The organism is Paenibacillus sp. VMFN-D1 (assembly GCF_003386155.1).
Lineage (GTDB): Bacteria > Bacillota > Bacilli > Paenibacillales > Paenibacillaceae > Paenibacillus_AQ > Paenibacillus_AQ favisporus.
The window spans coordinates 741417-856759 of sequence record NZ_QRDU01000002.1 but is presented as its reverse complement, the minus strand read 5'-3'; the positions used below and the strand labels follow the sequence as shown (position 1 = coordinate 856759).

Genomic DNA, 115343 nt, shown 5'->3' with positions numbered 1-115343 from the left:
TCAGCTCCAGTGTGATGATCCGCCCGCCTTCCGTTAAGCCTCTTGCCATCCATATCGTGCTGTAGGCCCCCAGCGTCCCGATTTCCAGGATCCGTTTCGCCCCTTTGATCTGTACGAGCAGCTGCAAAAACTTCCCCTGATTCGCCGTTACATCGATTTCCGGGAGGTCCGCCTTCCGGTTGGTCACGATCACTTCTTCCAACACCCGGTCATTCGGGCAAAGCCGGTCGACAATATACTCATCTACTTGTTCCCATACAGGATTCATTCCCCGTCACTCCTTATCATTTGGTTTCATCTTTAGGATAGAAGCGCTTCTGGTTCTATTGTAGATCGTCTATAATGATATGAATAATATATCTTTCGCCGATTTTCATACATTAAAGATATGAATGGATAAGGAGTTGATACATCTTGAACCTGCACGCCCTGCGCTTATTTCATGTGATTGCTTCCACCGGGAGCGTGACCCGGGCATCCGAGCTGCTGAAGATCAGCCAGCCTGCGATTACCGCCCAGATCAAGAAATTCGAGAAGGAGCTGTCCCTGATCCTGCTCGAACCGCAAGGAAGGGGCATCCGGCTGACCGATGCGGGGGACAAAATAGCTGCGCTCGCCAAGAGGCTGTTCGCCGTCGAGCAGCAAATCGAGCAGCTGGCGCGGGATTACGGGCAGGGTACGGCCGGCCACATCCGCCTGGCGGCGACCTACCTGCCTGCGCACTTTCTCCTCCCGACCTGGCTGGCAAGGTTCAAGCAGCAGTACGAGCAGGTCGAGATGAGCATCACCACGACCAACTCCAGCGGGGCGCTCCGGCAGCTGCTGAGCGTCGAAGCCGACCTGGCCATCTATGGCGGGCTGCCGGAAGAATATCCGGACACGATTCAGACCGAGGAGCTGTTCCAGGACGAGCTGTGGTTCGTCGTCGCGCCGAATCATAAGTTTGCGAACCGCCACCTGTCGCTTGCCGAAATGATGAGCGAGCCGTTTGTCATGCGCGAGGAAGGCAGCTCCACGCGGGAGCGGCTGTTCGCGCTATGCCGCACCTACAACGCCCCGGCCCCAAAGGTAGCGCTGCAGTTCAACGGTCTGCACGAGGCGATTACCGCCGTCATTGCCGGATATGGCGCGAACTTTGTCTCCTCGCTGGTCGTACGCGAATATGTGGCGCGGGGAGAGCTGTGCCGGGTCTATGTGGACGACGTCAGTTTGACGAACGTCATCGCCATCTGCACCCGCAAGGATGAGCCTCTGTCCCCAGCGGCCGCAAACCTGGTCGAGCTGATCCGCAGCAGTCCGGTGTAATGCGGCAAGCACTGTTGGCGCGCTGCATTTCGCTGTATATTGCCTGAAATCCAGTTCAGCCGTGCGACAGGGCCGGACTAATCTTTTTGCAGCAAATAGATGGACGGATGCAGTCCCTTCAACCGGAGGTCGGCTACCGTGGCCAAACGGAGATCGGCTTTCTCGGCAGCCGCCAGCAGAGGACCCCCCGCATCGGTTAAACAGACGATCTGACCTCCTGGTTTCAGCACCCGCTTCATTTCTCTAAGCACTCCTTCATACAAAACGGGAATGCATGCTATGGACGAAATTTGCTTTCCAAAAGGAAGATTGGTCACCACTTTGCCGGCATATCCCGGATCCAGCGGCAGGCGCTGCGCATCCCATTGCTTAAGGTGCACACCGGAAGTGTGTCCCACATTGGCACGGGCAGCTGTGACGGCTACCTCGGAGAGGTCTCCGCCGTAAATGCCGGCGTGAGGATACGCACAGCGCTCGGACAGCACGGTCCCTGATCCGCAGCAGGGGTCAACGAAAATGTCGTCCTTCTCCGGACGGGACACCCACACGAGCGCGTGGGCAACGGTCGGCCGCAGGGCGGCCGGCGTAAATTCCCGCGTCTTCCCCCTATACCTGAACGCCGCATCCGTTATCCTGATGGCAAAGACAGCCTCTCCCTGAACCAGATCGAGCCGAAACTCGAGCTGATGCCCGCCGCTGTGATCTTGTCTAAAATGCCGATAGCGCCGCATGATTCCCAATTCCGCAGCCTCTGACGCATCAAACCTGCTGTAGGTATGGTTTCCCGCTCGGCTGGCATTGACCTTAAAGCTAATCTTTTCGGAAGAATCCGGTCGGATCATGGATAAATCCAAACGGGAGATTTCTTGTTCGATATGGTGTAAATGCAATTTATGAGGACCCACCGGGAACCGGTGGATGAAACGATACAGATTGTCGGCAGTCCGCAGCGTCAAAAAATACTCTACTGGCAAGTCAGAGTCAAAATAAACCTTTCCCCTGGCCTTGTCCCTAATACGTACCCCGGAAATTTTAGCCTGCATTTCATCGGCGAGAATTTCTTCCAGCCCAGGCAGTACAGTAAAAAAGTAGCGCGGCATACATCGATCACCTCGTCATTGATGGTAAGCATAGAATGAAGCCCGCAAAGCGCGGTTTTGCTCCGGCGGCCGGTTAAATGTGTTTCGAACATTGGCCCCGGAAACAACAAAAACGCGAATGAACCAAAGTCCATTCGCGTCTTCTATGCAAAAAGGCACAGGCTGCCCCTAAGGCTGCCTGCATAAGAACGTGATTAAGGAATTCCGTTTCATGACCATTCACTGCATCTCCGGAAGCTGCATATCAAATATACCCAGCCCCTATCGGGATTGGATACCTCATGCCTCCGGCGAGCTATTCAGTTTAGTTCACTGAAAGAATGGTCAAGAAAACGGTCATCATCATCATCGTTCCAGCCTCCATCAATTACGAAATTTTCCCTATTATATTACAGACCGCCGGCTGGGGCAAGAGATCTGCGCGCCAACAAGCCTATCCCCCTTGCGGCCCTCAAGAAATTCAGGCTTTTGCGACCGGCAGGCTCCATACCTCTTCTCCCCCGTATACCGTCCCGGTTGGCGCAAAACCTGCCGACGCATACAGACGCTTGGCGACTCTGTTGTCCCCATGAACGGTCAGACGGATTTCCCTGCAGCGGTCCCACCGGCTTACGATCCAACGGATCATCTCCGTCAAGGCGGCCCGGCCGTACCCTTGGCCCTGGTAGCGTTCATCAATCAAAAAGCCGTTGATCCAGTACATATCCTCCGTGTTCTCTTCACATGCGTGCATTATAAAACCGACCATTCGCGGCCCATCGTATATGGCGAAAGGGATATAGTCGACATTGTCCCCATCGGGTTTAACGTAGACTTTGGCCAGCGATACAGCAACCGGCGGGGTGAAACCAACCTGTTCCTCCGCAGCCCTGAGGGAAATGGCTTCCTCCCAATTTTCCCTTGTCACCTTTTGAAGCTGAATTTTCATACCGATGCCTCCTGCCAGGTGACGGGTTTTTATCGTGAACCCCACCTCTTTTAACCCCCATTATACCGAAACCTTATCACTTGCATAAAGGTCATATAATAAGGGGGTAAGCAAAGAAAGTCATCCCATTTTGAAAGGACGCGGTAATGATGAAAATCAACCATTTGAATTTAACGGTGACCGATGTGGCGGCGTCACGGGCCTTTCTGGAAACTTATTTCGGACTGGAGTGCCGGGCGGCCCGCGGCGACAACTTCGCGGTGCTCTTCGATGATGACGGGTTTGTGCTGACGCTGATGAAGGGCCGTGAGGTGCAGTACCCCAAAACGTTCCACGTCGGCTTTCCCCAGCAGACCGAGGAGCAGGTCGACCGCATCAACCAAAAGCTGCTGGAGGACGGATACGACGTCAAGCCTCCGCAGCATGCGCACGGGTATACGTTCTACGTCGAGGCACCGGGCGGGTTTACGGTCGAGGTCCTCTGCTAAAGCCTGCCCCCATCCCGATCTATACTGCCAGCCGGCAGGCTGATGCTGCGTCATCGACGGCCCTTTCCTTACTCTGCCAAGGGAAGGGCTGTTTCCTTTTCCTTCGCCCGCTGCTTGTTTAGCGCCTTCGCCGCTTTAGGCTTCGCGGCCAGCTGCTGAACCCCCGCCATGGCCAGCGTGACGGCCAGCAGCACCGGGATGAGCAGCGTATAGCTGCCGGCAGCGTCGTGGATCACGCCAAGCAGCATCGGTCCCATCGCGCCAATCACGTATCCCACCGATTGGGTCATGGCCGACCAGGCCGTCGCGTGCTGAGCATCGCCTACCGCTTCGATCGGCATCATCAGATTGACCGGGAACAGCACGCCGGGGCCGATGCCGATCAGAATCGCCGCCAGCCACGGCGTCACGGACATCCAGAGCATCAGAAAGCCGGCGGACATCGACAGTGCGCCCAGCGCCAGCCAGAAGCGTCGGGAAGGCAGACGCCGGAGCAAGTGCGGAAACAGGAGGCCGACGGGAATCTGCGTCAGGGAGAACAGGACAAGCATGTTCGCCGCATAGGCTCTGCCGTATCCCATATGTTCCACAACCGGAGGCATCCAAGCCGTGACCGAAAAGAACAGAACAGCCAGCAGGCCAAAGGACAGCGTGAGAAACCATGCTTTGGCGCTGTTCCAGGGAAGTCCGGCCGCCCTTGCCGAGCGCTCCGCACGGGCAGGCCGACGGGTATGGCGGAGAACGGACCACCACCATACCGGCAAGGCGACGGCAGCGAGGATAGCCCAAACCGCCAGCGATTCCTGCCACGAATGGGCCCGGACCGATAAAGGCAGGGACAATCCCGATGCGAGCGCGGCTCCGACCGCCATGGATACGGTATAGAGCGAAATCATGACGGGCACCTTGGCGGGAAAATGCTGCTTAATGAACCCGGACAGCAGCGGACCTGCCGCAGCGATCCCGAGCCCGGACAGAACGGTGGTTAGCAGCAGGTATGCTGACGACCCGGTGAACCATCTCAGCACCGTACCGGCGCCGATGACCGCAATCGACCAGCCGATGACGCGCTCCAGCCCGGCACGCTGGCCCAGTTTGACCGCAAAAGCCGGAAATAAACCCATGCACAGCACCGGAATGGACGTAAGCAGACTTGCCGACAACGCGCTCATGCCCAAATCCCGCTGGATGGCTTGCAGCATGGGCGAGATGGAATTCATTGCGGGCCGCAAATTTAAAGAGGCCAAAATGAAGGCGACAGCCATCATAAACAGTGAAGGTTTTCTCATTATTTCTCTCTCCCTCAGATCGATTTGATCACATCTTAATGGGAGAGGGATCATTTATCAATTATATTGAAATTATAATAATAATTTGTTATACAAATGATAAATCCGTGTTTCCACACACTCAAGGGTTTACTTCCACTTCGGTACGCCGCGATCTATTGTTCATGAACAGGAGGAATTAACATGGAACTGAGACAACTGGAGTATTTCGTGGCCGTTTGCGAGGAGCTGCATTTTACGAGGGCCGCAGATAAGCTCGGCATCTCCCAGCCGAATTTAAGCCTGCAGATTAAAGCCTTGGAGGAGGAGGTCGGCATGCCCTTGTTTGACCGGATCGGCAAACGGATTGCGGTAACTGATGCGGGCTCGGTCCTGCTTAAGCAGGCAAGGGGAATATTTCAAAATTTGCAGAACGCCAAGCTGGAGATCGGCGAGCTTCGCCATCACCAGGGCGGTACGCTCGGCGTCGGCGTGCTGCCTTCCGAGCTCGATTTCCGCCTGACCCCGATGTTCATCGATTTCCGCAACCGGTATCCGAACGTCCGGCTCAAGATCGTCTCAGCCGTCGATGTAGCGGACCTCGTCCTTAGCACGGAAATCGATATCGGCATCTCGCTCAAGCCGCTTTACGACAACCGGCTGGTGGTCCGGTCCCTGCCCCGGGAGGAGTACGGCGTGGTGGTATCTGCCGAACACGAGCTGGCCGGCAGGGAGTCGGTCTCCCTGACTGAACTGAACGGCCTGCCGATCATTATGTATCCCAAGGGTTTCTGGGGAAGGGAGCTCGTCGAGCAATACTGCCGGAAGCACGGGTTTAACCTGGACATCGTCGTGGAAACGACGTCCAACCCTTCGCTCTTCCGCTTTGTCCGGGAAAACATGGGGGTTACCGTTCAGACGCCTACGCTCGTCGAAGCCATCGGCGATCCGAAGCTGCGGTTCCTCCCCATCCATGATGATCCGCCCTACAGGGAAATGAGCATCATTTACCGGGCGGATAAATATTTGGGCCATGCTGCGCAGGCTTTTATTCATCTTGCCGAGGAGCGCCTCAAATCATAGTGCGAGTTAGAGGCGCGCAGCATGGCCGGCAATCGGCCCAATTTTGACCCTTGGGAAGTTATATGTATCTTTCCTGGATCACATTATAATGGTGGATTTCATGTCCGGTCAGAATATACGCCCAAGCGGCGGCGGTGGATTCATAACCGTTCACGACACCTCTGCGGGTCCAGGCCTCGTCCGGAATGCTCCGCAGCAGCGTCAGCGTGGAGCGGCGCACGGCGGCAAAATCCTCGAGAAGCTCAGCGATGGAGAAACGGTCGAAGGCTGCGCCTTCCATTAGCACTTCCTCGTCATAGCCGGTCAAAGGCGTGGTGTCCCCCCTGGCGATGCGGAGCAGCCTGTAGCACATGATGCGCTCATTATCCGTGATATGGCCAAGCACCTCTTTCAAGCTCCATTTGCCTGGCGCATAGCGGTAATTCGCCTTTTCTTCCGTCAGTGCAGAATAAAACGCGGTCGTCCGGTTCAAAGACCCGTTCAGAATCTCCTCGAGGTTCCCTTCAGGTACGAGAGAGACATACTTGGCGAAACCTTCGTTGTAGTCTTCCTTTGTTGGGCGCAGAATCATCGGTATCCATCCTTTCATTTTGTAAAATGTTCAAGCAATGGGCGTGCCGTTGCCGACAGGCACATCAGGGGCCAGCAGCACCACATCGCCCTCTTCCGGAACTCCGCCGAGAACGAGCACTTCCGATTCATATCCGGCTATCCGCCGCACGGGAAAATTAACGACGGCGGCCACCTGGCGGCCGACCAGCTGCTCCGGGGTATACCTTCTCGTAATCTGGGCCGAGGAACGCTTGACTCCAAGCTCCCCGAAATCAATGCTCAGCTTGATCGCCGGCTTGCGTGCCTCCGGAAAAGGCTCCGCCTTGACCACCGTTCCGATGCGGATGTCCAGCTTCATCAAATCTTCGATGGTTGCCACAACTTTTCCTCCTTCTTATGCCATGATTGTATCTCTCCATTATATCCCTGCCTGTCAATGGCACAAGCACTTTCACCAACCTAAAAAAAGGCTGAACACCGCAGCCCAGATTCCCATAACGTATTTTATCGATATAGCCGCAACTAACAAATTAGCCATATGCCTAACTTTCAAGTGTGCCTTTTCATTGATTGCAAAAATCAATCGTTCATCCTCAAATACGACAGTTAATGACGTATTACTTTAGTATGATGAAATAAATAACTGCGAAGGAGTAGATGAACTTGAAGAGACTCGCTGGGAAAATCGCTCTCGTAACCGGAGGAAGCCGGGGAGCAGGACGTGGGATTGCCGTTGAGCTTGGGAAAGCCGGAGCAGTAGTTTATGTATCCGGAAGAAGTTTACGGGGTACGACTACACACGGTTTTCCAGGCAGTATCGATGAAACTGTGGAGGAGATTCGAAGTCATGGAGGAGAGGCTTACGCATGTCGTTGCGATCATACCCGTGATGAGGATACACAAGCTTTGATCGAGAGAATCCGACAGGAACAAGGACGGCTCCATATCCTAGTGAATAACGTCTGGGGACTGCATGACTTGGAAGTGAATTTACAATCCAAACCATTCTGGGAATATCCGCTGAGCATGTGGGATGCTATGTTTCAGAATGGAGTACGCCTACAAATAGCGACAAACCATTATGCGATCCCGCTTATGCTGGAAGCTGATTCTGGATTGATCGTACATACCACATTTCAGGACCAGGATAAGTATTTAGGAACTTTCTATTACGACCTCGCCAAAAATACCATTAACCGCTCAGTGCTCGGATTAGCTCACGATCTCAAAAGCACTGAAATAACCGTGGTAGCGGTCTCCCCTGGCTGGATGAGAACAGAACTGGTATTAAGGAACTTCGGTACAGATGAAGCTCATTGGAAGGAGGTTGAGGCTCTGAAACACACGGAGTCTCCGTATTACGTAGGGCGGGCGGTGTCAGCCCTGGCTGGGGATGATGAAGTGAAACTGAAAAACGGACTGGTATTACAGGTTGGTGATCTTGCCCAGGAATACGGATTCACCGATATTGATGGACGGTTCATCCCTCCCTTTTTAATATAATCAGTCTCATTGAAAAAACGAATACTCGCTAGAGCTCAGTTAACCGCCTTCTTATCGGGCGGTTAACTTGCTGCCTAATACAGCGAGTAGATCGTTTGGTTAGGGCCAGTGTGACTCAAGATGCGATTTTCTTTCCAGGAGGCAAATCCCATGACCGCGGGCTATCCTCCATAGGCTTCCCGGGTCCGGTAAATATGCTGGTCCATCAAAAAGTTCAGCAGCATGCGGTTGAATGCATGGGGCTGGCATAAATGGGTCGGGTACATCGCATCCTCGATCGTCGCCAGCTGCACATGCCGGAACAGGGTGGCCGCCCGCTGCATTTGCTTGACGAACCACTCGCTTTGGCTGCCTGCGACGCACAGTACAGGCATCGGCAGCCGCGCCAAATTGGCGGGCATCTCCATACGCAGCAGCTCCATGCGCTGCTTGATCGACTCTGTCGGCCGCTTGTGGTACAGCTCCTTGCGGAGGATGCTGTAGACCGGTCTCCACCGGTTATACGTCACCCGCAGCGAGCGGAGGAAAAACTCCGCAGGCAAATAATAAGACAGCCAGCTGCATGCCTCGCAAATATTCAGCAAATGGTTCTTTTTTCCGAAGCATCCCGCGAAGTAGCTATCTACGAGCACCAGGGCGCTGACCCGGTCCGGATGAAGGGCGGCAAACGTCTGGGCGAGCACGCTTCCGCTGGAACAGCCGACCAGCGTCGCCTGCGAAATATGCAGCTTATTGAGCAGCTCGCACAGATCGCTGCATTGGGTTTCCATAATGTGCCCGACCTCCACGTCAAGCTTCCCCGAATTGCCGTAACCCCGGAGGTCCAGCACGATTACCTTCGCCCGCTTGCTGAAATATTCGACCTGGGGCTCAAACATATGATGGGACGACAAATGCCCGTGAATGAACACGATGGGCGTGCCGCTGCCGTGAATTTCATAATATAACGTAGTTCCGTTTACTTGTATCTGGGGCACTTCAAGTTCTCCTCTCTCCCAAATAACCTGTTTTCTCTGTTTGTACAAAATCGCGGGCGCCGCCCGCTTGGGAATCCATGCTTCTCCTTTTTTAAACAACAAAAAAGAAGCACCGGAAAGAGGACACTCTTCCATGCTTCCAAATCCAAGGCTGAATAAGCCTTGCCATCTGCATGAATAACAGCTGCCTCTCTTAATACGCTTGCGTGGTTAGCTGACGGATTCGGGCCAAAGAGTAGCCCTACTCATCACTTTCGAGATTCACCCCATATGCCCGCAGCGGATGCTGCAGACACGACCGGTTCCCCCGCTTTCCGCCTTCGGCGGAAATTCAGCGAATAGACATATTCCATGTACACGCTTCATCCTTCAAAATGAGCGCACAGAAAAACACAGAGCAGATACCCTGTGTTGATGCGTCAAATCACAGTTTCCTCCGCTCTCAACTACGCTTACGAGGTTAGCTGACGGATTCGGGCCGTGAGAGTAGCCCTACGGAAACAGGTGTTATCCTGCCTCCGATTCACCCCTGCAAGCCGCAAGCCCCAGCATAAAGCTCCGTGGGACGAGGACTGCGATTGGTTCCCCCGCTTTTCATCGGAAAATTCAGCGTTCATCAAGTCGCAAATTTTACTCTATTGGATGATGAAATGAATATACGCCTGGGACGGCGAACTGTAAAGCAGGGAAACGATACGATTCCCTGCTTTATTTGGGGATCTGATGGGAAAACGGGTCCTAATCCGTAGGAATCATTGTTTTACGGCCTTTCCTACCGCTTTCCTTAGCTTTGCTGGATAACTGAAGGCGGGAAACCATTCAAATGGCTGAACCCGCCCATTGGATCGGAAAATAATGCCGGAATAGGGCTGAAGCCGCTAGGCTGAAAAAAAGCGGCTTTTTGCCGGGATTTTGGACTTTGCGCTGGAAAGATGCTGGTTTTGATCCGAAAAATCCGCCTCGTCTTCTTGCCAAAGATATCCCTTGGACGTATGATGCGGATAGTTTACCAATCGGACACATGTATGGAACCCTACTTGCCGTGACGATCCGGAACAAGATGGCAGGGAGTATACATGAAATCACGGTCAAGGAGGATGTCGCGATGAACCGGGCTTTGATCTCCACCATCGAACTGTTTGAAATCGATCTTCCAAGGTACCAGCACCACAGCCTGGGCTGGCTGGAAAACTGCCGGATCGGCATTATGAAGCTGCCTTACTCGGGAGAGGAAGGGCTTGCCGAGGGCCTGCTGTGCTCAGGCAAGCAAGCCTTCGATCTGGTACGGTGGGGCTGCCGCCTGCGTTATATTTGCGGACTGACGCTGGAAGAGGCCATCACCGCGACGGCCATGAACATTCTGAAGCAGCCGGACCACAATCAGTACCCGCTCGCGCTGATGGCGCTGCTTGATGTCAGGTCACGCTTGGAGCAGCATACCGCGCGCACAACAGCCGAACACATGGGAAGATCCCTTGATGCCGGCCTTCTCGAGCGGAACCGTACGGCTTACGCCGAAGGAGCTGCAGCATCGCTGCGCATCGGGGGAGGAACGTCGCTAGCGATCTCCGGCCTGACGGCTGACCTTGGTACGGAAGTCCAGGCGAAAGCTCCCGTCAACCGCCTCCCGCTGCTCGGCCGGGAGTTCCCGACGGATACCCGCGCCTTGATCCGCCGCTCCTCGGCATATCTGTCCCTGTTCGGCGCCAGCACAAAGAACCGCCACCCCGGATAATCCCCGAGTGGCGGTTTTTTTGTGCTGCCTGCGCGGGCGGCTACAGCGCCTGCTCCTCGCTGCGAAGCTGCACCAGCGCTTTTCGCTGCCAGGCCTTGCTCCTCCAGCGGACCCAGAGCAGGATGCCCCGCAGCCATTCGTCGGCAATAAACGCCGCCCAGATGCCGTACAGGCCGTATCCCCAATAGATGCCGAGCAGGTACGTCAGCGGCACGCTAAAGAGCCAGGTCACCGTGATGGACACGATCATGGCGGACCGGGCGTCGCCGGCGGCCTGCAGCGACCGTTCCAGGATGACGTTGAAATTGCGCCCCGGCTCCAGCAGAAAGCTCAGCAGCAGCAAGGCCGCTCCCATCGCGATAATGTCCGGGTCGGTCGTGAACAGCTTCATCAGCGGCTGCCGGAACAGCGTCAGCACGGCGACGGCCGCCAGCGTGATCAGCTCGCTGCGGATCAGATTCCGGATCACCTGCTTGTAGGCCTCTTCCCTCTGGCCCGCGCCGACCAGCTGCCCGACGATGATCTGCCCGCCCCGGCCCAGCGAGACAGCCAGAATCATGACGAAGAACATGATGTTCTGCGTGTAAATTTTCGTTGCCAGCACGCTGGCCCCAAGCGACGAAATAAAGGCCGTGGTCACAAACTGGTTGGCGGAGTAAGACAAGGACACGGCCGAGGACGGCACGCCGACGCGCAGCACCTTCCCGATATGCTCACGGCTCCACACGAACAGGTCGTTCCAGCGGATGTAGACGCCCGCCGCCTTGCGGAGCAGCACCAGATTGACGGCCAGCCCGACGCACTGGGCAAAGGCGGTGGATATCGCCACCCCGACGACGCCCAGCTTCGGAAAGCCTCCAGGGCCGTAAATAAACAGGTAATTGCCGAAAATATTCAGTACGTTCATGCCGATTGTGACGACCATCGTCTGCCGGGTTAATCCATGAGATTGAATCATGGCCGTGACGGCGGTCAGCAGCGCCTGAATGACCAGGGCGCCCCCGGCGATGAGCAAATACTTCTCCGCCTGCCCGAACAGGGAAGGATCGAGGTCGAATATCCGCAGCAGCGGCCCGCTGAGCATCATGACGATGACGCTCACGACCAGGCCGAACAGGAAGTTCAGCGCCAGCGAGGAACCGGCCAGCCGGCCGATTTCATGCTGCCTGCGGGCACCCAAATACTGCGAGATGACGACCGCGGAGCCGAGCGCCACGAAATTGAACATCAGCACCGCAAACATGATGATCTGGTTCGCGACACCGACCGCCGCAACCGCGCCGTCCGACACCTTGCTCAGCATGAACGTGTCCGATGTCCTGAGAAACATTTGAAGGGCCGATTCCACAAAAATCGGCCACGTAATCGCAAGCAGCGACAGCTTGCTGACGGGGTTGTCTCCCGCGATGGATCTGGACATTACAGGCTGTAAGCCTCCCGGATCTTGGCAATACCAAGCTTCGCGGTCTCCAGGGCGGTCAACCCGCCGTAGCTGTCCATAAACAGCTCCAGCGACAGATAGCCCTCATATCCCGCATCCGCCAGCGTTCTGGCGAGCGCTCCGGACGAAGCGATGCCGTCTCCCGGAAATACCCGGTGGGCGTCCTGGATCTCGGAGCGGGACGGCGCCGCCGGATAATCGTTCACATGGACGATGCCGATCCGGTTCCCAGGCAAGCCTTCAAGGTCCCGAAGCTCGCTGCCGCCGGTGTACATGTGGAACGGATCGATAAGAATTTTGGCGTCCGCCACTCCACTGGCTTGAGCTACGTAGATCGCATCCTTCAGGCAGTTCAGCAGGGCCGCTTTTCCCCAGAATTCAAGATAGGGCTCTATGCCGATCCGGCGGGCCAACTCGGCCAGCTTGGCAAAGGAAGCGGCAAATTCGTCCAGCGTGACGTGGGCAACCTGTCCGAAGGGGGGCGCAGCAGCCGCGAGACAACCCAGCTCCGCCAACATCTCCATTTCCTTCTCCGCTTGGTCGAAGCCGCGCTGTCTCGCTTCAGGATCACGGTCGGCCCAAGCCCAGAAGGCGATGGCGTTCGCCACCTTCAGTCCATGATCTTCGATATACCGTCTAAGCTCCTGCAGCTCGCCGCCCTCTGCAAGGTAAGCTTCAATGTCCCGTACCCACAGCTCGATGCCCTCATAGCCTGCTTCCGCCGCCACGCGGACCTGCTCTTTGACGCCGAGTCCGTAAGGCAGGAGTGTAGATGTATTCAATGACAATTTGAAAGGAAACAAGCTTGATCTCCTTCTTTCCGTAAGTAGTTAAGGGGTAAATGGCACCCTTCTCTGCTCGGCATGACTCTGCATGCCCAGCTCGATGATACGGATCGCCATCCGGGCCTGCTCGGGCTTTACGCCAAGCTCTGACACACCATGGATAGCCTCCGCCACGTTGCGGTAATAGGCGTCGTAGCATCCCGGAATCGTCTTCAGACGCCCCGTAAACTGCAGGCCGTCCCGGTTTGCCACGAGGCTTCCCCACATCTCCTGAGGCTCTTCGCCCCATCCGGGCGATCCCGGCAGCCTGCCGGCCTTCAGCAGATTTTCCTGAGGATCTTCTCCATACTTGACAAACGAACCCTCCGTCCCGTACAACCGGTATCTCGGAGCCGGATCCCGGGCAAGCAGGGTCGATTTTACCGACACCTTCAGCCCATCCGGATACCCCAGCGATACGTCAAAATAGTCCGGGGCCAGCGTCCGCTCCCGCTGCGTCCGCACCTCCGCCTGCACGCTGTCCGGAAGCCCGAACAGCGTCAGCGCCTGGTCGATCAGGTGGACGCCCAGGTCATAGAACGTCCCGGACCCTTCGGCCCCCACATCCCGCCAGCGGCTGGGATCGGCATTCGGGCTGAACCGGTCCCAGCGGAATTCCGCTTCGGTGATCCGGCCGACCAGACCGCGGCGGACAACCTCCTGCAGCGTCAGGTAATCGCCGTCCCACCGGCGGTTATGGAACACGCTGAGCACCAGCCCTTTACTTTGGGCCAGCGCGATCAGTTCGTCCGCTTCCTCCGTCGTCGCCGTGAACGGCTTCTCTACGACGACATGCTTGCCGGCCAGCAGGGCGTCCTTGACAAACGAGTAGTGCGCCGTGCTCGGCGTCGTAATGACGATCAAGTCGATGTCCGGATCCTCATAGGCTTCCCGGACGTCCTGTACAGCCCGGACGGATGGGTAAGCCTGCAAGCACGAATGGCCGCTGCGCTGGACGATCATCGCCAGCTCCAGCTCCGGTACGGCCGTGATGACCGGGCAGTGAAACGTCCTGGCGGCGAATCCGTAACCGACCACCGCTGTCCTCACCTTCTCCTTCATTCGCATCACTCTCCTATATAGCCAGGCGAAGGTTTAACCTTCGCCGGCCCCGATGTTATACAGAATCCGGTTGACCGGATACAGTGATTCCGACTCCTTGACCGGAACCAAATCCCGGTACATCGGATTGTAATATTTTTTGCGGTACTGGCTGGCGGTGAGTCCCTTCACGGCTTTGAACACCCTGCTGAAGTAATTTTCATCCGAGAATCCGACCGCAAAGGCGACCTCCTTGATGCTGTGCTCCTCGTACAGCAGGAGCTGGCAGGCGCGCTCGATCCGCCGTTGAATAATCGCGTCGCGCGGCGTGCGGCCCATATACTGCACAAAAGACCTGGAGAAATGCTCATGCGACCAGCCGATCCGCCTCGCCAGCATTTCCACCGAAATGGCCTCCCCTAAATGCTTGTCGATATAATCGAGCGCCTTGACGATTTGGGGAGGAATCCGGTTGGCCGGCGTCGTCAGCGGCTCGTCGAAGAGATGGCCGCTGATTTCCGTCAGCAGCGACCATAGAAGCGAGCTCCCGCGGCTCTGCATCCGGTCCGTATGGGCATGGGCGATATGCATGATTTGCTTCATCATGCCGACCGGAAGCTCCTCGTCCAGCGGAATAACGCTCGGGCCGCCGGGCGCAAGGAGCGGAAGCGCCGCCTCCGTCCCGAAATGAATGAACAGATGGCGCGCCGGCTGCTGCGGGTCGTATTCATAGGCATGGTATTCGCCCGGCCTGGTCACGATAAAGCTCGGTTCCTGCAGGACGTATGCTTCCCCCTCCACCCTGTAGACGCTGCGCGTCCCATCCGGAAAATACAGCAGCTCGTAATCGTGAATCCGCCGCGGGCCGAGGGAGGTGCCGGGCTTCTTGACGATGTCCCCGACGATATGGATCCTCGGGAGGTGCAAAAGATGCGAGGCCGCCCGGCTGGATTGGCTTTCCGTTATATTCATGGCAGTTCCCTTCCTCATCCCCCACGAAGTGGAGTCTTAGCTTCGGTTCCTTTTCAGGCCCATTCGATGTTCGTTCGTAAGAAAATAAAGGATTAAATCAGTCCGAGTCCCTGCAAATTGCGGTAGCTGATCGCCAGGCTCTCCAGCGGATCGCGCCGGCTCTGATCCTGTTCGACGACGAGCCAGCCGGTTCCTACCTCCCGCGCCGTTTGGGCGATGGCCTTGAAATCGAGAATCCCCTCCCCGATTTCGGCGAAAAACTGCTCCTCGCCGGCTTCCACATCTTTGATATGAAGCAGCGGGCACCGGTTCTGAAGCTTGGCGAGGTACGACGCCGGATCTTCACCGCCCCGCTTGACCCAATACGTATCCAGCTCCATCTGAACCAAGGAAGGATCGGTTTCGCGGAGCAAAATATCGAGCGCGTATTCGCCGTCGAATTTGGCGAACTCCCAGTCGTGGTTATGGTACAGCAGCTGAACCCCGCGCCGGCGGAACTTCTCGCCCGCTTCGTTCAGCTTGGCGGCCTTCGCCAGCACCTCGTCCCGGGACGCAAAACGCAGCGACAGCGCCACGAATTTACCGCCGTCCACCTCCTCGAGATAATCCGCGATGTCGTCCGGGTTGAAATCAAACGTATCGAATCCGGCGTGGGTTCCGATGACCTTAAGGCCGATCCGGTCCAGCAGCGCCTTCTGCTCTGCCACGGTGATGCCTTCCGGCGGACGTCCGAGCTCAATGCCCTGATAGCCGATGGCGGCGATTTTCTCCAGCGTGCCTATGTAATCCTTGCTTAATTGTTCGCGAACCGTATAAGGCTGTACGGCGACGGGAAATTGGGTCATGATCTATGCATCCTCTCTTGGTTTGAAATGGGACAGGTTCTCCGTGTGGTGTTTACAGATCCAGCATGTTGTATTTCAGGCCGAGCGGCAGCGGAGCCGGACGTTCCACCGTGGATTCCAGGTGAATGTGGCGTTCCTGCTGGGACGCTTCGAAGATGCCGAGCGAAATGTCCAGCACATGGCGCGCCAGCTTGCCGCTTGCCCGGTTCGGACGTCCCGACTGGATTGCATAAGCCATGTCGGCTACGCCCATGCCGCGTCCTTCCTCGGCATACGGATGGGAATGCGGGATCTCTTTCGTCTGCCCGTTCGGGAACTGGATGGATACGGCGCCTCCGAAGAAGTTCGGATCCGGAACGTACAGAATGCCTTCCGTGCCGTACACTTCCAGCCGCGGCGAATAGCCGAACGCCTCTTTGGCCGCCTGTAGGGTTGCCACAGCGCCGCTGTGGAAGTCCAGCACAGCCGATACGTTCGTCGGCGCTTCCACCGGCACCGTCTGGCCGAATGCCGGCGATTTCGGATTGTCCACCACGACCTCCTGATGCAGCTGGCGGGCGGATCCCGTTACCCTCTGTACGGGTCCGAGCAGCGCGATCAGCGCCGTCAAATAGTAAGGCCCCATATCCATGATCGGATCGCCGCCCAGCTTCAGGAAGTTGCGGAAGTTCGGATGCATGCCGCCCGCGGCGTTCCCCATGATAATTGTAGCGCTTGCACCGTAAGGCGTGCCGATCCATCCGTCATTGATCAGCTTGACGCAGGTCTGGATTCCGGCGCCGAGGAAGGTGTCCGGCGCACAGCCGACAAGCAGGTTTTTGGACTCGGCCAGAGCCAGAACCTCATCGGCATCCTCGCGGGTGAGGGCAAACGGCTTCTCCGTGTACACATGCTTCCCGGCCTCAAGTGCCCGCAGGTTCAGCGGGGCGTGCGCGGCGGGGGCCGTCAAATTGAGAACGATTTCAATTTCCGGATCGGCCAGCAGCTCCTCCACGGTGTACACGTTCGGAACACCGAACTCTTCCGCTTTTTTCTGCGCGAGCTCCGGAACCATATCCGCTACGGCTTTGACCTCGACGATATGGTCGAGCATGCCGGTCAAATTTTTCAGATATACGGTGCTGATCATGCCGGTACCGATGACGCCAACCTTGACTTTACGCACGAATACATCAACCTCTTTTCGTTTGGTAGTGATCTTGTGCCCTCATTATCACGCATCGCCCGGTCGAACTCAATGGACTGCAGCGCAAATAAACTGGATTTATTTGATATTATCCATCCCTGTCCGCAGCAAGCCGGTTTGTGTTCAGGAGTAAAAAAACCTCCCGGCACCCAGGACATCCCCGAAGAGCAAAGAGGCATTCTAAAGCGGTTTTATGATCAATCCCTTGGGGCGTTACTCCACCCTCGGCTTTGCCGGGTCGCAATCAGGACGCGGCACCTCGCCGAATTGGGACAGCTTCTGCAAATAATAGCATTCTTCCCGGAACATATGGTCCGGCACCAGCCTGTTCAGCCTGCTCAGCAGCTCGGCGCTGATGTCCAGCTCCTCGACCTCCAGCAGAAAGTTCATAAACGCCGACATTTCCAGGTCCACGTCGCTGTGGAACTTTTTCACCGCCGGATAGGTCGTCCGCAGCGTACGCAAGTATCCTACAAGCTCAAGCGCCTTCAAATAAAATTCGTTGAAATGCCGCTCAAATTCCTTGCTCCTCTGGATCAGCCTCCGCTCCACCCCGTCGAGATCCGAAGCGATCGATGCCGAGTGAAAAGCCGCGTCAGGCAGCCACAGCAGATCGTGATGCAGCGGGTGATAGCGGGGAACCGGATTTCCCTTTAACAGCTCAGCGAGAATGCGCTCATATTCCTCCAGCTCGTTCACCATATGATTGATAAACGTGGGCGACAACCCGATGATCACCTTGCGCTGCAGCACCCGGTCGAGAAGATCCAGTTTAAACGCCCGCAGTTCATGTACCGCCTGATTCGCCTGTTCGTTCAGCTCCGTCAGCGGCTGTCCCTCAGGGAACGAGCGCGCCTGTCCCAACAGCCGGTCAAACCATTGGACGAACGAAGCCGCCGTCTGTACGTCCTTGACTTCCTTCGACGCCAGCGCGTTGTAGATAAAGCGGGCATGATCCCCCAAAATCTGCAGCCAAAACCTGTGCTCAAAGAGCGCCTCTTCATTCATTGCAGGCATATCCCTCCCTTCGATAACGATCCGTCACTGGACAATATATGAGATGGAGCACCCAACTTATGCGTTACAAAAAACCACCCCCGCCGCATACAGCGGCAAGCGTGGCTGCAAAAAAATCATACCTTGGGACTACGTCCCGGCACTTCATCCATACTTTTCAAAATTACGGATCAATCGGAAATCGCCTGGTGCAGCGCTTCGATATACTCCAGGGCCAGCTTGGACAGCGCCGCATTCTGATGGCAGATCCAGCCGACATTGATCGTCTCGTCGCAGTCGAGCGGCACAGGAATAATCTCGTTACCATTCAGGTCGGCGCTGAGAACTCCGGTTGAGATCGTATAACCATTCAGTCCGATGAGCAGGTTGAACAGCGTGGCGCGGTCGTTGACCCGGATGCTTTTCGGATGCGTCAGTGTGCTCAGAATTTCCTCGGAGAAGTGAAAGGAGTTGTACTCACCCTGCTCAAACGACAGGTAGGGATAATCCTGCAGCTGGTCAATCGTCACGATGGACTGCTTGGCGAGCGGGTTATGGACGCTGATAAAAATATGAGGCCGGGCCGTAAACAGGCTCGTGAATTTCAAATTGGCGTCCTTCAGCAGCCGGTTGATGACCTTGCTGTTGAATTCATTGAGGTACAGAATGCCGATCTCGCTCCGCTGGCTTTTAACATCCTGAATGATTTCATGGGTCTTCGTTTCCCTCAGCGCCAGCTCGTATTCGTCCTGCCCATACTCGTTGACCAAATGCACGAACGCATTGACGGCAAACGCATAGTGCTGGGTCGATACGGAAAAATGCTGCGGCGACGGCTTGGCGTTCAAATAGCGGCTCTCCAGCAGCTCCGCCTGCTCGGTCACCTGCCGGGCATAGCCGAGAAATTCGGCGCCTTCCTTGGACAGGGTAATCCCTTTGTTCGTCCGTTCAAAAATCGTAATGTTCAGCTCTTCCTCCAGATCCTTGATCGCATTCGACAGGCTTGGCTGCGAAATAAACAGCCGTTTGGCCGCTTCATTCATGGACCCGCGGTTGGCGACTTCGATGACGTATTTTAACTGTTGTAAGGTCAATGCTACAGCCCTCTCTTTGAAACAACGATATGATCTTCATTTATTTCAAAGTATACCCGGGCACCGGTCCCCTCCACAACTGTTCGGGCATAAATTCCCCATTACTGCCGCCGTGTGCTTCGTAGTGCGGTGTACAGCGACAGCAGGATAAGCACGAGGGCCATCACCGGATGGATGGCGCCCAGCGCAGGCACATGCGCCGTCATGTACTGCATGTCGATCAGAACAAACATGCCCAAACTGAGCCACGCACTGCCTTTAAAGCATTTTCCCGTAATGGCAAAAATGATCATCAGAAGCGGGGCAAACCCAAAGAAATGAACAAAGTTTTCGTGGAGCCGCCAGTTCACCGGATTTTGGAACACAGCCGACCCAGCGATGTATACCTGAACCGTGATACAGGCGACCAATATCCAGGACAGCCCTATAAAGATGCCCCGGGAAATCCGTCTGCCCCCTGAAATTTTATCTTGTGACGGATTAAGATCGATGCTTGTCATGTGGTTTTCCTCCCTTATAATCGGACGTCAACGCGGCGATCCCCGCAAACAACGCAGCCATGATCAGCGGAAGATAAGGTGTCCCGGCCGGACGGTCATGGATCAGATAACCGAGAGCGGCAATAATGGTTGACAGAAAGATACCGCAGGCAGCGCCACCGACGGCAGCCAGCAGTACTTTGATCACATAGTGCTGCTTCAGCATAATCACCCCTCCCCCGTTGAACTGCATTCCATTGCATGGACCGCAATGAAGGCAATGAATTGCGATGGTCTGCGGCGCAGCCCGTGTTTTGCCGCCTGGAGTTTATTGTAGCAGCGACTTGTTGTGAACCTGTGAAGTTCTCTTGCTGTTGTGATGAAAATGCATCGGTTTTTTGCGGCTTTTTCCCAGGTCCATGCGGGGTTGTCCGGGGTTTTCCTTCAGGAATGTTGCGAACTTGTTGCGGTTCCTTACGGCTTTGGTGAATTGTCCCCGCATCCGCGGGAACCGGTATATAATGAGGGGGATAAAAGCCGGAAAGGCTGCAACGGCCCGAGGCTCTCGAGATAAAGGAGAATGAACACATGACGCATACTCTGCTGCTTGTCGATGATGAAAAGGAAGTGCTGGCCTTTATGGAGCCGTTTCTCCAGCAGGAGGGTTACGAGACGATCACGGCTTTATCCGGGCGGGAAGCGCTCCGGATCGCTGGCGAACGGAAGCCGTCCCTGGTCGTCCTCGACTGGATGATGCCGGGAATGAGCGGCATTGACGTGTGCCGGGAGCTGCGGAAGCTGCCGAAGCTGGGAATCATCATGCTGACCGCCAGAGTGGAAGAAACGGATAAAATCATCGGGCTGGAGGTCGGCGCCGACGATTATTTGACGAAGCCCTTTTCCCTGCGGGAGCTGGTCGCGCGAATACGCTCGGTCCTCCGGAGAATCCATGGGGACGAGACTCCGGACGACCGGATCGTGCGGGGAGATTTAACGATATCCGAGGCGCAGTGCCGGGTGTGGAAACGCGGGGAGGAAGTTCTGCTGACCCCGACCGAATTCAAAATGCTCGCCACCCTGGCTTCGCGGCCAGGCATCGTATACAGCCGCCTGCAGCTGCTGGCTGCGGTCGATGACGACCTGCTGAACGACGAGCGGACCGCGGACGCCCACATCAGCCGGATCCGCAAAAAGATCGAGGACGATCCGTCCAACCCGGTGTTTATTAACACCGTGTACGGATTCGGATACCGGTTCGGTGACCGCCGTGAACGTTAGCCGGAAACTGTTTTGGGCTATGGCCGCCTTTATCGTGGTCATGAGCCTGACGTTTATGCTGATCACAAACGCAGTCGTGCGCGGGCTGCTGGGCGAGCTGACACCGTCCTCCGACCAAGAGCAAATCAGCGGCCTGTCGCGTACGCTCGCCGAATATTATGAGCAGCACGGCAGTTCCTGGAACGGTGTTGAAAAGCTGGCCTCTGGCGACTTACTGGAAGAAGCTCAAGACAGCGGCCTGATCTTGTACGACGTCCACGACAGGAAGCTGGCCATCTTCGGCAGCGTGGCCGAGCCCATGATCAGGGGGCTCGGGGTAAAATACAGTATCGAGACGAACGAACGGGTCGTCGGATCTTTCCGTTACTACGACCCGGAAATCAGCGTGATCTCCAAGGTGAAGCTGGGCATTTCACATGGCGTCGGCTTTCTGCTGATCGTCAGCGCGGTGGTGTTCATTGTTGATGCCCTGCTGGCTGCCTATTGGATTTCCCGCCGTCTGACTTCCCCGCTTCGCCGGCTGGTTTCTGCGATCGAGCAGATTAAGGAAGGCCGGCATGGGGTGCAGGTTCCGGTCACGACCAAAGATGAGTACGGCGAGGTCGCTTCCGCCTTCAACCGGATGTCCCTGCAGCTGGGCCGGGCCGAGGATGCGAGGCGCAATCTCGTGGCCGACGTCGCGCATGAGCTGCGAACTCCCCTCTCCATCATGAGGGGAAAGATGGATATGCTGCAGCAGCAAGGCGAAGCGATCGAACCCGAGCAGCTGCTTCCGCTTCAGGATGAGCTGATCCGGCTCACCCGGCTCGTGGACGACCTGCATCAGCTCTCACTGGCCGAGGCAGGCAAGCTGTCGTTTGAGTTCAGCATGACGGACGTCCGTGCCCTGCTGGAGCAGACGCTCGAGCGGCTTCTGCCCCGCGCGCAGGATGCCGGCATTGCCATGACGCTGGTGAGCCAGGCCGGCTCCACGATGATCCCGGTCGACTCCGGCCGGATTACCCAGGTCTTTCTCAACCTGCTGACCAATGCCGTCCGGCATACGCCGCATGGCGGTTCGATCCAAGTGATCCTGTCGGAGACACAGGATGCAGACGGACGGCCATGGCTGGAGATCGCGGTGAAGGACACCGGCACCGGCATCGCCCCCGAGCATCTCCCGAACCTTTTCGACCGCTTCTACCGGGCCGATGCTTCCCGCTCGCGGCACAGCGGCGGAATGGGGCTTGGGCTCGCCATCGCCAAGGAGTTCGTCGCGGCGCATCAAGGCACCATCGAGGCCGAGAGCTCACCGGGCGAAGGGACCACGTTCCGGGTCCGGCTGCCATACAGCCGGGATGAGAATGCCTGAACGCGGCTGACTGCCCTGTCTTGCCTCACATCGAAACAACCCCCGACGCTGTCGGGGGTTGTTTGCGCTTACGGATAAGGGGCAGGCACCAGCTGATCTGTCTCCAACCCCCCGCTCCGCTTTCCTATTCATACAGCCAGCTTAAATCTTTCGTGAACTGCTTCAGCCTCTCCGGCTGCAGCGAGTAATAATGCCGTTTTCCCTCCCTGCATTCCTTGATATACCCCTCATCCTTAAGCTCCTTCAAATGGTAGGACAGCTTGGACGGCGACACGTCTCCCAGCTTAAGCTGCAGGTCCGCGGGGCATACGGCCGCAGGCTCGAACGTACAGACAGGAGACTGGAAATCCGACTGCCTGCCCATTTTAATCATCGTCAAAATTTTCATCCGGATCGGGTCGCTGAGTGCTTTGGCCGCTTTGGCCATTTCGGTTTCGTAGTGGGGTCTCATAGAAAATATTATACACGCTTTGTATTGACATTTCAATTTTTATTGAAATATAATCATTTCAAAACATTTTGAAGTGAGGTGCTTTTTACGTGTCATCACGAGACCCGTTGTCAGCTAGTCCAAGGGGCGAGGTCATTAGCGCTGCCCATTCTGCCGCCACTCCGGCGATGTCAAAGAAAGCCTTGGGCTGGAGCCTCGCCATCCTCGCTTTCGCCCAGCTGATCTACTCCCTTGACATTAATATCGTCTTTGTTGCGCTCCCCGAAGTGGGCCGTGCACTGGGCTTTTCGGAACAATCCCTTCAGTGGGTCGTCAGCGCCTATACGATTTTCTGCGGCGGCTTCCTCCTGCTTGGCGGACGTGCCGCAGACCAGCTCGGGCAAAAAAGGATGTTCATATCAGCACTGCTCCTGTTCGCGTTGGCCTCCTTGCTTGGAGGGCTGGCATGGAGTCCGCTGGTCATTATCCTGGCCAGAGCGCTGCAAGGCATTGGAGCCGCTTTTCTTTTTCCGGCGACCCTATCCCTGATCAACCGGCTCTATGAAGAAGGACCTAAACGCAACCGGGCCCTCGCAGTCTGGGGCGGAGCGGGAGCCAGCGGATTGACCTTGGGCTCTCTCCTCGGCGGCATTCTGACGAACGCCATAGGGTGGGAAGCCGTCTTCTTCATCAACGTATTGTTTGCCGGCGGTGCAGCTCTGGCGGCACTCGCTGCCATTCCGCGGGACTCCTTCCGATCCGGAAAAGGCAGCTTCGATCTGCCCGGTGCGCTGAGCTTTACCGGCGCTGCGACTTTACTCGTGTATTGCCTTGTTCAAGGACCTGAGGCAGGGTGGGGCTCCGCCGGCATCCTGATATGCGCCCTTCTGTCCCTGCTGTTATTTCTTACTTTTGCCTGGATCGAAAACCGCACCTCCAATCCGCTGATGCCGCCGCGTCTTCTCCGGAGACGGAGCCTGGTCACGGGCATGATCATTACCTTTCTTTACATGGGTACCTTTGGAGCCATCCCCTACTTCCTGACGGTACTGTTCCAGAATGTGCATCAATTCAATGCCCTGCAAACCGGTCTTGCCTTTATCGTGCCATCGCTATCCATTGCCCTTGGAACCCAATGGGGTGAAAGGCTTGCCACGCGCTACGGCATGCGCAGCACGATTCTGACAGGCACCATGATCGGCATCGCGGGCACCGCCCTCATCCCGCTGGGGGCGTATGCCGACTCCGGCTATCTGCTTATCGTGCCCGGATTGATCATTTCCGGCCTCGGCCAGGGCGTCGTATGGACCGGCATGTGGATCGCCGCTTCCGCGGGCGTGGCTCCATCAGAGCAGGGCGTGGCCTCGGGTATGGCCTCGACGACGCTGAATATCGGCAACGCCATCGGCATGGCCTTCCTGATCTTCATCGCCAATTCCGGTATCGCCGGTCAAAGCGGCGGCTCGCTTCTGGCCGCGCAGGCAGCAGGCGTCCGCACCGCCATGTATCTGGCGACCGCCGGAATGATCATCGGGGGAGTCGCTGCCTTGTTCCTTCCGCGAAAAAAATAAGGATGTTTTTATCGATCCGCCGTGCTGCTTACACGAATAATGATCTTCCCCCTGGCTCGCCGGCTTTCGCTGAGCTCATGAGCCAGGGCGGTCTCTTTTAGAGGAAACATCCGGTCGATGACCGCTCGAAGCTGACCTTCCTCCACTAAACGGGATATCCGGTCCAAATCCGCTGTCGTGACCGGCAGCATCGCAACTTCGTGAACGTCAATCTGCCCGGCGGCCGCCTGATCGGTGTCATAATTCCCCCACGTGATCGGAACCAGCGATCCTCCAGGCGTGATCACCTCCAAGAGCCGGTTTCCTTCGGTTCCGCCGACCGTATCGACCGCAAGCTGGACCGGATCAACGGCCTTCGTCCATGAACCGGACGAATAATCGGCAAATCGATCGGCCCCAAGCTCACGCAAAAAATGCTTCATTTCTGCCGGAGGCTACGCCGATCACCTCGGCTCCCTTCCATTTGGCGAGCTGCACGGCGAAGTGGCCGACGCCGCCGGATGCACCGTTGATCAGCACCCTTTGGCCGGCCTTCAGGCCTCCCTGAACGAACAGCGCGTTCCAGGCCGCACAGGCCGACTGCGGAAGGGCGGCCGCCGCTTCATGGCTGATGCTGCGGGGCTTTCGTGTAAGCTGCGCTGCAGGCAGAGCCGCATATTCCGCACACGCGCCGCTGTTCGCCGTCATGCCAAAAACCTCGTCACCGACCCGCAGAGACGTGACGTCCGCTCCGATCTCTTCGACGGTGCCGGAAATATCCCACCCGGGAATATACGGCAGCGGAAAACGGTCTCCCGCCATCCCCGAGCGGATCTGCCAATCTCCCGGATTGATCGATGCCGCATGCACGCGGACCAACACTTCGCGCTCGTTGACTAACGGAACCGGAACATCCTCATACTGCAGCACTTCCGACCCTCCGTGCCGGTGATACCGGATCGCTTTCATGCTTTCTTTTCGCTGATAACCAGGCATGTTCACCTTACCTCCATGGATTGATTCTTTTCCTGCCACCCCCTACAATAGGGAAAACACGGGCCGGAGAAAATCGTCAATCATCCGCGTTTGACCGTTATCCGACATCTGTGCCTCATTGTTGAATATTACATAGGTATAAAGGAGGCGGCACATGCATGGAAAACAGAGGCGTTCCGCAGGACCGGCGAAGCAGGCGCTCAGAGAATCTGCTGAAGCAGTCGTTCGCCGAGCTGATGAAAGAAAAGGGCTTTACCGCCATGACGGTTCGAAATATTACCGAACGTGCGGATGTCAACAGGGGCACCTTTTATTCGCATTATCCGGACAAATACGCCCTGCTGGAACAATCGATCCGTGATAAGCTCCATACCCGCCTGCAGCAGCATCTGCCCCCGGATGCCGGATGGAACAGCGATCATCTTCAGATGCTGGCCGTGAACCTCCTTGAGCATTTCCGGTCCCTTCACGGTCGCTGCAGTCCGGTGGAAACGATCAACCCTGTCTTTGAACGAACGATGCAGCAGGAAATCAAATCGCTCCTCACGGCCTGGCTGCAGCGGCTCGAACCGGAGGATTTTGGCTGGAACGTTCCATTGGATACCGTAGCCCTTGCGGCCAGCTGGACCCTTTACGGCGCTGCCCTTGAATGGAGCCGGGGAACAGCTGCGTGCCCCGCAGAAGAAACAGCCAGTTATATTGTCCGGTTGATCCTCCGAGGAACGGCCTAGCGGTTGCTCACATTAAAAATAAATAAATACAGCAGCATTCCAAAAATCACTGACCGAGACTGTCAGTGATTTTTGTGTATACTGCCATTAAACCGAACAAAACTTCAAAAAAAATGGAGGAATGCATGATGTTTACAAGCATTAAAGATTTTGCAGCGGAATGGACCAACGAAGCGGAAATGACCCAGAAGATCATGAACGCGCTGACCGATGAATCGCTCGGGCAGGCCATAACGGACAAGCACCGGACCCTGGGCGGACTGGCATGGCATCTCGTTGAATCCGTTCATTATATGACATCGCTCGGGCTGGCGTTTGATGCACCCGATAACAGTGACGCAGTAAAAAAATCGGCCGCTGCGCTTGCCGGCCAGTACGAGCGGGTCAGCCGGGCCATTCTCCAAGCGGTCGAAACGCAGTGGACGGACGCCAAGCTTCTGGAGACGCAAACCATCGCCGGCCAGGAGTGGAACAACGGAGGTTCGCTGCGCTTTACCCTCATGCACCAAGCCCACCACCGCGGACAGATGACCGTCCTGATGCGGCAGGCCGGATTGAAGCTGCCGGATTTGTACGGTCCGACTTACGATTCATGGGTGGAACAAGGAATGGAACCGCTCGCCTAGACGCGTTACAATGGAGCTGATACCCGGGATCGTATCCCGGGTAACTCTCTTTTACGAAAGGATTTCTCCGATGTCCAAAGCTGATAACATGCTCTCGATCCTCTGGATGCTCCGGTCCGGCAAAAAAATGACGGCACAGCAGCTGGCCGACGAGCTGGAGATCCATGTACGTACAGTGTACCGGTGCATTGATTCGCTCTGCGCAAGCGGCGTCCCGATCATTGCCGATTCCGGCCCGAACGGCGGATTCCAAATTCTTGGGACCTTTGCCGATTCGCCGCTCATGTTCGATGCGGAGGAGCAGAAAGCCCTCGTCCATGCTTCGGTGTTTGCCCAGGAGGCAGGGTATCCTCACACCGATGCCCTGGGCAGGGCCGTGGACAAACTAAAACGGTATACGAACGAGAAGCAGCTCACGCAAATTGAACGCCACAGCAGCGGGCTGTCCGTCCTTCAACCGCCCATCGATCCGGAGCAAAAAGGGCGGCTGCAATGCCTTGAGGAAGCCGCTGGACAAAGACAGACCCTCCGGATGGTGTACGGCGGCTCCAAAGGAGATCCCGGAACCGGGTCGGTACGGGAGTTCGATCCTTACAGCATCATCCATTGGAAAGGGCAATGGTACACCACCGGATACTGCCATCTCCGCAAGGATTTGCGGAACTTCCGTGTTGACCGGATTGTGAGCCTGGACGTAACGGATCGGCATTTTGAGCGCCCTGAAAACTTTTCGGCCAAGGACGTTCTGCTGGAACAGCTGCTGCCGGACCCGGCTGGCGACCCTTCCCTGGTCACGGTCCGGATTCAGGCTCACGATCATGTCCTGAACGAACTGAAGCAGCACTGGCTGCTCGGACATGCACTGATTGAGCGAAGCCCAGGGGAAGCGGTATACCGGCTTGATTCCACCTCCTTGCATTCATACGTCCCCTACTTTCTTCTTCCCTACGGAAAAGCGCTGACCATCGCCGAGCCGGAATCGCTGGTGCTGCGTATGGCCGAAGTCAGCCGGGGAATCGCGGAACACTACGGATCGATGCTGTCAGGATTGCCCTCAGAGTAACCTCACCATCCTACTGCATAATTTGATGCATTAATTGGAATAATTAGGGTGATTGAAGGCAAAGTGTCATGCAAAGGATGATCGACCGTGGAACCCAGCAAAGGTACAACGATGCTTCAGCATCTCCAGCATACGTCCTCTGAATTTCTTCTTCCCCGGCTCCAGGAGGCTTTTCAGCACGCGGCCGACTTCCAGGCCGTCTGCATCGGTGAATCGGACGCCGGCAAGCTGTATTTGCTGTACCTTACGACGCTTGTCGGCTCCGATCATTTCATATTCAATTTGAACCGGCAGCCGCAGGATGGTGTACTGACCACACTGCACAGTTATTATGGCACCAGCTATTCGGCTGGTGATTTTTCCGCTTGCGAAAAAGCGGTATGCGCCGGCAAAACCGTGCTGTGCACTGCGGAGTCCGCCAACGGCCTGATTCTGGCAACGGAGAATCCGCAGCAGCGGGGGCTGCAACAACCGCAGACGGAGAACGTGATTCAGGGCCCGATGTACGGTTTTATCGAGAACTATCAAACCAATATCGCCCTCATACGCCAGCGGATGCAAACCTCCCGTTTGAAAATCTGGGAGAGCAGCGTCGGAGACCTGACCAATACGAAGGTGGGCGTGGTTTACCTGGAAGGGGTGACCGATCCGGGTCTCGTCCAATACACCTGCGGTCAAATCAGCGCCATCCAAGCGGACGGGATCCAGGATTCCGGCGAACTGCTGCGGTTCATGAACCCCGGATCCTCCCGCCTCTTCCCTGCCGCCGTCACGACGGAACGCCCGGACCGGGTAGCGGCTTCCCTGTTAAACGGCAAGATTGTCGTCTTGATGGACGGAACGCCGTTTTCGATCGTCGCCCCGGGGTCCTTCTTTGATTTCTGGGAATCCCCCGAAGATCAATATTTGACGCCGCTGATCGCGTTGTTTTTAAGGTGGCTGCGGTTCATCGCACTCATGATCAACCTGTTTCTGCCCGCCCTCTACGTGGCGGTCACTTCGGTGAATATTGACCTCAACCGCCTGGAGATCAGTCTGGCCGCCGCCGGCAGCAGGGAAGGGGTTCCTTATCCCGTGTGGATCGAGTCCCTCATCATGCTGTTTCTTCTGGACTGTATCGTTGAGGCCGGCATACGCCTGCCAAGGTCGATCAGTTCCACCGTTACGATGGTTGGCGGGGTGGTGCTGGGACAGGCGATCATTCAAGCGAATATTGTGAGCAATTTGCTGGTGATCATCGTCGCAACGACGGCGCTGACCAATTTTATCGTCGTGGATTATCAGATGGGCCTGGTTCAGCGGATTTTGAAGTATTTCACGCTCGCCGGGGCCAGCGTCATCGGAATTCTCGGCATATTCATCTGCTTTGCCATTCTGGTCATCTGCCTTTCCCGTATCCAATCGTTCGGCGTCTCCTATTTGACTCCGATCGGTCCCGGTGCCCGGATCCGGTCCATGAGTCTTGGGCTGATCGGCGGCTCCCGCAAATTTTCACTCAGCTACTGGATTACCTTCGGAAGAGGGTCGAGACAATGAATCCATCGAACGAGGAACTGAAGATCTCCATGCCCCAATACTTCGTCCTGCAGATGATGGTATTCGGGGCGATCTCCTTTCATGTGTACCCTTGGCTCGTCCTGCAGTCCACCACCCAGAGCTACTGGATCCCAATCCTGATCTGGATGCTGCTCGGACTGCTGGGCGCCTGGCTGTTCAGCCGGGTCCTCGCGCTGCATAAAGGAAAAGACGCCTATACGATTACAAAGCGCGTGCTTGGGTGGCCGGGGGTCATTCTCTTTATCGTTCCGCTGCTCTGGTTTATGTGGAGCGCCATGGTGATCATCGTCCGGGCTCACAGCGAAATCATCTCGATGACGATCCTTCACACCACGCCGCAGTGGTTTTTGGACGGGATGATCTTTATTGGCGTCTTTCTGGCTTTCGGAGGAATCGGTTCGATTATCCGCGCTTCCGTCCTGTTTCTGCTTGTCAGCTTTCCGCTGTCCGTCGGGCTCGTATTGCTGGGTTTCGGCGATCTCGATTTTAATCTGGGTAAACCGTGGCTCTATACCAATGGGGATTTTCTGACCAGCCCGAAGTTCTACACGACATCCTTCGTCTGGGCCGGCTATCTTTACTATGCGGCTTGCGGCAGATACGCCAAGCAGCCGAAGAAGCTGTGGCGGCCTTATACCGTGGCTGCGCTCTGTTTTCTGCCTTTACTGGCCGCCTCCGTCTATCAGCCGGCGCTGACGTTTAGTCCGGAGATGTCAAGAATTTTGACGCTTCCTTATATCAGCAAAATGGATTCGGTAAGCTATTACTGGCTGGTGATCGAAAATTTAACCGCCGTATTTATCGTCAGCTCCATCCTTTATTTGTTTTTATTGCTTGCCCTGATCCTGAACTGCATCGTAACGGCAATCAGGGCGGTATTTCCCAGCTGGAACGAAAAGCTGCTGTATGTCCTGGCAGGAGTCACGGCATACGCCGCCATCCGGCTTATTCCTTCATGGGAATGGATCGAAAGAGCCGTGGAGTGGGATACGGTTCTACGCCTTTACTTAATGTATGGCTTTCCTATGGCTGTGCTGGTCAAGTCTTTCATTTCCAACAAAATGAGGGCCCGCCAATGAGCAGACGCGCAGCCCGATGCCTGGCCATCTTATGCCTGCTTCTCTTCCTCCCCGGCTGCTGGGATGTCAAAGATGTCGACAATCGGCTCCTCGAGACCGCGATCGGTATCGAGCCGGCCGGCGGTGACCGGGTGCGGGTCTGGATGAGGTTCCCACTCCCTCAGTCGCAGGACGGAGCCCATAAGGATTTTTTCGTCATCAAGCAGGAAGGCAGCACCGTGATTGAAGCCATAGACCAGCTCCGGTTAAGGCTGCCCAAAAGCCTGGATATGTCGCAGAACCAGTCGATCTTTCTGGATCAGGCACTGGCGAAGAAAGGATTCATGCCCTATTTGGAATTCACGATCAGGGACCGGACCGTTCCTCTGGATTCGTTAATTGCGATTACGACAGGCGGCATGAAGTCGATATTTGAACGTCCCAACCCGACGGGCGAGCTCTCGGGTATCTACACGAAGCTGTTCTTTGAACGCTACGGCGGCGGAACCTCGCAAAAAAACGTCGTGTCGCTATGGGAAATTTTTAGGGGGTACTATGATCCGCTTGAGGATTGCCTCGTGCCTGTATTGGTGACGGATTCCGAAACGATATTCCGGGTCGCGGGCAATGCATTTTTTAAAAATGACGCCATGGTCGGCATGATCTCTCCGGAGGAAACCCTGATTTACGAAATCGTTACGGGCAAGATGTCCCCCTTCGAAATCGAAACCGCGGATAAAATGAACCTTAAAATTCTGAATTCGAGTGCCGATATCGACACGGATATGAGAAGCGGCAAGCCCGTCATCCGCATTCATGCCAAGCTTTCGATGACCCTCATGGATTCCGCGCGCGGGATCGACATCAAGGCAGAGCATCTGGAAGCTTCCATTAACCGCCTGATTGAGCAGCGGGCAGCCGCTGTATTCCGGATGACGCAGGCGCAGGAATCCGACATTTTTGGACTTGGCAACCGCTTCAGAGGAAAGGTCCCGCCCAGCCAATACGACCGGTGGTCCAAGCTGTACTCAAAAGCGACCCTGGAATTCAAGCTGGATTCCGAGCTGAGAAACACGGGCCTTCAGCTGAGACGCAGGCCGTTCATTAATCCGTCCAAGGAAAAGTAAGAACCGAAAACAGGGGCTGCTTCACAATAGAAGCAACCCCTGTTTCATCATTACCGATTAACCCTGCTCTTCTATGCTTCAATTCCCGTATAACGAAAATGGGAAAAATCCGCATAGCTTCCCCCAAAGGTCTGCATATCATGGACGGCGATACCGACAAAGTTGCCGGTGAAACCGCCGCAGAGGAAGCGGATGTCCTGTTCTTCAAACAGCGGGACCCAATCCTGCCCCGGGCTAAACCGGCCATAAAACCGTCCGCGGATGCCATGGACTTCCGCGGCCAATTGAACGGCTTCCCCGGCATTCACCGGAATCATGTCCGGAATAACGGTGAACGCATCGTCCGCGCAGCGCATGAGCCGGATCACCTTGCCCTGCTCTTCGTCCTGCGTCACATAAGCATACAAATAATTTTCATCGTTCAGATAAAGCATCAGCCCGGCCATCTGCAAATAGCTTGCCGGCTCGAACTCCAGCGACGTCTCCGCCCGGAAATGGATATCCGCCTGCCGGACGGCCACAATGTGGTGATGAAACAGGCTTTGCGGCGATTCCCCGGAATGAAGGCGGAGGTGGCCCGGACGCTCCGACAGCGAGCACCAGGATGGATCCGCCGGTATGCGGAGCGTATTCCAGGCTTTGGCGAGCTCCGGTCCGCCGAAGGTATCCTCAAACAAGCTCCGTTCAGCGGCCGTCTTGGCCTCTGCCGGCGTGATCCCTTTCGGACGCGGGACCTCCATCTGCGGGGAATTCCCCCCGGCGGTCAGGCGAAGCCAGCCTTCCTCGTCCCAGTACACCTGCTGCAGCGCCGTTTCCCGGCCAAGGAGTGCGTACTGGCCTTCAACCGGACGCGTGCTTAAATGGGCCATGTACCATTCCCCTTGCGGCGTCTGGATCAGGCTGCCGTGGCCGGCACACTGGAGGGGGAGTTCCGGGTTGTCCCGGGAGGTAAGCATCGGATTGCGGGGGTCCACTTCGTATGGGCCCATCAAGCTGCGGGAACGGGCTACCGTCACAGCATGGCCGCTCCCGGTGCCGCCTTCTGCCGTAATCAAGTAGTAATAGCCTTCATGCTTATAGATATGCGGCGCTTCGGTCTTCTTCAGATCCGTCCCGTCAAACAGCTTGAACGGTTTACCAACAAGCTTCTGCTGCTGCGGATCATACTGCTGAATAACGATGCCGCTCGATTTATTCCCTTCGGGAATGCGGTAATCCCAGATTTCGTTCAGCAGCCATTTCCGCCCGTCTTCGTCATGATACAGGCTCGGATCGAAGCCGCTGCTGTTCAGATAAACCGGCTCGGACCAGGGCCCGTGAATCGAAGGCGCCGTTATCAAATAATTGTGAACGTCTTTAAATGGGCGCTTGGTGCTTTTCACGTCGGTATAAATGAGGTAAAACAACCCTTCATGGTAGCTGAGCTGAGGCGCCCAGATGCTGCAGTTCTTCGGGTTTCCCCGCAGGTCGACCTGATCGGTCAGCACGTCGGTACAGTGCTCCCATACCGCCAAATCCTTGGAGGCATATACCCTTACGCCAGGAAGCCACTCGAAGGAAGACACCGCGATATAATAAGTGTCCTTTGCCCGCACGATGCAGGGATCCGGATTAAAGCCCGGCAGCACCGGGTTTCGAATGGTTCCCGTTTGGGTGGATATGGTCATGCTCTTCCCTCTCCTTTTCGTTTCCAAAAGTCCGTTCCGGCAAAAACTTGCTCCTTCCGCGGAGCCCCTTCCAGCGTCTCCTGATAGACCGCCCACCCGGCCCGCTGTCCTCCCGGAGCCGGCACGGCCGGATCAAAGCGGGTGCCGAATTCCCGGTATTTGACCGTCAGCCGCCGCCCCGGATCGTTCCAATCGTCCCAGCCCAGCGGTTCGATATGTCCGCCCATCCGGCAGTCGACGTAGTCAGTGCGTGCATATTCGCGCCATGGCCTTCCCAGATACACGCCAGACACGCCTGGCTCAGCCGTCAAATAACAGAGGTTAAAGACATACCCGTATTCCTGCCCCGCGGGAGTAGAAGCCGCGGCGATGTAACCGGCATGCCCGCTCGAATGGCGCAGGCTGCGAATCTCGCAGCGGTCAAAGAAGGCGGCCGCGCCGCCGAATATAAAATCCACCGTCCCTTCGATACGGCAGTATTCGTACACCTGACGGTACTCTCGGTGATGCTCCCGGAGCGGGATTCCTCCAAACACGCCGCCTTGCTTGGGCGCAGGCGGAAGCGGTCCGGTAAACAGCGTGTCCTGGTGCCCTTTAAAGGTGCAGTAGCGAAAAACCGTTTCGTCGCAGTGCGCGTAGACCGCCACGGCCTGGCCGATGTCCTCGCCCTGCCCGGCCGAATTGGTCACGACCAAATTCTCGATCAGCAGCCGCCGGCCGCCAAGGAACAGCGTCGGCGTTGCAAATGTGCCAATCTCATTCCCGTTCTCGTCCAGTTCCTTGGCATACCGGCCCTTCGTGATTTCAACATATCCGATGCCGATCACGGCCAGATCGGACCGGTATATCCGTACCGCTTCCTCATAGACACCCGACAGGATGTACAGGGTTTCGGGCCGCTGCGGATCTTGCTTCTCCAACGCATCCACCGCTTCCTGAATCGTCGGATAATCGCAGTGGTCCAGCTTTCCTACAATCATGACCTTTCCCCCTTTCGTTTCGGGCTGCGGCCATCGCTTACAAGTGTTCCGCCAAAAACCGCTGCCAGCGGGCCCGCATTTCAGCCGTCTCCATATGGCCGCCGCCAGTCATGACCGTCTGCCAATGCTCCTCCTGTCCGGCGGCCCGGTATACCTCCCGCAGGCCTTCGGCCAGCAGTACGACGCCTTCTTCCGGGGTCAGCCGGTCGCTGCGCCCGGTCAGGCTCATCCTTGGCCGCGGGGCGATCATGGCTTGGATTTCCAGCGTCGTGAAGTGCTTCAGCAAGCCCGGAACGTAGTAGTAGAAGCCGTGGTGATCCAGCCCGCGCTTCTTCATCAAGGTATGCGCATCCACCTGTCCGCAGATGTCCACGGTCACCTTGATCCGCTCGTCCAGGGCCGCCAGCCACCAGGCCATCATCCCGCCCATGGACATGCCGAGGGTCGCGACCCGCGAGGTGTCGATATCTTCCCTGGAGCACATGTAATCCAGCATCCGCCGGTTGTCATACAGCATCATGCCCCACATGACGCGCCCCTGCCATAACATTTCCTTGACGATTTCGCTCTCCGTCTTACCCGACCGCTCATGGAAGCCCCACATGTCGATACAGCAGACGGCATAGCCCATGCCGGTCAGTGTGCTGGCAAAAGACGGCTGCTGCAAATACGAGCTGCCGCTGATCAGCTCCCTGCGTCCGTTTGTGTAATTGCCGCCATGCGAGTGATTGAAAACGACGAGCGGATAGGGACCCTCTCCATCTACAGGCAGTGCGACATAAGCGGGGACCTGCTCCAGGCCGTTTAAATCCAGCAGCAATGTCTCCAGGCGGTACCCGTCCATCTCTTCCTGCTTGAGCAGCTCCGCCTGGATAGGCCGGTCCTCCGGCACATCGCCCAGCAGCTTCTTCAACCGTTCCCTCATCATTGGTTAAACCTCCTCTTCGCTGAGATCCTCCTCTTGCGGAACTACGCTTACCTGTTTTACAAGCTGCTCCGGCACCTTCGTATCCTTTGACCGGCACTGCTGCCACTCCACATCTTCACCGTTTTCGACGTAGAAAGCCGGCCCTTCGTGGCCGCCAACCGTGACCCGGTCAAACCGAATGTCCCTCACATTGCCTAAATAAAAGCCGCGCGCTTTCATATCCTGGATGCCGGACATCATGGCCGGGCGACCCGGAACGGGGTTCTCCGCCATGGAAATATCGATGTCGGCAAACGTTAATTCCGAAATATACCTTTCCGCAAGACCATAAACAAACCCTGCCGCCGCATGTACGTTCCTTGCGGTAATATTCGAAAAGTGAATCCGCCGGAACGTCGGCGTTTCCAGGGTGACCGGATAAGGCCGCTTATCCCAGACGTACTTGTCCTTGCCCCGCGGTCCGCAAAAATAATACAGGTTCAAAATGAACGGGCAGATGACTTCCTCCATGACGATGCCGCTGACCCGGATATCCTCCACCGTTCCTCCGCGCCCCCGCCGCGATTTCAGCCGGATGCCGCGGTCGGTGTGCTTAAAGATGCAGTTGCTGATCACGACGTTCCGGATGTCCCCGCTCATTTCGCTGCCGAGCACGACGCCGCCGTGGCCATGGATCATCGTACAGTTCGTGATCGTGATGTTCTCGCACGGAACCCGCTGCGCGGTGTCCTCCGTGCCCGCCTTGATGGCGATGCAGTCATCGCCGACGTCGATGTGGCAGCCGCTGATCCGAACGTTCTGGCACGACTCCGGGTCGATGCCGTCCGTATTCGGTGAATCCGCGGGATTGTATATCGAGACGTTGTCGATCGTCACGTTGTCGCAGAGAATCGGATTGACCGTCCAGCTCGGGGAGTTGATCAGCGTGACGTCGCTGATCGTCACCCGGGTGCAGCGGTCGAGGCTGATCAGCTTCGGCCGGGGGTGGGTCAGCTCCTCCGGGCGGCTGCGCATCTTGTCCCACCAGGGCTGGCCGTTGCCATCCAGCGTGCCGCTGCCGGTAATGGACACGTTCTTCAGCCCGTGTCCGTACACACAGGAGGCGTGCACCTCGCGCAGCACCCCTTCCCAGCGGGAGGTCACGACCGGATAATCCGCCGGATCGGTGCTGAAGGACAGGACCGCGCCCGGGTCCAGCCTCAGCTCGATGTTGCTGCGCAGGAGGATGGCCCCGGTCAGGTACGTGCCTGCGGGGACGAACACAGTCCCGCCGCCAGCGGCATCCGCCGCCTCGATCGCCGCAGCGATGGCCCGGGTCGCCGGCTCGGCGCCGCCGGGCACCGCCCCGAACTCGGTGATGCTGTACACGCTCATGGCTGTTCTCCTTTCGCCGCAGCGGCCGGAACCCTGGCCTCGTATTCGCCGCAGGCCTGCAGAAACGCCCCCAGCCCCTTCTGGTCGTTGGTGATGATTGGCTCGCTGATGTAATAGGCGTACGTGCCGTCGCGCCGGTCGGCTCCGCCCAGCCCGGCCACCTGGCAGTTTTTGTTCAGGTTCAGCCAGCCTTCCTTCGTCTCCAGCACAAACTCCTCCAACAGCCCCCGATACGCTCTCTCCAGGCTGTCCTGCCATTCCTGCGGCGCAAGGACGCCGAGGCGAAGCCCTTTCGCGATGGCATAGGTGATCATGCTGGAAGCTGAGGCCTCCAAGTAATTCCCCTTGCGTCCGCCCTCATTGACCACCTGGTACCAGACGCCGCTGCCCGGATCCTGATAGGATCTCAGCGCACGCAGCGTATCGGTCAGGATGCGCTTCAGCTCAGGATAATCGGAATGGCTTCCCGGCAGCAGCTCCAGGCTGTCCGCCAGCGCCATGACGAACCAGCCAAGGGATCTGCCCCAGAAATTTGGAGATAAGCCGGTGGCCGGGTCGCACCACGGCTGGGCTTTTTTCTCGTCCCAGGCGTGATACAAGAGCCCGGTGGCCTCATCCTTCGTATGGAGCTCGCACAGCTTGAACTGCTTCGTCACGTCGTCCAGTCCCGCACCGCCTTCAAACGTCAGCAGATATTCCAGATAGAAAGGCGAGCCCATATACAGGCCATCCAGCCAAATCTGATATGGATAAATTTCCTTATGCCAGAATGCCCCTTCCGACGTCCGGGGATGGGATGCCAGCTGGGATCTCAGCAACCCGGCGGCTTGCTTGTATTTTTCCTCCCCCGTCTCCCGGTACAGGGTGAACAGCAGCTTGCCGTTGTTGATATGGTCGATGTTGTATTCTTCGTGGCGGTACCCGCGGATACTCCCGTCTTCCTGAATAAAATGGTCCATGTTGTCCCGGATATACTCCCAATACCGGCGGTCTCCCGTCTGCTTCCAGAGCAGCTCGAAGCCCTTGAGCACCACGCCGTAATCATACGACCACTTGCCTTCATATCCCTTACCCTCGTACAGCTTCGGCGTCCGTGCCATGATGGACTCGGCCATGCGCTGCGCCGCGTTGAATGTCTGCATGCTGATCCTCCTCGGATAAAATTTCCGGCATTCTCTGATAAAATTTCCATCTACGCCGGAGATTGCTTTTTTACACCCTGCCGTCTTGGAAAAAACACAGTCCTAACCCCCATGCAGGCGGGATAGGACCTGTTGCCGTCTCCTAGCGTATGGCTCAGCCGTTATTTTTGCTGAGTGGCTTTGTAAGCGGCCTCGTACTCCTCGATAATTTTGCTGCCGCCGGATTTCTTCCAGTTCTCCACCGCAGCTTTGAATTCGTCCAGATTGATTTTGCCGAGAATGTATTTGTAAGTCGCATCAGTGATGATCTTTTGCAGCTCGGAGCCCTGCGTTGTGTACGTTTCGGATTCCAGGGAATATGCCGGGTTCAGCACCCCGTATTTTGCGTTTTCCTTGATCAGCTTGTCGGCCTCGGCCTTCAGCGGATCGGCGTCATGGATTTTGTAGCCCGTTTCGCTCGGACGGGAAGAGGCAAACGGCTGCACTTCCTGCTGCCACAAATCGGTATTGGTAATCGTAACCGCGTCATTCGCATCCACGGTATAATGGACGCCTTCGATTCCGTATGTCATGAGGGCGTACACATCGTCGTCCATCAGGTCGTTGACGAATTTCAGAACGCGCTTCAGCTCGGCCTCATCCTTCACTTCGGATTTCGGGAAAGCCAGCAGTCCGCCGATTCCGTTGTTCGCCGCCCAAATCGCTCGGTCGCTTTCGTTGCCTGTCGATGTAATGTTGTTGACCAGGGCGAGCTGCATGTTATCCTGAACGCCCTTGGCCATATTCAAAAGGTTCTTCCCGTCAAACAGGGCGCCAACGTAAATTCCGGCTTTGCCCTGGGCGAATTTTTGCTGCTGGTCGGTCTTGGCGGTCACCGCAAAGTCTTGATTGATATATCCTTTTTCGTATAGTGTCTTCATGTAATCCATCGTTTTGACGTACCCTTCGGTTTCGAATTCGGGAATCATTTTCCCGTCATCCGTCACCCGCCAGTTATTCGGCGTGCCGAAGTAAGAGCCCAGCGTCTTGAAGGCGCCGTAGATCAGATCGCTCCGGTCCATGAAGCCCGTCGTATCCTTCTGCCCGTTGCCGTCCGGATCCTGCTCGGTGAACGCCTTGGCGACGTTCATCAGCTCATCGGTCGTCTTCGGCACGGACAGTCCGAGCTTATCCAGCCAGTCCTTGCGGATGACGACGCCGTTGCGGGCGAGATCCTTCTGGAAAGGCACGCCGTACAGCTTGCCGTCGATCGAAGCCGATCTCCGCGTATCCTGCGAAATTTTCGCCAGGTTCGGGAACTCGTCCAGGAACGGTTCAACCTCCCAGAACATGCCGGATTTCAGGGCGTTGCGTACGGAGGAATTGTCGAGAATGGTGAGCGTAACGATATCCGCCAGGGAATCGGACGCCAGCGACGTATTGATGCGTTCTTCCTTGGAAGCATCCGGAATCCACGAGAATTTGATATCCGCGCCGGTCTTTTCCTCAATCTTGTTCAGCACCGTATCGGTCGGCGGCGACGCCGTGTGCAAAATGTTCAACCACGTAATCGTCGCCTTTTCGTCACCTGCCGCAGCGCTGCCTCCCGAGCCCTGGGCCGTTTCCCCTTTGCCGCCTCCCCCGCCGCAGGCCGAGAGCAGCAGCCCGCAGACCAGCGTAAACGCAGCCATCTTGCTTACCATTGGTTTCATGTGCCATTTCCCCTTTTCTATTATCCTTTGGATGGATCCTACATCCGTGGATGGATCCCACACCCGCCGTGCCTTGATTAGTACACGCCGTCCTCGCCGAACTTCTTCGCCAGCCGGTTGGAAGCCATGACCAGCACAAGTCCCACCAAGCCTTTGAACAAGCCTACCGTTGTACTGAAGCTCAGCTGTCCGTTTTTCAGTCCCGCCGTATAGATGTAGGTGTCGAAAATTTCGGCCACCTCGCGGTTCAGCGAATTGAGCAGCAGGTACATATGCTCGAATCCCAGATCAAGCGTGCTGCCGATCTTGAGAATGAGCAGGGTGATAATGACCGGCCGGATCGCCGGCAGCGTCACGTGCCACGTTTTGCGGAACCGTCCGGCTCCGTCCATTTCGGCTGCTTCGTACAGCTGAGTGTCCACCACCGTAATCGCAGACAGATAAATAATGGTGGACCAGCCGAGCTCCTTCCAGATGATCTGCCCGATGTACATGGTGCGCAACCATTCGGGAGCGGTCAGGAAGCTGATTTTGTGCCCGCCCAGCCTGGCGATCAGCTCGTTCAGCACGCCTCCGTCCACGGTGAGGAATACGTAGGTAATGGAGACGATGATGACCCAGGACATGAAGTGCGGGATGTAGATGATGGTCTGTACCCAGTTTTTGAACAGCCGGTGCCTGACTTCATTCAGCATCAGCGCCAATATAATGGGAAGCGGAAAAAAGATCACGATGTTGAGTGCAAACAGAATCAGCGTATTGCGCAGAAGCATGAAGAACGTCGGTTCTGTAAACAAGCGGACAAAGTGCTTCATTCCGACCCAAGGGCTGCCCGTGATCCCCTTGAAAGGCTGGTAATCCTGAAAGGCAATGACGAGACCGCCCATCGGCAGATACTTAAAGATGATGAAATACAACACGCCGGGCAAAATCATCAGGTACAGCAGCTTGTGACGTTTGATACGGTCCAGAGCGGTGTCCGTCCGTATCTTCCTGGCCGGTTTGACATTCATGTTCATGACGGCCGTGTTCGAGTCCTTCACCAGGTCGACCTCCTTGTAAGCGTTTCCTGTTACGACTCCAGCTTAGGCCGTTTTGGGAATTCCGTACATAATCATTTCATTGACACCGGCCATAAAACCGCATAACGGCGCCATTTTCGCCTTCCGCATCTCAGCTGATGATTACGGATTGAAGCTGATGATTATCCGGGTGACAGCCGCGGATTCCCCGCTCTCCCCCCTGCCGGACAACACCTCAGGAGCTGATTATATACGTAACCTGGTACGCTTGGTACAGTCTAACTGTAAACGATTACAAGGAGGATACCCGCGTATGACACCATCCACAGCTTTGCGTAGAAAAGAGTCTTTCGGCAGCCGCCTGTTTACCGTCGTAAACAGCCTCCTGCTCATTCTGATTGCCCTCATTTGCCTGCTGCCTTTTGTAAACGTGATTGCGAGCTCTTTCGCTTCCACCCAGGAAGTGGTGGCCAAAAAATTCATTCTGTTTCCGACGACGTTCTCTCTCGATGCTTATAAGTACATTTTATCGACGCCTACGATTTTTAAAGGGCTGGGGGTATCGATCGGGATCACCGTAGTAGGCACGATCGTCAGCATGATCCTGACGGCGCTCATGGCCTATGGCCTGTCCAGGAGATATCTCTACGGCCGGGGCTTCGTTAACTTCATCGTCGTATTCTCCATGCTGTTCAGCGGCGGCATGATCCCGACGTTCCTGGTCGTCAAAAGTCTCGGCCTGATCGACTCCTACTGGTCTCTCATCCTTCCGGTCGCCATTAACGCGTTTAACCTGATTATAATGAGAAACTTTTTCCAGGCACTTCCGGACGCGCTCGAGGAATCGTCCAAAATTGACGGATGCAACGATTTCGGCGTTTTCTTCAAAATTATGCTTCCGCTCGCCCTACCATCTATCGCTACCATCTCACTGTTCTATGCGGTTGCTTACTGGAACACCTATATGAATGCGATCCTGTATATGACGGATTCGACCAAATGGCCGATCCAGGTGCTGCTCCGCCAGATCGTCATCGTCTCCAGCGGCATGCAGGCCGAAGGGACGTCCGTGGATGTCGTTCCACCGGCGCAGACCATCAAAATGGCGGTGATCGTCATCGCGACCGTACCGATGCTGATCGCGTATCCATTCGTGCAGAAGCATTTTGTCAAAGGGGCGCTGCTCGGCTCGGTCAAAGGGTAACGAACAGCAAAGTCTTGCATTCCGCTCAAGAAAGCACCCCGGACGGAATTACAAGACTTTGTTTTTTTACTGAGCCTGTTTGACTTTGCGGTAATTTCCCGGCGTCACGAGTTCCTTCTTGCGGAAGGACCGGATGAAGTTTTGCGGATTGTGATACTGGAGCCGCTCGGCGATTTCCTTGATCGTCATGTCCGTCTCAATCAGCCATTTCTTGGCCATCTCCAGCCGGTAATTCATCAGGTACTCGCTGAACGTCATGCCAAACTCCTTTTTAAAAATGCTGCTTAAATAGTTCGGATTATAATGAAGCCGGTCGCTGATCCATTCCAGGGACAATTCCTGGTCGTACTCCGTGCGGACGATCGTGGCGATCTTCTCGGCGAGGGAGCGGAACTGGCGGTTGGTCTTCTCCTTCATGCTGCGCACCATCGGCGAGATGACCTCCTCCACGAGGATCCGCTCGATCTCTTCCGGGTTGCGGATATCAAGCAGGCGGTGGTACAGCGCGTGATTGTCCTGCGTCAGCAGCACCTCCACGCCGAGCAGCTGCTCCAGCTGGATCAGGTTGTTGACGAAACGCACCAGGGCCACTTCAAAATTCATCGAGTTTTTGTTCTTCTTCATCATCTCGGCCAGCAGCGGATACAGCGCCCGGGGGACCTGCTCCTCATCGCCCAGCCGGATCGCGTCGAACAGTTGGGTTTCCAGCTCCGTCGGATAATGCAGAAGCACCGGTCCCGAGACGACCGTCTCGATGTCTTCATAGAAAATGATCGATTCTTTGCCCAGATTGAGCCGGTGCCGGAGCGCCTGCTTGCTCATTTCGCAAGCCTCTTTGCTCTCCCACAGATGCCGGTACGTCTTGCTGATGCCGAAACTCACGGAGCAGTTCAAATAGTCGCGCGCCGTTATCATAATCGTTTTCGAATAGGAGAGCACCTGCCTGCGAATCTCCTGTTCCTCCTGGTCCGTAAACGTCAGGATGGTCGCCTGCGTGTTGTCGTTTAAAATAATCGGCAGCATGCGCCCTTCCTTTGGCACGACTTCCTCGACCATTTTGTTGATGGCGAGCAGCAGCATATCCCGGTCCGACGCCTCCCGGCCGCCGTAACTGTCCATCTGAATCAGCATCGCGACGAACGACGGCTGCGTCAGTTCCGGATAGCCGAACCGCGGCAGCATCCGCTCCAGTTCCTCCGGGGACACCCGGTTCCGGAACAGGTTCAGGATCAGCTGCGTTTCCAGCTGGGGCAGTTCGGCTTCCATCATGCTCTCCAGGTTCTCCTTCTCAGTGACGATCGTGTCGATGGAATGAAGGATGCCTTCGATTTCGTTCTTGTACGGCAGATGGGAGCTGCGCGGCAGGCTGCGCTGGATTTGGCGGATCGGCTTTGTGAAATAAACGGAGATGCCGTAAGCCACCACGATGATCAGCAGCGTAATGACGGCCACCATCAGCATGATCCCGTATTTGGTCGTCTTGAGCGCGCCGGAAATTTCCTTCTGGTCCAGCAGCGTCACATAGATCCAATTGTTGTAGCTGGATTTGGCATAAATCGCTTCGGCCGACTGGCGCCCGGATGCCGTCACCTTCAGCCTGCCGGCCCGGTGATCCTCCCCGGCCGACTGGACGATGCGTCCAAGCTGGTCAGCGGACAGCAGCTGCTTGCCGGGATCGGTCTCGTACATCAGCTCACCCTGCTTGTTTAAAATGATGACCGGGGCATTGTCCTCGGTCTTCAGAATCCGGTCGAGCGTGGACCGGGAAATATCCGAAAGGGCGATCGCCTGCTTTTGCTTGGAAAAGACCGGCAGCGTGTTCACGAAACGGATGCCGTCATCCGTTTTGATCCAGAACAGCCCTTTGTCTTTGTTATCGATGTAGGCCTCGTACAATTTGCGCCGGTCGGCATCCGTCAAATAGGACAGCTTTCCGCTTGTAATCTGCCAATTCTGCACGAGGCTGATGAGCGAATACTCGGTCCCTTCCAGGCCCATCGTGGCGATATAGTTCAGCTGTGTATTGACGTTCCGGTATTCTTCGAAATCCTGTTCCGTGATCGGCCTTTTTACGACGGCATCAAACGAGCTCGTCGTGCTGTATGTATTAAAGGCGTATTCGATCGTCTGGATTTTCTGCTCAAGCGAATTTTTGGTCTGGGTAATAAAGCTCTGCTTGCTGCCCGCCACCCGGTCGATCACCGAGTGGGTCGTATTGATATAAATGTAGCTGCCAAAACTGACGACGAGTCCGATCCCAAGGACCAGAATGGGAATAAACGTTTTATAAAACATGCGGCCTTTTTTCATTGTGATGCTCCTTTAGCCCGTTCTTGTTTCCAATTATAGCGTTTTCATGATCGGGTTGACAATATGATTCACGTGTGCATTTTTCCGTAATCCTATTGACTTGAACCCTGTCTGAACTTAAACTGAAACCGTTAACAAATATTTCATGTCACGAGGTCATATGATTACGATTAAAGACATCGCGCGCGTTGCGGGGGTATCGCATACGACCGTTTCCAGGGCGCTGAACGGCAACCCGCTCATCAAGAAGGAAACCCGCGACCGCATTGAACGCATCGCCGCCGAACTCAACTACATTCCCAATTACAGCGCCAAGAGCCTGGTCATGAAGAAGTCCTACACGATCGGCCTGTTCTTCTCCAGCATCGACCAGGGTACCTCTGCCAGCTTTCTCGTGGACGCCATCAAGGGCATTCATCAAGTGCTCGACGAGAACTACAGCCTTACGGTCCACGGGATCGACAGCATCCGGCACTATGATGCTATAACGCCAAGGCGTTTCGACGGTGTGCTCGTCATGAGCCAGAGCGAAGCGGACAATGCTTTCATTTATCACCTGAAGCAGACCGGCATCCCCTTCGTCGTCCTGAACCGTCAGCTGGATGACCCCGGCATTCTGAACGTGGTCGCCAATGACCGCGAAGGCGTCCGGAAGGCGCTGGATTACGGCATCGGACTCGGCCACCGGAAGATCGCCATCATCGAAGGCAAGGCCGGCTTCAAGTCGACAACGGAGCGGAAGCAGGGATTCATGGACAGTCTGATCGCCCACCGCCTCCCGCTGGTTCCGGACTATTTCACCGCCGGGGACTACGGGGTCGAAAGCGGCTATAACGCAATGATGTCGCTGCTCTCCCTGTCCGATCCCCCGACCCTCGTCTTCTGCTCGAACGACGATATGGCCATCGGCGCGCTGAATGCCTGCTACGCGCGGGGCGTCGCGCTTCCCGGACAGCTGTCGCTGATCGGGTTCGACGATATTTTGTTCTCGCAGTATACGTACCCGCCGCTGACAACGATCCGCAAGCCGATTGCCGATATCAGCAAGCTCGGCACCACCAAGCTGATCGAGCGGCTCGAACAGCCGGACTCGGCGCCGGAACAGCTGTTTGTCCAGACCGAGCTGATCGTGCGGCAAAGCGTTGCGGCTGTCACCTAGGAGGGACAGCTGTAATGCCCTTGATTTTTTGAAGGCGACAATTCAAACATGATTTTTTTACACCAAAATGTTAACGTGTGCATTATGTCCATCATCTCTAAAGGAGGCATGAAATACGTATGACACCACCTCTTTCCCGCAGCCTGTTTCCCGATCTGCCCGCCCTGCCCGAGCGCATGATCCAGTTTGGCGGCGGCAACTTTATGCGGGCTTTCGTGAACTGGCAGATGCAGCAGATGAATCTGAAGGGATTATTTAACGGAAGCGCCGTCGTCGTGCAGCCGACCGCACACGGCAAGAGCACTTCGCTCATGGAGCAGGACGGCTTATACACCGTGCTGCTTAAAGGGCGGCTTCAAGGACAGCTGGTCAACTCAAGCGAAGTTATCGCCACTGTCAGCCGGGTCATCAATCCTTATACGGATTATGAGGCCTACTTGAAACTGGCCGAACAGGACGAACTCGAGTTCATCACCTCCAACACGACCGAAGCCGGCATTGTGTATGAGGCCGGCCTGCGCCAGGAGGACGCTCCGCATTCCAGCTTTCCCGCCAAATTGACGGAGCTGCTCTACAGGCGGTTCCAGCTTGGCAAAGCCGGCTTTATCATCCTCCCCTGCGAGCTGATCGAGGACAGCGGCGAGAAGCTGCGCCGCTTCGTGCTGCAGCATGCCGCCGACTGGCAGCTTGGCGATGCGTTTGCCGCCTGGGTCACGGAAGCCAACACGTTCTGCTCCTGCCTGGTGGACCGCATCGTTCCGGGGTACCCGCGGGATCAGGCGGACGACCTGGAGCAGAAGCTCGGCTATGAAGACCCCTTCATGGTCAGTGCCGAGCCCTATCATCTGTGGGTGATCGAAGGGCCGGCGTGGCTGCGGGAGAAGCTTCCCCTTGCCAAAGCCGGGCTGAACGTTATCGTCACGGATGACCTGTCGCCTTACCGCGAGCGCAAGGTTCACCTTCTCAACGGCCCGCATACGGCCATGGTGCCTCTGGGCCTCCTTGCCGGACTTGAAACGGTCGAAGACGTGATGAAGGATAGCGATTTGGGCCGCTTCGTCCATGAGCTGATGGAAGACGAAATTCTGCCGGTGCTGAAGCTGCCGCGGGCCGAGCTGCTCGAATACGCGGCAGCTATCCGCGAGCGGTTCAACAACCCGCTGATCCGGCATGAGCTGGCATCCATTTCGCTGAACAGCATTTCGAAATTCACAGCGCGCCTGCTGCCGGTGCTGATCCGTTACCAGCAGGCCCAGGGGAAGCTTCCCCGCCTGCTCGTCCTCTCCTTCGCTGCGCTCCTCCTTACCTACCGCGGCGACCTGGTCGCCCGCCGCGATGTGCCGGAAGTGCTGGAGGCAGTTGATCGGAACTGGATCGACCCTGAATCGTTTGTTCCTGGCATTCTGAAGGAAGAACGGCTGTGGGGCATGGATTTAACGGCGGTTCCGGGTCTTGAAGCACTGCTTAGGGAGCATATTGGCCTGCTGGAACGCGAAGGCGTCCGGGCCTCGCTCCATCAACTGACCTGAGGAGGATTGACATGAAATCATTGATGAAACTGAACCCGCGGGACAGCGTCGCCGTTGCCCTCCGGCCGATTCAAGCCGGGGAACCGCTGGAAATAGACGGCGTGAAGCTAGAGGCACTACAGGAGATCCCGCAGGGCCACAAAATCGCCCTGACAGCGATTCGCCCGGGTGACATGGTGATCAAGTACGGGTATCCGATCGGCCATGCGGTTTCCGCGATCGCTCCTGGCGATTGGGTGCATACCCATAATCTCCGGACCAACCTGGACGGTGAGGAAGAATACGAATACCAGCCAGACCTTCACCCGATTTCCTACCCGAACCGGGGCCTCACCTTTCAAGGATACCGGCGGGCCAATGGCAAGGCAGGGATCCGCAACGACCTGTACATCGTTCCGACCGTCGGCTGCGTGAACGGTGTGGCCGAGCTGATCCTGCAGGAATTCAAGGCCGTTCACCCGGACCTCGGTCCCTTCGACAATGTCACGATCCTGAAGCACCCGTACGGCTGCTCACAGCTGGGTGACGACCACCGCCAGACCCGAAGTATCCTGCTGGACGCGGTCCATCATCCCAATGCCGGCGGCGTGCTCGTGTTCGGTCTCGGGTGCGAGAACAACATCGTCACCGAGTTCCGTGAACTGCTCGGAGACTATGACGAGTCCCGCGTCAAATTCCTCGTGGCGCAGGAGGTTGGCGATGAGGTCGAAGCCGGCATGGCCCTGCTCGAAGAGCTGTATGAAGCCGCAAGCCTCGACAAGCGCGAGCCGATTCCGCTCAGCGAGCTGAACGTCGGCCTCAAATGCGGCGGCTCCGACGGCTTCTCCGGCATTACGGCCAACCCGCTGCTCGGCGCCTTCTCCGATTTTCTTATCTCGCAGGGCGGATCCACGATCCTGACCGAGGTGCCTGAGATGTTCGGCGCCGAGCGGATGCTGATGGCCCGCGCCGAAAGCCGCGAGGTCTTCGAGAGCATCACCTCGCTGATCAACGACTTCAAGCAGTATTTCATGTCCTACGGGGAGCCAGTGTACGAGAATCCGTCCCCAGGCAATAAGGCCGGCGGCATCAGCACGCTGGAGGACAAATCGCTCGGCTGTACGCAGAAGGCCGGCACCGCCCCGGTCGTCGACGTGCTGCAGTACGGCGAGAAGCTTCGCAAGAAGGGCCTCAGCCTGCTGCAGGCGCCGGGCAACGATCTTGTCGCGTCTTCCGCACTCGCTGCCGCGGACTGCCAGCTCGTTCTGTTCACGACCGGACGGGGCACGCCGTTTGGCAGCTTCGTCCCGACCGTCAAAATCGCCACCAACCACGACCTCTACAACAAGAAAAAGCACTGGATGGATTTTAACGCCGGCTCGCTGCTCGACCGTCCGATGCAGGAAGTGCTGGAGGAATTCATCGCCTACCTGATCCAGGTGGCGAGCGGCCAACAAACGCGGAACGAACAAAACGACGTACGGGAGCTGGCTATTTTCAAAACCGGGGTTACCCTGTGATGTCACTGGACGATTAAATCCATTTCGATTGTATCCAAAGGAGCTGTGGACCATGTTCTTGAACGACGATTTTCTGCTGACGACCGATACCGCCCGCAAGCTGTTTCATCAGCATGCCAAAGACATGCCGATCATCGACTATCACTGCCACCTCGACCCCAAGGAAATCTATGACAACCAGAACTTCCGCAACCTGACCGAAGCCTGGCTCGCCGGGGACCATTACAAATGGCGGTTAATGCGGGCGAACGGCATCCCGGAATCCCATATAACCGGCGACGCTTCCGATTACGACAAGTTTCTGGCATGGGCCCGGACCGTCCCGAAAACGGTGGGCAACCCGTTGTACAGCTGGACCCATCTGGAGCTGCGCCGCTTCTTTGGCATTACCGAACTGCTGAACGAAGAATCCGCCCCGCGGATTTGGGAACAGGTGAACGCCAAACTGGCGACGGACGATTTCCGGCGGCGGAATATTATCAAGAATTCGGGCGTCAAGGTCGTCTGCACGACCGATGATCCGGCCGATTCGCTGGAATACCACCAGCTGCTGCAAAAAGAGGATACCGGCTTCCACGTGTTCCCGGCCTTCCGTCCCGATAAGGCGCTGAACATCGACGCACCCGGTTTTACCGATTGGCTGGAGCGCCTTGCGCAGGCCTCCGGTCAGCAGGTCACGACGTATGCCGAACTGCTGGATGCTCTGAAGCAGCGGATCGACTTTTTCCATGAGCAGGACTGCCGCCTCTCGGACCATGCGATCGACGTGCTGCGCTATCAGGAGGGCAGCGCGGAAGAGCTGGAGCGCATTTTTGCGAAAAGGGTGGCCGACGAGACGCTCTCCCTGGAGGAAATCACCGTTTACCGCACGGAGCTGCTGAGCGCGCTGATCGGACTGTACCATAGCAAAAACTGGACGATGCAGCTGCATATCCATGCCTTCCGCAACAACAATACGCCGATGTTCAAGCGTCTGGGGCCTGACACCGGGTATGACGCCCTGAACGACCTGCCGCTGGCCGGCCCGCTGTCCCGGCTGCTCGACCGTGCCGAATGCGGCCAAGGCCTGCCGAAGACGATTCTGTATTCGCTGAACCCGAACGACTATCCCGTCCTGCTGACCCTGATGGGCTGCTATCAAAAGGATACGCCCGGCAAATTCCAGCTCGGTTCCGGATGGTGGTACAACGACACGCGCAGCGGCATGCGTCATCAGCTCACCCTGCTCGCTGACAACAGCCTGCTGGCCAACTTCGTCGGCATGCTGACTGACTCCCGCAGCTTCCTTTCCTATACCCGGCACGAATACTTCCGCCGCGTGCTGTGCGAGCTGATCGGCGAGTGGGCCGAGCGCGGGGAAGCGCCTGACGATGAAGCGCTGCTCGGACAAATCGTGGAAGATATCGCCTACGGCAACGCGGAGCGGTATTTCGGCTTCAAGGAGCTCGGCATTCCCGAAGCGCTTCGCTCCTAGCATGTAAGCATGATCGTGAGGCAATGCTGAGCGATAACCACCCCAAGCCATGCCGCCAGACTACTTTTTGGTCTCTGGTAAAAGAAAGGGAGGACTCCGTTCTATGACCATGACGCTGTATATCGTCGGCGATTCCACGGCCGCCCTGAAGGGTGCCATTGAGAAGCCCATGACCGGCTGGGGCGAATACCTCCAGCAGCACCTGGATCCGGCGATCCGGGTAGACAACCGGGCGATCAACGGGCGCAGCACCCGCTCTTTTATCGCCGAGGGCCGCTGGGCCGCCGTGGAGAACGAGCTTCAGCCCGGCGACTACGTGTTCATCCAGTTCGGCCACAACGATCAGAAGCAGGAAGATCCTTCACGCTTCGCGGATCCTGCTCCCGGCGGGGAATACCGCGCCAACCTGAAGCGGTTTATCGAATCCGCCCGCTCGCGCGGCGCCATCCCCGTGCTGCTGACTTCCGTCAGCCGCCGCTGGTTCACGGCGGAGGGCCTGCCGGATCCCGACGCTGTCGGCCCTTACCCCGAGGCGATGCGTGAAACCGCGCGGGAGGCCGGCGCGCCGCTGCTCGACCTGTTCGCAGCTTCCCAGCAGCTGTATCTCCGGATGGGCCAGGAGGAGTCGAAGCATCTGTTTATGCATCTGCCCGCCGGGTCCCATCCCAATTATCCCGATGGGATCGCCGACGACACGCACTTCTCGGACCGGGGTGCCCGGGAAATCGCCGCACTCGCGGCGGAAGCGATCCGGCAGTGCGAAGCGCTGCCCGGACTGCATCCGCTGCTGCGCAACCTTGCCCCGACAAGCTGATGCGGCGAGTGGCTGCCTGCTTATGGATGGATGGCCGTTGTCTGCCCGCAAGCTTAGAGCCTTTGCGGATTCACAGGGACCATGGCCATGACTTGCGGCTTTATTCCGCTGATAGACGCCAAAAAATCCCCCGGGCCCATAGGGCTCGGAGGATTTTCATCATAATATTCCGGTGTTTATTTATACATCATTCTAACCTGTTTCTGAATTTAACGCACCGATCTGGACTCCAGCTCATACTGCGTTTCCCGGGACTTGAAGGACAGCAGGAATCCGAACACCAGCACGATGCTTGCGAGAATGTACGGATAATTCACGTTCATGTCAAACAGCGCCCCCGCAATGATCGGGCCGATAATATTGCCAAGGCTTGTAAACGCTGAGTTCAGCCCCGCCACATAACCCTGCTCCTCATTGGCAAACTTGGACATCTGCGTCCCGATGGCCGGGCGCAAAATATCCATCGCCAGAAACAGAACGAAGGTCACGGCGACCATAAGCCAGAACGTATGCACAAGCAGCGTGAAAATAATAAAGAGGATCGATACAAAAATGCTGAGCGTGATGACTCTTTTCTCTCCGAACCGGTTCAGGATCCAGCCGAAGATGGTTATCTGCACCACCGCCCCGCAGACCGAGCCAAACGTAATGATAAAGGCGATATCCTTAGGCGTAAAGCCGAATTTATGATCGACAAACAGCCCAAACACCGTCTCGAAATTGGCGAGTCCGAACGAAGCGACGAACACGACGATCAGACTGATAAAATAAGGGGCCCGGTAGGCACCTGCGAGCTGGCGCAGCAATCCGGCCGGTGCCATCTTGGTATCCGATCCGTCGCTGGTCTGCGCGGCCTTCGGCACCTCCCTCAAGAAGAACGCGGTAACCGCCATGGCCAGCAGCCCGCCGACCGCGGCAGCATAGAAAGGTACTCGAATGCCGTATTCCGCAAGATAACCGCCGATGCCGGGTCCGATAATAAAACCGGTCGTGATGGCAGCGTTGATGAAGCCCATCCCTTTCCCGCGCTCTTCCTCACTGGTGACGTCAGCGGTATAGGCCATGACGGCCGGCATAACCAGAGCCGCACTCACCCCGCCCAGCATTCTCGCCAGGAACAGAAACGGCAGCGTGCTGGAAGCGCCGAACAGCCATTCCGACACGGCGAACAGCAGCAGTCCGGCCAGGATGACCTTTTTGCGGCCGATGGAGTCCGACAACCTTCCGGCGATCGGCGAAAAGACGAGCTGCGTAATGGAAAAGGCCGCGACCAGCAGGCCCAGCACGCTTCCGTTAATGTGCAGCAGATTCATATAACTCGGCATAATTGGAATGATAAGTCCGATGCCCGTAAAAATAATGAAGTTGTTGAGCATGAGGAGCAGAATGGCTCCCCGGTTTCTAACTAGCAGCGACATAAAAAAGCCTCCGTAAGCAAATTCAGCATGTATACTGAACGTTCGTTATGTATTATGGCGTGAGATAACGAAGACCATTCTCCGCTATCGTTCTTTTGCTTGCTTATCCGTCGCCACTCCGTTCAAAAAAACAGTGACGGCATCCCGGTACAACAGGGTCGTCTTCTCAGGGTTTAATCTGCGCGACAGCTGATTGGCGCCGAAAAAAATCGCCTCCAGCACGGCCGCGAGCCGCTCGGCATCGCCCGGCATGAATTCGCCGCGGTCGATCCCTTCCTGCAGCAGGTTCTGATTAAACGCCAAATGCTTGACCTTCATCTCGGCCATACGGGATTCCACTTCGGATGTCTTTTCTTCGTTATGAAAAAATTCATCGGCTGCCTTCGTGAGCGGATGGTTCAAGTCGTCAGCCGCCAACTGTTCCGCCACGGCATACAGCTTATCGGTAGTGGTCTTATACAAGTGCTCGTTTTGCTCCCAGTTCAGTTCCCATTCGCGGTCCCATTCTTCGAGCAGGTGAAGGAATAATCCTTCCTTGCTCTTGAAGTGATAGTAGATGTTGCCTTTACTGCTCCCGGTCGCGGCCACGATATCTTCGATCGAAGTCGCCTTATACCCCTTTTGAATAAACAGCGCGCGGGCGGCATCTGCAATCTTCCTCTTGGTCTGTTCGCTTTGCAGCTGCTTCTGGTTCATGACGCTCACTCCAATACATATATATACCGAACGTTCAGTCAGTATTGTAGCACGGCATTTTTTTCATGGCAAGCCGCAGTTTATTTTTCCTGTGACACGATCTAAAAAAACCGGTCACCGGGGTATACCCGGCGCCGGTTTATGTAAATGGACTGGCGGCTCAAATGATTGCTGTTCCAGCCGTTACATGATGATTAATGTAACCTTGCCATCAATGAAAGAGACAACATCGTAATTGGACCAGCCCCAAGTCTCGATCTTCGTTCCGTTCACGGACTGGATATCTTTAGCGGCGGGATTTCCCCATGACAACAGCACCTGCTCCTTGGTCATGCCAAGCGTGACATTGCCCGCCTTGATCTGGCTCCAGACGGAAGATGACCATTTATACTTTGTATAGGGATCATATTTCAAAAAGTACGTCGAGTCGGCAAACAACTGCGTCACTTCCGACGTATTCATGGCGTAGCTCTTCAGCGTTTTTCCAGCAGCCGATTTGAAAACGACGACAAAGCTTCCGGTGTCTGTGGGAAGAACATCCGTCACCGTGACTTTGGAGAACCGTTCCCAGCCATCAAAGTCGTTCACCCAATACGTTTTCCCGATGAATTTGGCCAGACTGCCCTGCATTGCTTTCTTGATCAAGCCCGCAGTGTCTTGGGAGACGATCGTCATCTTGCCCTGACCGATTGCAACTTCGGCCTGCCGCCATTTGGCATCCCAGGTTACCTTGGCCCCCAGCGTATCGGCAAGCAGGGAGGCAGGGATGTACGTTTCGCCTTTGTCGATGATTGGCGATGCTTTTAATGTCAGATTACTGCCGTTAAATTGGGCTGCCTGACTGCCGGCCTTAAATGACAGCTTCGCATCCCCGAGAGCAGCGTTCCAATTTCCGCCCGATACCTCTGCCGTACCTCCTAGCGCCTTGAACACCGTCTTGGCTGGAAGATATACGGTTCCCTTGACCTGTTTGGCATATTTCAACGGATCGCGGAGGCTGACCGTCACCGTCACGCTGGAGGAGACGCTGCCAGAAGTCACCGTCAGCTTCGTCTCGCCTACGCCGGCCGCTTTCAGCTTGCCGTCAGGCTGCACTTTCAGCAGGTAAGGCTTGTCCATGTCGAGCTGCGCTTCCTTCAGAGACACCTTCAGCTTGGCCCCGTTGGTATACGTCTCTTGAATATCGACCTGTACTGTATCGCCAACATACGGCTTCTTATCGGAGACGGACATGGACACAGCCTTAACGGCAGGCACCTCCACCGGCTGGACCTCGCCGTCCTTGCTGATGACCCATGTCCCGTCGGCACGCTGCGCGTAAATGCCTTCGGCCAAGTCATCCTTATACGCATCTACTGCCGTCTTAACCACGTTGCTCAGCCCCTGAACCTGCGTGGTCAGCTTCCAGCGGTTGGAGTATTCTCCTGTCAGCCATACGGTTCCATCCTTGCGGGTCACGATCAGCACGTCGGTTGGTTCCGCGGAAACATAAGAAATATGTATCGCATCAGTAGCAATGGTTACCGGGATAACCCGGCCATTGTCGTCAAAGTTCGACATTTGATAGACTACGACTTCTCCACTTGTGTACAGCAGAGCGACGCGGTCATCATGCACGGCCATCGACTTGACCGATGCGGCATTGTTTACGGTTCCGACTTTTTTGTATTGATCGGTCTTGTACGGATCCTTGAACAACAGCTCTCCGCTCTGGGTCAATGCGGCAAAATCCTTCTCCCCGTATCCAATCAGCGCTATGCCGCTAAGATTCTTCAGCTTGCTGCTGTCACCGTCCCAGACGGTACCATCGGCCTGAAGCCGGTACGGCCCGGACACCTGCTTGATTCCGCTTTTCCCCTCGACCACATGCGGCTTCATGCCGATATCCCATTCAACCAACCGGCCGTCACGCGTAATGCCCAAGCCTTCATATACGTTCCCCGAAATCTCTTCGACCGAGCCTTTCGTATAGATGGTCCGGTTTCCGTCGACCATGGACCACATCGAGCCGTCACTCATCAGATACGTATTTTTGCCGGCGATGTCTTTAATCTGCAGCTGCTGAGCCCCGTCGGCAAAAGCCGTCTGATGGCCGAAAGTCGGGACGGCACCCATCATCAAGGCGCCCAGCGCAATCGTGGACAGCCTTCTTTTCCATGTTACGTTCAAGTTCAAGTTCATAACCCCTCTTTGTCATGTCATATTTAGGCAAATCCTTGTATGATTCGACATCATGGTAAAATATCCCTTCAAATCAAAAAACACGCCACTCATTATTGTGACGTGTTCCTTACAACGAAGGGAATATCAACATTCGCTGACCCACTCAAATACGTTAACGCTCGGCCCGGGTTGCTTTTCGCCGTGCCGGCTTCTTGGCAACCCTTCCGTAGACGACCGGCTTGGGCAGATTCACGCGATAATCGATGATGTTACCGTACCCGTCGGTTCGGATCGTGCAGCAGCTGTTCATCAGCTCCCGCACCATTTCCCGGCCCCGCTGGACCCTCGATTTGGCCCCCGAATAGGAGATGCCAAGCTTCTCGCTCAGTTCCTTCTGCGACATCCCTCTCAGTTCGGAGAGCTCAACCGCCTCCCGGTACTTATCCGGCAGGTAAGGAATAACGCCTTTCATCCCGCAGATCGCCTCCTGAGAGTAGTCTTCGCTGTCCTCTTCTACCAAGCTTGGCAGCTGCTCCGGAAGTTCATCCAACCGTCTCTCCTTGCGGAAGTGATCTGTCACCGCATTCCGGGCAATCTGATACAGCCAGGCCCGGAGCCGATCCGGGTCCTGCAGTTCCGGCAGGTGCAGGTAAGCCTTCATGAAGACCGTCTGCACGATATCTTCCGTATCGGGGTGGCGATTCGTCCGGCGCGCGACGAAAGCGGAAATCGGCTCGTGATATTGATCCCACAGCATTTCCGGCGTGATCGCCGGCCGGCAGCTATTGGCCTTCCATCCTGCAGCATCCGTGTATCCGGCCTGATCTTCCGTCATCACGGAATGGTTCACGGCTGTGTGTACCTGTTTCGGTTCATATCCTTTTTCTTGTGCTGGTCTATCCTGCATTCTGACATCTCCTTCCCCGTAGTACACGGCTTTATTATATTTATCCTGCGCTTAATATAAATTTTTTTTCAAAAAAATCCCCGCACTTTTGCGTCTTTGATCGGGGTTCCCCGTCTCCATCAATATAACAAAAACATTCATCGACGTACATTCTCAGAAGACAGACCGCGTTTGCAAAAGAAAGAACGCGTTTGGTGGAAGTTTTTCTTGCGAGATCAAGATGGTATGACCACTGAAGCTTACATTCTGATCTCTTAAAACTAAAACTGGAGGGATAAAAAATGAAATACAATTTGTTGGGAAATACAGGTGTGCTGGTATCGGAGATCGGGCTGGGAGCCATGACGTTTGGCGGCGGCGGACAATGGGGCGTTTTCGGCGGGCTGGGAGAGCAGGACGCTGCACAGCTTGTGTGGCAGGCGCTCGACGCGGGGGTCAACTTTTTTGATACCTCCAACATTTACGCCGGCGGCCGCTCAGAAGAAATTCTCGGCAAAGCGCTTGGGGCGAAGCGGCAGGACGTCATTATCGCCACCAAGGTGAGGGGGCGTACGGGCAGCGGCCCGAACGACCTTGGCTTGTCCAGGCTGCATATTATGCGCCAGGTCGAGGAAAGCCTGAAGCGGCTCGGCACCGACTACATCGACCTGTATCAAATCCATAACCCGGACCAGCTGACCGATTGGGAAGAAACGCTGCGGGCGCTGGACGACCTGGTCCGCAGCGGCAAAGTCCGCTACATTGGCTCTTCCAATATGACCGGCTGGGAGCTGATGAAAGCCCGGGGCATTTCCAGGGAACTCGGCCTGCACGCTTTCAAAAGCAGCCAGTCCTACTATTCGCTGGCCGGCCGTGACATCGAAAGGGAGATCATTCCCGTTCTGAAGGATCAGAACATGGGCCTGCTCGTATGGAGCCCGCTTGCCGGCGGCTTCTTGTCCGGTAAATACGCCCGCACGCGTACCGGAAACAGCGATGACCGGCACACCAAGTTTGCTTTTCCTCCGGTAGATGTGGAAAAGGCGTACTCCATCATCGACGTGCTGGAGGACATCGCAAAGAATCGTGAATCCACCGTGGCCCGCATCGCCCTCGCCTGGGTGCTGAACCAGCCGGCGGTAACCAGCGTAATCGTCGGAGCCAAGCGGCCGGATCAGCTGCAGGACAATCTCGAAGCCAGCGGCATCGTGCTGACGGATGACGAGCTGGCCCGTCTGGATGAAGTGAGCCGGCTGCCGATTGAATATCCGGCGTGGCCCTTTATGGAAGAGGATGATTCGATTATCCGCAAGCACCCTTGAGGCTTGGAGCCGTATGCCATCGAGCTAGGTTTACATGAAGCGGGCCCGCGTATGATCTTGAACAGCCTCTAAATATCGCAAAAAGCCGTGGAGCCCTGCGTCTATTAGCTAGGGCATCCGCGGCTTTTGTGCTGTCCGGACCGGGACGAAACTTCCGTTACACTTCACCCCAGTACAATTCCGTTTCGTAATCGAAGCTGACCTTCCCGTCCACCTGGGTCCGCTCAAACAGCTCTTGCAGTCCCTGCTTCATCTGCGTGTGGTTCGGCTCGCCCTCGGCCGGCACATAGGAAGACGACATGGCCCTGCCGATCAGCTCCTCCACATTAAACAGCTGGCGGTTGGAAAATACGGCGGTATGCATATTCCCATCCCGGAAAAACGGCTGCAGCTGCGCTCCGGAAATGTTTTTGTGGGTCATTTTCTCATAATCCTTACTGTACTGCTTCAACAGCTGCTCGTATCCCTCCAGAAAAGGCGTGCCGCTCGTGAGCCGGGAGTTCCAGATCAGGACGGCTTTACCGCCAGGCTTCAAGATCCGGTGAAACTCCGCCTGTGCGGCCGGACGGTCAAACCAATGAAACGATTGGGCGCAAACGATAAAATCGACCGAGTGCGCAGGCAGTTCGGTATCTTCCGCAGCGCTGGCGTGCGAGCGGTAATTCGGCGACCCGCCAAGCTCTTGCTCCGCCGCTTCCAGCATGGCTGCGTTGGGCTCCACGGCGATAACCTTGCTGCCCCGCTCCAGCAGCAACTTGGAGAAAATGCCGGTGCCCGCACCGATATCGGCAATCACCGAATCGGCCTTCATGCCGACCACGGAGTAAAGGTAATCCACCGCCTCCGCAGGATAGCTTGGACGGTACTTGACGTAGTTCTCCACCCGGTTTGAGAATCTTGCCTTGCTGTCACTGCTCATCATGCTTCACGCTCCTTTAGCATTATTAGATCATGCCTCGCATCGAACCACGAACTTGCATCCTGCTACCTTCTCGATGATATGTTTCATACAATGAAACACAGTTCCATTTAATGCTGTCTTGATTATAGAAAACCCTGCGTTTTGTTGCAAGACCTAATTTAGATAAGCGAAGTCGTCTCACCTGTCGGCAGATCCCCTCAAGCGCCAGACCGCAAGCACAAAAAACCGTCAACCCTGCATCGCAGAGGCTGACGGATTTCATGTTTGTCCTCCGGCCCGCAGAGCCCGGCTGTCTATTTGGCTTCAGTTAGTCCAGCGACACGACAAGGACTGGCCCGACCTACTGCTTCAGTCAGTCCAGCGACACGGCAAGGACCGGTCGGGCCTACTGCTTCAGTCCAGCGACACGGCCACGACGCTCCCCCGGAACAATGTAGCCACCCGGGGTGATTTGCGGGCGACCGCTTCGGCCGAGCACGACGCGTCGACCAGCGCAAGGCTCGCCTCGTCGCCGATCCGCGGCCAAACCTGGCGGCCTTCGGCATCAAGCGGCGTAACTCCGCCCGTGATGTACTGCAGGCCCTGCGCGAGCGCCTGCTCGTTCACCCAGTCGGAGATTTCGGCGAGGCGGCCGGCGCGCTCAAGAATGTCGCCGGTGCCAAACGGCGACCATACGTCAAAGACGTTGTCGCAGCCGACCGACACGGATACGCCCCTGCCTTGCAGCAGGCGTACGGGCGGAAACTTGCGGTTCATCGGCACGCTCGTGATGATGCCGATCCCGGCTTCCGCCAGCATGTCTGCGGCCGCTTCGGCCTGCCCGGCGGGAATGTCGCCGAGGCAGAACGCATGGCTGACTGCGACCTTGCCTGCCAGACCGGCTTCCCGGGTGAGGCTGGCCAGACGCTTCAGCGTAAACAACCCGAGATGATCCGGGTCGTGCAGATGCAGGTCGATCCCCGCGCCTTCGGAGGACGCAAGCTCCACCATCGTCCGCAGGGATTGTTCCACATCCCCGTCGACCGTCGCCGGATCGACCCCGCCGACGAGCGACGCCCCGCTGCGCAGCGCTTCCCGCACCAGCTCGGCAGACTGCGAGCGCAGGAGCCCCTGCTGCGGAAAAGCGACGATTTCATACGTCAGCTTGCCTTCAAACGCCTGCAGCGCCTTCTGGACCTCTTCCATTTGCTTGAGGCCGGCCTCCGGGTAAATGTCCACATGGGTCCGGACGTGAGTGACTCCGGATCGCAATGCCGTCTCCAGATACAGGGAGGCCCGCTCGGCGATGGAAACGGCATGCTCCGCATGAAGGCGCTTTTCCTCGTCCAGCCGGTCAAAAATATGCTTTGCCGGCGTAACCGGCCGCCACTTGGAACCAAGCAGCGTCTTGTCCAGGTGGCAGTGCTTCTCGATAAAAGAAGGAAGCGCCAGATTCGACTTGGCATCCAGTCGCGGCAGATCGTCCGTAATCGCCTGATTTGCCGGAATTTTATCCGCGATCTTGCCGTCCCGGATCAGGAGATGGCACAGCTCCGTTTCCGTGCCGGTCACCACGCCGTTATCGGTTTGGAGTCCGCTCTCCAGGCGGACGTTGGTAAGCCAAAGGGCTAATTGCATCGATATCAACATCCTTTCTATTCTATAGATTGAACTAAAAGTTTCACATTGTATTTAGTTCATTCTGTGGGGTAAAAGAAATTCAAAGAAGTCACGCCATCATGTCTATTTCATACCGAAAACGGGTTTGCCCCGATGCAGCAGAGCTTTCCGCGCTGCCCGCCTTGCCACGGCTTCCGCCGAGCAGCTGGCGTCCACAAAGACGGCGCTGGCCTCGTCCCCCGGCATCGGCCACACCCGGCGGCCTTCCCCGTCCAGCGGGGTCCTTCCGCCGGTCACAAAGCCGAGGCTGGCGCCAAGCGCCGCCTCACTGCCCCAGCCGAAACGCTCGGCAAGCGTTCCGGCCTTCTCCAGGCTGTCCCCTTTGCCGAACGGGGACCAATGATCGGTGATGCTGTCATGCCCCAGCTCCACCCGAACCCCCTGCTTCGCCAGCATCGGGATCGGAATCGTCCGCCCGAGGGGTACGGACGACGTGACCGAGATGCCAAGGTCCGCCATCCGGGCGGCTACCGCAGCCGCCTCCTCCGGCGGAATGTCCGCCAGCGCCAGGGCGTGGCTCACCGTGACTCTGCCCTGCCATCCGGCCTGCTCGGTCAGATCCGCGAGGCGCTGGATCGTAAACACGCCCAGGTGGCCCGGATCGTGCAGGTGCAGGTCGACCCCGGCGTCCGCCTCCACGGCGAGCTCCATCATTGTGTTCAGCGACTTCTCAATGTCGCCGTCCACGGTGGCCGGATCGACGCCGCCTGCCAGGGAAGCCCCGCTGCGCAGCGCCTCCCGCACCAGGCCGGCCGCTTGGCTGCGCAGCAGCCCGTGCTGCGGAAACGCCACGATCTCGAAGGTGGCGCGGTCCTTATAGGTTTCAGCCGCCCGCAGCGTCGCTTCCAGATTGTTCAGCCCCACAACCGGATCGATGTTGCAGTGGGTGCGAAAATGCGTCGTCCCGGACGCAAGCAGCAGCTCGATAAGCCGCTCCGCTCGATGCTGCGCCGTCGGCAGCAGCTTGGGCAGCAGCTTTTCCTCCTCCTCGATCCGGGAGAAGATGCCTTTAGGCGCCGGTCCCGGTGCTTTCCATGGGCCGCCGTAATACGTTTTGTCCAAATGAATATGCATGTCCCGCATCGCCGGAAGCATCAACGCCCCGCCCATGTCCGTGTGGGGGAAGCCGTCCTCCGGCAGCACATCCGCCGGCCGGATTTCGGCGAAGCTCCCCTCGGAAATGCGGATATGGTACAATACGGTTTCCGTGCCGCTGACAGCCTCTCCTTCGTAACGCCAGCCGGTCTCCAACCGGACATGGGTCAGCCATAATGATGAATGTTCCATCAAGCCCTTCCTCCTTTGGTCGTCCTGCGATAGCAGCGCAGACTTTCCTGCCTCATATCCCGTATGCTAACATGGGATTCGATATATGAAAAATATTTATAATATTTGAAATGCAAAGGTTTTATATATACATTGAGCAGAAATGACTGGAGGGATGACCCATGGATATCAGACAGCTGAGGTATTTTACGATCATCGTAGAGGAAAAGCAGATTTCCGCCGCAGCCCGAAGGCTGCACATGTCACAGCCTCCGCTGAGCCAGCAGTTAAAAGCACTGGAGGACGAGCTTGGATCGGCGCTTGTGGAGCGGAGCGGCAAGCATCTGGAGCTGACCGAAGCGGGCAAGGCACTGTACAGCTACGCCCTGAAGCTGCTGCAGCTGATGGATGAAGCCAAGACCGAGGTTCAGGAGATCGGCAGCGGCTTTAAAGGGGTACTCCGCATCGGCATCAACACACTGTCGTCGGTGGACCTCCCCGATACGCTGATGCGGTTCAAGGAGAACTATCCGCAGGTCACCTACAAAATCCAGCAGAACGAATCCGCACAGCTGTGCAGCATGGTCAAGAGCAGGGTGCTTGAGCTTGCGATCATCCGCCTTCCGCTTGCGCTGGACGAGTTCTCGGTGCTTCATTTGAATACAGAGCCCTTTTATCTGATGGCAACCAGGCAGCTTATCCCAGAGCCTCTTGCTCCGGAGATCCCGCTTGATCAGATTCGAAACTACCCCCTAATCCTTCCGAGCACGGAAGGACTCGGCGTCCACTACACTGTCCTGATGGCCTGCGCGAAGCACCGTTTTGAGCCCAGGATCATCGCCGAATGCTCGGACATTCCCCTCCTGCTATCTTTGGTGTCGAGCGGCTTTGGGGCGGCGGTCGTCCCTGAGACGATCGTAAAGCTTCATGCCAGCCATGATGTTCAGGTTGCGAGAATCGCGGACCCGGACTTGTCATCGCCGTATGCTTTGATCTGGCTGAAGGAACACCACCTTTCCCAGGCGGCGCGGCATTTTATTGATATGATCTCCCCGCCTGCATCCAGGGAATGACAGCGTATAAGCAAAGGATTGCAAACAAAAAAGCCCTCCCGCATACCGGAGAGGGCTTTGGCTTGACACTACTTTATGGATAATTGCATGGAATTACCGTAAAAAACGTTGGAATGGCCGCCGCTTCTTTTTTAATCAGTTAAACCCGTCGTATGTCACAAACTCCGCCACCGGCTTCCGGTAGCCGCGCGGTCTCTGTCTGCCCGTATCCTCCTTGCCGATCGTAATCAGCATGGCCGGCACATACCGGTCCGGAATGTTCAGCACCTTCCGCAGCGCTTCCGGATCAAATCCGATCATCGGGCAGGTGTCCCAGCCCCGGTCCTTGGCGATCAGCATAAACAACATCGCGGACAAGCTGGCGTTCCGGATGGCCTCATCCCGCTTGAACGTGTCGCCCCTGCTTTCATACATGTCTGTTACGCTGCTGACCGTTTCCTCAAATTCGCGCTGGTCGATAACGCCAAGGCTGAGCAGCCCTTCGTTGATCGGTCCCACATTATGGTAGGCTTCAAGATCGCCCAATACGGCGATGACGGCCGAGCTCGTTAACACTTTGTACTGCTTGAATGCTGCTTCATGCACCTGTTCCTTCTTCGTTGGATCGATGACGGGAACGTAGTGAGCGTGCTGCAGGTTGAAGGCCGAGGGTGCAAATTTGACGAGGTTGAACATGTCGTCCAGCTCCTGCGGGCTGATGGTTACGCTCGGGTCGAATTTATTGGCGGATCTTCTTGCTTTGACAAGGTCTGTAAAGGACGTCATGCTTTTCGCCTCCGTATGTATAAATTTCCAACTGGCTATGAAGTTATCATATCATACTAACTGTAAAAAAGTAAGTTACAATTCGAAAAATGTTCTGACCTCTGACATATCACCCGCTCCAGTCCGTGAAACGGTCGGCATCGTCCCACAAATGGCAGAACGCCTGCTCAAACTTGGCGGCAACGGCCGCATCCTTGATAATCAGCACGACGTCGTCATTTTCCTGGGCAGAGGACTCCAAATAATTCATCGATCCAGCCTCCACCCGGCTTTGATCCGCAATCAGCATTTTCAGATGCATCTTCCCTTCATGCGCATTCACCTTGACCGGAACGCCGGCTTCCCGGATCCGCTTCAGCGCTTTCTTCTGTTTCCCTTTCTCTTCCGCATGGGCCCGGTCCGTAATCAGCCGTACCTGAACCCCGCGGTCCGCCGCCTCGATGATGGCCGTCACAACCGGCTCGTAGCTGATGCTGTATACGGCAATATCCAGCGAGGATTTGGCCTCCTTGATGAGCTGTATGATCGCTTTCTCCGGACGTTCGCCTTCGCTCGTGAACAGGGCTTGAACGTCAGCAGCCGAGCCTTCTGTTACTGCACCGTTATGAGCAGAGCCTCCTTGCCCTCGTTGTTCATCCGACGCAGCGGAGCAGCCGGAAACGGCAGCACAGAGAAGAATGGCGGACACGGAGCTGTTGATGACTTTCATCGGATGACCTCCTTCAAAACATGGAAATTTTGGCGTACAGGTAGAATAACATTCTTTTCCATCGATTCAAAATTTGCTGAGCAAGTGCGGCATACAGCCCGATTTCATCGCTCGAAGAGCATTCTCGGGCCTTACGTTGACAAAAACGGAACCGACATGAAAAACGGCGGCGCGTCGGTCATCGACAGCGGAAACAGCGCTTGGGCCGGTCCTGTCGGACAGGACATCGAAGGCATCAGCATCATCGCACGCCACGCTTACAGTGCAGCCGAGAACGGCGCTCCCAAGCTGCTGATCAGCGATCTGTATTGGGATTCCAGCGGCTGGCCGTATTATAATTGATCCTTTTTTAACCGTATTTTTCGTTTCTAAGCAGTCAATCAAACCTGACATGGGTTGAAAAGTTCGTGAATGGATTCAATTCAAATCATTTATGACATTAATTTATCAGCAAAAATCGACAAAACCCGAACGATGGTATTGCAAAAATCTCTTTTTTTATGTAATATAGACCTATCTGAACTCCTCATCACCAAAATAATCAACCGTTTGTAGGTGACCAATGGTTCATTTAGATTCCAACGAATTCAAGCAGAAGCTGAGTCAGGTATATAATGAAGTTTCCAAGGAGCTGTTCGGCTTTGGTACTTCTTTATTGAAGACAAGCATTCAGTCCGATGCAATTACCTTGTATGCCAGACACCGTCGGTCTCCCCGCTCCACTGTACTCGAGGGCGAGGTTCCGGCTTTGAAATACGAGGTCGATTTTTACATGTCGATGATTTACAAGAAGAAGCTGAAATCTCGGCTGGAAGAGGAACTGGGACTAAACATCGAGGTTCTCCTTCGGGATTATGATCCCGCCACGCAGTGGGCAGTCACGAACATCATAATGTCACAACCGGAATGACACGGCCCTTTTCTTTTGATTTATCTTAAGGACTGGCCGAACCGTAACAAGAACGGATGCCGCTATTCTTTGTTTACATTGAAAAGCGCTCTAGTTAGAGATTTTCTTCTACCTAGAGTGCTTTTCTTTTTTAGTTTATAGATTTAGTTATAGAATTTGTTTGATTTTTCTTGTGACATGCCAAAATGTCTATTCAAAAGGGGGATACAACAACCGTCCTGCAGGGAAAAACAATCATATACAGCAGAGAAAAAAATTTCCCGGCGGCGGAAGCCCGGCATACGGCCTGCAGCAGAAAAACAAATAAAAAATAAACCATTACAGGAGTGAATCGATTGTGAAGAAACCATGGATTAAAGGACTCATGACTTGTACGCTGGCAGCGCTGGTACTTGCGGGATGCGGAAACGGAGGCAGCGAAGACAGCAGCTCCGGCGGATCTTCCGGCAGTCAGAAGAAGCTGGTCGTATCAACCTGGGGATTTGCCGAGGATTTCTACAATAAAGAAGTGTATGCCCCATTCGAAAAAGAGCACAATGTGAAAATCGTCCTGGAAACCGGCAACAACGCCGACCGCCTGAGCAAAATTTTGCAGGGCAGCTCCGACGTCGATGTCGTCTATCTGTCGGATTACTACGCACAGCAGGGCATTGAAGCGGGAGCCTTCGAAAAGATCGACCGCAGCCGGCTGAGCAATCTTGACTCGCTCTATGATATCGCCAAAGCGCCAAACGGCGAAGATTACGGTCCGGCCTACACGATTGGCCAATTGGGTATCGCTTATGACCAGAAGGCAGCCGGAACGACGATATCCTCCTGGGCTGACTTGTGGAAGCCAGAGCTGAAAGGCAAAGTGACGATGCCGAGCATTACGTCCACCAGCGGTCCGATGATGGTCGACGCCGCTTCCAAGGTAGCTGGAAGCACGGAATTCAATGAAGACAAGGCATTTGGCAAACTGGCCGAGCTCAATCCGAGCGTCGTGAAATACTACAGCCAGACGTCCGAGTTCATCAACATGTTCACGCAAGGCGAAGCCGCTGCAGGACCGATCATGCAAATGTATCTCGGCGACCTGAAGAAGGCCGACCCGAACGTTGAATTCGTAACGCCGTCGGAAGGCGCGTACGCCATCGTCAATACGCTGAACGTCGTCAAAGGAAGCAAAAACAAAGAACTGGCCGAAGACTTCATCAACTGGCAGCTTAGCCAGGAAGTTCAGGAAAAAGCGGCTAAAGCCAAGGTCGACTCTCCTGCCAACCGCAATGTCAGCCTCAGCGCAGAGGAAGCCGCTGCCGTAACGTACGGCTCCAGCGTCGTTGAGAAGCTGCAAAAGCTGGACATGGCGTTCGTCAACAAAAACCTGAAGAGCTGGACGGACCGTTTCAACCGTGAAGTGACGAAGTAACGCCAAGCCTTATTTGTAAATATAAGCAGCCTTACGGGGTTATGATTCAGCAGGGGCTGCCCGCCCCTGCTTTTTATTCACCACTGCCTGGATACAAGGCGGCCCATCCTTCATTTTGAAAGGGGAATCCATGTGAAGAAAGCCATCCTGGATGTCGATACCGGCATTGACGACGCGCTCGGAATTATGCTGGCTGTCCGCAGCGGCGAGCTGAACGTGCTCGGGATTTCGACAGTCAACGGCAACGTGTCACTTACGACTGCAACCCTGAACACTTGCAAAATATTGGACTTCATCAAGGCGCCGGCGTCCATCTCGGTCTATCCCGGGGCATCCTGGCCGCTCCTGCGGGACCGTCTGTTTGAGCACCGCGTGCACGGCGAGGACGGATTGGGCGGCGCCCTCTTGGACATGCAGCCTGCCGACCGGACCGACCCGAATACGTTCGGGCCCGATTTCATCGTGGAGCAGGCCAAGCGCTATCCCGGAGAAATCACGCTGATCGCTACCGGGCCGCTGACGAATGTGGCTCTGGCCCTCGCCAAGCATCCGGGCCTGGTCCACGATATCAAGGAGCTGGTCGTCATGGGCGGTGCGGTCCGTACGCACGGCAACATTACGCCGACAGCGGAATACAACATCCATGTCGATCCGGAAGCGGCGCGCCTGGTCTTTCAGGCCGGATTCCCGTCCCTGACGCTGGTCGGACTCGACGTGACGCGCAAAGCGCTGCTGACCAGCGCGCACATCGATGCGCTCGGCTCCTCGGAGATCGCTGGTTACGTGCGCAAGAGCACATCCGATTACATGGAGCGCTACTATGAGCGCAACGGGGTCCGGGCCTGCGCCATGCATGACCCTTTGGCGGTCGGCGCCGCTATTTGGCCCGAGCTGGTTCGGACGGAGCGTCTATACGTCGATGTGGAGACCCGGAGCGAGCTGTGCGACGGGCAGACGGTGTGCGATTTCCAAAACCGTTTGCAGCGCCAGCCGAACCTGGACGTATGCCTTGATGCCGATTCAGACGCCTTTTTGAACCGCTTTATCGCCGTGCTGCGCGGTGGATCCTACCAATAACAGGAGATTACATTCATGAAAAAGCGATACTTGTACCTGCTGCTCGCACCCGGGCTGCTGTTTCTGACCTTGTTCATGATCGTTCCGCTGATCCTCACGGTCGGCTCGACGCTGTTCAAGGACGGGAGCTTCACGTTCGGCATCTACTTGCAATTTTTCAAGGACTCGTACTTCCTTGATATATTGGGAACGACGCTGCTCGTCAGCGTCGCGACCACCCTGCTGTGCATCCTGATCGGATTCCCGGTCGCCTACTATTTGTCCATGATGCCTCCGCGCAAAAAGGGCATTTTGTTGGCACTGGCGATTTTCCCTCTGCTCACGAGCTCGGTCGTCCGCTCCTTCAGCTGGATGATCATTCTCGGCAAAAACGGTCTGGTCAACAATGTGCTGATCAAGCTCGGCATCATTCACGATCCGCTCAGCATTCTTTATACGCCGACGGCGATGATTATCGGTCTGGTCCATCTGTTCCTTCCCCTGATTCTGATTACGCTGGTCGGGGTGCTGGAGTCCATCGACCACGATTTGGTCCGGGCGGCGCAGAGCTTGGGTGCGTCCAAGCTGACGGCTTTCCGTAAAATCGTCATCCCGCTCAGTATACCGGGATTGATCGTCGGCAGCATTCTCGTGTTTGTGGGCAGCCTGACCGCTTACACCACGCCTGCCCTGCTGGGCGGGAAAAAGCGCGTCGTCGCGACCTTCCTGTACCAGAACGCCATTACGCTGAATGACTGGCAGGCGGCTTCGGCCATTGCCACCATCATGATGATCATTACGTTCATCGTCATCGGGCTGATGAATAAAGCAGCGGCCAAATTCAATCCGAAGGGGTAGAACTATGAAGACCAAAAATCCGGGGCTCGCCCTCTTTTCCTTTATCGTTTACTTGTTCCTGCTCGGGCCGCTCCTGATCATCGCGGTGACGTCCTTCGAGCCGGGAACGGTGCTGAAATTTCCGCCGACTGGTTTTTCGCTGAAATGGTACCAGAATATTTTTGACGTGGAGATGTTCATGTCGACCTTCAAAACGTCGATCATCGTCTCGCTGCTCGGCAACGTGATCGCGATTCTGCTCGGCGTTCCGGCCGCTTACGCCTTGAACCGGGTGACGTTCCGGGGCAAAGACACGCTGAATGCGGTGTTCCTGTCCCCCCTGCTCATTCCGGGGATCGTGCTGGGCTTTACGCTGCTCAAGTACGTCGTTATCACATTCCACTTCCCGATTTATACGTCGCTCCTGATCGGCCATACGATCATTATGCTGCCGTTTATTATCCGGGTCATCGGCTCCAGCCTCGCCAACTTCGATTTCGCGGTCGAGGAAGCGGCGCTCAGCCTTGGATCCAGCCGGCTTGCGACCTTTTTCAAAGTCGTCCTGCCGAACATTAAGTCCGGCATCATCGCTTCGGTGCTGCTCGCGTTCCTCGAATCGTTCAACAACGTGGATATCTCGCTGTTTATGACCGGTCCGGGCGTCAGCACGCTGCCGATTCAAATGCTGACCTACGTCGAAAACTATTTTGACCCGACCATCGCAGCTATCTCGGTCCTGCTCATGCTGATCACGGCCGTGTTCATGTTCGTCATCGAAAGGCTGCTCGGACTAACCTATTTCACCAAACAATAACGAAAGGCGTGAGACGATGGCACTACTACAACTTGAAAACGTATCGGTCGCCTATGACCAGCAGTATATTCTGAAAGACTTCAACCTTTCCATTGAGAAAGGCCACCTGATCTCCCTGCTGGGTCCCAGCGGCTGCGGCAAAACGACCACCCTTCGGCTCATCGCCGGCTTCCTCGAAGCGACGGACGGAGCCTTCAAATTCAGCGGCAAGGACTATACGCGCGTGCCGATCAACAAGCGGAATTTCGGCTTCGTTTTCCAGAGCTACGCCTTGTTCCCGCACCTGTCTGTGTTTGACAACGTCGCCTTCGGACTGCGCCAGCGCAAGGTCAAGGAAGACGAAATCAAGAAGCGGGTCATGAACATGCTGGAGATCGTCAACCTCGGCGGATTTGAAAAAAGATTCCCGCAGGCGCTCTCCGGCGGCCAGAAGCAGCGCGTCGCCATCGCACGGGCCCTCGTCATTGAGCCGGATTTGCTCCTGTTCGATGAGCCGCTCTCCAATCTGGACGCCAACCTCAGGGTAAACATGCGCGTGGAAATCCGCCGCATCCAGCAGGAGCTCGGCATCACGACCGTGTACGTATCCCACGATCAGGAGGAGTGCTTCTCCATTTCGGACCGGGTCGCCGTCATGAACAAAGGGATCATCGAGCAGCTGGATCAGCCGTCGGTCATTTTCCAGTATCCGAAATCCGAATTCGTCGCCCGCTTCATCGGCTTCAACAACTTCATCCATTTTGACGAGCGGGACAGCGAAGGCTCCTTCTTCACCCTACGCAAGGGAGACTACCACTTCCATGCCGCCAAGGCCGATGGCATGCCTGTCACCATGAAGGGCGCCATCCGCCCCGACGACCTCATTGCCGGTACGCTGCAGGAGATCAATCCCGGCGACAATGTACTGACCGGCAAGGTCAAAGTCAGCACGTATCTTGGACGCAGCTACCAATACGTCGTCGATACGCCGCTGGGCGAATTTACGGTCAACCAGGAAATGCAGCAGCCCTATGCGAACGGGCAGGAAATCCGTCTGTTGTTTCCATCGGATAAGCTCGTTCTTGTCGAATAACCATAGGGGGAACAACATATGCAAGCAGATTTGCTATTTCTTCAAGCCAAGGTGTACAACAGTTACTTTAAGCAGTGGTCTACCAACAACGTCGCCGTCAAGGACGGTAAGTTTTTCTATATCGGCCTGAGGGGCGAAGATACGTTCCAGGCCAAGCAGGTCATTAACGCGGAGGGACTCTATATGGTCCCCGGCTTCATCGATATCCATCTGCATATCGAAAGCACGATGGTGACGCCTGAATCCTTCTCGGCGGGTCTCCTGCGAAACGGCGTCACTACGATCGTACCCGAGCCGCATGAGATGGCCAACGTGTTCGGCCTTGACGGCGTTCTCGAGATGATCAAGGCGAGCCGGAACTGTCCGGTGGACATGTTCTACGCCATTCCGAGCTCGGTCCCGTCCACCTCGATGGAAACGACGGGCGGATCGATCGAAATCGAGGACATGGATGCCCTCCTGTCCACGGGCGATGTCATCTGCCTCGGCGAGATCATGAACTACGTCGACATCATTACCGACCCGGACTGCAAAACGAACCGTATCCTGGAGCATATCCGCTCGCATTATCCTGAGCTCGTCATCGAAGGCCACGTGCCGAAGCTGCTGGATCTGGACCTGCAGCGCGTCATTTACGCCGGTGTCAACTCGGACCATACGCATCAGACGCTGCAGGGTCTGGAGGAGCGGATTGCGGCCGGCATGTTCATTGAAATCCAGGAGAAGTCGATGACGCCGGAAGTGATGGACTACCTGATCCGCCACGACGTTTCCGAGCATTTCTGCTTCGTGACCGATGACGTCATGGCGGACTCGTTCCGCTCCCGCGGCCACCTGAACCAGATCGTCCGCAAGGCCATCGGCATGGGGATGTCTCCGGAGCGGGCGATCTACGCCGCGACCTTCTCCCCGTCCCGCCGCATGCGGATGTACGATCGGGGCTCCATCGCACCGGGCAAAATCGCCGACTTCCAGCTGATCTCGGATTTGTCCGAGCTGAAGCTGGAATCGGTGTACAAAAACGGCGCTGAGGTGTACTCCGCCGCCAAGGCCTTTGAGCCGCAGTCGAGCGGCTACCGGTTCCCGGAGCACTTCTACCACAGCGTCCAGCTGGACGAGCTGAGCGCCGCCGATTTCGAAGCGGCGGCCGGCGTAGAGGACGGCATTTACCGGTGCCGGGTGATGACGATCCAGGATGGCTCGACCTTCACCAAGGAGAGCCAGGTGGACGTTCCGGCCGCGAATGGCCGGCTGCTGTGGGAGGACAGCCGCTGCGGCATGATCGCCACATTCGAACGGTACGGCAAAGGACGCCAAAAAGCTTTCGGCTTCATCGCGGGCGATACGATCCAGCGCGGCGCTGTGGCGACGACCTACTCCCACGACAACCACAACCTGCTGGTGATCGGCCACAACGTCGAGGACATGGTACTCGCCGCCAACACGGTCATCCGCCAGCAGGGCGGCTTCTGCGTTGCCCTGGATGGCGAGATCAAAGCAAACATGCACTTGCCGGTCGGCGGCATCCTGACCGAAGACCCGCTCGATCTGGCCGCCGAGTCCGTCCAGCAGGTGCGCGAGGCGATGGAAGAGCTCGGGTACAAGCACTACAACCCGATCATGTCGATCGCGACGCACTCGCTGCCGGTGAGCCCGTACCTCAAAATCACCGATCACGGACTGATCGACGTCAACGCCGGCAAAGTCGTGCCGCTCATTATTGAGCAGGTGTAAGTTACTGGCCAGGTATAATATTTAACCGTTAGGTTTGGCATTGCCGTAAGGTATGACCTTTTATAAATGGCCTTACCGTATATATCACAAAGGGCTGTCCCCGCCATTTGGCGTGGGGACAGCCCTTTTTTGTATGACAAAATCGATCAAGCTGAATAAGCGCACAAGTACACCTATCTTCGCCCTAAAGCCGCTTTATGGGCCAAAATCAAATCACTTATTCCAGATTATTTCTATAGGCGTAAAGCGACCTTATGCTATACAATATCCTACGGACTTTAGGCGAGATACCGTACAAACATTAGTCACAGCGTAATCCGCCCGTTTTTATATACTGCTATAATATCCTGCTACATAGAAAGGAATTGCACATGAAGTGGTGGAAGCTTATACTCGTTGTCCTTATTTGGATTGTATCGTTTATGGCAATTAGATCTGGCCTTGCCATTAAACGTGGAAAATCTAAGGGCAGCGTTACGGATGTGATGAATGTATGGCCCCTTGCCGATACGATATCAGGAAATATCGCAGCAGTGATCTGCAGCTTTATTGCAGGATTGATCTATAAGCATTTTCCATGGTGGCTGAGAAAAACAGTCCTCTATTTGATATCAGCTATACTGTTTTGCCTGGGGCTGTATATTCTTATCATTGCATGATCAACAAACGGCCCCAATACCAATACTCTCCCGTTATCCCCGGCTTTCCCTCGATACCTCTGTACCGGCTCGCGGCCGCTCTGCTCCCGGTGCTCTCCTTCCGGTCAGCAGCAGCATGACAAAAGACATCGCGATGATCGCCAGCGTCCACGCCCAGGCCATCGGCATGTTGCCAGCGTCGACCGCCACGTAAATAGCCGTCGGCACCGTCTGCGTCTTGCCGGGAATGTTCCCGGCAACCATAAGCGTAGCGCCGAACTCGCCGAGCGCCCGGGCAAACCCGAGCACGAGCGCGGTCAGCAGCGAGGAATAAGTGAGCGGCAGCGTAATGGAGCGAAACACCCTCCACTCGCCTGCCCCGTCGGAGCGGGCTGCCTTTTCCAGATCCGGATCTACGGCGGCGAAGCCGTTCTTCATCGTCTGATACACGAGCGGGAATGCCACGACGATGGTCGCCACAACAGCGGCCCACCAGGAAAAAATAATCGGCGCATCCCACAGCCATTCGATCAGCTGCCCCACCCAACTGCGGCGGCCAAGCAGCATCAGCAGCAGAAATCCCACCACGGTCGGCGGCAGGACCAGCGGCAGCATGAACAACGTCTCCAGAACGATTTTTCCCGGGAAATGATGCCTTGCCATCCACCAGGCCGCTCCCGTACCCAAGATGATCACGATCAGACTCGAAAGCAGAGCAACCTGTAAGGACAATCTGACCGGATCCCAAAACGCCTGCCAGTCCATCATCTGTTAACCCTGCTGCGGCACGGAAAATCCGTATTTTTTAAAAATGTCCAAGGCCGAATCCGTCTGAAGGTACTCGTACAAATCCACCGCCTCCTGGCTGTGCTTCGTCGCCTTGACAACCCCGACCGGGTAAACGATCGGCGTATAGGCGGACGGGTCGACAGTAAACGCCACTTTGACCTGATCCGAAGTCAATGCATCCGTTTTATACACAAAACCCGCATCCGCATTGCCAGTTTCCACGTACTGCAGCACCTGCCGCACATCCTTGGCCTGCACCAGCTTCGGCTGGAGCGTGTCCCACAGCTTGGCGTTCGTCAGTGCTTCCTTGGCGTAGTTCCCTGCCGGAACGCTTTCCGGAATGCCGATGGCGATTTTTTTCAAGCCGGTTCCTTTCAGGTCCTCCATGCCCGAGACTTGGGCCGGTTCTTTGGCGTTCACCACGGCCACAAGCTCATTGGCGAGAAGGTCTTTCTCATGCGAAGAGTCAATGAGCTGCTTGTCCTCCAGCGCCTTCATGTTCTTCACGGCAGCCGAGAGGAACAGATCCGCCGGTGCGCCCTGCTCGATCTGCTGCTGCAGTGCCCCCGAAGCGCCAAAGTTAAAGTTCAGTTTGACGTTCGCATGCTCCGCCTCGTACGCTTGTTGAATCTCCTGAAGCGCATCCGTCATGCTGGCCGCAGCAGAGATCGTCAGTTCTACCTGCTGCGCAGTCTCTCTATTTGAAGTTTCCGCAGCGGCTCCTGAGTCGGCCGATTTCGGGTCTGCAGCCGAACCGGAATTCGATCCGCAGCCTGCCAACATCAGAACGAAGGCAGCGAGGATCAGCCAAACACCTGGTTTCATACCCCTTTTGATCATCCGTAATCTCCTATCCATAATCGTTATATTTAGTTATAATTAGATATAATTGATTATATCCAGTGAGCCGCGAGGTTGTAAATACGGTTTGCACAATTTTCACATCCGGGTGTGATACAATAGAAGACACTATGTTCACAGGGTTCAGACCTAAGCCATAACAAGGAAAGATAACATATAACGAAACATTCAACGAAACATACAGCGTACAAGGAGGAAGCTCATGTCCAGCGACATTTCGTATACGACCGAGGAGATTGCCAAGCTCCTGAAAATATCCAAGCTCACCGTCTACGACCTGATCAAAAAAGGCGAGCTGCCTTCGTATCGGGTGGGCAAGCAAATGCGGGTCGATGCCGCGGATTTGGAAGCCTACAAGCAAAGGGCCAAAGGACTGCAGGCGGCCGAACACCGCCCGGCTCCGGCGGAGCCGGTTTCCTTTCAACCTGCAGCTGTCGGAGCCGGCGGAACCCGTTCGGTAGTCATTACGGGGCAGGATATCAGCCTTGACATTCTCGTTAAGCATATGGAAAAGCAAACGCCCGGCATCCGTCCGCTCCGCGCATATGTCGGGAGTCTGGACAGTCTGATTGCCATGTACCGCGGTGAGTCCGACATCGTGAGCACCCATCTGCTCGACGGCGATACCGGCGAATATAATTTGCCGTACATTAAGCGGATTTTGGTCGGCTTTCCGTATTTGGTCGTCAACCTGCTCTCGAGAAAAGCAGGCCTGTATGTCCAAAAAGGGAATCCCCTTGGGCTGAAAGACTGGGCCGATCTGTCCCGCACGGGGCTTAGGCTCGTCAACCGCGAAAAAGGGTCGGGTGCCCGCGTTCTGCTGGATGAACAGCTGCGACTGCACGGGATCCGGCGGGATCAGCTGCAGGGCTACGGCGAGGAGCAGACCAACCATATTGCGGTCGCCGGCACCGTCGCAGCCGGGGAGGCCGATGTCGGGGTTGGCATCGAAAAAGCGGCAGCGATCGTAGGCGGCGTGGATTTTATCCCGCTGATCGAGGAACGCTACGACCTGGTCGTGCTCAAATCGGCGGAAAATATGTCTTGGATCGAGTCGCTAATGGGCATTTTGCGTTCGGAGGAGTTCCGCCGCGAGCTGCAGAGCATCGCAGGGTATGATCTGTCCCGTACCGGAGAGATCTTGCTTGAGACATAGAAATATATTGCGGAAACGGCTCCGTATCACCCGGTGCCCCCTCATATCGAGGAGAGCACCCATTGCCGTTCATTAGAGGGTAGAAGTTCAATCTCGCAAAAAGAAAAAGGCAGCCGGAATCATTCCGACTGCCTCTTATGCTGTTTCGAAGTCCTGCGATCCTACGAGCATGAGCCTACGGGCCGATCCTACCGGTTGGTTCCCGAGTTCCCTTCTCCGTTCGCTTCTCCGGCCCCGGATACGCCCGCGATCGCCCGGCGGGCGAGCATCGATGTAACCGTATCGTCCATCGGCGGGTTGTGCAGCCCCGCCCGCACGTCGCGGTACATCCGCTCCAGCGGAAGCTGGCGCGACAGGCTGGCCCCGCCCACAATCCGCATCGCCAGATCGACGATGCGCAGGGCCGCATGGGTCGCCGTCGTCTTCACGAGCCCGAGATCGGGCCTCATGCCCGGCCGCAGCTCCGGGTGGCGGTCCCAGCGGTCCGCCACACTGTACATGAGCGTGCGGGCGGTGATCAGCTCGGACTCCATCTCCCCGATTTTCTGCTGAATATGCGGCAGGTCGGCAATGGGCCCCTGCAGACTGTTTGGCCGGTAATTGGCGGCGTAACGCACCGCAAAATCCCGGGCAGCCCAGGCGATGCCGATATAACATGCCGGGATATGCAGCAGCGCCCCTCCGTGATCGGACATCTTACCTGCCGGCTGTCCTCCTAAAGGATCCTCACTATCGATCCTTTCCCCGTCCGGCACGAACACTTCTTCCATCACCAGGTCGTGGCTGCCGGTCGCCCGCATGCCCATCGTATTCCACGTTTCGTCAATGCTGACGCCCGGACCCTTCCGCACCAAAAACGTTCCGGTCTTGTCTTCTTCCTCCACAAATGCAGTGACCGTAAACTGATCCAGCACCGGGATGAGCGAGCTGAACGTTTTGCGGCCGGTCAGCAGCCAGCCCCCTTCCGTACGCTCCGCTTTCGTTCCCGGACGGCCGCCCCGGCTCGGACTGCCGGTCGACGGTTCGCTGGCAAACTGGTTGATCATCGCCCCGTCACGGACGATTTGCCTGCAGAAGTCGGCATACAGCTCGCGCGGCCACGACTGGCCGATCCGCATCTGCAGCACCTGACTCACATGCCAGCCGACTGCGAGCGTCGTCGATCCGTCCCCTTTTCCCAGCCGTTCCTGGGCAAGGATCATTTCGTACAGCGACGCTTCCTCACCGCCAAACTCCGCCGGCACCGTCAGCTTTAAATAACCCGACTCTTTCAGGTCAGCAAAATTTTCAAACGGGAACGATCCTTCCCGGTCATGTTCCGCCGCCCTCTCCGCAAATACCGCCGCAAGCCGCTCGGACCTGGACGCGATCTCGGCCTCCCGATTATTTCGTATAAACGGATCCGTTTGCATGGAATTCATCCTGTACTCTCCCCTCGCCTGTATCTTTTCTCCTAACGAAATCAGTAAGCATCAAAATGGACACCTGTATTCTGACTTCCCAAGAAAACGAACCCGCCAAACGTGGTCTGTCTTCTGTCAGGTTATTTCGAAAGATGTTTTCTTCATTGTATAATGCAGGGGCTGTGTTGTCCAAAGCAGAACCTGTTTCTTTTTATAAAAGCTGAACGAATAAGCTTTGGTGTCTCATGGGCCGGTTAAAGGCAACCTGTGACCTATTTTGCGTTTGTTTTGCGATCATTTTACTCAACACCGCACGGGATGCAGCCGGCACAATATGCGTACGCGCTTTACAAAGCCGGATTAAGATGATATTTTATAAACACGACGTTAACGTCATGTTTGGAGGGCAAGATATGAAGGATCGCATGCGCATAGGGGATTTATCGGAACGAGCGGGGGTTACTCAGCGAACGGTTCGATATTACGAAAAAATGGGGCTGATCCCTCCAGGCGAGCGTGAAGGCAATGGGCAGCATTACTATACAGATGAGACCGTTGCCCGGCTGCGCAAAATCGACCAATTAAAGAAGCTTGGGCTCAGCTTGGAGGAAATACGGGACGTGATCGACCTCTATTTCATGGACCCCAGTGGTGTACAACCTAAACAGAAAGTGCTCGGCATCTTGAAGCAGCACCTCGCAGAGACAGATCAGAAGATCGAGGGGTTACAACAATTCCGGACCGATTTGCTGACCCATATCGACCGCTTTGAGCAATGGCTCAAGGACGCAGAGCAGCATTAAATTTTTTTTGCCACAAACATGACGTTAACGTAATGTTTAGAACATTCACATTTCCAGGAGGATAAACATGATGAACGAGACGATCGGATTTATCGGACTTGGCAGCTTAGGTCTGCCGCTGGCTAACAATCTCCTCGATGCAGGGTATCCTTTGGTGGTGCATAACAGGACGGCCAGCAAAGCCGAACCTTTGATTGCCCAAGGCGCCCGGCTGGCATCCAGACCCGACGAGGCCGTTACCGCTGGCGGAATCGTCGTCACCATTTTGTGGGATGATGCGTCCGTGGAGAGCATCGTCATGAGCGATAGCTTTTTAGAAAAGCTTGGCAAAGGGGGGATTCATATCTCGATGAGCACGATATCACCGGATATATCCAAAAAGCTTGCAGCTGTTCACGCAGAGCATGGCAGCACCCTGGTCGAAGCCCCTATCTTTGGAGTTCCGGAGGCTGCAGCAGCACGTCAGCTCTCCATCCCCATGGCTGGGCCTCAGCAGGCTAAAGACCGCGTCCGGCCGGTGTTGGAGGCTATGGGAGGGCTGAATATTTTCGATTTTGGTGAAAAAGCCGGGGCAGCGAATCAGGTGAAACTGGTTGGAAACTTCATGATTACTTCCGCCGTGTACACCATTCGGGAAGCTCTCTCCATGGTCGAAAAGAGCGGTGGCGATCCCAAGCCCGTGATGGATATGCTGACCCAAACGCTGTTTAACGCCCCGATTTATAAGCGTTACGGCCAGATGGCTGCCGAGAACATGGATCATCTCTTTACTCAAAGCCATATTCCGTTAAAGGATGTGGGCATTTTTAAACAAGCATCACAGCAGGCCGGGGCCCCCGCACCTTTATCGAATCTGTTGTATGACCTGTTAAGCAGCGAGCATAAACAAGGATAATATCGATAATATCGTACCCATATACGGATCATGAGAAAAAGGAGTATGCATGCGGTTCCGTTCGAAACCATCTCGCATGAAATAAAACAGCAGCCCCCGCAGAAGCGCGAACGCCTCCCGGGGGCTGCTTTTCATCCGAATCATACCTGCATTTGAGCTCCGCTCTGGTAGCTCAGCAGTTTACTGAAGGAACCTTTGCTCTCCTGCGACAGCTGCAAATAACCGCCCTGCTGAATCACCTTGCCTTGCTCCATCACGATCACATGGTCCGCGTTCCGGATGGTGGACAGCCGGTGGGCGATCACGATCATCGTCATGCTTCCTTTGAGGCGTTCCAGCGCCTGCTGGATCAGAAGCTCATTTTCGCTGTCGAGCGCGCTGGTCGCTTCATCCAATACAAGGATGCTCGGCCGCTTCAAAATCGCGCGGGCCAGCACCAGCCGCTGGCGCTCTCCGCCCGACAAGCGAACGCCCCGGTCCCCGATGACCGTGTCCAATCCTTGCGGCAGCTTGCGGACGAACTCGGCCGAAGCCGAGAACTCCAGCGCCTGCCATAGATCGTCATCCTGCGCATTGGGGTCCACCAGCTGCAAATTGTAGCGGATGCTTTCGTTGAACAGGAACGGATCCTGCGCCACGTATCCGATCGAGCCGCGCAGCGCCAGCAGCTGGCGTTCGCGCTGGAGCGAAACGCCGTCCGCCCGCACTTCTCCCTCTTCGGGATGGATCAGCCCCATCAGCAGGTCGACCAGCGTGCTTTTCCCAGCGCCGGATTTGCCGACGATGGCGGTCATGCGGTTAGCCGGAATATGCACATTGATATCACGCAGGGCATATAGTGGCTCCTTGGGATTGTACCGGTAGCTGACATCGGTGCAGCTGATTCCGTCTACCAAGGCAAGCTTCGAAGCCCCCGCCGCTTCCGGGCTGATCAGCTCCTGCTCCGCTTCGTACTCCTGCTGCAGCTTTCGCATGTCATGAAACGCCGGCAGATTCGAGCTGAGCTGCTCCATATTCGACTGAATGCCGATAAATCTTGGCCACAGCCGGGTAAAAATGAGCACGACCGTAATCAGCTGCTCCGGAGGAGTATGCAGTACCGCGATCGCCACGTACATAAATGCCGCGACCAGCACGACGGAGGACAGGCGGTAAATGACCTGCGACATGGAGTTCACCCGGCCGAACTCGAGGAAGTTATGCTCCATTTGATCGGTCAGCTTACGGAACCAATGGATGTGGGACGCTTCCAGCCGGTTGCTTTTGATATCTTTAATGCCGCCGAAATGGTCGCTGATTCCTGCAAAATAATGCTTGGACAGCTCGGTGGTCTCCTCCCCGATCCGCTTAGACCTGCGCACGAACCTCCGCGCAAACAGAGCAAGCAGCCCCCCGCTGACCAACACCATCCCTGTCAACGCCGGCGACAGCCACAGGGCCAGGGCAATTTGAAGCACGGTAAAGATCAGCGACGTCACCATCTGCAAAAATAAAGTCGTGCCGTAATTGACCCGCCCCAGCTCGTTGGACATCACGTGGTTGAAATCCGACCGGCGTTTGCGCAGGTAAAACTCCCACTTGGCCCGCAGCAGCCCTTCATACGTCTCGGTCCGCAGCGTCCGGATAAAGGATTGAATAATCCCTGCGTTCAGGAGGGTCTGGCTTCGCTGCAGCAGCGCTTGTCCACCCAGGATGAGGACATAGACCGCCAGGACCAGCGGGAGACTGAGCTGCAGGGACCAGGAATGGATCAGCCCGGTAAGCGGGGCCAAAAACGGCAGGCTCCCCGAATCCATTTGCAGCAGACCGATCATGCCCAGCAGCGGGACGATCAAATACATGCCGATGCCATCCAACAGGCTGATGAGAAGGGTCATGGACATGTTCAGGTACAGTTTGCCTCCGGCGACCCGCTGGATTTTGCGAATATAGTAGAATAAATCCTTCATTGTACGTAGCTCCTTATCCGGATTGCCGCGTCATGAGCCCGGCCTCTCGGTCCGCTGCCGCTCCGTTGCCGAAAATGCCCACAACCGTATACTTCTCGTGCCCTTCCCTTCCCGTCACGATGTACGACCCGCAGCGCAGCCAGGCGTGAGCCGCCAGCCGCCCCTGCTCGTCCCTGCCGCTTCCCAAATACAGCGTGCTCGACAGGCCGCGGCGCTCCAGCATTTTCATGGCAGCGATCGCCTTGACCAGGCATTGGCTCTCCCACCAGGTGTACCGGCTCATCCCATGAACGGCTTTGGAAACTTGACGGATGGTCAGCAGTTCCTGCCGGCCAAGCTCCTCCTCCGGAGTCTCCTTCATATAGCTCCCCAGGGAAGGGGCGACTTTGGCGAACGGGAGTGCCTTCAGCACTCTTCCCCATGCCAGGAGCACGTAGGCTTCGGCATACATCGTCTTCTGGGCCCATGGAAAACGGACAAAAGCGCGCAGCTGCCTACTCCAGCTCATGCCCGCTTCTCACCTGGATCAGTCCCTCCGCCGCAAGCTTGTTCAGAAACGGATGCACCTGCTGCTCGCACGCTTCCGGCCCGATATCATACTCTTCGACCAATTGGCCCACCAGATCCGTCAGGCTGGTCGGCGCAGCTATCAGCTCCCAGATCCGCCCGCCGATCTGCCCCAGGTTGTAATACTTTCCGGTCTCGATACTCAGCATGACTTTCTCCCCGTCCATGTCGCTGACGAGATAGCCGGGGGATTGGGAGATGATGTTGGCTGCAGCGATTTCTGTCATACTCATGATTGACCTACCTCTTTCTCATATAATTTGTTGAGAACCCATCGGGATGTTAGATTCATAGCTACGACGATTCGGCTCTTGCCACCAATCTGCGTGCTGGACGTACCATTCCACGGTTTGTTTCAACCCTTCCGCAAACCTGTATTCGGGTCTCCATCCGAGCTCATTCATAATTTTTGCCGGATTGTTGGCATATCGGTAATCCTGCCCCGGCCTGTCCGGGATGAAATCAATGAGGCTCCGGGGCTTTCCGAGCATATCCAGAATAAAATGCGTGACGTCAATCGTCTTCACTTCCTGATGTGAACCGATGTTGTATACCTCTCCACTGCGCCCCAGGTGCAGAACACGGTCGATTGCCGTATTGTTATCGCGAACATAGACCCAGTCGCGAATGCTGAGCCCCTCGCCGTGGATCGGAATCTTCCTGTCCTGCAAAGCGTTCATAATGACCATAGGAATGAGCTTCTCCGGGTGCTGTGCAGGGCCGTATGTGTTGCCGAACCGGACGATATTGAACGGTAATCCATACGTATTGCTGTAGGAATGAATCAACATATCCGCTCCAGCCTTGCTGGCCGAATACGGATTGTTAGGAGCAATCGGAGAGTTTTCCGTAAAATAGCCCGTGTCATCCAAGGAACCATAGACTTCGTCGGTTGAGATCTGCAGAAACAGCCCAATGTCGTAGCGGACTGCGGCATCAAGCAGAGATTGCGTTCCATTGATATTCGTGGCTACGAATGTCACCGGATCCGCTATGCTCCGATCCACGTGAGATTCGCCGGCAAAATTGATGATAACATCGATCTGGTGCTCCCTGATGACGACATCTACCAGGTCCCGGTCACAAATATCGCCTTGAATAAAGGTATAGTGGTCATAGTCTGACAAGGCTGCGATATTTTGTATATTTCCCGAATAGGTCAACTTATCGAGATTAATGAAGCGGTATGAAGGATACTTCGGAAGCATCAGCCTCAGAAAGTTCCCCCCTACGAACCCCGCACCGCCTGTAACCAAAATGGCGGGGTTGTCCTTAAACCGTCGATTCACTTGCATGCCTCTCCTCTTTTCTTTCGGTTTTGGGATCAGCCGTTGTTCACGGGCTCTTTACTGAATACATAGCGCCAAAACCACAGAAACGGACGAAGGGGAAAATATAGAAAATGCAGTAATTTAGGCAGTGGCAGCAGCGAAACATCCTTTGTGCTGGGGTAAAGATAATCCATGATCAACGACAGCTTTTCTTTTCTCGACATTAAAGAATGTAAATAGCGCTTGTAGTATGCCAATGTGTCCTTATCACCGTTAGGGGATAAGTCAACAGGATTCTTGATGAAAAACAGCGATGCTCTTGCAAGCTCCTCTGCGGACATATTACGGGATAGCTCTTCTAGGTCACCGCCTAATGGCGTTGACAACAGCCGATTCGTTAAAATGGCAGCCTGTCCTGCTAGATGCCGCTCCTTCCGCTGACGGTAGTGTTCCATTATCTTTTGTATATTGAATGATTTTTTTTGAATCATCCGGTCTATATCACATAACCAGCGAAGGCGAAACCAGCCATGCCTTGCACCATGCGAAACCAAGTACATAAACAGATCTCCGTCGCTTAAGTAATGAATAGGCCGTCCGGAGAAGGAGACCGTTGTTCGCCGATCCCACAGTGTCCTGAAGGAGGCCCCGGGTAGTTCCGCACTCATCCGCCAGTGCAGTTCTACCTGAGTAAAATAGAGCGGATGTACATAACTGATATGGTGTTTTTTCCGTTTCCAGGAGCCCAAAGTTTTCTCGTCCTCTGTAACATAGCCTAGCTCAGACAAAATCCCTTCCGCTTTTTCCAAGTGCTTGGGGGAAACCAATACATCAAGATCTTTAGAGGTCCGAAGCGACAAGTCCCCGTACAGCTGTTGTGCTAGAACTGGACCTTTCAGGAAAATTGCTTCAACCTGATGTTCCATCAATGCAGAGTTGATTTTCTCCATTTCAGAGCTAAGACGCAGCATGCTGATCACATTGGCGGAATATTTGGAATACAGCGAATCCATTACGGAGCTCGGAATACCCTCGCAGCCCCGTTCCTTTAAGCGCATGTACAACAACGGATAGACCCGGTGATGATAAGCAAGACGGATCAATTCTTTCCAGTCTACCCCTTCTAAATCTTCTTCCCTCCATGATCCAGACCCAATAATTCGGAGAATCAGCGACAATTCCCTGGAAAAATCACTCGTATTCAGCGAGTTATTCATTCACATTTCTTCCTCTCATCCCTGCATCATAAAGACCGGGCTCTGTTCGCGAATCCCTTTGTTCAGGTTGGGCCGGCCAATGGAGTAATAAGCAAATTGTGTCTTGGCGATCTCTTCTTCCGAGTAAATATTCCGTCCGTCAATGAGGTTCGGAGTTTTCATCCAGGTTTCAAGCTCATAAAGCGAGATCTGCCTAAATTCCTGCCATTCTGTCAGAATGCACAGGGCATCCGTCTCCAGAGCCGCCTCTCTCGCTGTTTCGCAATATTTCACGTTGGCGTAGCCGAGCACGCTTCTAAAGTTATTGGTCGCAATTGGATCGTAAGCCTTGACGACTGCCCCTAGATCAATAAGCGATTGGATAATTTCGATAGAAGGCGCATCACGGACATCATCCGTTTCCGGTTTGAAGGCGAGCCCCCAAATGCCAATGGTTTTCCCGGAGAGATCGCCAAGCAGCTGTTCCAGCTTACGGATTACGTTAAAGCGCTGCCCCCGGTTGACCTCAACTACCGATTTCAGCAGCTTGAAGTCGTAATTCATTTGCCCAGCAATCTGAATCAAAGCTTGGGTGTCCTTTGGGAAACAGGAGCCTCCGTATCCGATCCCCGCTTTCAAAAATGAGGAGCCAATACGGTTGTCGTATCCCATGCCTTCGGTCACTTTGGTAATATCTGCCCCGACCTTCTCGCAGATATTCGCGATTTCGTTAATAAAGGAAATTTTCGTCGCAAGAAAAGCATTGGAGGCATACTTGATCATCTCCGCACTGCGGATATCGGTCACGAGAATATGTTCGGTCAGCCCCTGGTGAAGTTCCCGCATAATCTCAGCTGCCTGCTCACTCTCCGCGCCTATGACAATTCGATCAGGATGAAGCGTATCCTGAACAGCTGTTCCTTCTCGAAGAAATTCAGGAAGCGAGACACTGTCGAAATGAACCGACGATTGGCTCTGGATCAAATACCGGATGCGCTCGTTAGTCCCAACGGGAACGGTGCTCTTAATACAGATAATTTTATAATAGTCAATGACCTCTGCGACTTCACGAGCCACTTGCTCAATATAAAAAAGGTTGGCCTCCCCATTCGGTAATGACGGGGTGCCAACAGCAATAATGATAATATCTGAAGCGGTAACTGCCTCTTTCAACTCGGTTTGGAAACGCAGTCGGCCTTCCGCAGAATTTCGAATGACGAGCGGCTGGAGCCCAGGCTCGTAAATGGGAATTTCCCCTTCAGCCAGCTTTCGGATTTTCTCCATGTCCTTGTCTACACAAATAACATCGTGCCCGAGTTCAGCATAGCATACCCCCGATACCAGGCCGACATATCCCGTCCCGACGACTGTAATTTTCATTTCAGACACCTCACTCTTAATGAATTCTTCGTTAGATAAAACAAAATTGAAGAATTTCCTCCCATCGCATTGCCAGCCTTACGATATCTTCCTCCACCAGCTCTGTTCCCGTTTGCACTTCAATAATCTCCATATCGGTTGCGGCCTTCAGGCTGTGTTTGCTCTGAGCCGGTATGACAATGACATCGCCAGTGGTAATCCGTCGATATTGTCCGTCCAGTATCATTTCACCGGAACCGGCAATGACAGTCCATACTTCCTTCCGCTTGTGGTGGTATTGATAACTCAAATTTTTGCCGGCCTGAATACGAATTCGCTTCGTCAGTACTTCCTGTCCGTCCTCATATTTTAGAAAGTCTAGTACACGGTATTGTCCCCAACGTCGTTCCTCAACCATAGGCCGGAGATCGTCCGAGTTCACTAGTTCCTTAATTCTTGGGCTTGCTTCTTTATCGGATACAAGAATGCCGTCTGGACTAGCCGCAATGATAAGGTTGGATACGCCGATCGCTGTGACAGGAATGTCCAACTCATTAATAACATGAGTATTTTGGGAATCCGGTGACAGCGTTCCTTTTCCGATCAATGGGGAGGCGATTTCTTCTGTCAGCGTATTCCAAGTCCCCAAGTCCTTCCATTCACCCTCATAAGGCATGACCACGATCTGTTCTGTTTTTTCCACCACTTCATAATCAAAGCTCGTCTTCAGGAAACGGCCATATTGCCTAACAGCTTCCTCGTAGTGAATCGGCAGCTTTCTCTCGATTAACATGTCGATGATAAATCCGAGCCGGAAAGCAAAAACCCCGCAATTCCAAAGCGCGCCTTGGCGGATCATATCGGCGGCTTCTTCTTCGCGGGGCTTTTCCCGAAAGCTGTGTACCTGTATATATTCAGATGTGTTGTCTTCTTCTATGCTCTCAGGAACGATATACCCGTATTTTTCGGATGGGTACGTTGGAAGAACTCCAAGTAACGCCAGATCTGCACCCGAGGTTTGTACCACTCTCTCCAGCTTCCTGAGCCGGTTAAAGAAGGGTTGCTCCACGAAGGGGTCCACAGGCATAACGATCATGACTTCATCCAGCGGCATATCCTTCATCGAATATAGGTAAGACGCCGCAAGAGCAATCGCCGGAAACGTGTCTCTTTTCTCCGGTTCGATCACGATCTCAGCCTCGCTTCCAATTTGGCTTTGGATCATGTCGACCTGCCCTTTGCTTGTCGCAATGCAGGAGTCCTGTCCCAAACCTTCTGCCGCTAACTGGTCCCATACTCGCTGCAGCATGGAAATTCGCTCCCCGGATCCGGTTTCCAGCACTCTCAAAAACTGCTTCGATCTGGCGTCATTGGACAAGGGCCACAGGCGCTTGCCGCTGCCGCCAGATAACAGTACGATTTTCATACTCATTCACCCCTATTTCAAATTAGTTCTATTTCGTTCAAGCATCCGACTTGGCCAGCCGTTTCTGTCTTACAACTGACAGCTTTCGCATCAGGAGTGTGCGAGCATTCATGATATTCAAGATGACGAACATGGCTGCATATACGACAGCTCCTACGGCGATTTGGCAGATTAAAGCCAGCAGCCCAGACTGTCCCTTGAGCAGGAAAAGGACCAGTCCCATCACGAAGGAAGATCCAATAATTTTCGCGCTTTCCGCAAGGGGGAGCGGTAAATAAAAAACGCTTCTGGCCACAAACCAATTTGCCAGAAACGAACATAAATATGCCGTCAATGAGGATATCGCTGCTCCAGTGAGACCAAGCCTTGGAATGAGCACCATATTCAGGACGACATTAAGTACAATGCCGATCAGTACAGGAATGGCCTGCTTGTAGGTTGTTCTCCCTAACTGGTAGGAATTGTCCGTATAGTAGCTTTTTAAGCCTTGAAAGAGCATAGCAAAGGAGATGAAAGGTAAGATAACAGCAGCCTCCTGCGAGTAATCTTTCCCGAATATGACGCCAGTAATATTACCTGATAAAATCGTTAATCCAAGCACCGCCGGAAGAGAAATACCTAGTAGCAGCTGGTAATTTTGCATCAATTGCCCTTGCGCTGATTCGTACCCCTCTGTCTCCAGTCGCCGTATGACCAGCGGCAGCGCGCTTAAGTTTACAATGAGCATTAGCATGCCCACAGTCTGGAGCGCAAAATCGAAAGTAACGGAGTAGATCCCTGCTGCGGACTCATTCTCTAACCAGCCGATCATCACCCTGTCAATCGACTGCATGATGTAGGCCATTCCACCGCTAATGATGAGCGGAAGCCCATACTTCACCAGCTCTACCAGAATGGAGCGGTCTACCGACCATCCTGCTCGAATGTTCCATTCCCGTATGAACACTACATTAGCCACAAGGGTCCCAAGTGAAATCCCAATCAGCAGGCCCACTTCGCCGTATCCCATCGCCAAGGCGAGCACCCCAAAGCCGAGGCTTGCCGCCGATTTCAACCCGGTCATCAACGTAAAGCGGACCGGTTTTAAATTGGAGCGCTGCACGGCCTGCGACAGCTCAAACCATGCCGCCGTCCACAGGAAAAACAGCGTCACTGCCATCTGCACTGCGGATTGGATGCCCACGAGCACAAGGACGCCTCCTGCTACAAGAGTGAACAGGCAGCATCCGAGGTAACAAACGATAACAGTACTGAGAAGATTGTTATATTTCCCCTTATCGTTATGGTATCTCGGGATATACCGAATCAGCCCCAGCCGAAACCATTGATACAACAATGAATTAATCAGGTTCACATAAACGAGGATCAACGCATACCGGCCATATTCATCCGGTATAAGCATCCGGGTATAAAGAACAATCGATAAAAACCCGACCGCTCCGGCGAACAGCTTTGCTATAAAGTAAATCAAGCCATGCTTTACCATCTTTTGTCATCTCAACTTTACAATAGAATCCAACTCATCCATGTTGATTTAAGACACTCAAAAAACGACGGGCTGAATTGCTCCATCTAAAAAAAGTAGCCCTTTCTAATCCTTGTTTAATAAGCTTGTCCCGTAGTTGAGTATCATTCAATAAGAGCCTTATTTTTTCGAACATTTCTTTTTCATTGTTGGGGTCAATGCAAATAGCCGCCTCACCTACTACCTCTGGAATTGACGAAGTATTTGAAGTAATTACCGGCACGCCAGATGCCATTGCCTCCAAAGGCGGGATGCCAAACCCCTCGTATAAAGATGGATATATAAACAAAGTTGCATTTGCATAGAGATATGGTAAATCCTCATCTGATATGTAGCCCGTAAACTTAACATGGTCTTTTAATTCCAATACTTCGATTTGTTCAATCAGTTCTTGATATCCAGCTCCTTTTGAACCACAAATCAATAAAGGAAGTTGCGATTGACCTTCTTGTTTTAAATAAGACATGGATTTCAGTAGTGATTTCAAATTTTTCCTAGGTTCAATAGTTCCTACAAATAAAATGTATTGATCAGGTAACCCATATTTCTTTTTTACTAATTCATTCCTGTCCAATTCCAATTCCGAAAGCGGTTTAAACTTACTGGTATCCACGGCACAATATGTTATATGGACATTGTTTTCTTGAATTCTCCGGTAATGCTTTAATATATCTTGTTTAGAATGATTCGATACTGTAAAAATTTCAACTCTGCCTTGCAGGGATAAAAAAAGGAAGAGGCGATTATACCAGCGCTGTATCATAGAGAATGCCTTTGGTACAGTAATAAAAGTCAAGTCATGGATTGTTAAAAAAGCATCACCTCTATAAAATAATGGTTTAAAAAAATTAGGTGAAAAGAAAATATCGACTCGATCATCTATCAATTTATTTCTAAGATTGAAATTTTGCCAGAAAGGGCTTTTAATTTTTTGGGTTAATCGGTGTCTAGCTTTCACTGGCAAGCATTTTAGAATACAATTTTCTTTACCAAAATCTATTGGTATGGGATTATTCGTATACAAAATGTACGTGTTATGCTCATCTATTTCTAATATTTCCCTTATTAGATTATAAGTGTAATTCCCAATGCCCGCCTTGTTATTTTCTAATTTTCTGGCATCTATCCCTATAATCTTCCCCACAGCATCATCCCCTTTCACTTGGTTATCGTGGTTTTGCTTTTTAAAATGGATGGATTAACTATGCACATTCCAATTAAAGCCCAGAATAAAACATTGAACGGGTACAACTCTAGTGTATTAGTCACTAAGCAAGAAAACGATGTGGCCAGCAAGATGGCCAGGCCTTCGTCAGAGCCCTTTTTATATAAAAGATAGGCACTAACCACCATAAAAAAGAAAACGAAACAAATTCCCATTAAACCTATTTGCTCAAACAACGCAATGTACTGGTTATCAACTGGATAGTCTAAAGAATTTATATTTAAGTCGGATATTCTCCGACTAGCCGCACCGACAATTCCCATCCCCCGACCGATAATTCCTTCTACACTGTTTAAAGGTTGTACAAAATCAAACCAGTGCGTAAGTCGATCGATAAACGATTTGGAAGATGCATAAGAAGTATTTGTAAAAACCGGAAGCAGCATGATCCCGAAAGAAACCATAAAACATACTATTGATGTAATAAAGCTCCGCATTTTTGTAGATGACTTTACTAATTTAAGAATTACTGTTACCAAAATATAAACCAACCAGAACAAGATGGCTGTTCTTAAAGTTGACAAGATAACAAGGACAGTAGACAGGATGAGAAAGAGAGCACGGAGTTTACCTCTTAGCTTAGTGTTTATAGCTGCACTAATTAATGCGATGTACATAGCGTAATTATCAGGAGCACCAACTGTGGAAGGAAGTCTTAGCTGCCCTGAAAAATGCTTAATATTTACTCCATAAACAAATCCCATTTCCATCAATCGATCAATGCCCAGATAATATTGTATAAGCCATACCGTTACCAATAATAAATAGATAACAACGAGATGTTTTTTAATGTTAAAATGACTCGCAATGATTGGGCCGAAAAATATCATCCCCATAGGTAACAGAGAGATTTTTACTCCATAGATAAATGAGAGCAAATCATGACTAACTAATATGCTGGTTAGAGATATCAAGTACAACGACCCATAAATGAAGATTAACAAATGGCTTAGCAATTTATGATTGAAGGAATAAATAAAACCGTAAAAAACCATTATGAGTAATACTAGGTCTTTTACCGATCTTAGACTGATATTTGCCATAAATATTGACATGGTACCGTAAATAGTTATATAGAACAAAAAAAAGATGAAAAAAACAACCATCAATTTCTTATGGGAGATATCCCCCTTTTCCAAATCAATAGCGGTTGTGTTCATATATCCCCCAGTAAATTAATCTAATGTATTTCGTCATTAGCTAGGCTAAAATCTGTACCCATTTTTCTTTTATACTGGCATCACTGAAGTTTTTTAGGACAAACAACATAGAGTTATTGGATAGCCTTTCATTTTCTCTTTCATCATTAATTAAATTCAGTATTGCTTGGATTAATTCTTCCTCATTTTGATAGTGATAATAATCTACTTTCGTTCTCGCATTAATGCCTTCCATTCCAATTTCGTTGGTAACTACAGGGACACCAACTGACATTGCCTCAATAATTTTAGTCTTAACTCCTGTTCCAAATAACAGAGGGGCAACAAGCAATGCAGCATCACAAATGACTTCGTTTATGTTGTCTACCTCACCAGTTACCACAATATTCTTATATTCTTTTGAAAGATCCAATATCCTTTCAGTAGGGCATGAACCAACAACATAAAAAACCAAATCTGGGTTTTGTTTTATTAATTTCGGCCATATTTTTTCACAAAAAAACAACACTGCCGAAGTGTTGTGTGGAACATTCATTTTACCTGTAAATACAATTTTATTTTTATTATACTGTCTTTTATTTGGTCGATTATGAACTTCAAATTTCATCGGGATTCCATAGCAAGACGGATGCTTTGTAACTCCCTTAAAGAATTCGGCTTCTTTAGGAGACGTAAAGACCAAATGTTCAAATCTTTTTGAAATATTTAACTCATATTTTCTCGTCAATTGACTCTCAATTTTTAAAATAAATTGTTTGAATAACCTGTTATCGATCATGTTTTTTATTTTTTTTGGTATTATGTTCTGAACATTACCCAATGATGGCGTATATTCAACCCATTTACGCTGCCTTTCATACCTCGTTGAAAGTAAGTCATCGTAATTCATGATGTTTGTATGCGAACCTTTGATGAAATATTCTGCAACACGGATCATATCAAAAAAAACATAGTCTGGTTCGTAATGATCTATAAGTTTAGATATTTTTGTTTTGGCCTTTCTGCTGTAATACAAACTAACCTGAAGCGGCCATTTTCTCAATATGATTGTGTATAAAAGAATATTTATTAATTTTTCAATTAAATTCGGGTACTCTATTGATTCATGAAAATCAATAATTTTTGGTTTTTTCTTTAGGTAACTTGGATCATCTACATAAGATATATTGATTATCTTTCCTTCAGGGTCCATTTCTTTGAACTCATGGATATATTGTGACAGTATATTTTTTCTTCCATCTATGTTGGGGTATGGTAACCTGCTAGTAATCAATAACATCTTTGACATAGGGTTCCTCCGCTGTACGGATTATTTTATTTAGATATTTCTATCAGATCTTGATATATATTCTCATGTTCCAAAAAAAGAGATGAAGTACTGAATTTTCTGCTATGCTCATAACATTTACATTTCATTTCAACTTTGTGGTCGAGAGGCAGATGATAATATCCCAAGATGGCTTGGCTTATAGAATTGGATTCTTTGGGCTTAAATAAATTCAAGTCTTTCTCGATCAAAACTTCAGGAATTCCTCCTACATTTGAGGCTAGAACATTTGTCCCCACCTGATAGGATTCAATGATGACCCTTCCGAAAGGCTCATCCCAAATTGATGGTACAACAGTAAGGTCGACCCGGCTCATTTCTCTTGAAACTCCTGCACGGTCAAGCTTGCCCATAAATTGTATACGTTTGTCCTCATTCGAAAGCTCCTCTAAATGCTCCCTCTCAGGCCCTTCTCCAAATATCAATAATTTTCCAACTATAGATGAAGGGAGTCCCTGCACAGCCTGGATTAAATACTCAATTCCTTTAACAGTGCTTAATTGCCCAAAATATCCGATCACAAGTGGATTAAGGTGGCTTATTTCCTTCTTGATATATAAGTCGCGGTTCTCCGGTTTATCTTCAACGACATTCGGCACGATATAAGGAACTGCGTTAGGGAAGTACCCCCTTTGAAGATGCTTATCCAAAACGTCATTAGAAATGCCAATAACCTTTGATACAGAACGGCTAAGTGATCTTGCTATTTTTTGGTAGAGGTGAGAGTAGGATTTAATGGGGACAGGTTCCAGCAGCGAAAAATCTCTTAGTGTATGAACAATTGGAATATTCAACTCTTTCGCTGCCCTCCAAATAGATAAGCTGAGCCCAGGTAAGTTTTGAGTATGAAGAATTTTTGGGGATGCTTCACTAAGAATATTTTTAATGACTTTATACTGTCTAATATTGTATATGTCATTAAATCTCCACCGAATTTTATCCAGGGTACTCTTACTTCTATCCGTATCCCCAAGCCAGTAAAGGTTAGCGTGATGAAGTCTTAAGACTTCAACCTCATTCACTAACTCCTTGCTTACTTTTCTTTCATTTTGGGAGCCCACTGTTATTACTTTCACTGAATATTTCTTCGCCATTGTTTCAGCTAGAATTTGGGTGGAAATTTCGGCACCGCCAATGATATTGGGTGTGTAAAGACTATGGGCGATTACTATATTATTACGCATCATTTCTACCTCATTAAAATGCATTCTTCGAATTAATAAACACTGTAAGAGTCTTAAATAGAATCTTCCAATCCATCAACACGCCGCGCTGCTCGATATACCGCAAATCCAGCTCTACCATCTCGCTGAAGCTCAGCTCGTTTCGCCCGCTCACCTGCCAGAGGCCGGTGCATCCCGGGATGACCCTCAGGCGCAGCTTATCGTAGTTGCTGTATTCCGCCACTTCCCGTGGAAGGGCAGGCCGGGGACCTACGAGAGACATGTCACCGCGCACGACGTTCCAAAGCTGCGGCAGCTCGTCGATGCTCGTTTTGCGGATGACGGCGCCCACCCGGGTGATACGCGGATCCTTTTTCATTTTGAACATGGCGCCGCTGATTTCGTTTTGCTCCAGGAGTCCATCCAGCAGCTCTTCGGCATTGGATACCATGGAGCGGAACTTGTACATCCGGAACGGCTTTTCGTCTTTACCGACACGGGTTTGTCCAAAAAAAACGGACCCTTTCGGGTCCTCCAGTTTAATCAGAATCGCAACGATCAGAAACAGCGGCGAGAGCACGACAAGGCCGATCAGCGCAAGGACGATATCCGTCGCTCTTTTAAACGCTTGATAGATGACCCGGGGATTATCGTTCTCCAGAACATAGGGCGAGTACGCCGGTGTACCTTCGAATGCGACATCCGATTCGTTTCTTTGCGGTGTGGGAGAGATCACCACCTATCACCTCACTAGCGATTTATTTTGCCGAGCTGTTCCCGCTCAAGAATATGCTCCATCCCCTGCAGCAGCGGGGTGCGCAGTTCTTCGTACTGCAGCGCAAAATCCAGTGTCGTCATGATGAAGCCCAGCTTCTCGCCGACATCGTAGCGCGTACCTTCAAAATCGTAAGCATAGACGCCCTGGCTCTCGTTCAGCTTCTGAATGGCGTCGGTCAGCTGAATTTCCCCGCCGGCTCCTTCTTCCTGCAGCTCCAGGTAGCTGAAAATTTCCGGCGTCAGAACGTACCTGCCCATAATGGCCAGGTTCGACGGAGCCTGTCCTGCCGGCGGTTTCTCCACAAAATAGCTCACTTCGTGTAAACGTCCAAGCTTCTCCAAGGGCGCAACCACCCCATACCGGTGCGTCTGCTCGCTCGGAACGGTCTGCACGCCGATGACAGACTTCTCAACTTGCTCGTACTGCTCCACCAACTGGCGGATGCAGGGCACCTCGGACTGCACGATGTCATCCCCAAGCAGCACTGCAAAGGGCTCATTGCCAATAAAGTTGCGGGCGCACCACACCGCATGCCCCAGCCCTTTGGCTTCTTTCTGGCGTATGTAGTGAATCTCCACGTTGGAGGACCGGCGGACTTCGTCCAAAAGGTCAAACTTCCCCTTGCTGAACAGATTGTTCTCCAGCTCAAACGCATGATCGAAATGGTCCTCGATGGAGCGCTTGCCTTTGCCGGTCACGATAATAATGTCTTCGATTCCGGACGCCACCGCTTCTTCTACGATGTACTGAATCGTCGGCTTGTCGACGATCGGCAGCATTTCCTTCGGCATCGCTTTGGTCGCGGGTAAGAACCGGGTTCCAAGCCCCGCGGCGGGAATAATCGCTTTTTTCACTTTCCTCATCTCATTCACTACCCATCTTTTATATTTTTCTTTGTACCCCAGATGCATGCTGTGTATGTAGAAAACCTAGCTATATGCTCTTCGCAAACAGGGAAAAGACCATAGCTCCATTTTCTAAAAACAGGGCATTCAACCCGTCCTCACATCACACCCTCGACAATGAATGTCTAAGGTCCATAGGACCCACAGCGTGACCGAGTGCCTCCAGTGATAAAGGTGCAGTAGGCATTACCTTCTTGAAAAACATGTCTTTATTGAGCCTGCATACCGTAATGGTCCGCAGCAAAGGCCTGCTGGTCGCGGCTGCTTCGGTTAAGCACCAGTCCCAGCATGTTGGCCTTCACATGATCCAGCTGTTCCTTGGCCGCCCTCAGGTGGCTTCGTTTGACCTTGCCCGCGGCAACCACCATGATGACGACGTCGCATAACGCACTCGTAATGACACCGTCCGATACCGCAAGCACCGGCGGCGTATCGATGAGGATGACGTCGTACTCCTGCCGAAGCTGGACCAGCATGTCCCGCATGGCGGCCGAGTCCATCAGCTCTGCCGGGTTTGCCGGCACCGGCCCGGCCGTCAGCAGGGATAAATGGTTGATGCCCGTCTCCTGAACGGCCTGCTGCACCAGCACGTCACCTGCCAGTACTGTACTCAGTCCGTGCCGGTTGGAAAGGGAGTAGATGTCATGCAGCGCGGGCTTGCGCATATCCGCATCAATCAGGAGCACCTTCCGGCCTTCCATCGCATAGGTCACCGCCAAATTGCTGACCGTTGTCGTTTTGCCTTCGGAAGAGCGCGTCGATGTGACCATGATGACCTGATGCGCCGCGTCTTTGGGGGAAAAATGAATTTTGGTCCGGAGCAGCCGGTATGCCTCGGATACCCGGGAGGTTGGATTCCCGGATACGACCAGGGCTTCTTTATTGATTGAGCGTCGCATACTTGCCTTCACCTACTTTTTGATTTGGTATACTTGTGCCGCTTCGGGTTTTCAAATCCGCCCGGTTCATTTCGCTGATGACCGCAAGCACCGGCATGTCCAAAATTTCCGCAGCCTCGGCCTCCGTTCTCACCGTATCGTCCAGATAGTCAAGCAGGAAAACCAGTCCGATGGCGAGCATCAGGGAAACTACAAAGCTGATCAGCATGTTCATAACCGGGTTAATGTTGATCGGCCCAGGGGAAGCTTTGGTATCGGCTTCGCTAAGAATCGTAATGTTGTCCACGTTCATAATGCGGGGAATCTGTTCCTTAAACACCATGGAGACGGCATTAACGATTTTGGCCGCCCGGGTATAGGACGGATCCTGATACACCAGGTTCATGACCTGCGAATCATTAGCTGAAGTGACCGAGATCATCGCTGCAAGTTCACCGGGCGATGCTTTCAGATCGGGATATTTTTGCACGACTTTGTTCATAATGGCGGACGACTTGATGATTTCTTTATAGGAGTTAATGAGGAAAATGCTGGTCTGGATCGTCCCGGCATTCAAGCTGGCTCCGCCGTCCGCAGAGGCAGATTGGTTAACGATCAGTTTGGCGTTGGCCTCATAGACCGGCGTCGTGAGGTAGAGGCTTTTGACTCCGGTAGCCGCAACGGCAATAACGACAATCGCCGCGATTAACCACCACTTTTTTACAATGATTCGAAAATACTGTTTAAGCTCCATAAACACGCTACCCCCGCTAATCATTTTTCAACTGCAGTTGTGGGTCACACCTTACCGATACAATATGTATTATTCATCCTACACTTTAAGATACAAAATGTATCATGTCAAGCAAATGACTCTAATTTTTTTCGAAAAGCGACATGATTATGCAGCGAAAAACCGCTTTCATCCGCATTTCCATGCATATTCAGACAGTTAAAATCCGCATTCCATTTCTGGGCGTTAAAAAAATTGACGGCCTGCAAACTTGAAATCCGAAATATGCTGCTATATACTTGCCGAAAAAAGTTACACTTTGTATCGTAAACACGCCTTCTCTCATCTCAGAACGGACACATATATAATGGAAGCGCTTTAAATGAAGGAGGAATTATGCGCATTTTTCTCACCGTGACGTGGGCGGTTTGCCTGTTCGTCTTTACTTGTTCTTTCGATTTCAATGCCCTTCTCCACCATCACCGGGCGGATTTCCGGCTGAATCCCTCACCCGATTGGAGTGAACTGCTCAAGCTTGATTTACAGTGGTCGAGCGAGGCCTGGATCAACCGAAAAATCGGGCATTTTATCGGTTTCTTTCTATTGGAGCTGCTCTTGTCCAATTTGCGCGGCTCGAAGCTTGCCGTCATGACGGCGATCCTGTACGCAGCGTTAACCGAGGTTCTTCAGCTGTATTTTTTTCGAAGCGGACGGATTTACGACATCGTGAACGATACGTTCGGCATCCTCTGCGCCTACCTGTTCTGCCTTATGCTCCAGGCTTATATCAAGCGGACAAACCGTGCCAGAACGGCAGCGCGGCCTCCGCGTTCAGCTCTCCCATCCGACAAAAAGCAAACCAGGTAATCTTTCCTCATCCAAATTCACTAAATTTCGCACGCTGAAAAAAAATGTTGATACAATATGTATACATGTAGTATGATACAGAAGAACTAGATACATATTGTCGCAAATTGTTTGGACGGTACATAACGGAGGAAGATGTCATGAGCGCAATTGCGGGGATTTACCGGTTTAGCCAAGACCCCTTAGACGTCAGCGCCGGAGCACCCATTATGGAGTCGCTGAAACGGTATCCGGCAGACCGGAGTTCGGTATGGCAGCAGGGCCATGTGTGGTTTGGCTGTCACGCCCAGTGGATCACGCAGCAGTCTGCCCACGAATTGTTGCCCTTCTATTGCGCTGAACGCAGGCTGGCCATTACCGCCGACGCCATCATCGATAACCGGGATGAGCTGATGGATGGGCTGCAGGTCCCTTCCCGTGCAAGACAAGCTATGACGGACGGGGAAATTCTGCTGCTCGCTTACGAAAAATGGGGAGAGTCGATGCCGGAGCGTCTGGTCGGCGACTTTGCTTTTATGATCTGGGACGGCAACAAGCAGATGCTGTTCGGAGCCCGGGATTTCTCCGGTGCACGAACCCTTTATTATCACCGGAACGGGGAACAGCTGTCCTTCTGCACGGCCATTGGCCCGCTGTTATCCCTGTCGTATGTTCAACAGGAGCTGAACGAAGCTTGGCTGGCCGAGTTTCTTGCCATCAGCGGGGTTTTTGAGCCGCCGGACTTATCTACGACGGTTTACCGGCATATCGAGCAGCTGCCGCCTTCGCATACGCTCACGGTCCGCAGCCGCCAGGTGTCCGTCTACAGATACTACAGCTTGACGGAGACTTCCCCCCTGCAGCTTAAGTCTTCCGAAGAATATCAGGAAGCTTTCCGCGACGTGTTTAACCGGGCCGTTACCTCAAGGCTGCAGCGGACAAGCCGGATGGTCGGGGCTCATTTAAGCGGGGGACTGGATTCCGGGTCGGTTGCCGGCTTTGCGGCCAAAGCGCTGGAGCGTGATCACCGGAAACTGCATACGTTCAGCTACGTTCCTGAAGAAGGCTTCGAGGATTGGACGCCCAAGCGGAGACTGGCCGACGAAAGGCCTCTCATCCGTCAGACTGTCCAGCATGCGGGTAACATCGAGGACAGCTACCTCAGCTTTAACGGCCGAAGCCCGTATACGGATATCGATCACTGGCTGGACATTATGGAGACACCCTATAAATTTTTCGAAAATTCATTCTGGCTTCGAGGAATTTACGAACAGGCGCATGAGCGCGGGGTGGGCATTCTGCTGAATGGCGCAAGAGGAAATTACAGCATCTCCTGGGGCAACGCGTTGGACTATTACGCCAAACTGATGAAGAAAATGGCGTGGGTCCGCCTGCGCGGGGAGATTAACCAATACAGTATGAACATAGGCGTAGGACGCAAGCGCATCATAGCCGAGCTGTGCAAGCAGGCTTTTCCGCTTCTGAAGCGCAGGCATGCCGCCTCGTCCTCCAATGAATTTCCGCAGCTGGTTAACCCGGCATTCGCCAGACAGGCCGGCGTTTACGACAAGCTGACGGACAGGCAGTTCACCGAAATCGGATCGGGCGAAGACCTTCCCTCCGACCCGGTGGAGGCAAGAAAGTATCATTTTGACAGCTATAACGTATGGAGCACGACGGGAACGAGCGTCAGCAAGCTGTCGCTGCAGTATCCCCTCTGGGCTCATGATCCGACCAACGACCTGCGCGTCATCCGGTTCTGCCTGTCGGTACCGATGGAGCAGTATGTGCAGAACGGCCTCGACCGCGCGTTGATCAGACGCTCTGCCCAAGGCTATCTTCCCGACATCGTCCGGCTGAATCAGCGGCTCAAAGGGATCCAGGCGGCCGATATTCTCCACCGGATGACTCCGCACTGGGCGCAAATGGTCCAGGAGCTGGACCAACTGTGCCGGGACTCCCGCATGCAGCAGGTGCTGAACATTCCTGTCGTACGCAAAGCGCTTGACGAAGCCAGAAACGGGATGCACCCAAGCCAGGCCTACAGTCCGGCCATCAAGGTGCTGATGCGAAGCTTGATCGTGTACCGCTTTCTGGAGCGAAACTTTTGAAAGGAGGTGAAATCGATGAAAAAAGAATGGACTACACCTGAACTGGAAGTATTGGAAGTCAGCATGACGATGGCTGGCCCCGGAAAAGGCAAACCGGACTCCTTCCAACCGGACCCGGATGATCCTGTCTTCTACAGCTAATTCCAATTCATAAACCGAGTGATCAGGAGCAGCCCTTGGTCCCAATGATATGGGGTAAGGGCTGTTCTTATATCCACATTCTTCCTGACGAAGCGGAGAAAATATATGATCAAACCAGCGATGTATACAGCCTTCGGGCTTACGATAGAAAGTGAAATCCCGCTGCCCGAGCTTCGGCCGGTCGGGCATTTCGGCCAAGATGTCCAAGTGCGGGTCGGTCTGGCCGATCTTAACGATGCCTGGGAACGACGGGAAACGCCCGTCAACAAATTCGCTGTAAGCGAGCAGCAGGTGATGTTCCGGATTCCGAAGCTGGCCGTGTTCAGCGCAGAGAACGGAACCGACATTTACGTCTCGCCGGAGGCAGACGCGGACGAGGATCAGATCCGGTTGTATGTCCTCGGCACCTGCATGGGAGCTATTCTGATGCAGAGAAGGATTTTGCCCCTGCACGGAAGCGCCGTCGTCATGAACGGCAAAGCTTACGCTCTGGTCGGCCATTCCGGACACGGCAAGTCTACGCTGGCATCCGCCCTGCTGCAGCAGGGATGCCAGCTGCTGACCGACGATGTCATCGCCGTTACGATGGATACGGAGCAGCTTCCACTTGTTGCCCCTGCCTATCCACAGCAGAAGCTTTGGCAGGACAGCCTTGACACGTTTGGCATGGACGCGGGCGGTCTCCGTCCTCTGTTCGACCGGGAAACGAAGTATGCGGTCCCGGTTCTCGCCAAGTTTGCATCCGAACCGATTCCGCTGGCAGGCGTTTTTGAACTGGTCAAAACAGACTGCGAGCAGCCCGAGATCCGGGAAATCAAGGGCCTGGAGCGCCTGCCGCTCCTCCATCGCCATACCTACCGCAGCTCGCTCCTCGCAGAGAGCGGTCTAACCCCGTGGCATTTTGAATGCACAACCCGCCTGTCGGGATCCGTGAACATGTATCAGCTGCAGCGTCCCCTGGATCAGCCTACGATCGGCAGATTGACCGAGATGGTTCTGGATGTTATTGGAGGCTGAGCAATCCAAATTCATACCGGGTATCGCCATCGCCGATCCATGACCAAGCCCTGTTCCATTGCTGGAAGCAGGGTTTTTATGTCGTTGCAGAGATGTCCCATCCCCTCTCCCTCTTTCCGGAAAATCTCAATCAAAAAACATGAGCTGAATCATGTCCCTCACTTTACGCAGCTCCCGCTCTTCCAAACGCTGCAGCTGGCCTAAAATTTCGCTGATCACCGCCGTCTCCGGCGCACCTGAGCGATTACCTCCCACCTCTTCTTCCTCCCCGTCCATCGGCTCGACAAAGGAAGTGCCGAGCGTATCCCTCATGCCCGCTGCGAGCAGCTGCAGCTCTTCGAGCGTGTATCGCTGCATAAAACGTTTGGCATTCCGCTCGATTTGGCCATGCAGCGCTTCATGCACGTCGTATATTTCCCTGCCGAGTGGAGTCAGCCGGAAGAACACCTCTTTTTTATTGTCAGGCAAGGACTCGGACTCGATGACGCCGAGTACGATGAGTCTCCGGGTGACTTTGGAGACGCTGCCGCGGGGAATGTCGAATTGCTTGGAGATCGTGATTCCATTAACGGGTTCAAGCTGTCCGACAGCATCAATAACATGGAGCATCACAATGGTCGACTCCTGCAAAACCGCCTTGACCTCTGGATTGTCGGTATGAGAGATCATCCACTGCCTTTCTTCATCGATGCCTTCCGCCTGAAATCTCCGCTGGATCTGCGCGATGCTGCTCATCATTTCCTGAATGACGATTTCTTTTTGCGGCCATTCTCCAGGGGATGGATGATCTTGTTTGGACCGGTTCATGCGGCTGGTCTCCTTTCCTGCACTTCACGTTAAAGTAGTTACAGCCAGTATAACAGCATAGCGTCTCCAAATAAAGATTCCATGAAACAATATTGACACCAATAAAACAAAAACGTATTATTGATTCGAAGAAATTATTTTGTTTCTAGGAATCATTAAATGGAGGGTATCCCCATGCATATCGTTATCGTTTTTGATCATCCTTACGGAGCGTCCGCCTCCGGCAACATCCCCCACCGCAGAAGCTTCTCCGCCGCCCTGCTGGCGTCCGTAACCAGCGGCCTGACTGCCGCTGGCCACACCTTGGATCTGATGGACCTGCAGTCCGACCGCTTTAATCCCGTGACCTCAGCCGAAGATCTGGCCGCCTGGAGGCAGAGGGACACCCAGGACCCGATGGTCCAAGACTACCAGCGCCGTCTGTTGGAAGCTGACCATCTTATTTTCATCTTTCCGATTTGGTGGGAAACGATGCCCGCGCTGACCAAAGGTTTTTTGGATAAAGTGTTCGTCAAGGGCGTCGTTTTTGACGAGGTTAAGCCCGGACGCCCGTTTGTCTGCCTTCTTCCCAAGTTGAAGGGGGTTTCTCTGCTGACGGTTATGAGCACACCCGGATTCGTGTACCGTTGGATATTAGGTAATCCGATCACGAAGATTCTGTTTCGCGGCACGTTTCGAAAAATGGGCATCCACAAGCTGCGCTGGCTCAATTACCCCGGGATGGAGCACCTCAGCCTGGAAAAGAGACGCGAGCGCCTGGCCGCAGCGGAAAAGCGTTTCAGCCGGTTGTAAACAGCACCCATTTGAGGACCACTCCGCAGTCCCTCCGGTTTGAACGTACTGGCCCAAGCAAACTGCGGCGCAAGCCTCACTGCTGGCAAACTAGCTAACAATAACCTGTCAAAACAGCTTGCGTTACCAAGTAGACGCTCTTCAAATAAATCCTCCTAGATCCTATTGACACGTTACCATAAAGTAACATATATTATATGTGACTAATAAGTAACATGTTTGAGAGGAGCGCACTATACATGAACATAAATATGAACACGACTATGGAACACCCATTGTATGATATTGCCGTGATCGGCGGTGGGCTGACCGGTCTGACCGCCGCGATTTATGCAGCTCGGGCCGGGCGATCCGTCATACTGCTTGAAAAAGACAGCCGCCTTGGCGGCCTGGCCCAAACCGCCAGAATCGGGGGAGCCTTGTTTAATTACGGCCCCCGTGCCATGTACGAAGGAAGCGCTGCGCTGCGGATTTTGGAAGAGCTCGGCTGCAAACCTTCCTCGGGCAGCGGGACGAAAAACGCCATGTACGGCATTTTAGACGGGAAGCTGATCCATGCCACTGAAGAGCTGAGTCCCGAAGAGCAGGCGGAATGGAGTAAGCTCATGGAAAACCTGAACCGGATCGATCCGGCACCGGTCCGCTCGATCAGCATAAAGGAATGGGCGCCGGGGCATGTCCGCTCGGACCGCGTTCGCCAGTTCTTTTACGCCATGTGCAGACAGTGGGCCTACGATGACGACATGGAGCAGTTAAGCGCAGGCTACGTTTTGGAGCAGGGACAGCTCGCCAGCCAAGGCGTCCGGTATGTGCTGGGGGGCTGGCAGACGGTCATCGACAGCCTGCAGCAGGAAGCCGTCAGGTCCGGCGTCGTCATCGCCGCAGGTGCCGAAGCTGCCCAAATTGTGCATGAGCAGGGAACGGTCACCGGTATCCTTCTGTCCGAAGGGACCCTCCTCAGAGCAGGCAGCATCATCGCCGCGGCCGGACCGCATGCGGTCAGCAGATGGCTCAAGGATTCCGGATTACACAGCCGTTCGCTGGAGGTCTGGAAGGAGCAGGCTCACCCGCTGTACGTTTCCTGCCTGGACGTCGCTTTGAAGCAGGTGACCCATCCGGATCGGGCGTTTGTACTCGGACTGGATGAGCCGTTCTATTATTCGAACCATTCGGCAGCGATCCCGCTAACAGAAGACGGTTCCCAAGTAATCCATGTGATGACATACCACGGCTCCATTCCTTCCCGTGGTCCCGAATTGGTCCTGGGGCGGCTGAAGCAAAGGCTTGAGGCCATTCAGCCGGGCTGGGAGCGGGAAGCCGCCGCCGTCCGTTTCTCACCGAATCTGCTTGCCGCTCATGCTTCCCGGCCTGCGCTGCGAAGCGGGGATGCTCCCGCACCGGGACCGGCCGTTCCGGAAATTCGCGGGCTGTACGTCGCCGGCGACTGGGTGGGCCGCGAAGGGCGCCTTGCCGATACCGCGATGACGAGCGCCAAACTCGCCGGTCTGACGGCCGCGGGCATAGATTGACGCGTCATGCAATAAAAAGGACCTCCCCGAAGGAAGGTCCTTTTTATTGTGGTTCATCTATCGTATCGCCTGATTAAGAGTTGTCTCTTTGACGGGCCCGGGCCTCTCCGCCCTTACGGCCGGCTTCCTCACGGCTCATTTTGCCGTCGCTGCCATCGCTGTCGCTTCTCGCTTCGCCGCCTTTCTGGCCGATTTCCTGATAAAATTCGCGGTCATGAGACTCTGATGTCGCCTCGCCGCCCTTACGGCCGATTTCCTCATAGAACTCACGGTCATGGGAATCAGCCGTCGCTTCGCCGCCTTTTCTGCCGATTTCTTGATAAAATTCCTTGTCATGCGTTTTGGCGGTTTTCTCGCCACCCATACGTCCGGCTTCTTCGACGGTCATCTTACGGTTATCTTTGTTATTTGCCATTTCGAATCACTCCTTCTAGGGTTTTGAGTGTTGCGCTTGCATTCATTACTTACCCGTGCCCCAGGATATGAAACATCGTATTTGTGCATAGATGGGTAATAACGATACGTAACCCCTACCCAAACCACCGAGAGGAGAGAACCATGAAAAACCGCAGCATCCTGGAACAAACGAGCCATCGTCCTATACCTATGCCTGACGGGCCCTGGGTCATGAAGCAGGGATGGAACGACCTGCTGTTCGCCCATTGGCCGGTAGATGACCACAGCCTGCTCCCCTATATTCCCCCCGGCCTTGAACTTGAGCGATGGGAAGGACGGCCGTGGATCAGCGTCTCCCCGTTTCTGCTGGATCCGCTCCGCATGCGGGGGATGCCGCCCATACCGGGGACCCGGAAGTTCCTTGAGCTGAACGTTAGAACATACGTGAATTGCGGCGGAAAACCCGGCATTTGGTTTTTGACGCTGGAAGCGTCGAATCCGCTTGCGGTCGCGGGGGCCCGTATGCTGGCCCGCCTGCCCTACCGCTACGCCCGAATGCAAAAGAGCAATCAAGAGGGATTCATCCATTATGTCAGCGAAAGGGATCGCGGGCTCAGAGAGTCCCCGGCGGTATGGAAAAGCCGGTACTGCGCGGTAAACCAGAAGGTTTATCATGCCGAGCCCGGGACCCTCGTCCATTGGCTGACCGAGCGGTATTGTCTGTATTCCGCCGGGTCCGACGGTGAGCTCCGAATCGGGGAGATTCACCACCTTCCCTGGCCGCTCCAGGAGGCCGGACTGTGGATCGAGGAGAACAGCCTGACGGCCTCGTTCGGCTTGGTCCATGACCCGGAGCCGGCGCTGCTGACGTATACCCCGCGGCTGGAGGTACTGTTGTGGCCGGTACGGAAAATATGAATGGCCCTTAACAGTGAGTCCGAGAATAGGAGCCTGCAGAAACAAAGAGGCACTCGGGCTGACCGCAGAAAGGCGTTATTCTTCGTATCGCAATGCCGTAATGCGCAATACCGTATTGCGCATTACCGTAATACCGCAATTACTACAATTACAGCAATTCTGCAATTACAGCAGTTACAGCAGATACAGCAATTACAGCAGATACAGCAGATACAGCAATTACAGCAATATCGCAATCCGCCATGCCGCAAATCCAAAAGGCAGAGAATCCTCTCAGAGAGGACGCTCTGCCTTTTCCTGCAAATTCAGCGGTCGGATGCTTGAACGATGTACCTAAAGCGTATGCCCGATGGCGCGTCGAAACTCTTCAAGCGTCTGCCGGACCGCCTGGGGCGTATCCAGCATCAGAACGCTGTCGGCCAGCGAGCAGCAGGCTTCCCGGTCGAGAGCTGACAGTTCTTTTTTGATAACGCCCAGCCGTCCTGCCTCCATGCTCCACTCGTCCAAACCGAGCCCAAGCAGCAGCGGAGCAGCCAGCGGATCGCCGGCCATCCCGCCGCACATACCGGTCCATTTGCCCGCCTGATGGGATGCTTCGATGACATGGCGGATCAGCTGCAGCACCGCCGGGTGGAAATAATCGTACAGGTAAGCGACCTTATCGTTCATCCGGTCCACAGCCAGCGTGTACTGAACCAGGTCGTTCGTACCGATGCTGAAGAAATCGACCTCACGGGCAAACGCCCCTGCCATGACGGCCGCCGACGGCACCTCGACCATGATTCCCGCCTCGATGCGCTCGTCGAATGCCGCCCCGCTGAGCCTCAGTTCTTCCTTCGCCTCCTCCAGCACGCCCTTGGCTTCCCGCCACTCCTGCAGCCCGGAAATCATCGGAAACATCACCTTGACGTTCCCGAATGCGCTGGCACGAAGCACCGCGCGCAGCTGAACCTTCAGGAGATCCTGCCTGCCCAGGCCGATCCGGATCGCCCGATAGCCGAGGAACGGATTGTCCTCCCGCGGCAGATCCAGATACGGCAGCGCCTTATCACCGCCGATGTCCATCGTGCGGATGATCACCGGGCGGCCATCCATGGCGGCCGCCGCCTCCCGGTACGCACGGAACTGCTCCTCCTCGCCCGGCATGGCCGGGGCATTCATGAACAGGAACTCCGTGCGGAACAGCCCCACGCCGCCGGCGCCCTGCGCGGCGGCGGCCTTCGCTTCGGCGGCCGTCCCGATATTGGCCGCCAGCTCCACGCGCGTCCCGTCGGCGGTCACCGCCGGACACGCGGCGTAACGGGCGAGCGCGGCGCGCTCCCGCTCGCCCTCCTCCATCCGGAGGCGGCTCAGCTCCGCCTCCGCCTCGCTGGGCCGGACGATGCAGCGTCCGGCCGCCCCGTCGACGGCGATCAGATCGCCGTCCGCGATGCCGTCGATGGCGCTGCCGGCGCCGACGACGGCGGCAATGCCGAGCGAGCGCGCCAGGATCGCCGTGTGCGACGTCGCACCGCCGGAGCGGGTGATCAGCCCCACCACCCGCTCCGGGTCCAACTGGATCGTGTCCGACGGCGCCAAGTCGTCCGCCACGAGGATGACCCGCTCCGTAATCGCGGATAACCCGCGGTCCTCTTTCGCGGCCAAAGCGTTCAGCAGACGTCCGCCAATGTCGCGGATATCCGCGGCCCGCTCCTTCATATAGTCGCTGCTCATAGCCTCGAACACGCCGGCTACCTGTTCCACGATGCCGGCAACGGCCTGCTCCGCGGGCTCCCGCTTCTCCTGCACCCAGGCCTCCATCTTCGGATAGAAGGCCGGGTCATCCAGCAGCCTGCGCTGACCCGTCACGATCCCGGCCTGGTCTTCACCAAGCGTCTCCGCCGCCTTCGCCGCCAGCTCCTCCAGCTGCCGGGCACACCGGCGCTTCGCCTCTCCCAGCCTGGAGAGCTCAGCCCGAATCGCCTCCGGGTCGCCGGGAAGCACCACGGGAGCCAGCGCACCGGCAGCCTCTTTCCGCCGATAGATGAAGGCCGGCGCGATCCGTACCCCTTCCGACACGCCGATGCCTTGAACATACAGCGTGTCCATCAGTCCTCACCGAACTTGCCGTCCACGAGCTCCGCCAAAGCGCGGACCGCTTCTTCGTCTCCCGGTCCGGCGGCTTCGATCGTGACGACCGATCCCGCTTCGAGCCCAAGCGTCATCAGCTCCAGCATGCTTTTGCCGTCGGCCCGGCGTCCATCCTCCGTTACAACCGCCACCTGCGCTTCATATTGTCCCGCCCGGTCCGAGAACTGCTGAGCTGGCCGCACATGAAAGCCCTGTTTATTCCGTATCGTCACCGTTTGTGTAATCATGTTGCTCCTCCCCTTTATGAAGCCGGTCACGCCAGCAGCGCGATCCGGCCCTTATAAGCTTCGATCAATGCCTCGTTATGCGCGTCGGCACCATCGATGTTGCCGCTCAAAAATACCGGCGGCGTAAGCCCCTTGTCGAACATGATCCCGATCGCCTCCGCGAATACGGCGTTTAGAATCGCTGCGCCAATCACCGTCGAGCTGGGCGCAAAAGCGACCTCCATGCCTGGATACCGAAGCACCGCATCCCCTTTAACAGAGAAGTTGTCGATGACCAGATCGACGGCGTCGGCCAGATGCCGGCCGCTCTCATGGCGGGATGGTTGGCTCTTGGAATACGCCAGGGAAGTTATGCCGATGGTAAAGGCGCCTTTCTGCCCGGCCATTAGCGCAACATCCACCGGTACCGGATTACGTCCGGAGGTTGACAGCACGAATACCACTTCGCCTTCCCGGATATCCTGCTCATCCATGAAGTCTGCCGCAAGGCCGTTCTGCCGCTCCAGCTCGGATGAGCGCACTGCGCCTTCGTGGAGCATCAGCTTCTCCACAAAGATGGGACGGATGGGAGCAAGCCCGCCGGCCCGATAGAACACTTCTTCGGTGAGGATATGCGAATGCCCGCAGCCGAATAAATGGATGATGCCACCCTGCTCTATGCAATCCGCGACCTTGACGGCAGCTCTCCGGATCTCCTCTGCCTGCTTCGTCCGTACCTTATGCAGCAGCTCGCCGATAATGTTGAAATACGCGTTCATCAGCATAATTCCTCCCCCTTCGCTTCAAAATCCAGCTTCCTTCTGGCCTGCAGCACCATGTCCGCCATCGCGTCCAGGCTGCGTTCGATGATCTTTTCCCCTTTCGCCCGGCTGGCCCGGGTGGCGTCGCCGAGCACCGCCGAAGACGTCATCTCTTCCCATGGTGTTGGGGTGCAGTCTGCGTCGGAAGGGATATGCGGTTTCCCGTCGATCGCACGGTCCATGTCCACATGCTCTTCAGCCAAATACAGCATGTAGGACGTTTCGATTTCGTCGGCATGCATGTAGGTGCCATGAGCCGCAGGCGTTTCCCGGACTTCTGCCGTCACTTCCTTCGTTCCGGGATAGAAGAAATAGAATACCTTCAGGTCCGGCACCCGTTCATACAGCACCCTCGCGGCCTCCTTCAGGGCGACGGCATTTCCCAAATGGCCGTTGACCATGGCCAGAATGCGGAAGCCTTGGTTGTGCAGGCTTTCCCCGATATCGGCAAGGAGCCCAATCAGCACCTCGTTAGACACATTTATGCTCCCCGGAAAATGACGCAGGCTCCACACCTGCCCGTAAGGCAGCGTCGGCAGCACGAATCCGCCGGTGCGCGCAGCCAGTTTGTCCGCGAGCCGTTCGGCAAGCAGATTGTCCGTGCCGAGGGGAAGATGCGGGCCGTGCGCTTCCACGGCTCCAACCGGCAGTATGGCCGTGCGGTGCAGGCGGATCTTGTCCATGACGTCAGCCGAGTTTTCATGCTCGAATTTCATGACCCTGCCCCCTTACTTTTTGAATGTAAAGCAGCGGGCCGGGTTGGCGACAAAAAACTTCTCGATCAGCTTTTTGCCGTCAAACCCTGCTTGATCCGCCTCGTCGATGAATCGGGGCACCCATTTGGCAATGATATATTCCAGCCCCAGTCCATGATCGTAATGCTTGTAGTAGGTTTTGCGGGCGGTGTCCCCGCTGATCAGGATTTGGTCTTCGTACCCTTTGCGGACGAGATTCAGAATCAGTGCGATCCGCGTGCTTTCAGGCGCGTATTTGATTTTGCCGATGCCGTCAAAGCTCAAAAATGCGCCGGTTGCGGCGATCTGCTCGTGGTAATACGGATCCGGATTCCGGTCCATGTGTCCGAGGCTCAAATAAGACAGGTTTACGCCTTCGCTTCTCAAGAGCTCAATCTGCTCCAGCGCCATCGTGCCGACCTCCGTATGGGAGTGGACGGGAGCTTTCGTTTCGTGATGCGCCCTTGCCACGGCCCGCAGCGTCTTTTCCTCCAAGGGCGTGATCCGGTTGTAGCCCGTTCCGAACTTGACCTGGCCAGCCTTGAACGGTGTTCCTTCCAGCCCTTCCTCGACCTCGCGAATGACGAAATCGGCCAGCTCGTTGATCGTCTTCGCCTCAATCCACTGGGCGTAAGTATCATAGGGCCCGATAAGGGGCTTCAGCTCTTCCTTGATGCCCGCGTCCCACAAAAAGCTTTTGTTGAATCCGGCCGTCCCGACGATCCGGATGCCCGTCTCGCGTGCGATCTCCTCTACGGCATGAACATCCCGGCCATAGTCGACCGCCGTTGCATCCACGATCGACTGCCCGCCGTACCGTTTGAAATCCAGCACGTCCAGCTTCGACTTCTCCTTGTCGTCCAGCAGCAGATCGTCTTCCCCCCGCTCCTGCCAATAGGCCGGGCGGCATACGATATGCTCATGGGAGTACGTAAACCCGAGCTCCTTCGGATCGATGTCCCCGTGAAGTGTGCGAATAAAGCCCATAATCGTTCCTCCTCCATTCTTGGTGAGTGGTTGGTGTCGTTGGTAAGATCCGGCTGCATACAAGGACCCGCTATGGCCCAGGGAAGACGGCGCTCCGACCGCTCGCCGTCTTCCGTTTGGCCGGTTTCAAATCTCCATGTTAAAAGAGCAGCTTGGCGATAAAGTGCAAAATCGGACCGATGATGAACATATCCGAGTCAGCGGCCCACATGGCCGTGTCCGGCACGGTTGAAGAGATCAGGAAGCTTACCATGACAAACTGCCCCCAGGCTACGATCGTTGATGTAACGAAGCCCCCGATTACCGCTCCGCGCACGCCGCCCGTCGAGTTGCCGAATACGCCGGCCGTCGCCCCGTGGAAGAACAACACGATCATCGTCGGTACGAAAATGTAGGACACCGTGCTGCCGAGCACGAGCAGCCAGATGATGGCTCCGGCGAAGGCGCCGAGGAAACCGAGCACAACGGCGTTCGGCGCGTAAGGATACACGACCGGAGCATCCAGCGCCGGCTTGGCCCCGGGCACCAGTTTGGTCGCAATCCCGTTAAAGGCCGGCACGAGCTCGCCGACAAACATCCGCACCCCCATCAGCACGATAGCAATGCCGCCGGCGAACGTAAATGACTGGATAATGGAATAAATGATAAAGTTCTGGTCTCCTGCCTTGGCGATCAGGGCAGCAGCCTCGGGGGTCCCCTTGGTCGACAGTATGATCGCTCCGATCAGGAACAGCACGCCCATACTGAGCGCCGTAATAACGTTGGAGTCGCGAAGAAATTCGAATCCCTTCGGCACTTTGATCTTCTCGGAATCGTTCTTTTTGTTACCGAGAACCTTGCCCAGCAGCGCCGCCAGCAGGGCGACGGAGGCTGAGGTGTGGCCCAGAGCGATGTTGTCGTTCCCGGTAACCTTTCTCAGGAACGGCTGGACCAGGGCCGGCTGGAAGGTCCAGTACAGGCCCAGAATGACGGCGATGACGACCACGAGTTTCCATACCGGAACGCCGGTGCCTGCCGCATGGACGATGACGCCCGCAAAGATCGTTGAGGTCCAGAACATCATGTGTCCGGTCAGGTAAATGTATTTGAACCGGGTAAACCGGGCCAACGCCACGTTGATCAGGAAGCCGACCAGCATGGCCAGCGTGACGGCGCTGCCGAATTTGGCGTTGAAGGCTTCCTGGCCCATGAAGCTGCCGAGCGAGCTGGTCTTCAGGCCGAACACTTCCTTCCACATCGGTTCGAACACGTTCAGCGCATTCACGATGACGTCCGAACCCGCTCCGATGATGAGGAAGCCGATGATCGCCTTGAACGTCCCGCTCACCAGCTGGCTGGTCGATTTTTTCTGAAGCATAAGGCCGACCAGAACGATGAAGCCGAGCAGTATAGCAGGTGTTCCGAAAATATTGGTTGCGATCCAATAAAGCACGTCCATGGATGGACACCTCCTCGGTTAGGTCAAGATAGGGCTTACAAGGCTTCCTCCAGCTTTTGCTTGATTTCGTCATTGTCGAAGTAGTTATTGACGACGATGATCCGGGCGGAATGGCCCTCCAGGCTTTGCGCCAGCTCATGGCTAGTGATAATATAGTCGGCCGCCGTGCCCGATGCCGTGGAGACATCCGTATGCTCCACGTCCGCGCTGACGCCCATCGCACTCAGCACATTTTCCACATTCATCCGCAGGATCAGACTCGTTCCTTGTCCCAAACCGCATACGCATAGTACTTTCATTGCTCATTCCCCCTAATGATTTGTTGGATAGCTTCCACATCGGCCGCCTGTTTGAACTGTTCCAGATGCGCCGGACTGCTCAGCAGCGTCGTCAGCTGGCGCAGCAGGGCGATATGCTCGCCGCTGTCGGACCCGCCAAGGGCGAATACCAGCTGCACCGGATCGTTGGCGCTGTGGCCGAAGACGACCGGTTCCTTCAGCCGGACAAAAGACACCGCGGCCTCAATCACGCCGTCCTGCGCCCGGGCGTGCGGCAGGGCAATACTCGGGGCAAGGACGAAATACGGGTCCCTCTCCCGGTAGGAATCCACCATTGCGTCGGCGTAGCGTGCTTCCGCTGCACCCGCCTCCGTCAGCAGTGCACCTGCCAGCCGGATTGCCTCCTCGGCGGATGCCGCTTCCGCATCCAGCGCAATGAGCGGAGGTTCAAGAAATTTCATGTTCATCTCTCCCGTTCGGATAGTTTAGCCGGAACTTGAAGCCGTCCCGATCTGCTTCAGTATCTGCTCCTTCGTATGCGCCTCCTTCAGCCGGTTCAGGCCGGCTGCGTTCTTCAGCATGCCCGTCAGCTCGGACAATGCCTTTAGATGCGACTCTCCGTCGATGGCCGCCAGCACCAGAACGACCTTCACCTGGTGGCGCGCTTCCCCGGAAAAAGCCACGGGCCGCTCTAATTGCAGAAGGCTCATCCCCAGCCGCTTCACGCCGTCCTCCGGCCGGCCGTGCGCGATGGCGATTCCGGGCGCGACCACAATGTATGGGCCCAGGGACTCCACTTTGCCGACCATGGCGTCGATGTAGCCTTCGTCGATGTATTCTTCCGCCAGCAGCGGCTGGGCTGCTTCCCGGATCGCTTCGCGCCAGCTCGCACTCTCCCGCTGCAGGCGAATCATCGGCGCGGGCAGCAGCTCGGCCAGGGAAGGCTTGGGCCGCTCGCCCAGCCATACTTTGCTCCGGCCGCCGGACAGATAGCGGCCGAGCTCGTCGGCGAGGCCCGCTTCGTCGGTCACGTCCGCGTGCTTACGAACGATATCGAGCAGTGCCTGCACCGAGCTCGCCTGTGTCCTTTGGCCTCTGCCGCCTGCCTTGTTCACCCTGCCGAGCAGATTCTCTTTGTCCTTGTCGCTGAGGATCGAATGGACGACATAAACGGGCACTTTGCTGTCCGGCAGCGGGACTGTTGAGAAAATTAAATCGACCCGCTCCTGGAACTGCTCGTATTCCCGCAGGGAAAGCATCGCGATAATGTCCAGAGTGGAGAAAAGCCCCTCCAGCTGGGCCTTCAGCATTCTCGATGCCGAGATCCCGTTCACGCAGACGATCGCCGCCCTCCGCCGGGCTGCCGGCTCCACTTCCTCCCGGCGCAGCCATCCGCCGAAATGCATGGCCAGATAGCTGATCTCGACGTCGCTCAGCTTCCGGCCGACCAGCTCCTCGAAGGCATATGCCGAGCGCCGGGTGAGCTCAAATAAATCGCCGTATTTACTGCGGATGTCCTCCAGAAGAGGATTGACCAGCTCCAAACCGTATATGATCCGGTAATACGCCGGCTTCAGGTGAACCAGCAGGTCCTCCTCCACGGCTTCCCGGCCGCCAAGCCAGACGCAGGCGCTGCGCTGGAACGCATCCGTCATCTCCCGGGCCGCGTCCCGCAGGCGTCCGATAATTTCACCCGAGCCTGTCAGCTGCTCCATCCGGTTCGCCCTTGCCCCAAGCAGATGCATCGTAAGGTAAGCGTTTTCTTCTTCCGGTACCGGACTGCCGAACAAGCGGCCAAGGCCGTCCGCAATTCGGGAAGCCGCGTCATATTCGGGCGTCTGCCGAAGCACTTCCCGCTCATCCTCATCCACGCGGATCACCCGGCCGGACTGGATCCGGCGGATAAACAGCAAAAATCGGGTAGTCAAATGAAAAAGCATCTCGTCGGTGAGCTCCACGTTCAGCATCCGCTCGCTGGCCGCGATCAGCCGGTGGATCTGACGCCGGATGCCTTCGTCCGTATTCTCCGGCATGATGTCCCGCAGCGGATCCTGCTCTCCCCAGTAACCCGTACGGCTGACCGCCTGCTCCCAGCTGACGCTGCCGGCAAGCTGATCGCAGCAGCGGGTCAGCTCTCTCCTGATCCTCGCCTCTTCGCCGTGCACTTCATAGCCCCGCTTCCGGTCATACACCACCTCGAGGCCGGCCGTCTCCAGCTGCTCGCGGACCGTATTCAAATCTTTCAACACCGTCCCCCGGCTGACTTGGAGCAACTCGGTTAGTCGGTGGATGAAGACGGGACTCTTTGCCGTGAGCAGCCGGATCGCGATCCAGGCAAGCCGCTCTCGCTGGGACAAATAATACTGCTGGGCCGCAGAACTCTCTGCCCCTGCCGTGTCCGGGATCCCCCGGCGGCTGGCCTCCGGCAGAGAATAACCGGCCGTGCGCACGTACTCGACAGGAGGCAGCTCCAAAGTCTCCAGCCAGTCATTGATTTTGTTCATATCGTAATACACGGTTCTTCGGGAGATGCCGAGCCTCTGCGTCAGTTCATCCAGCGTTACGTAATCGTCCGTCTGCACCAGCAGTTTCAGTATTTCGGTACTGCGTTCATCAAGCATTCCGGCATCCCTCCTGTCATTGACGAAATATGTCGTTCCTTGTGACTCGATTATACCTATGGCCCTGCTGCGAATGACAGTTCAATTCCTGGAAGTCCGGTTTGTGCAAAAATGAATACTATCGATTTCCAGCACTGATTTATCGGCTTTCTTTCGGATCCGTCCAAGACGATGTGGATTTTTCGGATGACAATCTATGTAAATAATGGTAAAAAGGAGAATAGAAGTCAGGAAGGGATGATACATCTGTGAAAAAGTCGACGGCATGGTTCGCATTATCGTTTGTGTTCATTTTTTTCAGTGCGCCGATGGGTTACTTCTTCTTCAGGAATATATTTTTTTACAATATGAACTTGACCGGCGAATACGAGACGCTGCTGTACTGCACCCTGCTTTCCCTCCTTCTTATCGGCTTACTCATGTTCTTGGTCGGGCTTGCCGAGCTGAAGCAGAACCGCTAAAAGAAGACCCTCTGCCTGTTGGCAGAGGGTCTTCTGGTTTCATCGTTTCATCTATTCATTTTAAATCAAAGATAACGTGAAATGCGGCATTAGGCACGCTGTCTTCTGGCCGAACGGTCATCGCTCAGCAGCCACATGTGGTAGAAGTATTCGAAAATCCCTGCCACGATGGTGATAACCAGCATATCCGTATAAGACAAGGACCACAGATTCGATGCACGCACCGCCCAAAGCATGAGAAAAACCAGAACAGCATCGCACAGCGTCGAAACGATATTGTTCTGGGAAGCGCGGAGAATCAGCAGGTCGCCGACCAAATAGGAAATGACGCCGATCGCCAGCGCCGTAGCCAATGCCCCCCAGATCGTTGCCGTAGAGAGTACCAACAGCATCGCCGTGATCACAACCAAATGAGCCACCAATTTAACGGCAAATTTCCCCATATCCCTGACCTCCTTTCCTCATTTGGATTGTTTTTCATGTAAGTTATAAACAGGTTCGGGTGCTTTAAAACGATCAACTGCCTTGCAGAAAATCGTTCTTTTTTATTACCATGCGCCAAAAGAGCAGTTTATATGCGCATGGTCTTGCGCATAAGCCGGTTTATGCCATATAATGACCACAGTCATTTATGACCAGGGTCATTTTTTAATAATGAGGTGAACGGTTTGCTGAGAGACCAGAAGAAGAAGAACACCCGGGAAAACATTACCCGCAATGCCATTCAAATGTTTAAGGAGAAGGGCTACGACAACGTCACCGTGGAGGAGATTGCCGCGGTGTGCGGAATCGCGAAAGGAACCTTTTTTAACTATTTCCCCAAAAAAGAGCATGTGCTTCTGTATGTAGCCGATTCGTACGCCGGCCTGATGGACGACATCGTCGCGCGTCATCAGGATGGTCCCTTGAAGCAGCGCATTTTGCGAATCCTGCGCGACCTGCTGCACATTTATATGCAGCATGAGGAGCTTCTGCGGCTGACCCTGATGGAAACGATCAAAGCTGAAATCGTATCAGGGAGCGAATTAACCAACATTTCGAATTTCAAAAATGCTCTGCGCCGGGTGATGGAGGATGCCGGAGAACAAGACCCGCAGCAGCGGCTGTCATACCCCGAGCTAAGCGCAGGAGTGGTGGTCGGACTGTTCTTCCAGACGCTGATCACGCTGTCCTCCAAGATGAATGAAGACGGGATATACGGATCGATTGAACGGCAGCTGGATGCCGTGTGGGAGGGAATCGGAAGGTGAAACGGCTGAAGCGGATCGTACGAAGCAAAACCTTTATGATTTTGGCACTGCTGCTTGTTTTTATTTATCTGAATAACACTTCCCTGCTGGCCAAGCCCCGGGATGGTTCCCCTTTTCTTCTCGCCCATCGCGGATTGGCCCAAACCTTTACAATGGAGGGAATCACGAACGACACCTGTACCGCGGAACGAATTGATCCCCCCGAGCACCCCTATCTGGAAAATACGCTTCCATCCATGGAAGCCGCATTTCAGGCCGGTGCCGATATGGTGGAACTCGATATCAAGCTGACGAAGGACGATCAGATCGCCGTGTTCCATGACTGGACACTGGACTGCCGCACCAATGTGAAAGGCATGACGACGGATTACACGATGGCCGAGCTGAAAAAGGTTGATATCGGCTACGGTTATACCGCCGACGGAGGGCAAACGTATCCGTTCCGTGGAAAAGGCGTCGGGCTTATGCCAACGCTGGATGAGGTGCTGAAGCAATTTCCGGACCGGTCTTTCCTGATTCATATGAAAAGCAGTGATCCGAAGGAAGGCACCCGGCTAGCGGATGCGATGTCGGCGCTGCCCGAACAGCGGCTGAAGCAGCTCGCCTTCTATGGCGGGGATGAGCCGGTTGCGGCTCTCAAAGCAAAGCTTCCCGAAGCCCGCGTCATGTCCATCGCCACGATGAAGCGCTGCCTGATTCCGTATCTGGCCGCGGGATGGACCGGGTACATGCCTTCAGCCTGCAAGCATACGGAGCTGCATATTCC

113 protein-coding genes and 2 riboswitches (2 of these 115 cut by a window edge) are annotated in these 115343 nt (G+C 54.9%); of the genes, 44 read left to right on the top strand and 69 right to left on the bottom strand.

The window, feature by feature from the left end:
- Positions 1-268, bottom strand: the 5' end (the start) of a protein-coding gene (locus tag C7820_RS19450) for an O-methyltransferase (RefSeq protein WP_116232419.1). It extends 395 nt beyond the left edge of the window; the window shows 268 of its 663 coding nt (coding positions 1-268); it begins with the start codon at positions 266-268; its stop codon lies beyond the left edge, outside the window.
- A gap of 146 nt (positions 269-414) precedes the next feature.
- Here C7820_RS19450 and C7820_RS19445 point away from each other — a divergent pair, with 146 nt between their 5' ends.
- The gene (locus C7820_RS19445; RefSeq protein ID WP_116232418.1) at positions 415-1305 is read left to right on the top strand and encodes a LysR family transcriptional regulator; all 891 of its coding nucleotides are present in this window, start codon (positions 415-417) and stop codon (positions 1303-1305) included.
- A 77-nt stretch (positions 1306-1382) separates the two neighbouring features.
- On the opposite strand, the gene C7820_RS19440 is transcribed toward C7820_RS19445, so the two are convergent.
- The gene (locus tag C7820_RS19440) at positions 1383-2405 is read right to left on the bottom strand and encodes a methyltransferase domain-containing protein (RefSeq protein ID WP_116232417.1); all 1023 of its coding nucleotides are present in this window, start codon (positions 2403-2405) and stop codon (positions 1383-1385) included.
- A 460-nt stretch (positions 2406-2865) separates the two neighbouring features.
- Positions 2866-3333 carry a GNAT family N-acetyltransferase gene (locus tag C7820_RS19435; protein ID WP_116232416.1) on the bottom strand — a complete coding sequence of 156 codons (468 nt, stop codon included), beginning with the start codon at positions 3331-3333 and terminating at the stop codon, positions 2866-2868.
- 149 nt (positions 3334-3482) lie between these two features.
- Here C7820_RS19435 and C7820_RS19430 point away from each other — a divergent pair, with 149 nt between their 5' ends.
- A complete protein-coding gene (locus C7820_RS19430; RefSeq protein ID WP_089550074.1) occupies positions 3483-3821 on the top strand; it encodes a VOC family protein in 339 nt (112 codons plus the stop codon).
- Positions 3822-3889: 68 nt separating this feature from the next.
- On the opposite strand, the gene C7820_RS19425 is transcribed toward C7820_RS19430, so the two are convergent.
- Positions 3890-5110, bottom strand: coding sequence for an MFS transporter (locus tag C7820_RS19425; RefSeq protein WP_181909116.1), 1221 nt, complete (start codon positions 5108-5110; stop codon positions 3890-3892).
- Between the two features lie 183 nt (positions 5111-5293).
- On the opposite strand from C7820_RS19425, the gene C7820_RS19420 reads away from it, so the two are divergent.
- A complete protein-coding gene (locus tag C7820_RS19420) occupies positions 5294-6172 on the top strand; it encodes a LysR family transcriptional regulator (RefSeq protein ID WP_116232414.1) in 879 nt (292 codons plus the stop codon).
- Positions 6173-6230: 58 nt separating this feature from the next.
- Here the strand turns inward: C7820_RS19420 and C7820_RS19415 are convergent, their stop codons facing one another.
- Positions 6231-6743 carry a DinB family protein gene (locus C7820_RS19415; protein ID WP_116232413.1) on the bottom strand — a complete coding sequence of 171 codons (513 nt, stop codon included), beginning with the start codon at positions 6741-6743 and terminating at the stop codon, positions 6231-6233.
- A gap of 30 nt (positions 6744-6773) precedes the next feature.
- Positions 6774-7103: a chaperone CsaA gene (gene csaA / locus C7820_RS19410; RefSeq protein ID WP_076170310.1), complete on the bottom strand. Its 330-nt coding sequence runs from the start codon at positions 7101-7103 to the stop codon at positions 6774-6776.
- Positions 7104-7381: 278 nt separating this feature from the next.
- Between csaA and C7820_RS19405 the strand changes: the two genes are divergently transcribed.
- A complete protein-coding gene (locus C7820_RS19405) occupies positions 7382-8227 on the top strand; it encodes an SDR family NAD(P)-dependent oxidoreductase (RefSeq protein WP_397334189.1) in 846 nt (281 codons plus the stop codon).
- A gap of 161 nt (positions 8228-8388) precedes the next feature.
- On the opposite strand, the gene C7820_RS19400 is transcribed toward C7820_RS19405, so the two are convergent.
- Entirely contained in the window at positions 8389-9204 is an 816-nt protein-coding gene (locus C7820_RS19400; RefSeq protein ID WP_167372872.1) for an alpha/beta fold hydrolase, read from the bottom strand.
- Positions 9205-9387: 183 nt separating this feature from the next.
- Positions 9388-9551, bottom strand: a riboswitch (cyclic di-AMP (ydaO/yuaA leader).
- Positions 9552-9638: 87 nt separating this feature from the next.
- A riboswitch (cyclic di-AMP (ydaO/yuaA leader) is annotated at positions 9639-9826 on the bottom strand.
- Positions 9827-10309: 483 nt separating this feature from the next.
- Between C7820_RS19400 and C7820_RS19395 the strand changes: the two genes are divergently transcribed.
- On the top strand, positions 10310-10939 hold the full coding sequence (locus tag C7820_RS19395) for a hypothetical protein (protein WP_116232410.1): 630 nt from the start codon (positions 10310-10312) through the stop codon (positions 10937-10939).
- Between the two features lie 40 nt (positions 10940-10979).
- Here C7820_RS19395 and C7820_RS19390 read toward each other — a convergent pair whose 3' ends face one another.
- The 10 genes from C7820_RS19390 to C7820_RS19345 all read right to left on the bottom strand — a co-directional run bounded on the left by C7820_RS19390 (position 10980) and on the right by C7820_RS19345 (position 20043).
- Positions 10980-12359 (bottom strand): MATE family efflux transporter, encoded by a 1380-nt coding sequence (locus C7820_RS19390; RefSeq protein ID WP_089545972.1) that lies wholly within the window; start codon positions 12357-12359, stop codon positions 10980-10982.
- The gene (locus C7820_RS19385; protein WP_116232409.1) at positions 12359-13183 is read right to left on the bottom strand and encodes a sugar phosphate isomerase/epimerase family protein; all 825 of its coding nucleotides are present in this window, start codon (positions 13181-13183) and stop codon (positions 12359-12361) included. The genes C7820_RS19390 and C7820_RS19385 overlap by 1 nt, the downstream gene beginning before the upstream one ends.
- Before the next feature lie 27 nt (positions 13184-13210).
- Positions 13211-14266, bottom strand: coding sequence for an oxidoreductase (locus tag C7820_RS19380; protein ID WP_116232408.1), 1056 nt, complete (start codon positions 14264-14266; stop codon positions 13211-13213).
- A gap of 33 nt (positions 14267-14299) precedes the next feature.
- Positions 14300-15217 (bottom strand): AraC family transcriptional regulator, encoded by a 918-nt coding sequence (locus C7820_RS19375; RefSeq protein WP_116232407.1) that lies wholly within the window; start codon positions 15215-15217, stop codon positions 14300-14302.
- A gap of 92 nt (positions 15218-15309) precedes the next feature.
- Positions 15310-16062: a sugar phosphate isomerase/epimerase family protein gene (locus C7820_RS19370; RefSeq protein ID WP_116232406.1), complete on the bottom strand. Its 753-nt coding sequence runs from the start codon at positions 16060-16062 to the stop codon at positions 15310-15312.
- A 52-nt stretch (positions 16063-16114) separates the two neighbouring features.
- Positions 16115-17227 (bottom strand): Gfo/Idh/MocA family protein, encoded by a 1113-nt coding sequence (locus tag C7820_RS19365; RefSeq protein ID WP_116232405.1) that lies wholly within the window; start codon positions 17225-17227, stop codon positions 16115-16117.
- A gap of 234 nt (positions 17228-17461) precedes the next feature.
- Positions 17462-18256, bottom strand: a complete 795-nt coding sequence (locus C7820_RS19360; protein ID WP_116232404.1) for a DUF2935 domain-containing protein — start codon at positions 18254-18256, stop codon at positions 17462-17464.
- Positions 18257-18435: 179 nt separating this feature from the next.
- Positions 18436-19338, bottom strand: coding sequence for a LysR family transcriptional regulator (locus tag C7820_RS19355; protein WP_116232403.1), 903 nt, complete (start codon positions 19336-19338; stop codon positions 18436-18438).
- A gap of 101 nt (positions 19339-19439) precedes the next feature.
- On the bottom strand, positions 19440-19838 hold the full coding sequence (locus C7820_RS19350; RefSeq protein WP_116232402.1) for a DUF6220 domain-containing protein: 399 nt from the start codon (positions 19836-19838) through the stop codon (positions 19440-19442).
- Positions 19819-20043, bottom strand: coding sequence for a DUF5957 family protein (locus tag C7820_RS19345; protein WP_116232401.1), 225 nt, complete (start codon positions 20041-20043; stop codon positions 19819-19821). The genes C7820_RS19350 and C7820_RS19345 overlap by 20 nt, the downstream gene beginning before the upstream one ends.
- Positions 20044-20405: 362 nt before the next feature.
- Here C7820_RS19345 and C7820_RS19340 point away from each other — a divergent pair, with 362 nt between their 5' ends.
- Both C7820_RS19340 and C7820_RS19335 read left to right on the top strand, forming a co-directional pair.
- A complete protein-coding gene (locus C7820_RS19340) occupies positions 20406-21095 on the top strand; it encodes a response regulator (RefSeq protein WP_076170323.1) in 690 nt (229 codons plus the stop codon).
- Positions 21085-22446, top strand: coding sequence for a sensor histidine kinase (locus tag C7820_RS19335; RefSeq protein WP_116232683.1), 1362 nt, complete (start codon positions 21085-21087; stop codon positions 22444-22446). Before C7820_RS19340 ends, C7820_RS19335 begins: the two co-directional genes overlap by 11 nt.
- A 124-nt stretch (positions 22447-22570) precedes the next feature.
- On the opposite strand, the gene C7820_RS19330 is transcribed toward C7820_RS19335, so the two are convergent.
- Complete coding sequence (locus C7820_RS19330; protein ID WP_116232400.1) at positions 22571-22897, bottom strand: ArsR/SmtB family transcription factor; 327 nt, start codon at positions 22895-22897, stop codon at positions 22571-22573.
- Positions 22898-22986: 89 nt separating this feature from the next.
- Between C7820_RS19330 and C7820_RS19325 the strand changes: the two genes are divergently transcribed.
- Positions 22987-24447: an MFS transporter gene (locus tag C7820_RS19325; protein WP_220376660.1), complete on the top strand. Its 1461-nt coding sequence runs from the start codon at positions 22987-22989 to the stop codon at positions 24445-24447.
- Positions 24448-24455: 8 nt separating this feature from the next.
- Here C7820_RS19325 and C7820_RS33690 read toward each other — a convergent pair whose 3' ends face one another.
- Both C7820_RS33690 and C7820_RS33685 read right to left on the bottom strand, forming a co-directional pair.
- A complete protein-coding gene (locus tag C7820_RS33690; protein WP_220376659.1) occupies positions 24456-24869 on the bottom strand; it encodes a zinc-binding dehydrogenase in 414 nt (137 codons plus the stop codon).
- Positions 24850-25422, bottom strand: coding sequence for an NADP-dependent oxidoreductase (locus C7820_RS33685; protein ID WP_220376658.1), 573 nt, complete (start codon positions 25420-25422; stop codon positions 24850-24852). The genes C7820_RS33690 and C7820_RS33685 overlap by 20 nt, the downstream gene beginning before the upstream one ends.
- 158 nt (positions 25423-25580) lie before the next feature.
- Here C7820_RS33685 and C7820_RS19315 point away from each other — a divergent pair, with 158 nt between their 5' ends.
- The 6 genes from C7820_RS19315 (at position 25581) to C7820_RS19290 (ending at position 31584) form a co-directional block, all read left to right on the top strand.
- A complete protein-coding gene (locus tag C7820_RS19315) occupies positions 25581-26153 on the top strand; it encodes a TetR/AcrR family transcriptional regulator (RefSeq protein WP_116232398.1) in 573 nt (190 codons plus the stop codon).
- A gap of 125 nt (positions 26154-26278) precedes the next feature.
- A complete protein-coding gene (locus C7820_RS19310) occupies positions 26279-26779 on the top strand; it encodes a DinB family protein (protein ID WP_309545764.1) in 501 nt (166 codons plus the stop codon).
- A 70-nt stretch (positions 26780-26849) separates the two neighbouring features.
- Positions 26850-27842 carry a helix-turn-helix transcriptional regulator gene (locus C7820_RS19305; RefSeq protein WP_116232682.1) on the top strand — a complete coding sequence of 331 codons (993 nt, stop codon included), beginning with the start codon at positions 26850-26852 and terminating at the stop codon, positions 27840-27842.
- An 87-nt stretch (positions 27843-27929) separates the two neighbouring features.
- Entirely contained in the window at positions 27930-29378 is a 1449-nt protein-coding gene (locus C7820_RS19300) for a spore germination protein (RefSeq protein WP_116232397.1), read from the top strand.
- A complete protein-coding gene (locus C7820_RS19295; protein ID WP_116232396.1) occupies positions 29375-30478 on the top strand; it encodes a GerAB/ArcD/ProY family transporter in 1104 nt (367 codons plus the stop codon). Before C7820_RS19300 ends, C7820_RS19295 begins: the two co-directional genes overlap by 4 nt.
- Positions 30475-31584, top strand: coding sequence for a Ger(x)C family spore germination protein (locus tag C7820_RS19290; RefSeq protein ID WP_181909115.1), 1110 nt, complete (start codon positions 30475-30477; stop codon positions 31582-31584). Before C7820_RS19295 ends, C7820_RS19290 begins: the two co-directional genes overlap by 4 nt.
- A gap of 71 nt (positions 31585-31655) precedes the next feature.
- Here C7820_RS19290 and C7820_RS19285 read toward each other — a convergent pair whose 3' ends face one another.
- The 7 genes from C7820_RS19285 to C7820_RS19255 all read right to left on the bottom strand — a co-directional run bounded on the left by C7820_RS19285 (position 31656) and on the right by C7820_RS19255 (position 40409).
- A complete protein-coding gene (locus C7820_RS19285) occupies positions 31656-33251 on the bottom strand; it encodes a glycoside hydrolase family 43 protein (RefSeq protein WP_116232394.1) in 1596 nt (531 codons plus the stop codon).
- Positions 33248-34231, bottom strand: coding sequence for a pectinesterase family protein (locus C7820_RS19280; RefSeq protein WP_116232393.1), 984 nt, complete (start codon positions 34229-34231; stop codon positions 33248-33250). The genes C7820_RS19285 and C7820_RS19280 overlap by 4 nt, the downstream gene beginning before the upstream one ends.
- Before the next feature lie 37 nt (positions 34232-34268).
- A complete protein-coding gene (locus C7820_RS19275) occupies positions 34269-35159 on the bottom strand; it encodes a dienelactone hydrolase family protein (protein WP_116232392.1) in 891 nt (296 codons plus the stop codon).
- Positions 35160-35162: 3 nt separating this feature from the next.
- Entirely contained in the window at positions 35163-36533 is a 1371-nt protein-coding gene (locus tag C7820_RS19270) for a glycoside hydrolase family 28 protein (protein ID WP_116232391.1), read from the bottom strand.
- On the bottom strand, positions 36530-37675 hold the full coding sequence (locus C7820_RS19265) for a glycoside hydrolase family 88/105 protein (RefSeq protein WP_116232390.1): 1146 nt from the start codon (positions 37673-37675) through the stop codon (positions 36530-36532). The genes C7820_RS19270 and C7820_RS19265 overlap by 4 nt, the downstream gene beginning before the upstream one ends.
- A gap of 161 nt (positions 37676-37836) precedes the next feature.
- Complete coding sequence (locus C7820_RS19260) at positions 37837-39366, bottom strand: extracellular solute-binding protein (RefSeq protein WP_116232389.1); 1530 nt, start codon at positions 39364-39366, stop codon at positions 37837-37839.
- Positions 39367-39443: 77 nt separating this feature from the next.
- Positions 39444-40409, bottom strand: coding sequence for an ABC transporter permease (locus tag C7820_RS19255; protein WP_397334187.1), 966 nt, complete (start codon positions 40407-40409; stop codon positions 39444-39446).
- Between the two features lie 292 nt (positions 40410-40701).
- Between C7820_RS19255 and C7820_RS19250 the strand changes: the two genes are divergently transcribed.
- Positions 40702-41592: a carbohydrate ABC transporter permease gene (locus C7820_RS19250; protein WP_116232388.1), complete on the top strand. Its 891-nt coding sequence runs from the start codon at positions 40702-40704 to the stop codon at positions 41590-41592.
- Between the two features lie 66 nt (positions 41593-41658).
- Here C7820_RS19250 and C7820_RS19245 read toward each other — a convergent pair whose 3' ends face one another.
- Positions 41659-43902, bottom strand: a complete 2244-nt coding sequence (locus C7820_RS19245; protein ID WP_116232387.1) for a helix-turn-helix domain-containing protein — start codon at positions 43900-43902, stop codon at positions 41659-41661.
- Positions 43903-44062: 160 nt separating this feature from the next.
- Between C7820_RS19245 and C7820_RS19240 the strand changes: the two genes are divergently transcribed.
- The 5 genes from C7820_RS19240 to C7820_RS19220 all read left to right on the top strand — a co-directional run bounded on the left by C7820_RS19240 (position 44063) and on the right by C7820_RS19220 (position 50377).
- Positions 44063-45061: a LacI family DNA-binding transcriptional regulator gene (locus C7820_RS19240; RefSeq protein WP_116232386.1), complete on the top strand. Its 999-nt coding sequence runs from the start codon at positions 44063-44065 to the stop codon at positions 45059-45061.
- A 119-nt stretch (positions 45062-45180) separates the two neighbouring features.
- Complete coding sequence (locus C7820_RS19235) at positions 45181-46590, top strand: tagaturonate reductase (RefSeq protein ID WP_116232385.1); 1410 nt, start codon at positions 45181-45183, stop codon at positions 46588-46590.
- An 11-nt stretch (positions 46591-46601) separates the two neighbouring features.
- Positions 46602-48089 (top strand): UxaA family hydrolase, encoded by a 1488-nt coding sequence (locus tag C7820_RS19230; RefSeq protein WP_116232384.1) that lies wholly within the window; start codon positions 46602-46604, stop codon positions 48087-48089.
- A 52-nt stretch (positions 48090-48141) separates the two neighbouring features.
- Positions 48142-49563 carry a glucuronate isomerase gene (uxaC, locus tag C7820_RS19225; RefSeq protein ID WP_116232383.1) on the top strand — a complete coding sequence of 474 codons (1422 nt, stop codon included), beginning with the start codon at positions 48142-48144 and terminating at the stop codon, positions 49561-49563.
- 49 nt (positions 49564-49612) lie between these two features.
- The gene (locus C7820_RS19220; RefSeq protein WP_244867538.1) at positions 49613-50377 is read left to right on the top strand and encodes a rhamnogalacturonan acetylesterase; all 765 of its coding nucleotides are present in this window, start codon (positions 49613-49615) and stop codon (positions 50375-50377) included.
- Between the two features lie 209 nt (positions 50378-50586).
- Here the strand turns inward: C7820_RS19220 and C7820_RS19215 are convergent, their stop codons facing one another.
- From C7820_RS19215 to sigZ, 4 genes are all read right to left on the bottom strand, one after another.
- Positions 50587-51795, bottom strand: a complete 1209-nt coding sequence (locus C7820_RS19215) for an MFS transporter (RefSeq protein WP_076170343.1) — start codon at positions 51793-51795, stop codon at positions 50587-50589.
- 84 nt (positions 51796-51879) lie between these two features.
- A complete protein-coding gene (locus tag C7820_RS19210; RefSeq protein ID WP_116232381.1) occupies positions 51880-52491 on the bottom strand; it encodes a TetR/AcrR family transcriptional regulator in 612 nt (203 codons plus the stop codon).
- Positions 52492-52674: 183 nt separating this feature from the next.
- Positions 52675-54666 (bottom strand): copper amine oxidase N-terminal domain-containing protein, encoded by a 1992-nt coding sequence (locus tag C7820_RS19205; RefSeq protein WP_244867537.1) that lies wholly within the window; start codon positions 54664-54666, stop codon positions 52675-52677.
- Positions 54667-54826: 160 nt separating this feature from the next.
- Positions 54827-55561 (bottom strand): RNA polymerase sigma factor SigZ, encoded by a 735-nt coding sequence (gene sigZ, locus C7820_RS19200; RefSeq protein ID WP_258875303.1) that lies wholly within the window; start codon positions 55559-55561, stop codon positions 54827-54829.
- 281 nt (positions 55562-55842) lie between these two features.
- Between sigZ and C7820_RS19195 the strand changes: the two genes are divergently transcribed.
- Positions 55843-56862 (top strand): aldo/keto reductase, encoded by a 1020-nt coding sequence (locus C7820_RS19195; RefSeq protein WP_116232379.1) that lies wholly within the window; start codon positions 55843-55845, stop codon positions 56860-56862.
- A 157-nt stretch (positions 56863-57019) separates the two neighbouring features.
- Here the strand turns inward: C7820_RS19195 and C7820_RS19190 are convergent, their stop codons facing one another.
- The 4 genes from C7820_RS19190 to C7820_RS19180 all read right to left on the bottom strand — a co-directional run bounded on the left by C7820_RS19190 (position 57020) and on the right by C7820_RS19180 (position 60730).
- Positions 57020-57784, bottom strand: a complete 765-nt coding sequence (locus tag C7820_RS19190) for a class I SAM-dependent methyltransferase (protein WP_116232378.1) — start codon at positions 57782-57784, stop codon at positions 57020-57022.
- Between the two features lie 22 nt (positions 57785-57806).
- Positions 57807-58046, bottom strand: a complete 240-nt coding sequence (locus C7820_RS33320) for a hypothetical protein (RefSeq protein ID WP_147306286.1) — start codon at positions 58044-58046, stop codon at positions 57807-57809.
- Positions 58047-58177: 131 nt separating this feature from the next.
- The gene (locus C7820_RS19185; protein WP_116232377.1) at positions 58178-59401 is read right to left on the bottom strand and encodes an amidohydrolase; all 1224 of its coding nucleotides are present in this window, start codon (positions 59399-59401) and stop codon (positions 58178-58180) included.
- 105 nt (positions 59402-59506) lie between these two features.
- Positions 59507-60730 carry an amidohydrolase gene (locus tag C7820_RS19180; protein ID WP_181909114.1) on the bottom strand — a complete coding sequence of 408 codons (1224 nt, stop codon included), beginning with the start codon at positions 60728-60730 and terminating at the stop codon, positions 59507-59509.
- A 161-nt stretch (positions 60731-60891) separates the two neighbouring features.
- Here C7820_RS19180 and C7820_RS19175 point away from each other — a divergent pair, with 161 nt between their 5' ends.
- Positions 60892-61782, top strand: coding sequence for a LysR family transcriptional regulator (locus C7820_RS19175; protein ID WP_116232375.1), 891 nt, complete (start codon positions 60892-60894; stop codon positions 61780-61782).
- A gap of 135 nt (positions 61783-61917) precedes the next feature.
- Here the strand turns inward: C7820_RS19175 and C7820_RS19170 are convergent, their stop codons facing one another.
- A complete protein-coding gene (locus C7820_RS19170) occupies positions 61918-62547 on the bottom strand; it encodes a nitroreductase family protein (RefSeq protein ID WP_116232374.1) in 630 nt (209 codons plus the stop codon).
- 109 nt (positions 62548-62656) lie between these two features.
- Positions 62657-63256 carry a phospholipase D-like domain-containing protein gene (locus tag C7820_RS19165; RefSeq protein WP_116232373.1) on the bottom strand — a complete coding sequence of 200 codons (600 nt, stop codon included), beginning with the start codon at positions 63254-63256 and terminating at the stop codon, positions 62657-62659.
- A gap of 156 nt (positions 63257-63412) precedes the next feature.
- Between C7820_RS19165 and C7820_RS33315 the strand changes: the two genes are divergently transcribed.
- The 9 genes from C7820_RS33315 (at position 63413) to C7820_RS19120 (ending at position 71746) form a co-directional block, all read left to right on the top strand.
- Entirely contained in the window at positions 63413-63598 is a 186-nt protein-coding gene (locus C7820_RS33315; RefSeq protein WP_147306285.1) for a hypothetical protein, read from the top strand.
- A gap of 220 nt (positions 63599-63818) precedes the next feature.
- A complete protein-coding gene (locus C7820_RS19155) occupies positions 63819-64166 on the top strand; it encodes a Na-translocating system protein MpsC family protein (protein ID WP_076170354.1) in 348 nt (115 codons plus the stop codon).
- A 364-nt stretch (positions 64167-64530) separates the two neighbouring features.
- Positions 64531-65574, top strand: a complete 1044-nt coding sequence (locus C7820_RS19150; RefSeq protein WP_116232679.1) for an ABC transporter substrate-binding protein — start codon at positions 64531-64533, stop codon at positions 65572-65574.
- Positions 65575-65706: 132 nt separating this feature from the next.
- Positions 65707-66651 (top strand): nucleoside hydrolase, encoded by a 945-nt coding sequence (locus C7820_RS19145; RefSeq protein WP_116232371.1) that lies wholly within the window; start codon positions 65707-65709, stop codon positions 66649-66651.
- A gap of 15 nt (positions 66652-66666) precedes the next feature.
- On the top strand, positions 66667-67488 hold the full coding sequence (locus C7820_RS19140) for an ABC transporter permease (RefSeq protein WP_076170355.1): 822 nt from the start codon (positions 66667-66669) through the stop codon (positions 67486-67488).
- A gap of 4 nt (positions 67489-67492) precedes the next feature.
- A complete protein-coding gene (locus C7820_RS19135) occupies positions 67493-68281 on the top strand; it encodes an ABC transporter permease (protein WP_116232370.1) in 789 nt (262 codons plus the stop codon).
- A 16-nt stretch (positions 68282-68297) separates the two neighbouring features.
- On the top strand, positions 68298-69353 hold the full coding sequence (locus C7820_RS19130) for an ABC transporter ATP-binding protein (RefSeq protein WP_105441669.1): 1056 nt from the start codon (positions 68298-68300) through the stop codon (positions 69351-69353).
- An 18-nt stretch (positions 69354-69371) separates the two neighbouring features.
- Positions 69372-71087 carry an adenine deaminase C-terminal domain-containing protein gene (locus tag C7820_RS19125; protein WP_116232369.1) on the top strand — a complete coding sequence of 572 codons (1716 nt, stop codon included), beginning with the start codon at positions 69372-69374 and terminating at the stop codon, positions 71085-71087.
- Positions 71088-71458: 371 nt separating this feature from the next.
- On the top strand, positions 71459-71746 hold the full coding sequence (locus tag C7820_RS19120) for a hypothetical protein (RefSeq protein WP_116232368.1): 288 nt from the start codon (positions 71459-71461) through the stop codon (positions 71744-71746).
- Positions 71747-71779: 33 nt separating this feature from the next.
- Here C7820_RS19120 and modB read toward each other — a convergent pair whose 3' ends face one another.
- On the bottom strand, positions 71780-72493 hold the full coding sequence (modB, locus tag C7820_RS19115; RefSeq protein ID WP_116232367.1) for a molybdate ABC transporter permease subunit: 714 nt from the start codon (positions 72491-72493) through the stop codon (positions 71780-71782).
- Between the two features lie 3 nt (positions 72494-72496).
- On the bottom strand, positions 72497-73354 hold the full coding sequence (gene modA, locus C7820_RS19110; protein ID WP_116232366.1) for a molybdate ABC transporter substrate-binding protein: 858 nt from the start codon (positions 73352-73354) through the stop codon (positions 72497-72499).
- Between the two features lie 223 nt (positions 73355-73577).
- On the opposite strand from modA, the gene C7820_RS19105 reads away from it, so the two are divergent.
- Positions 73578-74531 carry a helix-turn-helix transcriptional regulator gene (locus tag C7820_RS19105; RefSeq protein WP_116232365.1) on the top strand — a complete coding sequence of 318 codons (954 nt, stop codon included), beginning with the start codon at positions 73578-73580 and terminating at the stop codon, positions 74529-74531.
- Between the two features lie 188 nt (positions 74532-74719).
- Here C7820_RS19105 and C7820_RS19100 read toward each other — a convergent pair whose 3' ends face one another.
- Positions 74720-75952 (bottom strand): acyl-CoA dehydrogenase family protein, encoded by a 1233-nt coding sequence (locus tag C7820_RS19100; protein ID WP_116232364.1) that lies wholly within the window; start codon positions 75950-75952, stop codon positions 74720-74722.
- A gap of 395 nt (positions 75953-76347) precedes the next feature.
- Between C7820_RS19100 and C7820_RS19095 the strand changes: the two genes are divergently transcribed.
- Both C7820_RS19095 and C7820_RS19090 read left to right on the top strand, forming a co-directional pair.
- Positions 76348-76737, top strand: a complete 390-nt coding sequence (locus C7820_RS19095; RefSeq protein ID WP_076170364.1) for a MerR family transcriptional regulator — start codon at positions 76348-76350, stop codon at positions 76735-76737.
- 67 nt (positions 76738-76804) lie between these two features.
- On the top strand, positions 76805-77632 hold the full coding sequence (locus C7820_RS19090) for an NAD(P)-dependent oxidoreductase (RefSeq protein WP_258875302.1): 828 nt from the start codon (positions 76805-76807) through the stop codon (positions 77630-77632).
- 140 nt (positions 77633-77772) lie between these two features.
- On the opposite strand, the gene C7820_RS19085 is transcribed toward C7820_RS19090, so the two are convergent.
- The 16 genes from C7820_RS19085 to C7820_RS19010 form a co-directional block, all read right to left on the bottom strand.
- Positions 77773-79581 carry an ABC transporter ATP-binding protein gene (locus C7820_RS19085; RefSeq protein WP_116232363.1) on the bottom strand — a complete coding sequence of 603 codons (1809 nt, stop codon included), beginning with the start codon at positions 79579-79581 and terminating at the stop codon, positions 77773-77775.
- Positions 79582-79594: 13 nt separating this feature from the next.
- Entirely contained in the window at positions 79595-80089 is a 495-nt protein-coding gene (locus C7820_RS19080; protein ID WP_105441680.1) for a lasso peptide biosynthesis B2 protein, read from the bottom strand.
- The gene (locus tag C7820_RS19075; protein WP_116232362.1) at positions 80076-80381 is read right to left on the bottom strand and encodes a lasso peptide biosynthesis PqqD family chaperone; all 306 of its coding nucleotides are present in this window, start codon (positions 80379-80381) and stop codon (positions 80076-80078) included. Before C7820_RS19075 ends, C7820_RS19080 begins: the two co-directional genes overlap by 14 nt.
- Before the next feature lie 18 nt (positions 80382-80399).
- Positions 80400-81437, bottom strand: coding sequence for a dTDP-glucose 4,6-dehydratase (gene rfbB / locus C7820_RS19070; RefSeq protein WP_258875301.1), 1038 nt, complete (start codon positions 81435-81437; stop codon positions 80400-80402).
- A gap of 35 nt (positions 81438-81472) precedes the next feature.
- The gene (locus C7820_RS19065) at positions 81473-82636 is read right to left on the bottom strand and encodes a nucleotidyltransferase domain-containing protein (protein WP_116232360.1); all 1164 of its coding nucleotides are present in this window, start codon (positions 82634-82636) and stop codon (positions 81473-81475) included.
- A gap of 15 nt (positions 82637-82651) precedes the next feature.
- Positions 82652-83995, bottom strand: a complete 1344-nt coding sequence (locus C7820_RS19060; RefSeq protein ID WP_116232359.1) for a UDP-glucose dehydrogenase family protein — start codon at positions 83993-83995, stop codon at positions 82652-82654.
- 31 nt (positions 83996-84026) lie between these two features.
- Positions 84027-85400 carry a sugar phosphate nucleotidyltransferase gene (locus C7820_RS19055; protein WP_116232358.1) on the bottom strand — a complete coding sequence of 458 codons (1374 nt, stop codon included), beginning with the start codon at positions 85398-85400 and terminating at the stop codon, positions 84027-84029.
- Positions 85401-85437: 37 nt separating this feature from the next.
- Positions 85438-86886: an oligosaccharide flippase family protein gene (locus C7820_RS19050; RefSeq protein WP_116232357.1), complete on the bottom strand. Its 1449-nt coding sequence runs from the start codon at positions 86884-86886 to the stop codon at positions 85438-85440.
- A 34-nt stretch (positions 86887-86920) separates the two neighbouring features.
- Positions 86921-88069, bottom strand: coding sequence for a glycosyltransferase family 4 protein (locus C7820_RS19045; RefSeq protein WP_147306284.1), 1149 nt, complete (start codon positions 88067-88069; stop codon positions 86921-86923).
- A 14-nt stretch (positions 88070-88083) separates the two neighbouring features.
- Positions 88084-89310 (bottom strand): hypothetical protein, encoded by a 1227-nt coding sequence (locus tag C7820_RS19040; RefSeq protein WP_116232355.1) that lies wholly within the window; start codon positions 89308-89310, stop codon positions 88084-88086.
- 40 nt (positions 89311-89350) lie between these two features.
- A complete protein-coding gene (locus C7820_RS19035) occupies positions 89351-90598 on the bottom strand; it encodes a glycosyltransferase family 4 protein (RefSeq protein ID WP_116232354.1) in 1248 nt (415 codons plus the stop codon).
- A 26-nt stretch (positions 90599-90624) separates the two neighbouring features.
- Complete coding sequence (locus tag C7820_RS19030) at positions 90625-91824, bottom strand: glycosyltransferase family 4 protein (protein ID WP_181909113.1); 1200 nt, start codon at positions 91822-91824, stop codon at positions 90625-90627.
- Positions 91825-91834: 10 nt separating this feature from the next.
- The gene (locus C7820_RS19025) at positions 91835-92533 is read right to left on the bottom strand and encodes a sugar transferase (RefSeq protein ID WP_116232677.1); all 699 of its coding nucleotides are present in this window, start codon (positions 92531-92533) and stop codon (positions 91835-91837) included.
- Positions 92534-92550: 17 nt separating this feature from the next.
- Positions 92551-93441 (bottom strand): UTP--glucose-1-phosphate uridylyltransferase GalU, encoded by an 891-nt coding sequence (gene galU / locus C7820_RS19020; RefSeq protein ID WP_116232676.1) that lies wholly within the window; start codon positions 93439-93441, stop codon positions 92551-92553.
- Positions 93442-93692: 251 nt separating this feature from the next.
- Entirely contained in the window at positions 93693-94382 is a 690-nt protein-coding gene (locus C7820_RS19015; RefSeq protein ID WP_116232352.1) for a CpsD/CapB family tyrosine-protein kinase, read from the bottom strand.
- Positions 94363-95115, bottom strand: coding sequence for a YveK family protein (locus tag C7820_RS19010; protein WP_076170381.1), 753 nt, complete (start codon positions 95113-95115; stop codon positions 94363-94365). Before C7820_RS19010 ends, C7820_RS19015 begins: the two co-directional genes overlap by 20 nt.
- 375 nt (positions 95116-95490) lie before the next feature.
- Here C7820_RS19010 and C7820_RS19005 point away from each other — a divergent pair, with 375 nt between their 5' ends.
- From C7820_RS19005 to C7820_RS18990, 4 genes are all read left to right on the top strand, one after another.
- On the top strand, positions 95491-95961 hold the full coding sequence (locus C7820_RS19005; RefSeq protein ID WP_116232351.1) for a VanZ family protein: 471 nt from the start codon (positions 95491-95493) through the stop codon (positions 95959-95961).
- Positions 95962-96101: 140 nt separating this feature from the next.
- The gene (locus C7820_RS19000; protein ID WP_116232350.1) at positions 96102-98051 is read left to right on the top strand and encodes an asparagine synthase-related protein; all 1950 of its coding nucleotides are present in this window, start codon (positions 96102-96104) and stop codon (positions 98049-98051) included.
- Positions 98052-98066: 15 nt separating this feature from the next.
- Positions 98067-98192, top strand: a complete 126-nt coding sequence (locus C7820_RS18995) for a paeninodin family lasso peptide (protein ID WP_105441696.1) — start codon at positions 98067-98069, stop codon at positions 98190-98192.
- Positions 98193-98297: 105 nt separating this feature from the next.
- Positions 98298-99209 (top strand): aldolase, encoded by a 912-nt coding sequence (locus C7820_RS18990; RefSeq protein WP_116232349.1) that lies wholly within the window; start codon positions 98298-98300, stop codon positions 99207-99209.
- A 126-nt stretch (positions 99210-99335) separates the two neighbouring features.
- On the opposite strand, the gene C7820_RS18985 is transcribed toward C7820_RS18990, so the two are convergent.
- A complete protein-coding gene (locus C7820_RS18985; RefSeq protein ID WP_116232348.1) occupies positions 99336-100016 on the bottom strand; it encodes a winged helix DNA-binding protein in 681 nt (226 codons plus the stop codon).
- Between the two features lie 174 nt (positions 100017-100190).
- On the opposite strand from C7820_RS18985, the gene C7820_RS18980 reads away from it, so the two are divergent.
- Together C7820_RS18980 and C7820_RS18975 are read left to right on the top strand one after the other, a co-directional pair.
- Positions 100191-100808 carry an NAD(P)H-dependent oxidoreductase gene (locus C7820_RS18980; RefSeq protein WP_116232347.1) on the top strand — a complete coding sequence of 206 codons (618 nt, stop codon included), beginning with the start codon at positions 100191-100193 and terminating at the stop codon, positions 100806-100808.
- 239 nt (positions 100809-101047) lie between these two features.
- Positions 101048-102337: a phytoene desaturase family protein gene (locus tag C7820_RS18975; RefSeq protein ID WP_285854914.1), complete on the top strand. Its 1290-nt coding sequence runs from the start codon at positions 101048-101050 to the stop codon at positions 102335-102337.
- 73 nt (positions 102338-102410) lie between these two features.
- On the opposite strand, the gene C7820_RS18970 is transcribed toward C7820_RS18975, so the two are convergent.
- Positions 102411-102752 (bottom strand): KGG domain-containing protein, encoded by a 342-nt coding sequence (locus tag C7820_RS18970; RefSeq protein WP_116232345.1) that lies wholly within the window; start codon positions 102750-102752, stop codon positions 102411-102413.
- Between the two features lie 143 nt (positions 102753-102895).
- Between C7820_RS18970 and C7820_RS18965 the strand changes: the two genes are divergently transcribed.
- Entirely contained in the window at positions 102896-103651 is a 756-nt protein-coding gene (locus C7820_RS18965) for a YqjF family protein (RefSeq protein WP_116232344.1), read from the top strand.
- Positions 103652-103984: 333 nt separating this feature from the next.
- On the opposite strand, the gene ptsP is transcribed toward C7820_RS18965, so the two are convergent.
- From ptsP to C7820_RS18915, 9 genes are all read right to left on the bottom strand, one after another.
- A complete protein-coding gene (ptsP, locus tag C7820_RS18955; protein ID WP_116232342.1) occupies positions 103985-105739 on the bottom strand; it encodes a phosphoenolpyruvate--protein phosphotransferase in 1755 nt (584 codons plus the stop codon).
- A complete protein-coding gene (locus C7820_RS18950) occupies positions 105739-106008 on the bottom strand; it encodes an HPr family phosphocarrier protein (protein ID WP_076170389.1) in 270 nt (89 codons plus the stop codon). Before C7820_RS18950 ends, ptsP begins: the two co-directional genes overlap by 1 nt.
- A 26-nt stretch (positions 106009-106034) precedes the next feature.
- Positions 106035-106769 carry an SIS domain-containing protein gene (locus tag C7820_RS18945; RefSeq protein WP_076170792.1) on the bottom strand — a complete coding sequence of 245 codons (735 nt, stop codon included), beginning with the start codon at positions 106767-106769 and terminating at the stop codon, positions 106035-106037.
- Entirely contained in the window at positions 106766-107524 is a 759-nt protein-coding gene (locus C7820_RS18940) for a creatininase family protein (RefSeq protein ID WP_116232341.1), read from the bottom strand. The genes C7820_RS18945 and C7820_RS18940 overlap by 4 nt, the downstream gene beginning before the upstream one ends.
- Before the next feature lie 12 nt (positions 107525-107536).
- Entirely contained in the window at positions 107537-108529 is a 993-nt protein-coding gene (locus C7820_RS18935; protein ID WP_116232340.1) for a phosphotriesterase family protein, read from the bottom strand.
- A gap of 139 nt (positions 108530-108668) precedes the next feature.
- The gene (locus C7820_RS18930; protein ID WP_116232339.1) at positions 108669-109967 is read right to left on the bottom strand and encodes a PTS ascorbate transporter subunit IIC; all 1299 of its coding nucleotides are present in this window, start codon (positions 109965-109967) and stop codon (positions 108669-108671) included.
- 35 nt (positions 109968-110002) lie between these two features.
- The gene (locus C7820_RS18925) at positions 110003-110266 is read right to left on the bottom strand and encodes a PTS sugar transporter subunit IIB (protein ID WP_116232338.1); all 264 of its coding nucleotides are present in this window, start codon (positions 110264-110266) and stop codon (positions 110003-110005) included.
- Complete coding sequence (locus tag C7820_RS18920) at positions 110263-110706, bottom strand: PTS sugar transporter subunit IIA (protein WP_116232337.1); 444 nt, start codon at positions 110704-110706, stop codon at positions 110263-110265. The genes C7820_RS18925 and C7820_RS18920 overlap by 4 nt, the downstream gene beginning before the upstream one ends.
- A 24-nt stretch (positions 110707-110730) precedes the next feature.
- Entirely contained in the window at positions 110731-112866 is a 2136-nt protein-coding gene (locus C7820_RS18915) for a BglG family transcription antiterminator (RefSeq protein ID WP_258875300.1), read from the bottom strand.
- Positions 112867-113114: 248 nt separating this feature from the next.
- On the opposite strand from C7820_RS18915, the gene C7820_RS18910 reads away from it, so the two are divergent.
- Complete coding sequence (locus C7820_RS18910; protein WP_116232336.1) at positions 113115-113327, top strand: hypothetical protein; 213 nt, start codon at positions 113115-113117, stop codon at positions 113325-113327.
- An 89-nt stretch (positions 113328-113416) separates the two neighbouring features.
- On the opposite strand, the gene C7820_RS18905 is transcribed toward C7820_RS18910, so the two are convergent.
- Positions 113417-113770, bottom strand: coding sequence for a DUF2512 family protein (locus tag C7820_RS18905; protein ID WP_076170396.1), 354 nt, complete (start codon positions 113768-113770; stop codon positions 113417-113419).
- A gap of 225 nt (positions 113771-113995) precedes the next feature.
- On the opposite strand from C7820_RS18905, the gene C7820_RS18900 reads away from it, so the two are divergent.
- Both C7820_RS18900 and C7820_RS18895 read left to right on the top strand, forming a co-directional pair.
- Positions 113996-114577: a TetR/AcrR family transcriptional regulator gene (locus C7820_RS18900; protein WP_116232335.1), complete on the top strand. Its 582-nt coding sequence runs from the start codon at positions 113996-113998 to the stop codon at positions 114575-114577.
- A 35-nt stretch (positions 114578-114612) separates the two neighbouring features.
- A protein-coding gene (locus C7820_RS18895; RefSeq protein ID WP_397334203.1) for a glycerophosphodiester phosphodiesterase family protein crosses the window boundary here: on the top strand, positions 114613-115343 show its 5' portion. It continues 238 nt past the right edge of the window; only the first 731 of its 969 coding nucleotides appear in the window; its start codon is at positions 114613-114615; the stop codon falls past the right edge of the window.

What these genes read in the sequence shown, in the direction of transcription:
- C7820_RS19440 (WP_116232417.1), bottom strand. Translation starts at nt 2,405, where the DNA reads ATGCCGCGCTACTTTTTTACTGTACTGCCTGGGCTGGAAGAAATTCTC.
- C7820_RS19435 (WP_116232416.1), bottom strand. Translation starts at nt 3,333, where the DNA reads ATGAAAATTCAGCTTCAAAAGGTGACAAGGGAAAATTGGGAGGAAGCC.
- C7820_RS19430 (WP_089550074.1), top strand. Translation starts at nt 3,483, where the DNA reads ATGAAAATCAACCATTTGAATTTAACGGTGACCGATGTGGCGGCGTCA.
- C7820_RS19425 (WP_181909116.1), bottom strand. Translation starts at nt 5,110, where the DNA reads ATGAGAAAACCTTCACTGTTTATGATGGCTGTCGCCTTCATTTTGGCC.
- C7820_RS19420 (WP_116232414.1), top strand. Translation starts at nt 5,294, where the DNA reads ATGGAACTGAGACAACTGGAGTATTTCGTGGCCGTTTGCGAGGAGCTG.
- C7820_RS19415 (WP_116232413.1), bottom strand. Translation starts at nt 6,743, where the DNA reads ATGATTCTGCGCCCAACAAAGGAAGACTACAACGAAGGTTTCGCCAAG.
- C7820_RS19405 (WP_397334189.1), top strand. Translation starts at nt 7,382, where the DNA reads ATGAACTTGAAGAGACTCGCTGGGAAAATCGCTCTCGTAACCGGAGGA.
- C7820_RS19395 (WP_116232410.1), top strand. Translation starts at nt 10,310, where the DNA reads ATGAACCGGGCTTTGATCTCCACCATCGAACTGTTTGAAATCGATCTT.
- C7820_RS19390 (WP_089545972.1), bottom strand. Translation starts at nt 12,359, where the DNA reads ATGTCCAGATCCATCGCGGGAGACAACCCCGTCAGCAAGCTGTCGCTG.
- C7820_RS19380 (WP_116232408.1), bottom strand. Translation starts at nt 14,266, where the DNA reads ATGAAGGAGAAGGTGAGGACAGCGGTGGTCGGTTACGGATTCGCCGCC.
- C7820_RS19375 (WP_116232407.1), bottom strand. Translation starts at nt 15,217, where the DNA reads ATGAATATAACGGAAAGCCAATCCAGCCGGGCGGCCTCGCATCTTTTG.
- C7820_RS19370 (WP_116232406.1), bottom strand. Translation starts at nt 16,062, where the DNA reads ATGACCCAATTTCCCGTCGCCGTACAGCCTTATACGGTTCGCGAACAA.
- C7820_RS19360 (WP_116232404.1), bottom strand. Translation starts at nt 18,256, where the DNA reads ATGAATGAAGAGGCGCTCTTTGAGCACAGGTTTTGGCTGCAGATTTTG.
- C7820_RS19350 (WP_116232402.1), bottom strand. Translation starts at nt 19,838, where the DNA reads ATGACAAGCATCGATCTTAATCCGTCACAAGATAAAATTTCAGGGGGC.
- C7820_RS19345 (WP_116232401.1), bottom strand. Translation starts at nt 20,043, where the DNA reads ATGCTGAAGCAGCACTATGTGATCAAAGTACTGCTGGCTGCCGTCGGT.
- C7820_RS19340 (WP_076170323.1), top strand. Translation starts at nt 20,406, where the DNA reads ATGACGCATACTCTGCTGCTTGTCGATGATGAAAAGGAAGTGCTGGCC.
- C7820_RS19330 (WP_116232400.1), bottom strand. Translation starts at nt 22,897, where the DNA reads ATGAGACCCCACTACGAAACCGAAATGGCCAAAGCGGCCAAAGCACTC.
- C7820_RS33690 (WP_220376659.1), bottom strand. Translation starts at nt 24,869, where the DNA reads ATGAAGCATTTTTTGCGTGAGCTTGGGGCCGATCGATTTGCCGATTAT.
- C7820_RS33685 (WP_220376658.1), bottom strand. Translation starts at nt 25,422, where the DNA reads ATGCCTGGTTATCAGCGAAAAGAAAGCATGAAAGCGATCCGGTATCAC.
- C7820_RS19315 (WP_116232398.1), top strand. Translation starts at nt 25,581, where the DNA reads ATGGAAAACAGAGGCGTTCCGCAGGACCGGCGAAGCAGGCGCTCAGAG.
- C7820_RS19310 (WP_309545764.1), top strand. Translation starts at nt 26,279, where the DNA reads ATGATGTTTACAAGCATTAAAGATTTTGCAGCGGAATGGACCAACGAA.
- C7820_RS19305 (WP_116232682.1), top strand. Translation starts at nt 26,850, where the DNA reads ATGTCCAAAGCTGATAACATGCTCTCGATCCTCTGGATGCTCCGGTCC.
- C7820_RS19295 (WP_116232396.1), top strand. Translation starts at nt 29,375, where the DNA reads ATGAATCCATCGAACGAGGAACTGAAGATCTCCATGCCCCAATACTTC.
- C7820_RS19290 (WP_181909115.1), top strand. Translation starts at nt 30,475, where the DNA reads ATGAGCAGACGCGCAGCCCGATGCCTGGCCATCTTATGCCTGCTTCTC.
- C7820_RS19285 (WP_116232394.1), bottom strand. Translation starts at nt 33,251, where the DNA reads ATGACCATATCCACCCAAACGGGAACCATTCGAAACCCGGTGCTGCCG.
- C7820_RS19280 (WP_116232393.1), bottom strand. Translation starts at nt 34,231, where the DNA reads ATGATTGTAGGAAAGCTGGACCACTGCGATTATCCGACGATTCAGGAA.
- C7820_RS19275 (WP_116232392.1), bottom strand. Translation starts at nt 35,159, where the DNA reads ATGATGAGGGAACGGTTGAAGAAGCTGCTGGGCGATGTGCCGGAGGAC.
- C7820_RS19270 (WP_116232391.1), bottom strand. Translation starts at nt 36,533, where the DNA reads ATGAGCGTGTACAGCATCACCGAGTTCGGGGCGGTGCCCGGCGGCGCC.
- C7820_RS19265 (WP_116232390.1), bottom strand. Translation starts at nt 37,675, where the DNA reads ATGCAGACATTCAACGCGGCGCAGCGCATGGCCGAGTCCATCATGGCA.
- C7820_RS19260 (WP_116232389.1), bottom strand. Translation starts at nt 39,366, where the DNA reads ATGAAACCAATGGTAAGCAAGATGGCTGCGTTTACGCTGGTCTGCGGG.
- C7820_RS19250 (WP_116232388.1), top strand. Translation starts at nt 40,702, where the DNA reads ATGACACCATCCACAGCTTTGCGTAGAAAAGAGTCTTTCGGCAGCCGC.
- C7820_RS19245 (WP_116232387.1), bottom strand. Translation starts at nt 43,902, where the DNA reads ATGAAAAAAGGCCGCATGTTTTATAAAACGTTTATTCCCATTCTGGTC.
- C7820_RS19240 (WP_116232386.1), top strand. Translation starts at nt 44,063, where the DNA reads ATGATTACGATTAAAGACATCGCGCGCGTTGCGGGGGTATCGCATACG.
- C7820_RS19235 (WP_116232385.1), top strand. Translation starts at nt 45,181, where the DNA reads ATGACACCACCTCTTTCCCGCAGCCTGTTTCCCGATCTGCCCGCCCTG.
- C7820_RS19230 (WP_116232384.1), top strand. Translation starts at nt 46,602, where the DNA reads ATGAAATCATTGATGAAACTGAACCCGCGGGACAGCGTCGCCGTTGCC.
- uxaC (WP_116232383.1), top strand. Translation starts at nt 48,142, where the DNA reads ATGTTCTTGAACGACGATTTTCTGCTGACGACCGATACCGCCCGCAAG.
- C7820_RS19220 (WP_244867538.1), top strand. Translation starts at nt 49,613, where the DNA reads ATGCCGCCAGACTACTTTTTGGTCTCTGGTAAAAGAAAGGGAGGACTC.
- C7820_RS19215 (WP_076170343.1), bottom strand. Translation starts at nt 51,795, where the DNA reads ATGTCGCTGCTAGTTAGAAACCGGGGAGCCATTCTGCTCCTCATGCTC.
- C7820_RS19210 (WP_116232381.1), bottom strand. Translation starts at nt 52,491, where the DNA reads ATGAACCAGAAGCAGCTGCAAAGCGAACAGACCAAGAGGAAGATTGCA.
- sigZ (WP_258875303.1), bottom strand. Translation starts at nt 55,561, where the DNA reads ATGCAGGATAGACCAGCACAAGAAAAAGGATATGAACCGAAACAGGTA.
- C7820_RS19195 (WP_116232379.1), top strand. Translation starts at nt 55,843, where the DNA reads ATGAAATACAATTTGTTGGGAAATACAGGTGTGCTGGTATCGGAGATC.
- C7820_RS19190 (WP_116232378.1), bottom strand. Translation starts at nt 57,784, where the DNA reads ATGATGAGCAGTGACAGCAAGGCAAGATTCTCAAACCGGGTGGAGAAC.
- C7820_RS33320 (WP_147306286.1), bottom strand. Translation starts at nt 58,046, where the DNA reads ATGAAATCCGTCAGCCTCTGCGATGCAGGGTTGACGGTTTTTTGTGCT.
- C7820_RS19185 (WP_116232377.1), bottom strand. Translation starts at nt 59,401, where the DNA reads ATGCAATTAGCCCTTTGGCTTACCAACGTCCGCCTGGAGAGCGGACTC.
- C7820_RS19180 (WP_181909114.1), bottom strand. Translation starts at nt 60,730, where the DNA reads ATGGAACATTCATCATTATGGCTGACCCATGTCCGGTTGGAGACCGGC.
- C7820_RS19175 (WP_116232375.1), top strand. Translation starts at nt 60,892, where the DNA reads ATGGATATCAGACAGCTGAGGTATTTTACGATCATCGTAGAGGAAAAG.
- C7820_RS19170 (WP_116232374.1), bottom strand. Translation starts at nt 62,547, where the DNA reads ATGACGTCCTTTACAGACCTTGTCAAAGCAAGAAGATCCGCCAATAAA.
- C7820_RS19165 (WP_116232373.1), bottom strand. Translation starts at nt 63,256, where the DNA reads ATGAAAGTCATCAACAGCTCCGTGTCCGCCATTCTTCTCTGTGCTGCC.
- C7820_RS33315 (WP_147306285.1), top strand. Translation starts at nt 63,413, where the DNA reads ATGAAAAACGGCGGCGCGTCGGTCATCGACAGCGGAAACAGCGCTTGG.
- C7820_RS19155 (WP_076170354.1), top strand. Translation starts at nt 63,819, where the DNA reads ATGGTTCATTTAGATTCCAACGAATTCAAGCAGAAGCTGAGTCAGGTA.
- C7820_RS19150 (WP_116232679.1), top strand. Translation starts at nt 64,531, where the DNA reads ATGACTTGTACGCTGGCAGCGCTGGTACTTGCGGGATGCGGAAACGGA.
- C7820_RS19140 (WP_076170355.1), top strand. Translation starts at nt 66,667, where the DNA reads ATGAAAAAGCGATACTTGTACCTGCTGCTCGCACCCGGGCTGCTGTTT.
- C7820_RS19135 (WP_116232370.1), top strand. Translation starts at nt 67,493, where the DNA reads ATGAAGACCAAAAATCCGGGGCTCGCCCTCTTTTCCTTTATCGTTTAC.
- C7820_RS19130 (WP_105441669.1), top strand. Translation starts at nt 68,298, where the DNA reads ATGGCACTACTACAACTTGAAAACGTATCGGTCGCCTATGACCAGCAG.
- C7820_RS19125 (WP_116232369.1), top strand. Translation starts at nt 69,372, where the DNA reads ATGCAAGCAGATTTGCTATTTCTTCAAGCCAAGGTGTACAACAGTTAC.
- C7820_RS19120 (WP_116232368.1), top strand. Translation starts at nt 71,459, where the DNA reads ATGAAGTGGTGGAAGCTTATACTCGTTGTCCTTATTTGGATTGTATCG.
- modB (WP_116232367.1), bottom strand. Translation starts at nt 72,493, where the DNA reads ATGATGGACTGGCAGGCGTTTTGGGATCCGGTCAGATTGTCCTTACAG.
- modA (WP_116232366.1), bottom strand. Translation starts at nt 73,354, where the DNA reads ATGATCAAAAGGGGTATGAAACCAGGTGTTTGGCTGATCCTCGCTGCC.
- C7820_RS19105 (WP_116232365.1), top strand. Translation starts at nt 73,578, where the DNA reads ATGTCCAGCGACATTTCGTATACGACCGAGGAGATTGCCAAGCTCCTG.
- C7820_RS19100 (WP_116232364.1), bottom strand. Translation starts at nt 75,952, where the DNA reads ATGAATTCCATGCAAACGGATCCGTTTATACGAAATAATCGGGAGGCC.
- C7820_RS19095 (WP_076170364.1), top strand. Translation starts at nt 76,348, where the DNA reads ATGAAGGATCGCATGCGCATAGGGGATTTATCGGAACGAGCGGGGGTT.
- C7820_RS19090 (WP_258875302.1), top strand. Translation starts at nt 76,805, where the DNA reads ATGATGAACGAGACGATCGGATTTATCGGACTTGGCAGCTTAGGTCTG.
- C7820_RS19085 (WP_116232363.1), bottom strand. Translation starts at nt 79,581, where the DNA reads ATGAAGGATTTATTCTACTATATTCGCAAAATCCAGCGGGTCGCCGGA.
- C7820_RS19080 (WP_105441680.1), bottom strand. Translation starts at nt 80,089, where the DNA reads ATGAGCTGGAGTAGGCAGCTGCGCGCTTTTGTCCGTTTTCCATGGGCC.
- C7820_RS19075 (WP_116232362.1), bottom strand. Translation starts at nt 80,381, where the DNA reads ATGAGTATGACAGAAATCGCTGCAGCCAACATCATCTCCCAATCCCCC.
- C7820_RS19065 (WP_116232360.1), bottom strand. Translation starts at nt 82,636, where the DNA reads ATGAATAACTCGCTGAATACGAGTGATTTTTCCAGGGAATTGTCGCTG.
- C7820_RS19060 (WP_116232359.1), bottom strand. Translation starts at nt 83,995, where the DNA reads ATGAAAATTACAGTCGTCGGGACGGGATATGTCGGCCTGGTATCGGGG.
- C7820_RS19055 (WP_116232358.1), bottom strand. Translation starts at nt 85,400, where the DNA reads ATGAAAATCGTACTGTTATCTGGCGGCAGCGGCAAGCGCCTGTGGCCC.
- C7820_RS19050 (WP_116232357.1), bottom strand. Translation starts at nt 86,886, where the DNA reads ATGGTAAAGCATGGCTTGATTTACTTTATAGCAAAGCTGTTCGCCGGA.
- C7820_RS19040 (WP_116232355.1), bottom strand. Translation starts at nt 89,310, where the DNA reads ATGAACACAACCGCTATTGATTTGGAAAAGGGGGATATCTCCCATAAG.
- C7820_RS19035 (WP_116232354.1), bottom strand. Translation starts at nt 90,598, where the DNA reads ATGTCAAAGATGTTATTGATTACTAGCAGGTTACCATACCCCAACATA.
- C7820_RS19030 (WP_181909113.1), bottom strand. Translation starts at nt 91,824, where the DNA reads ATGATGCGTAATAATATAGTAATCGCCCATAGTCTTTACACACCCAAT.
- galU (WP_116232676.1), bottom strand. Translation starts at nt 93,441, where the DNA reads ATGAGGAAAGTGAAAAAAGCGATTATTCCCGCCGCGGGGCTTGGAACC.
- C7820_RS19015 (WP_116232352.1), bottom strand. Translation starts at nt 94,382, where the DNA reads ATGCGACGCTCAATCAATAAAGAAGCCCTGGTCGTATCCGGGAATCCA.
- C7820_RS19010 (WP_076170381.1), bottom strand. Translation starts at nt 95,115, where the DNA reads ATGGAGCTTAAACAGTATTTTCGAATCATTGTAAAAAAGTGGTGGTTA.
- C7820_RS19005 (WP_116232351.1), top strand. Translation starts at nt 95,491, where the DNA reads ATGCGCATTTTTCTCACCGTGACGTGGGCGGTTTGCCTGTTCGTCTTT.
- C7820_RS19000 (WP_116232350.1), top strand. Translation starts at nt 96,102, where the DNA reads ATGAGCGCAATTGCGGGGATTTACCGGTTTAGCCAAGACCCCTTAGAC.
- C7820_RS18995 (WP_105441696.1), top strand. Translation starts at nt 98,067, where the DNA reads ATGAAAAAAGAATGGACTACACCTGAACTGGAAGTATTGGAAGTCAGC.
- C7820_RS18990 (WP_116232349.1), top strand. Translation starts at nt 98,298, where the DNA reads ATGATCAAACCAGCGATGTATACAGCCTTCGGGCTTACGATAGAAAGT.
- C7820_RS18985 (WP_116232348.1), bottom strand. Translation starts at nt 100,016, where the DNA reads ATGAACCGGTCCAAACAAGATCATCCATCCCCTGGAGAATGGCCGCAA.
- C7820_RS18980 (WP_116232347.1), top strand. Translation starts at nt 100,191, where the DNA reads ATGCATATCGTTATCGTTTTTGATCATCCTTACGGAGCGTCCGCCTCC.
- C7820_RS18975 (WP_285854914.1), top strand. Translation starts at nt 101,048, where the DNA reads ATGAACATAAATATGAACACGACTATGGAACACCCATTGTATGATATT.
- C7820_RS18970 (WP_116232345.1), bottom strand. Translation starts at nt 102,752, where the DNA reads ATGGCAAATAACAAAGATAACCGTAAGATGACCGTCGAAGAAGCCGGA.
- C7820_RS18965 (WP_116232344.1), top strand. Translation starts at nt 102,896, where the DNA reads ATGAAAAACCGCAGCATCCTGGAACAAACGAGCCATCGTCCTATACCT.
- ptsP (WP_116232342.1), bottom strand. Translation starts at nt 105,739, where the DNA reads ATGGACACGCTGTATGTTCAAGGCATCGGCGTGTCGGAAGGGGTACGG.
- C7820_RS18950 (WP_076170389.1), bottom strand. Translation starts at nt 106,008, where the DNA reads ATGATTACACAAACGGTGACGATACGGAATAAACAGGGCTTTCATGTG.
- C7820_RS18940 (WP_116232341.1), bottom strand. Translation starts at nt 107,524, where the DNA reads ATGAAATTCGAGCATGAAAACTCGGCTGACGTCATGGACAAGATCCGC.
- C7820_RS18935 (WP_116232340.1), bottom strand. Translation starts at nt 108,529, where the DNA reads ATGGGCTTTATTCGCACACTTCACGGGGACATCGATCCGAAGGAGCTC.
- C7820_RS18930 (WP_116232339.1), bottom strand. Translation starts at nt 109,967, where the DNA reads ATGGACGTGCTTTATTGGATCGCAACCAATATTTTCGGAACACCTGCT.
- C7820_RS18925 (WP_116232338.1), bottom strand. Translation starts at nt 110,266, where the DNA reads ATGAAAGTACTATGCGTATGCGGTTTGGGACAAGGAACGAGTCTGATC.
- C7820_RS18920 (WP_116232337.1), bottom strand. Translation starts at nt 110,706, where the DNA reads ATGAAATTTCTTGAACCTCCGCTCATTGCGCTGGATGCGGAAGCGGCA.
- C7820_RS18915 (WP_258875300.1), bottom strand. Translation starts at nt 112,866, where the DNA reads ATGCTTGATGAACGCAGTACCGAAATACTGAAACTGCTGGTGCAGACG.
- C7820_RS18905 (WP_076170396.1), bottom strand. Translation starts at nt 113,770, where the DNA reads ATGGGGAAATTTGCCGTTAAATTGGTGGCTCATTTGGTTGTGATCACG.